116 protein-coding genes and 1 pseudogene (2 of these 117 only partly in view) are annotated in these 111,435 nt (G+C 72.2%); 40 read left to right on the top strand and 77 right to left on the bottom strand.

Annotation, left to right across the window (positions count from 1 at the left end; translation table 11 throughout):
• Positions 1–560: the 3' portion of an SURF1 family cytochrome oxidase biogenesis protein gene (locus tag AMETH_RS05260; protein WP_017987009.1), read on the top strand. Its footprint begins 304 nt before the window's first position; only the last 560 of its 864 coding nucleotides appear in the window; its start codon lies beyond the left edge, outside the window; the stop codon is at positions 558–560.
• Here the strand turns inward: AMETH_RS05260 and AMETH_RS05255 are convergent.
• Positions 508–1,440 carry a cobalamin biosynthesis protein CobD/CbiB gene (locus tag AMETH_RS05255; RefSeq protein ID WP_017987008.1) on the bottom strand — a complete coding sequence of 311 codons (933 nt, stop codon included), beginning with the start codon at positions 1,438–1,440 and terminating at the stop codon, positions 508–510. The two genes, AMETH_RS05260 and AMETH_RS05255, sit on opposite strands and share 53 nt — an antisense overlap.
• 36 nt (positions 1,441–1,476) lie before the next feature.
• Positions 1,477–2,145 carry a FadR/GntR family transcriptional regulator gene (locus tag AMETH_RS05250; protein ID WP_017987007.1) on the bottom strand — a complete coding sequence of 223 codons (669 nt, stop codon included), beginning with the start codon at positions 2,143–2,145 and terminating at the stop codon, positions 1,477–1,479.
• 133 nt (positions 2,146–2,278) lie between these two features.
• On the opposite strand from AMETH_RS05250, the gene AMETH_RS05245 reads away from it, so the two are divergent.
• The 3 genes from AMETH_RS05245 (at position 2,279) to AMETH_RS05235 (ending at position 4,837) form a co-directional block, all read left to right on the top strand.
• On the top strand, positions 2,279–2,776 hold the full coding sequence (locus tag AMETH_RS05245; RefSeq protein ID WP_017987006.1) for a gluconokinase: 498 nt from the start codon (positions 2,279–2,281) through the stop codon (positions 2,774–2,776).
• A complete protein-coding gene (locus AMETH_RS05240) occupies positions 2,773–4,146 on the top strand; it encodes a GntT/GntP/DsdX family permease (RefSeq protein ID WP_017987005.1) in 1,374 nt (457 codons plus the stop codon). Before AMETH_RS05245 ends, AMETH_RS05240 begins: the two co-directional genes overlap by 4 nt.
• Before the next feature lie 70 nt (positions 4,147–4,216).
• Positions 4,217–4,837 (top strand): hypothetical protein, encoded by a 621-nt coding sequence (locus tag AMETH_RS05235; protein WP_038532735.1) that lies wholly within the window; start codon positions 4,217–4,219, stop codon positions 4,835–4,837.
• Here AMETH_RS05235 and AMETH_RS05230 read toward each other — a convergent pair.
• From AMETH_RS05230 to AMETH_RS05205, 7 genes are all read right to left on the bottom strand, one after another.
• Complete coding sequence (locus AMETH_RS05230; RefSeq protein ID WP_017987003.1) at positions 4,796–5,548, bottom strand: maleylpyruvate isomerase family mycothiol-dependent enzyme; 753 nt, start codon at positions 5,546–5,548, stop codon at positions 4,796–4,798. The genes AMETH_RS05235 and AMETH_RS05230 overlap by 42 nt on opposite strands.
• Before the next feature lie 202 nt (positions 5,549–5,750).
• Positions 5,751–5,909 (bottom strand): hypothetical protein, encoded by a 159-nt coding sequence (locus AMETH_RS37720; RefSeq protein ID WP_156131605.1) that lies wholly within the window; start codon positions 5,907–5,909, stop codon positions 5,751–5,753.
• Positions 5,910–5,980: 71 nt separating this feature from the next.
• Positions 5,981–6,988 (bottom strand): NAD(+) diphosphatase, encoded by a 1,008-nt coding sequence (nudC, locus tag AMETH_RS05225; RefSeq protein ID WP_017987001.1) that lies wholly within the window; start codon positions 6,986–6,988, stop codon positions 5,981–5,983.
• Positions 6,985–8,367, bottom strand: coding sequence for a M16 family metallopeptidase (locus AMETH_RS05220; protein WP_017987000.1), 1,383 nt, complete (start codon positions 8,365–8,367; stop codon positions 6,985–6,987). Before AMETH_RS05220 ends, nudC begins: the two co-directional genes overlap by 4 nt.
• A complete protein-coding gene (locus tag AMETH_RS05215) occupies positions 8,364–9,641 on the bottom strand; it encodes a M16 family metallopeptidase (RefSeq protein ID WP_020486767.1) in 1,278 nt (425 codons plus the stop codon). Before AMETH_RS05215 ends, AMETH_RS05220 begins: the two co-directional genes overlap by 4 nt.
• A 19-nt stretch (positions 9,642–9,660) precedes the next feature.
• Complete coding sequence (locus tag AMETH_RS05210) at positions 9,661–10,932, bottom strand: DUF2207 domain-containing protein (RefSeq protein WP_017986998.1); 1,272 nt, start codon at positions 10,930–10,932, stop codon at positions 9,661–9,663.
• Between the two features lie 9 nt (positions 10,933–10,941).
• Positions 10,942–11,511 carry a TetR/AcrR family transcriptional regulator gene (locus AMETH_RS05205; RefSeq protein WP_017986997.1) on the bottom strand — a complete coding sequence of 190 codons (570 nt, stop codon included), beginning with the start codon at positions 11,509–11,511 and terminating at the stop codon, positions 10,942–10,944.
• A gap of 232 nt (positions 11,512–11,743) precedes the next feature.
• On the opposite strand from AMETH_RS05205, the gene AMETH_RS05200 reads away from it, so the two are divergent.
• On the top strand, positions 11,744–12,295 hold the full coding sequence (locus AMETH_RS05200) for an SDR family oxidoreductase (RefSeq protein ID WP_017986996.1): 552 nt from the start codon (positions 11,744–11,746) through the stop codon (positions 12,293–12,295).
• Between the two features lie 230 nt (positions 12,296–12,525).
• Here AMETH_RS05200 and AMETH_RS05195 read toward each other — a convergent pair whose 3' ends face one another.
• Positions 12,526–13,488: an RDD family protein gene (locus AMETH_RS05195; protein WP_223843061.1), complete on the bottom strand. Its 963-nt coding sequence runs from the start codon at positions 13,486–13,488 to the stop codon at positions 12,526–12,528.
• A gap of 22 nt (positions 13,489–13,510) precedes the next feature.
• Between AMETH_RS05195 and AMETH_RS05190 the strand changes: the two genes are divergently transcribed.
• From AMETH_RS05190 to AMETH_RS05180, 3 genes are read left to right on the top strand one after another with little or no spacing between them, the layout of a single operon-like run.
• Complete coding sequence (locus AMETH_RS05190; RefSeq protein ID WP_017986994.1) at positions 13,511–14,515, top strand: stage II sporulation protein M; 1,005 nt, start codon at positions 13,511–13,513, stop codon at positions 14,513–14,515.
• Between the two features lie 47 nt (positions 14,516–14,562).
• Positions 14,563–14,775: a ribbon-helix-helix protein, CopG family gene (locus AMETH_RS05185; RefSeq protein ID WP_157360654.1), complete on the top strand. Its 213-nt coding sequence runs from the start codon at positions 14,563–14,565 to the stop codon at positions 14,773–14,775.
• Between the two features lie 16 nt (positions 14,776–14,791).
• Positions 14,792–15,049 carry a hypothetical protein gene (locus AMETH_RS05180; RefSeq protein WP_017986992.1) on the top strand — a complete coding sequence of 86 codons (258 nt, stop codon included), beginning with the start codon at positions 14,792–14,794 and terminating at the stop codon, positions 15,047–15,049.
• Between the two features lie 102 nt (positions 15,050–15,151).
• Here the strand turns inward: AMETH_RS05180 and AMETH_RS05175 are convergent, their stop codons facing one another.
• Genes AMETH_RS05175 through AMETH_RS05155 form a run of 5 tightly spaced genes read right to left on the bottom strand, consistent with a single transcriptional unit; the run spans position 15,152 to position 20,168 of the window.
• Positions 15,152–16,447, bottom strand: coding sequence for a DUF58 domain-containing protein (locus AMETH_RS05175; RefSeq protein ID WP_017986991.1), 1,296 nt, complete (start codon positions 16,445–16,447; stop codon positions 15,152–15,154).
• A gap of 1 nt (position 16,448) precedes the next feature.
• Positions 16,449–17,417: an AAA family ATPase gene (locus AMETH_RS05170; protein ID WP_017986990.1), complete on the bottom strand. Its 969-nt coding sequence runs from the start codon at positions 17,415–17,417 to the stop codon at positions 16,449–16,451.
• Positions 17,414–18,532 (bottom strand): DUF4350 domain-containing protein, encoded by a 1,119-nt coding sequence (locus AMETH_RS05165; protein ID WP_026153826.1) that lies wholly within the window; start codon positions 18,530–18,532, stop codon positions 17,414–17,416. Before AMETH_RS05165 ends, AMETH_RS05170 begins: the two co-directional genes overlap by 4 nt.
• Positions 18,529–19,164, bottom strand: coding sequence for a DUF4129 domain-containing protein (locus AMETH_RS05160; protein ID WP_017986988.1), 636 nt, complete (start codon positions 19,162–19,164; stop codon positions 18,529–18,531). The genes AMETH_RS05165 and AMETH_RS05160 overlap by 4 nt, the downstream gene beginning before the upstream one ends.
• Entirely contained in the window at positions 19,161–20,168 is a 1,008-nt protein-coding gene (locus AMETH_RS05155) for a glycerophosphoryl diester phosphodiesterase membrane domain-containing protein (protein WP_017986987.1), read from the bottom strand. The genes AMETH_RS05160 and AMETH_RS05155 overlap by 4 nt, the downstream gene beginning before the upstream one ends.
• A 242-nt stretch (positions 20,169–20,410) precedes the next feature.
• On the opposite strand from AMETH_RS05155, the gene AMETH_RS05150 reads away from it, so the two are divergent.
• Positions 20,411–21,286 carry a neutral zinc metallopeptidase gene (locus tag AMETH_RS05150; protein ID WP_017986986.1) on the top strand — a complete coding sequence of 292 codons (876 nt, stop codon included), beginning with the start codon at positions 20,411–20,413 and terminating at the stop codon, positions 21,284–21,286.
• A 50-nt stretch (positions 21,287–21,336) separates the two neighbouring features.
• Here the strand turns inward: AMETH_RS05150 and AMETH_RS05145 are convergent, their stop codons facing one another.
• The 4 genes from AMETH_RS05145 to AMETH_RS05130 all read right to left on the bottom strand — a co-directional run bounded on the left by AMETH_RS05145 (position 21,337) and on the right by AMETH_RS05130 (position 29,443).
• Positions 21,337–21,786, bottom strand: a complete 450-nt coding sequence (locus tag AMETH_RS05145; RefSeq protein WP_017986985.1) for a hypothetical protein — start codon at positions 21,784–21,786, stop codon at positions 21,337–21,339.
• A gap of 52 nt (positions 21,787–21,838) precedes the next feature.
• Positions 21,839–22,909, bottom strand: a complete 1,071-nt coding sequence (locus AMETH_RS05140) for a potassium channel family protein (RefSeq protein ID WP_017986984.1) — start codon at positions 22,907–22,909, stop codon at positions 21,839–21,841.
• Positions 22,910–22,920: 11 nt separating this feature from the next.
• On the bottom strand, positions 22,921–26,139 hold the full coding sequence (locus AMETH_RS05135; protein ID WP_017986983.1) for an ATP-dependent helicase: 3,219 nt from the start codon (positions 26,137–26,139) through the stop codon (positions 22,921–22,923).
• 94 nt (positions 26,140–26,233) lie between these two features.
• Positions 26,234–29,443: an ATP-dependent helicase gene (locus AMETH_RS05130; RefSeq protein WP_051079493.1), complete on the bottom strand. Its 3,210-nt coding sequence runs from the start codon at positions 29,441–29,443 to the stop codon at positions 26,234–26,236.
• Positions 29,444–29,502: 59 nt separating this feature from the next.
• Here AMETH_RS05130 and AMETH_RS05125 point away from each other — a divergent pair, with 59 nt between their 5' ends.
• Positions 29,503–29,790: an MGMT family protein gene (locus AMETH_RS05125; protein WP_017986981.1), complete on the top strand. Its 288-nt coding sequence runs from the start codon at positions 29,503–29,505 to the stop codon at positions 29,788–29,790.
• On the opposite strand, the gene AMETH_RS05120 is transcribed toward AMETH_RS05125, so the two are convergent.
• The 3 genes from AMETH_RS05120 to AMETH_RS05110 form a co-directional block, all read right to left on the bottom strand.
• Positions 29,772–30,749 carry an alpha/beta hydrolase family protein gene (locus tag AMETH_RS05120; RefSeq protein ID WP_017986980.1) on the bottom strand — a complete coding sequence of 326 codons (978 nt, stop codon included), beginning with the start codon at positions 30,747–30,749 and terminating at the stop codon, positions 29,772–29,774. The two genes, AMETH_RS05125 and AMETH_RS05120, sit on opposite strands and share 19 nt — an antisense overlap.
• 212 nt (positions 30,750–30,961) lie before the next feature.
• Positions 30,962–31,768: a uroporphyrinogen-III synthase gene (locus AMETH_RS05115; protein WP_017986979.1), complete on the bottom strand. Its 807-nt coding sequence runs from the start codon at positions 31,766–31,768 to the stop codon at positions 30,962–30,964.
• The gene (locus AMETH_RS05110) at positions 31,761–32,726 is read right to left on the bottom strand and encodes a helix-turn-helix transcriptional regulator (RefSeq protein WP_017986978.1); all 966 of its coding nucleotides are present in this window, start codon (positions 32,724–32,726) and stop codon (positions 31,761–31,763) included. Before AMETH_RS05110 ends, AMETH_RS05115 begins: the two co-directional genes overlap by 8 nt.
• Before the next feature lie 62 nt (positions 32,727–32,788).
• On the opposite strand from AMETH_RS05110, the gene AMETH_RS05105 reads away from it, so the two are divergent.
• Both AMETH_RS05105 and AMETH_RS05100 read left to right on the top strand, forming a co-directional pair.
• On the top strand, positions 32,789–33,181 hold the full coding sequence (locus AMETH_RS05105; protein ID WP_017986977.1) for a DUF3224 domain-containing protein: 393 nt from the start codon (positions 32,789–32,791) through the stop codon (positions 33,179–33,181).
• Entirely contained in the window at positions 33,181–34,302 is a 1,122-nt protein-coding gene (locus tag AMETH_RS05100; RefSeq protein WP_017986976.1) for a DNA glycosylase AlkZ-like family protein, read from the top strand. The genes AMETH_RS05105 and AMETH_RS05100 overlap by 1 nt, the downstream gene beginning before the upstream one ends.
• A gap of 20 nt (positions 34,303–34,322) precedes the next feature.
• Here the strand turns inward: AMETH_RS05100 and AMETH_RS05095 are convergent, their stop codons facing one another.
• The 14 genes from AMETH_RS05095 to AMETH_RS05030 form a co-directional block, all read right to left on the bottom strand.
• Positions 34,323–34,961 carry a hypothetical protein gene (locus tag AMETH_RS05095; protein ID WP_017986975.1) on the bottom strand — a complete coding sequence of 213 codons (639 nt, stop codon included), beginning with the start codon at positions 34,959–34,961 and terminating at the stop codon, positions 34,323–34,325.
• Positions 34,962–34,991: 30 nt separating this feature from the next.
• Positions 34,992–35,297, bottom strand: coding sequence for a hypothetical protein (locus tag AMETH_RS05090; protein WP_017986974.1), 306 nt, complete (start codon positions 35,295–35,297; stop codon positions 34,992–34,994).
• A gap of 469 nt (positions 35,298–35,766) precedes the next feature.
• Positions 35,767–36,372, bottom strand: a complete 606-nt coding sequence (locus AMETH_RS05085; RefSeq protein ID WP_017986973.1) for an SDR family oxidoreductase — start codon at positions 36,370–36,372, stop codon at positions 35,767–35,769.
• Between the two features lie 43 nt (positions 36,373–36,415).
• Positions 36,416–37,099: a sirohydrochlorin chelatase gene (locus AMETH_RS05080; RefSeq protein WP_017986972.1), complete on the bottom strand. Its 684-nt coding sequence runs from the start codon at positions 37,097–37,099 to the stop codon at positions 36,416–36,418.
• Positions 37,096–38,208 carry a uroporphyrinogen-III synthase gene (locus AMETH_RS05075; protein WP_017986971.1) on the bottom strand — a complete coding sequence of 371 codons (1,113 nt, stop codon included), beginning with the start codon at positions 38,206–38,208 and terminating at the stop codon, positions 37,096–37,098. Before AMETH_RS05075 ends, AMETH_RS05080 begins: the two co-directional genes overlap by 4 nt.
• Positions 38,205–38,555 (bottom strand): nitrite reductase small subunit NirD, encoded by a 351-nt coding sequence (gene nirD / locus AMETH_RS05070; RefSeq protein ID WP_017986970.1) that lies wholly within the window; start codon positions 38,553–38,555, stop codon positions 38,205–38,207. The genes AMETH_RS05075 and nirD overlap by 4 nt, the downstream gene beginning before the upstream one ends.
• Positions 38,552–41,095 (bottom strand): nitrite reductase large subunit NirB, encoded by a 2,544-nt coding sequence (nirB, locus tag AMETH_RS05065; RefSeq protein WP_017986969.1) that lies wholly within the window; start codon positions 41,093–41,095, stop codon positions 38,552–38,554. The genes nirD and nirB overlap by 4 nt, the downstream gene beginning before the upstream one ends.
• Before the next feature lie 31 nt (positions 41,096–41,126).
• Complete coding sequence (locus AMETH_RS05060; protein WP_017986968.1) at positions 41,127–42,509, bottom strand: nitrate/nitrite transporter; 1,383 nt, start codon at positions 42,507–42,509, stop codon at positions 41,127–41,129.
• Between the two features lie 25 nt (positions 42,510–42,534).
• Positions 42,535–43,977, bottom strand: coding sequence for an FAD-dependent oxidoreductase (locus AMETH_RS05055; RefSeq protein ID WP_017986967.1), 1,443 nt, complete (start codon positions 43,975–43,977; stop codon positions 42,535–42,537).
• The gene (locus tag AMETH_RS05050; RefSeq protein ID WP_085929449.1) at positions 43,974–45,986 is read right to left on the bottom strand and encodes a molybdopterin oxidoreductase family protein; all 2,013 of its coding nucleotides are present in this window, start codon (positions 45,984–45,986) and stop codon (positions 43,974–43,976) included. The genes AMETH_RS05055 and AMETH_RS05050 overlap by 4 nt, the downstream gene beginning before the upstream one ends.
• 195 nt (positions 45,987–46,181) lie before the next feature.
• Positions 46,182–46,985 carry a TIGR02569 family protein gene (locus AMETH_RS05045; RefSeq protein WP_223843060.1) on the bottom strand — a complete coding sequence of 268 codons (804 nt, stop codon included), beginning with the start codon at positions 46,983–46,985 and terminating at the stop codon, positions 46,182–46,184.
• A gap of 226 nt (positions 46,986–47,211) precedes the next feature.
• Positions 47,212–48,390 carry an adenylyltransferase/sulfurtransferase MoeZ gene (gene moeZ / locus AMETH_RS05040; protein WP_017986964.1) on the bottom strand — a complete coding sequence of 393 codons (1,179 nt, stop codon included), beginning with the start codon at positions 48,388–48,390 and terminating at the stop codon, positions 47,212–47,214.
• A 100-nt stretch (positions 48,391–48,490) separates the two neighbouring features.
• Complete coding sequence (locus AMETH_RS05035; protein ID WP_017986963.1) at positions 48,491–49,561, bottom strand: DUF3152 domain-containing protein; 1,071 nt, start codon at positions 49,559–49,561, stop codon at positions 48,491–48,493.
• 124 nt (positions 49,562–49,685) lie between these two features.
• Positions 49,686–50,696, bottom strand: a complete 1,011-nt coding sequence (locus AMETH_RS05030; RefSeq protein WP_081617659.1) for an alpha/beta fold hydrolase — start codon at positions 50,694–50,696, stop codon at positions 49,686–49,688.
• Between the two features lie 84 nt (positions 50,697–50,780).
• Between AMETH_RS05030 and AMETH_RS05025 the strand changes: the two genes are divergently transcribed.
• Entirely contained in the window at positions 50,781–51,422 is a 642-nt protein-coding gene (locus AMETH_RS05025; RefSeq protein ID WP_026153824.1) for a TetR/AcrR family transcriptional regulator, read from the top strand.
• On the opposite strand, the gene AMETH_RS05020 is transcribed toward AMETH_RS05025, so the two are convergent.
• Both AMETH_RS05020 and AMETH_RS05015 read right to left on the bottom strand, forming a co-directional pair.
• Complete coding sequence (locus AMETH_RS05020; RefSeq protein WP_017986960.1) at positions 51,419–52,312, bottom strand: alpha/beta fold hydrolase; 894 nt, start codon at positions 52,310–52,312, stop codon at positions 51,419–51,421. The two genes, AMETH_RS05025 and AMETH_RS05020, sit on opposite strands and share 4 nt — an antisense overlap.
• A complete protein-coding gene (locus tag AMETH_RS05015; protein ID WP_017986959.1) occupies positions 52,309–53,214 on the bottom strand; it encodes an AurF N-oxygenase family protein in 906 nt (301 codons plus the stop codon). The genes AMETH_RS05020 and AMETH_RS05015 overlap by 4 nt, the downstream gene beginning before the upstream one ends.
• Before the next feature lie 50 nt (positions 53,215–53,264).
• Between AMETH_RS05015 and AMETH_RS05010 the strand changes: the two genes are divergently transcribed.
• Positions 53,265–54,032: a TetR/AcrR family transcriptional regulator gene (locus tag AMETH_RS05010; protein WP_038531887.1), complete on the top strand. Its 768-nt coding sequence runs from the start codon at positions 53,265–53,267 to the stop codon at positions 54,030–54,032.
• Complete coding sequence (locus AMETH_RS05005) at positions 54,022–54,339, top strand: DUF4873 domain-containing protein (protein ID WP_017986957.1); 318 nt, start codon at positions 54,022–54,024, stop codon at positions 54,337–54,339. Before AMETH_RS05010 ends, AMETH_RS05005 begins: the two co-directional genes overlap by 11 nt.
• Positions 54,340–54,389: 50 nt before the next feature.
• Here the strand turns inward: AMETH_RS05005 and AMETH_RS05000 are convergent, their stop codons facing one another.
• A complete protein-coding gene (locus tag AMETH_RS05000) occupies positions 54,390–54,620 on the bottom strand; it encodes a DUF3107 domain-containing protein (RefSeq protein ID WP_017986956.1) in 231 nt (76 codons plus the stop codon).
• A gap of 43 nt (positions 54,621–54,663) precedes the next feature.
• Positions 54,664–55,311 (bottom strand): ferritin-like fold-containing protein, encoded by a 648-nt coding sequence (locus AMETH_RS04995; RefSeq protein ID WP_017986955.1) that lies wholly within the window; start codon positions 55,309–55,311, stop codon positions 54,664–54,666.
• A gap of 338 nt (positions 55,312–55,649) precedes the next feature.
• Between AMETH_RS04995 and AMETH_RS04990 the strand changes: the two genes are divergently transcribed.
• The 4 genes from AMETH_RS04990 (at position 55,650) to AMETH_RS41325 (ending at position 60,170) form a co-directional block, all read left to right on the top strand.
• Positions 55,650–57,269 (top strand): DEAD/DEAH box helicase, encoded by a 1,620-nt coding sequence (locus AMETH_RS04990; protein ID WP_017986954.1) that lies wholly within the window; start codon positions 55,650–55,652, stop codon positions 57,267–57,269.
• Positions 57,270–57,316: 47 nt separating this feature from the next.
• Positions 57,317–58,678 carry an Rv3212 family protein gene (locus AMETH_RS04985; protein ID WP_017986953.1) on the top strand — a complete coding sequence of 454 codons (1,362 nt, stop codon included), beginning with the start codon at positions 57,317–57,319 and terminating at the stop codon, positions 58,676–58,678.
• Positions 58,675–59,505 (top strand): alpha/beta fold hydrolase, encoded by an 831-nt coding sequence (locus AMETH_RS04980; RefSeq protein ID WP_017986952.1) that lies wholly within the window; start codon positions 58,675–58,677, stop codon positions 59,503–59,505. The genes AMETH_RS04985 and AMETH_RS04980 overlap by 4 nt, the downstream gene beginning before the upstream one ends.
• A gap of 530 nt (positions 59,506–60,035) precedes the next feature.
• Positions 60,036–60,170, top strand: a complete 135-nt coding sequence (locus AMETH_RS41325; RefSeq protein ID WP_267283472.1) for a hypothetical protein — start codon at positions 60,036–60,038, stop codon at positions 60,168–60,170.
• Between the two features lie 218 nt (positions 60,171–60,388).
• Here the strand turns inward: AMETH_RS41325 and AMETH_RS39000 are convergent, their stop codons facing one another.
• The 5 genes from AMETH_RS39000 to AMETH_RS04960 all read right to left on the bottom strand — a co-directional run bounded on the left by AMETH_RS39000 (position 60,389) and on the right by AMETH_RS04960 (position 63,676).
• Positions 60,389–60,817: a M48 family metalloprotease gene (locus tag AMETH_RS39000; protein ID WP_026153823.1), complete on the bottom strand. Its 429-nt coding sequence runs from the start codon at positions 60,815–60,817 to the stop codon at positions 60,389–60,391.
• 41 nt (positions 60,818–60,858) lie between these two features.
• Complete coding sequence (locus tag AMETH_RS38995; protein ID WP_026153822.1) at positions 60,859–61,155, bottom strand: hypothetical protein; 297 nt, start codon at positions 61,153–61,155, stop codon at positions 60,859–60,861.
• A 91-nt stretch (positions 61,156–61,246) separates the two neighbouring features.
• Positions 61,247–61,735: a LemA family protein gene (locus tag AMETH_RS04970; protein ID WP_223843058.1), complete on the bottom strand. Its 489-nt coding sequence runs from the start codon at positions 61,733–61,735 to the stop codon at positions 61,247–61,249.
• A gap of 125 nt (positions 61,736–61,860) precedes the next feature.
• The gene (locus AMETH_RS04965; protein ID WP_038532729.1) at positions 61,861–62,181 is read right to left on the bottom strand and encodes a hypothetical protein; all 321 of its coding nucleotides are present in this window, start codon (positions 62,179–62,181) and stop codon (positions 61,861–61,863) included.
• A gap of 637 nt (positions 62,182–62,818) precedes the next feature.
• Positions 62,819–63,676: a RecB family exonuclease gene (locus tag AMETH_RS04960; RefSeq protein WP_026153821.1), complete on the bottom strand. Its 858-nt coding sequence runs from the start codon at positions 63,674–63,676 to the stop codon at positions 62,819–62,821.
• A 100-nt stretch (positions 63,677–63,776) separates the two neighbouring features.
• On the opposite strand from AMETH_RS04960, the gene AMETH_RS04955 reads away from it, so the two are divergent.
• Positions 63,777–64,508 (top strand): ESX secretion-associated protein EspG, encoded by a 732-nt coding sequence (locus tag AMETH_RS04955; RefSeq protein WP_017986947.1) that lies wholly within the window; start codon positions 63,777–63,779, stop codon positions 64,506–64,508.
• A 17-nt stretch (positions 64,509–64,525) separates the two neighbouring features.
• A complete protein-coding gene (locus AMETH_RS04950) occupies positions 64,526–65,953 on the top strand; it encodes a hypothetical protein (RefSeq protein ID WP_017986946.1) in 1,428 nt (475 codons plus the stop codon).
• A gap of 422 nt (positions 65,954–66,375) precedes the next feature.
• On the opposite strand, the gene AMETH_RS04945 is transcribed toward AMETH_RS04950, so the two are convergent.
• Genes AMETH_RS04945 through AMETH_RS37715 form a run of 4 tightly spaced genes read right to left on the bottom strand, consistent with a single transcriptional unit; the run spans position 66,376 to position 68,631 of the window.
• Entirely contained in the window at positions 66,376–67,005 is a 630-nt protein-coding gene (locus AMETH_RS04945; protein WP_017986945.1) for a MarC family protein, read from the bottom strand.
• Between the two features lie 2 nt (positions 67,006–67,007).
• Positions 67,008–67,865, bottom strand: a complete 858-nt coding sequence (locus tag AMETH_RS04940) for a PHP domain-containing protein (protein ID WP_017986944.1) — start codon at positions 67,863–67,865, stop codon at positions 67,008–67,010.
• 46 nt (positions 67,866–67,911) lie between these two features.
• On the bottom strand, positions 67,912–68,472 hold the full coding sequence (locus AMETH_RS04935; protein WP_017986943.1) for a PH domain-containing protein: 561 nt from the start codon (positions 68,470–68,472) through the stop codon (positions 67,912–67,914).
• A gap of 21 nt (positions 68,473–68,493) precedes the next feature.
• Positions 68,494–68,631 (bottom strand): hypothetical protein, encoded by a 138-nt coding sequence (locus AMETH_RS37715; protein WP_162830497.1) that lies wholly within the window; start codon positions 68,629–68,631, stop codon positions 68,494–68,496.
• A gap of 199 nt (positions 68,632–68,830) precedes the next feature.
• Here AMETH_RS37715 and AMETH_RS04930 point away from each other — a divergent pair, with 199 nt between their 5' ends.
• Positions 68,831–69,232 carry an NUDIX hydrolase gene (locus tag AMETH_RS04930; protein WP_017986941.1) on the top strand — a complete coding sequence of 134 codons (402 nt, stop codon included), beginning with the start codon at positions 68,831–68,833 and terminating at the stop codon, positions 69,230–69,232.
• Between the two features lie 408 nt (positions 69,233–69,640).
• Here AMETH_RS04930 and AMETH_RS04925 read toward each other — a convergent pair whose 3' ends face one another.
• Genes AMETH_RS04925 through AMETH_RS04915 form a run of 3 tightly spaced genes read right to left on the bottom strand, consistent with a single transcriptional unit; the run spans position 69,641 to position 72,887 of the window.
• Positions 69,641–71,230: an acyl--CoA ligase family protein gene (locus AMETH_RS04925; protein WP_017986940.1), complete on the bottom strand. Its 1,590-nt coding sequence runs from the start codon at positions 71,228–71,230 to the stop codon at positions 69,641–69,643.
• A gap of 39 nt (positions 71,231–71,269) precedes the next feature.
• Positions 71,270–72,373: a DUF2332 domain-containing protein gene (locus AMETH_RS04920; protein WP_026153820.1), complete on the bottom strand. Its 1,104-nt coding sequence runs from the start codon at positions 72,371–72,373 to the stop codon at positions 71,270–71,272.
• 10 nt (positions 72,374–72,383) lie between these two features.
• Positions 72,384–72,887, bottom strand: coding sequence for a MaoC family dehydratase (locus AMETH_RS04915; RefSeq protein WP_017986938.1), 504 nt, complete (start codon positions 72,885–72,887; stop codon positions 72,384–72,386).
• Between the two features lie 315 nt (positions 72,888–73,202).
• Between AMETH_RS04915 and AMETH_RS04910 the strand changes: the two genes are divergently transcribed.
• From AMETH_RS04910 to AMETH_RS04900, 3 genes are all read left to right on the top strand, one after another.
• Positions 73,203–74,288, top strand: a complete 1,086-nt coding sequence (locus tag AMETH_RS04910; protein ID WP_017986937.1) for a magnesium and cobalt transport protein CorA — start codon at positions 73,203–73,205, stop codon at positions 74,286–74,288.
• Between the two features lie 170 nt (positions 74,289–74,458).
• Complete coding sequence (locus AMETH_RS04905) at positions 74,459–75,127, top strand: metallophosphoesterase family protein (RefSeq protein ID WP_017986935.1); 669 nt, start codon at positions 74,459–74,461, stop codon at positions 75,125–75,127.
• Complete coding sequence (locus AMETH_RS04900; protein ID WP_038531881.1) at positions 75,124–75,972, top strand: ParB N-terminal domain-containing protein; 849 nt, start codon at positions 75,124–75,126, stop codon at positions 75,970–75,972. Before AMETH_RS04905 ends, AMETH_RS04900 begins: the two co-directional genes overlap by 4 nt.
• Positions 75,973–75,990: 18 nt before the next feature.
• Here the strand turns inward: AMETH_RS04900 and AMETH_RS04895 are convergent, their stop codons facing one another.
• A complete protein-coding gene (locus AMETH_RS04895; RefSeq protein WP_017986933.1) occupies positions 75,991–77,493 on the bottom strand; it encodes an MFS transporter in 1,503 nt (500 codons plus the stop codon).
• Between the two features lie 91 nt (positions 77,494–77,584).
• Here AMETH_RS04895 and AMETH_RS04890 point away from each other — a divergent pair, with 91 nt between their 5' ends.
• On the top strand, positions 77,585–78,265 hold the full coding sequence (locus AMETH_RS04890) for a TetR/AcrR family transcriptional regulator (RefSeq protein ID WP_017986932.1): 681 nt from the start codon (positions 77,585–77,587) through the stop codon (positions 78,263–78,265).
• 905 nt (positions 78,266–79,170) lie between these two features.
• On the opposite strand, the gene AMETH_RS04880 is transcribed toward AMETH_RS04890, so the two are convergent.
• The 9 genes from AMETH_RS04880 to AMETH_RS04840 all read right to left on the bottom strand — a co-directional run bounded on the left by AMETH_RS04880 (position 79,171) and on the right by AMETH_RS04840 (position 87,964).
• Positions 79,171–79,608 (bottom strand): type II toxin-antitoxin system VapC family toxin, encoded by a 438-nt coding sequence (locus tag AMETH_RS04880; protein WP_017986930.1) that lies wholly within the window; start codon positions 79,606–79,608, stop codon positions 79,171–79,173.
• Between the two features lie 351 nt (positions 79,609–79,959).
• The gene (locus tag AMETH_RS04875; RefSeq protein WP_017986929.1) at positions 79,960–80,265 is read right to left on the bottom strand and encodes a hypothetical protein; all 306 of its coding nucleotides are present in this window, start codon (positions 80,263–80,265) and stop codon (positions 79,960–79,962) included.
• 95 nt (positions 80,266–80,360) lie between these two features.
• The gene (locus tag AMETH_RS04870; RefSeq protein WP_017986928.1) at positions 80,361–81,542 is read right to left on the bottom strand and encodes an ABC transporter ATP-binding protein; all 1,182 of its coding nucleotides are present in this window, start codon (positions 81,540–81,542) and stop codon (positions 80,361–80,363) included.
• Between the two features lie 5 nt (positions 81,543–81,547).
• Positions 81,548–82,390: a carbohydrate ABC transporter permease gene (locus tag AMETH_RS04865; protein ID WP_017986927.1), complete on the bottom strand. Its 843-nt coding sequence runs from the start codon at positions 82,388–82,390 to the stop codon at positions 81,548–81,550.
• Positions 82,390–83,337 carry a carbohydrate ABC transporter permease gene (locus tag AMETH_RS04860; protein ID WP_017986926.1) on the bottom strand — a complete coding sequence of 316 codons (948 nt, stop codon included), beginning with the start codon at positions 83,335–83,337 and terminating at the stop codon, positions 82,390–82,392. The genes AMETH_RS04865 and AMETH_RS04860 overlap by 1 nt, the downstream gene beginning before the upstream one ends.
• Entirely contained in the window at positions 83,334–84,650 is a 1,317-nt protein-coding gene (locus tag AMETH_RS04855) for an ABC transporter substrate-binding protein (protein WP_020486765.1), read from the bottom strand. Before AMETH_RS04855 ends, AMETH_RS04860 begins: the two co-directional genes overlap by 4 nt.
• 157 nt (positions 84,651–84,807) lie before the next feature.
• Positions 84,808–85,341: a YflT domain-containing protein gene (locus AMETH_RS04850; protein WP_017986924.1), complete on the bottom strand. Its 534-nt coding sequence runs from the start codon at positions 85,339–85,341 to the stop codon at positions 84,808–84,810.
• A 519-nt stretch (positions 85,342–85,860) separates the two neighbouring features.
• Complete coding sequence (locus tag AMETH_RS04845; RefSeq protein ID WP_017986923.1) at positions 85,861–87,057, bottom strand: acyl-CoA dehydrogenase family protein; 1,197 nt, start codon at positions 87,055–87,057, stop codon at positions 85,861–85,863.
• Between the two features lie 76 nt (positions 87,058–87,133).
• Positions 87,134–87,964: a slipin family protein gene (locus tag AMETH_RS04840; protein ID WP_017986922.1), complete on the bottom strand. Its 831-nt coding sequence runs from the start codon at positions 87,962–87,964 to the stop codon at positions 87,134–87,136.
• A gap of 90 nt (positions 87,965–88,054) precedes the next feature.
• Here AMETH_RS04840 and AMETH_RS38990 point away from each other — a divergent pair, with 90 nt between their 5' ends.
• The 5 genes from AMETH_RS38990 to AMETH_RS04820 are packed head-to-tail and all read left to right on the top strand — an operon-like array spanning position 88,055 to position 91,821.
• Positions 88,055–88,591 (top strand): aminoglycoside phosphotransferase family protein, encoded by a 537-nt coding sequence (locus tag AMETH_RS38990; protein WP_017986921.1) that lies wholly within the window; start codon positions 88,055–88,057, stop codon positions 88,589–88,591.
• A 39-nt stretch (positions 88,592–88,630) separates the two neighbouring features.
• Positions 88,631–88,849: a hypothetical protein gene (locus AMETH_RS38985; protein WP_017986920.1), complete on the top strand. Its 219-nt coding sequence runs from the start codon at positions 88,631–88,633 to the stop codon at positions 88,847–88,849.
• A 10-nt stretch (positions 88,850–88,859) separates the two neighbouring features.
• Positions 88,860–90,152 (top strand): magnesium transporter MgtE N-terminal domain-containing protein, encoded by a 1,293-nt coding sequence (locus AMETH_RS04830; protein ID WP_026153818.1) that lies wholly within the window; start codon positions 88,860–88,862, stop codon positions 90,150–90,152.
• A complete protein-coding gene (locus AMETH_RS04825; RefSeq protein ID WP_017986918.1) occupies positions 90,145–90,666 on the top strand; it encodes a DUF1003 domain-containing protein in 522 nt (173 codons plus the stop codon). The genes AMETH_RS04830 and AMETH_RS04825 overlap by 8 nt, the downstream gene beginning before the upstream one ends.
• Positions 90,667–90,675: 9 nt before the next feature.
• Positions 90,676–91,821, top strand: coding sequence for an Mrp/NBP35 family ATP-binding protein (locus AMETH_RS04820; protein WP_017986917.1), 1,146 nt, complete (start codon positions 90,676–90,678; stop codon positions 91,819–91,821).
• Between the two features lie 335 nt (positions 91,822–92,156).
• Here the strand turns inward: AMETH_RS04820 and tatB are convergent, their stop codons facing one another.
• The 4 genes from tatB to sigE all read right to left on the bottom strand — a co-directional run bounded on the left by tatB (position 92,157) and on the right by sigE (position 95,545).
• On the bottom strand, positions 92,157–92,570 hold the full coding sequence (tatB, locus tag AMETH_RS04815; RefSeq protein WP_017986916.1) for a Sec-independent protein translocase protein TatB: 414 nt from the start codon (positions 92,568–92,570) through the stop codon (positions 92,157–92,159).
• Between the two features lie 102 nt (positions 92,571–92,672).
• Complete coding sequence (locus tag AMETH_RS04810; RefSeq protein WP_017986915.1) at positions 92,673–94,196, bottom strand: S1C family serine protease; 1,524 nt, start codon at positions 94,194–94,196, stop codon at positions 92,673–92,675.
• Positions 94,197–94,277: 81 nt separating this feature from the next.
• The gene (locus AMETH_RS04805) at positions 94,278–94,931 is read right to left on the bottom strand and encodes an anti-sigma factor family protein (protein ID WP_017986914.1); all 654 of its coding nucleotides are present in this window, start codon (positions 94,929–94,931) and stop codon (positions 94,278–94,280) included.
• Positions 94,928–95,545: an RNA polymerase sigma factor SigE gene (gene sigE / locus AMETH_RS04800; protein WP_017986913.1), complete on the bottom strand. Its 618-nt coding sequence runs from the start codon at positions 95,543–95,545 to the stop codon at positions 94,928–94,930. The genes AMETH_RS04805 and sigE overlap by 4 nt, the downstream gene beginning before the upstream one ends.
• Positions 95,546–95,735: 190 nt before the next feature.
• Between sigE and AMETH_RS04795 the strand changes: the two genes are divergently transcribed.
• The 3 genes from AMETH_RS04795 (at position 95,736) to AMETH_RS04785 (ending at position 97,665) form a co-directional block, all read left to right on the top strand.
• Positions 95,736–96,374: an O-methyltransferase gene (locus AMETH_RS04795; RefSeq protein WP_017986912.1), complete on the top strand. Its 639-nt coding sequence runs from the start codon at positions 95,736–95,738 to the stop codon at positions 96,372–96,374.
• Positions 96,375–96,495: 121 nt separating this feature from the next.
• Positions 96,496–97,269, top strand: coding sequence for a helix-turn-helix transcriptional regulator (locus tag AMETH_RS04790; RefSeq protein ID WP_017986911.1), 774 nt, complete (start codon positions 96,496–96,498; stop codon positions 97,267–97,269).
• 24 nt (positions 97,270–97,293) lie between these two features.
• The gene (locus tag AMETH_RS04785) at positions 97,294–97,665 is read left to right on the top strand and encodes a VOC family protein (protein WP_017986910.1); all 372 of its coding nucleotides are present in this window, start codon (positions 97,294–97,296) and stop codon (positions 97,663–97,665) included.
• Between the two features lie 117 nt (positions 97,666–97,782).
• Here AMETH_RS04785 and AMETH_RS04780 read toward each other — a convergent pair whose 3' ends face one another.
• Positions 97,783–98,943: an MFS transporter gene (locus tag AMETH_RS04780; RefSeq protein WP_017986909.1), complete on the bottom strand. Its 1,161-nt coding sequence runs from the start codon at positions 98,941–98,943 to the stop codon at positions 97,783–97,785.
• A 107-nt stretch (positions 98,944–99,050) separates the two neighbouring features.
• On the opposite strand from AMETH_RS04780, the gene AMETH_RS04775 reads away from it, so the two are divergent.
• Positions 99,051–99,980, top strand: a complete 930-nt coding sequence (locus AMETH_RS04775; protein WP_017986908.1) for a LysR family transcriptional regulator — start codon at positions 99,051–99,053, stop codon at positions 99,978–99,980.
• 36 nt (positions 99,981–100,016) lie between these two features.
• On the opposite strand, the gene AMETH_RS04770 is transcribed toward AMETH_RS04775, so the two are convergent.
• Both AMETH_RS04770 and AMETH_RS04765 read right to left on the bottom strand, forming a co-directional pair.
• Positions 100,017–101,438 (bottom strand): leucyl aminopeptidase family protein, encoded by a 1,422-nt coding sequence (locus tag AMETH_RS04770; protein ID WP_017986907.1) that lies wholly within the window; start codon positions 101,436–101,438, stop codon positions 100,017–100,019.
• A 73-nt stretch (positions 101,439–101,511) separates the two neighbouring features.
• The gene (locus tag AMETH_RS04765) at positions 101,512–101,679 is read right to left on the bottom strand and encodes a DUF3117 domain-containing protein (protein WP_081617745.1); all 168 of its coding nucleotides are present in this window, start codon (positions 101,677–101,679) and stop codon (positions 101,512–101,514) included.
• A gap of 167 nt (positions 101,680–101,846) precedes the next feature.
• Here AMETH_RS04765 and AMETH_RS04760 point away from each other — a divergent pair, with 167 nt between their 5' ends.
• Positions 101,847–102,641 carry an enoyl-CoA hydratase-related protein gene (locus tag AMETH_RS04760; protein ID WP_017986905.1) on the top strand — a complete coding sequence of 265 codons (795 nt, stop codon included), beginning with the start codon at positions 101,847–101,849 and terminating at the stop codon, positions 102,639–102,641.
• Between the two features lie 72 nt (positions 102,642–102,713).
• Here the strand turns inward: AMETH_RS04760 and AMETH_RS04755 are convergent, their stop codons facing one another.
• The 4 genes from AMETH_RS04755 to AMETH_RS04740 are packed head-to-tail and all read right to left on the bottom strand — an operon-like array spanning position 102,714 to position 104,980.
• A complete protein-coding gene (locus AMETH_RS04755) occupies positions 102,714–103,283 on the bottom strand; it encodes a DNA-3-methyladenine glycosylase I (RefSeq protein WP_017986904.1) in 570 nt (189 codons plus the stop codon).
• Complete coding sequence (locus AMETH_RS04750) at positions 103,280–103,735, bottom strand: SRPBCC family protein (protein WP_017986903.1); 456 nt, start codon at positions 103,733–103,735, stop codon at positions 103,280–103,282. Before AMETH_RS04750 ends, AMETH_RS04755 begins: the two co-directional genes overlap by 4 nt.
• Positions 103,732–104,034 carry a DivIVA domain-containing protein gene (locus tag AMETH_RS04745; RefSeq protein WP_017986902.1) on the bottom strand — a complete coding sequence of 101 codons (303 nt, stop codon included), beginning with the start codon at positions 104,032–104,034 and terminating at the stop codon, positions 103,732–103,734. Before AMETH_RS04745 ends, AMETH_RS04750 begins: the two co-directional genes overlap by 4 nt.
• Before the next feature lies 1 nt (position 104,035).
• Positions 104,036–104,980, bottom strand: coding sequence for a glucosyl-3-phosphoglycerate synthase (locus AMETH_RS04740; RefSeq protein WP_017986901.1), 945 nt, complete (start codon positions 104,978–104,980; stop codon positions 104,036–104,038).
• 47 nt (positions 104,981–105,027) lie between these two features.
• Between AMETH_RS04740 and AMETH_RS04735 the strand changes: the two genes are divergently transcribed.
• Positions 105,028–105,699: a lysophospholipid acyltransferase family protein gene (locus AMETH_RS04735; RefSeq protein WP_017986900.1), complete on the top strand. Its 672-nt coding sequence runs from the start codon at positions 105,028–105,030 to the stop codon at positions 105,697–105,699.
• A gap of 177 nt (positions 105,700–105,876) precedes the next feature.
• Here AMETH_RS04735 and AMETH_RS04730 read toward each other — a convergent pair whose 3' ends face one another.
• From AMETH_RS04730 to dapE, 3 genes are read right to left on the bottom strand one after another with little or no spacing between them, the layout of a single operon-like run.
• Positions 105,877–106,443 carry an LOG family protein gene (locus tag AMETH_RS04730; RefSeq protein ID WP_017986899.1) on the bottom strand — a complete coding sequence of 189 codons (567 nt, stop codon included), beginning with the start codon at positions 106,441–106,443 and terminating at the stop codon, positions 105,877–105,879.
• Positions 106,444–107,214 carry an LOG family protein gene (locus tag AMETH_RS04725; RefSeq protein WP_017986898.1) on the bottom strand — a complete coding sequence of 257 codons (771 nt, stop codon included), beginning with the start codon at positions 107,212–107,214 and terminating at the stop codon, positions 106,444–106,446.
• A 25-nt stretch (positions 107,215–107,239) separates the two neighbouring features.
• The gene (dapE, locus tag AMETH_RS04720) at positions 107,240–108,316 is read right to left on the bottom strand and encodes a succinyl-diaminopimelate desuccinylase (RefSeq protein ID WP_017986897.1); all 1,077 of its coding nucleotides are present in this window, start codon (positions 108,314–108,316) and stop codon (positions 107,240–107,242) included.
• A 34-nt stretch (positions 108,317–108,350) separates the two neighbouring features.
• Here dapE and AMETH_RS04715 point away from each other — a divergent pair, with 34 nt between their 5' ends.
• The 3 genes from AMETH_RS04715 (at position 108,351) to AMETH_RS04705 (ending at position 110,759) form a co-directional block, all read left to right on the top strand.
• Positions 108,351–108,785 carry a hypothetical protein gene (locus AMETH_RS04715; RefSeq protein WP_020486764.1) on the top strand — a complete coding sequence of 145 codons (435 nt, stop codon included), beginning with the start codon at positions 108,351–108,353 and terminating at the stop codon, positions 108,783–108,785.
• Between the two features lie 15 nt (positions 108,786–108,800).
• The gene (gene dapD / locus AMETH_RS04710; protein WP_017986895.1) at positions 108,801–109,781 is read left to right on the top strand and encodes a 2,3,4,5-tetrahydropyridine-2,6-dicarboxylate N-succinyltransferase; all 981 of its coding nucleotides are present in this window, start codon (positions 108,801–108,803) and stop codon (positions 109,779–109,781) included.
• 66 nt (positions 109,782–109,847) lie between these two features.
• Positions 109,848–110,759 carry a CHAD domain-containing protein gene (locus AMETH_RS04705; protein WP_017986894.1) on the top strand — a complete coding sequence of 304 codons (912 nt, stop codon included), beginning with the start codon at positions 109,848–109,850 and terminating at the stop codon, positions 110,757–110,759.
• A 42-nt stretch (positions 110,760–110,801) separates the two neighbouring features.
• Here the strand turns inward: AMETH_RS04705 and AMETH_RS04700 are convergent.
• Positions 110,802–111,435: pseudogene (locus AMETH_RS04700) on the bottom strand (FAD-dependent monooxygenase) (it continues 777 nt past the right edge of the window).

Below are 111,435 nucleotides of genomic sequence, written 5' to 3'. Positions count from 1 at the left end.
TCGAGGTGCTCACCCCGTTCCGCGCCACCGACGGACAGGTCGTCCTCGTCGACCGCGGCTACGTCCAGCCGGACTCCCGCACCGAGGTCCCGCCCTACGCCGCACCCCCGGCGGGCACCGTGACGATCGTCGCGCGGATCCGGGAGGACGAGAACGACCCGAAGAACCGGGACGCGTTCGCCGACGCCTCCACCCACGGCAAGCTGCAGAGCTACAGCGTCGACTCCCGTGTGGTGGCGCGGTCGAGCGGCCTGGACATCCGCAGCGGCTACTTCCAGCTCGACTCCGACCAGCCGGGCGTGCTCAACGCGCTGCCGCTGCCCCAGACCGACGCCGGCCCGTTCTTCTCCTACGCGCTGCAGTGGATCGCGTTCGGGATCATGGCGATCGTGGGCCTGGTGTACTTCACGGTCCGCGAACTGAAGCCCGGCGGCGTGCTCAACGAGATGGCCGAGAAGAACAAGCGCAAGCGCCGGTCCGTCGCCGAAATCCTCGCCGAGGACGAGGTCAACGAGACCGGCGGCGAAGACCGAACAGAGCAGCCAGCACAGCGGAACTGACCCCGGCCAGCCACCCGACCACCCGGGACAGCTCGACCGCGCGCGTCACGTGACCGGCGTCCGGGTTCCGGCCGTCGCCCAGCACCGGCAGCTCCTCGACGCCGTGCGGGTAGACCGTGCGGCCGCCGAGGCGGATCTCCAGCGCGCCCGCGAACGCCGCCTCCATCCGGCCGGCGTTGGGGCTCGGGTGGGCCGCGGTGTCCCGACGCCACGCGCGCCACGCGCCGGCCGCCGAGCCGCCGACCACCGGCGCGCTCGACACCGTCAGCGCGGCCGCGAACCGGGTGGGCAGCAGGTTGACCAGGTCGTCCAGGCGCCGCGCGAACCACCCCGCCGGACGGGTCGGGTCACCGGTCCGCAGCACCGACACGGTCCGCGCGGCGAGCAGGCCGGGCATCCCGGCGACCGCGCCCCAGAACAGCGGGCCGACGACGGCGTCCGCGGTGTGCTGCGCGACCGACTCCACCGACGCCCGGGACAGGCCGACCACGTTCAGCCCGCCGGTCTGCCTGCTGTCCAGTTCGGACAACGTCTCGCGCGCCGCGTCGAGTTCGCCCTCTTCGAGGTCGCGGGCCAGTTCGGTGCCGTCGGCGGCGAGACCGGCGCCGCCGAGAACGGCCCACGTCGCGACGGCCGTGCCGAGCGCCTGCAGGACCGGACTGCGCCGCAGCGACCGCTCCGCCAGCACCCCGGCCACGACGGCCGAGCCGGCCAGCCCGCCGGCGAAGGCGACCCCGGCGAGGCGGTGCTGGGGCAGGCTCGCGTCGACGGTCCGGACGGCGCGGGTGAACACGGTGACCGGCCGTCCGCGCTTCGGCTCGCCGATCACTCCGTCCGCCGCCGCCCCCAGCAGCAGTCCGATCGCCCGTGCGGCACTCACTCGCGGCTCCCCCCGAGGTCGGTATCCGCCGTGAGGCTACTCGAACTGCTGGGCGACCTCGTCGCGCGCCTGGACCATGATGTCGCGCATCGCGCGCTCGGCCCGGTCGGCGTCCGCCCCGTCGATGGCGCGGGCGACCTCCAGGTGCAGCGCGACCGCCTCCGGCTGTGGTTCCGGCGGCATCAGGCCGTGCTCGGTCCGCCCGGTCAGCACCTCCGCGACGACCGCGGAGAGCTGCGTGAACATCGGATTGCCCGACGCCGCGAGCACCAGGTGGTGAAAAGCGATGTCGTGCCCGAGGAAGGTGTGCAGATCCCGCGCATGTGCGGTGACCTCCAGCCGGGCACCCAGTGCCCGTAGCCGTCCGCGCTCCTCGGGTGTCGCGCGGATCGCGGCGAAGCGCGCGGCGCTCGGCTCGACCGCCCACCGCAGTTCCATCAGGTTGCGCAGGGCGACGGGGCGCTGCTCGCCGTCCAGTTGCCAGCGGATCAACCGGGGGTCGTAGTGGTTCCAGTCGGCGCAGTCCCGCACCGTGATGCCGACCCGGCGCTTGCTTGTGGTCAGCCGCATCGCTTCCAGCGCGCGGACGACCTCACGCGCCACAGTGCGCGAGGCGCCGTGGTTCTGCTGCAGCTCCTCCAGCCGCAGCACCGTGCCCGGCGGCAGCTTCCCGCAGGCGATCGCGGTGCCCACCGCGTCGAGCACGCGCTCGTGAATTCCCTCGGCCACGAAGGTGACGCTAGACCACTGATTCGATTAAGTAGTACTTGTGGGTTGAATAAGTAGTACTTTTGCGGTGCACTGATCGAGTGACAGCGAGGTCTGAGGAGCGAAGCCAATGACGGTCATCGTCGTGATGGGGGTCGCCGGTTCGGGCAAGACGACGGTGGGTTCGGCGCTGGCCGAGCGCCTCGGCGTCGAATACGCCGAAGCGGACGCCTTCCACCCGCCGGCCAACATCGCGAAGATGTCGTCCGGCCACCCGCTCGACGACGAAGACCGGTGGCCGTGGCTGCACGCCATCGCGGCGTGGATCTCCGACCACCAGGCCACGGGCGGCGTGGTGTCGTCGTCCGCCCTGAAGCGGCGCTACCGCGACGTGTTGCGGACCGGCGGGGACGTGTGGTTCCTGCACCTCGACGGCCCGCGCGACGTCCTCGCGGAGCGGCTGCAGGGGCGCACCGGGCACTTCATGCCGGTGTCGCTGCTGGACTCCCAGCTCGCCGACCTCGAACCCCTCGAAACCGATGAGCGCGGCCTGATCGCCGACATCCTCGAAGCCCCCTCGGCGATCGTGGACCGCGCGCTCACCGAGCTGGCAAAGGAGCAGCCGTGAGTACTCTCGCCGCCGCCTGGACGGGTCACGACACCCGCCTGGTCGTCGCGACCCTGATCGGCATCGCCGTGATCGTGGTGCTGATCAGCAAGGCCCGCATGCACGCCTTCCTGTCGCTGATCATCGGATCGGTGGTCGTCGGCCTGCTGGGCGGACTGCCGGTCGACAAAGTGATCAAGAGCTTTTCCAGCGGGGTGGGCTCGACCGTCGCGTCGGTCGGTCTGCTGATCGCGCTGGGCGCGATGCTCGGCAAGCTGCTGGCCGATTCCGGCGGGGCGGAACAGATCGTCGACACGATCCTGTCCCGCACCTCGTCGAAGGCGCTGCCGTGGGCGATGGCGCTGGTCGCCGCCCTCATCGGGCTGCCGATGTTCTTCGAGATCGGCCTGGTCATGCTCATCCCGGTCGTGCTGCTGGTCGCCAAGCGCAGCGGCAAACCGCTGATGCTGGTCGGGATTCCCGCGCTGGCCGGGCTTTCCGTGCTGCACGGCCTGGTCCCGCCGCACCCGGGCCCGCTCGCCGCGGCCGGCGCGCTCAACGCGAGCGTCGGCATCGTGCTCGGCCTCGGCCTGCTGGTCGCCATCCCGACCGTGATCATCGCGGGCCCGCTGTTCGGCAAGGTCGCCGCGCGCTGGGTGCCCGAGGCGAAGGCCCCGGACCACCTGATCCCGGCCGCGGGCGGGAGCGAGGACGACCGACCGCGGCCGAGCTTCACCGCGACGCTGGTGACCGTGCTGCTGCCGGTGGTCCTGATGCTGGGCAAGGCGATCGCGGACATCGTCGCCGACAGCGGCAACCCGGTCCGCCGGGTGCTGGACTTCGTCGGTGACCCGCTGATCGCGCTGCTCGCCGCGGTGCTGCTGGGCATGTTCACGCTGGGCCGCGCCGCCGGGTTCACCCGCGACCGGCTGGCTTCGACGATCGGCGATTCGCTCGGCCCTATCGCCGGGATCATCCTGATCGTCGCCGCCGGCGGCGGGTTCAAGCAGATTCTCGTCGACGCGGGCGTCGGCAACGTCGTCACGCAGCTCGCCGAGGGCGCCAACATCCCGGCGCTGCTGCTCGGCTGGCTGGTCGCGGTGCTGATCCGGCTCGCGACGGGCTCGGCCACCGTGGCGACGGTGTCCGCGGCCGGCCTGGTGTCCGGCCTGGCGGCGACGATGTCGCCCACCGGGGCCGCGCTGCTGGTGCTCGCGATCGGCGCCGGCTCGCTGTTCTTCTCGCACGTCAACGACGCCGGTTTCTGGCTCGTCAAGGAGTACTTCGGGTTGTCCGTCGGCCAGACCATCCGGAGCTGGTCGATCATGGAGACGGTGATCTCGGTGGTCGCGATCGCGATCATCCTGCCGCTGGGCGCGCTGCTCGCCTGAGTCCGAGGGGGCCTTCGGTTGGTGCCGAAGGCCCCTTATGCCGTGCGCGCCGCCGCAGAACGCTGGCGGCATGACCGAAAAACTCCTGATCGACGAGTACCTGCCCGTCCACGAAGCGCACCAGCTCGACGCCGTTGTCGTCGACGCGCCACCGGACGCGACCTACCGCGCGGTCCGCGACCTGGACCCGGACAAGGTCGCCCAGGCCGTGCCCCTGCTGCGCGTGCTCGGCCGCGCCCGCGCGATCCCGGCCGCCATCGCGGACCGGATCCGCGGCGACACCGAGACGCCACCGGAATCCCTGCCGGCCGACGAGTACCAGGCCGCGTTCGTGCTGCTCGACGAGCGGCCGGGCACCGAGTTCGTGGTCGGCATGATCGGCAAGTTCATGACGGCGACGCAGCTGGAGTTCCGGCGGTTCGAGCCGGGCGAGTTCGCCGGGTTCGACGAGCCCGGCTACGGCAAGGTGGCGCTGAACTTCATCGTCCAGCCGTACGGGCCGGGCCGGACGCTGCTGACCACCGAAACCCGCACGGCGACGACGGATCCGTTGTCCCGCAACCGGTTCGCGCGTTACTGGACGGTGGTCGGGCCGTTCGCCGGGTTCATCATGCGGCGGTGGCTGCGCCTGGCGAAGCGCAACGCCGAATCAGCCGAACGCGACGTGGTCCAGCCAGAAACCCAGCAGTGACGCGTCCCCGGTGACGGTGAGCCCCTCCGGCGGCCTGCGGCGGTAGACGAGCAGCAGCAGGTCGGTCAGCGAGCCGCACACGGTGACCGCCGCACCGGCGGGCCCGCGGCGCCAGCGGATGACGTCGCCGGTGAGGTCGACGAACCAGGACGCCTCCGGCGCCCGCCACGCGATCGTCCGGGCAGGCCCGAGCAGTTCCCGCTTGCGCGGGTCGGTCTCGAAGTGCTGGGGCAGGACGTCCAGCTCCATCCACTCGTCGATGGCGGCACCGGCGACATCGTCGGCGACCGTGAACTCCGCGCCGGCGGCGAGGCAGGCGTCGGCGCGGTGGACGACCGTCTCGAACGCGAAGCGCCGCGCCAGGAACGCCGCCCGGCCGAAGTCGAACGGTGCCCAGGCGGGCGCGTCGGGCCCGGCGGCCCGCAGGGTTTCCGCGAGCCGGCGCGCACCCTCCAGCAACCAGTGCGCGGGCACGTCGCCGGTGTCGTCACCGTCGAGTTTGCGCAACTGGTCGTCAGGCAGGTACTCCAGGCTGCGCGTCCGGACGATCTCCTCGGCCCAGCGGTGCCCGCCGCCGATGTGGCGCAGCAGCATGCCCAGCGTCCAGCCCGGGCAGGACGGCACCGGCGCACGCAGGTCCGCGCCCGCGGTGTCGGCCGTGAGCAGCTCGGTCTGGGTGACGATCTCGATGCAGTGCCGGTCGAAGTCCACGGTCTCCCCTTTCGTCGTCTGACACGAGGAGGTCGGAGCCGCGACCGGCTGCTCGACATCGGGCGCGCTGGCTTCCCGTCCGGGGCGCGCAGGCCTGCCCGGCGCATCGGACGAGCGCCGGCCGGTCAGTGGCAGGTCCGCGCGAGCGAGGCAAGCGACGTGCCTCCGCCCATCACGAGCGCGATCGACGTTGCCGGCAGGATCAGCTCGCGATCGAGCACAAGCCCTTCCGCCCGCACCATGTGCGGCCGCCGGACGCGGCGACGAGCTGCACGAGATGCGGTTCGCCGCCGAACCCGAGGCGCAAACCGAGCCCCGGCGACACATCGAGCGAGCACAAGCCCGTCAATGGCAGGTCCACGCGAGCGAGGCAAGCGACGTGCCTCCGGCCGACGCCCGCGCACGCCGCACACCTGCTCGAAAGCCTGACCCTCAGCCCCGTTCCGCGTACGCCCACGCTTCCAGCATCACGCGCGCGATCGACGAGTTGCCCGGCAGGATCAGCTCGCTCGCGCCGCCGAGGATGGGGACCGGGCGGCCCTTCGCCTCGAATGCCGCGCGCACCTCGGCGCGGGGCACCCACAGCGCGGCCTCGATCTCGCCGTCGGCGGGGACCAGCGGGCGCGAGGCGTCGGCCTTCGCGGCGAAGCCCAGCATGATCGAGCGCGGGAACGGCCACGGCTGGCTGCCCAGGTACCGCACGTCGTGGACGTCCGCGCCGACCTCCTCCCGGATCTCCCGCACACAACAGCCCTCGAGCGACTCGCCTGCCTCGACGAACCCCGCCAGCACCGAGTACCGCCCGGGCGGCCACACCGGCTGGCGCGCGAGCAGGACGTGCTCCCCGTTCACGCCCTCCTCGTTGTGCACCAGGCAGATGATCGCCGGGTCGGTGCGCGGGTACTCCTCGCGGCCGCATGCCTCGCACTTCGACGCCCACCCGAACTGCACCAGGTGCGTCGGGCTGCCGTCGCGCACGCAGAACCGCGCCTGCCGGTGCCACACCCGCAGCGCCTGCGCCGTGGTGAACAGCCCGGCGGCCGTGTCGTCCAACTGGTCGCCGTGCGCCCGCAGCGTCACCCACAGCTCGCCGTCGACCCGCGGCGCCTCCTCGGGCACGCCCCAGCTGCCCGGGACCTCGACGATCTCCGGTTCGCCATCCGGCTCGCCCGGCAGCGACCAGTAGTCGACGCCCTGCCACTCGCCGAGGAACACCGCGTCCGCGGGCGGCTCCTCGCCGAACATCAGCGCCTTGCGGGTGGCCAGGACCGCCTCGCCCTCGCGGACCGGAGTCCGCAACTGCTTGTCCAGCAGCATGACCTGCGCGTCCGGCCACCGGGCGCGCAGGCGCTCCGGGTTGGTGCGCAGCGTCTCCTGCCGGTCCACAGTGGAGCGCGAGAGCGTCGGGAGGCGGCCCAGCGTGAACGGTGCGACGGTCACTTGCCGGGCTCCCCCACGATAACCCCGCCGAGCGCGGTCAGCCGCGGCGCGAGCGTCTCGGCGTCACCCACCACGACACCGGTGAACCGTGCCGGGGCGAAGAAGTCGAGCGCGGCCTGCGCGACCTCCTCCACGGTGACCGCGGCGACCCGCTCCGGGTGCTCGGCCAGCCACTCCACGCCGAGGCCGGCCGCGGTCAGCGCGGCGAGCTGGCTCGCCAGCCCGGCCTGCGACGACGTCGCGGTGAGCAACGAGCCGACCGCGTACTGGCGCACCGACTCGACCTCCTCGGCCGTCGGCGGCACGACTACGAGCCTGCCCAGCTCGTAGCGTGTCTCCAGCAGCGCGGCCGCGGTGACCTCGTTCGCGGTGTCCGCGTCGACGCCGACCGTCGCCGTGGTGCCGGTGAACTCGAACCCGGAGTGCGCGCTGTAGGTGTAGCCCTTGTCCTCGCGGATATTCTCCACCAGCCGCGAGGAGAAGTAGCCACCGTAGGTCATGTTCGCCAGCTGCAGCGCGGCGTAGCGCGGGTCCGTGCGCGGCAGCGACTGCGCGATCAGCCGGATCTGGGACTGCACCGCGCCGGCCCGCGGCACCAGCAGCAGGTCGCCGCCGGTGACCTCGGGCAGGCCGGGCATCACCACCGCCGACGCGTCGGACGACCAGCCGCCCAGCACGCGCTCGACATCGGCCGCGATCCGCTCCGGGTCGATGTCGCCGACGATCACCAGCACCGAACCACGCGGCAGCACCGAAGCGGTGTGCAGCGCGCGGACGGCCTCCGGCGTCACCTGTTCCACATCGGCGGCCTGCGGCACCTCGCGGGTGGCCGGGTGGTCGCCGTAGACGTGCCTGAGCAGCGCCTCGCGGGCGATCACCCGCGGCTGCGTGCGCGACACCGCCAGCCGCTCGACCAGCCGCGCCGACTCGCGCGCCACCTCGTCGTCCACGTAGGACGCTGCGGTGAGCGCGTCGGCGAGCACGTCCAGCAGCGTCGGCAGGCCGGCGGCCAGTCCGTTCCCGGAGATGGTCAGCCGCTCCGGGTCGACCACGGTGTCCAGCTCGCCGCCGATCAGCGCCAGCTCGGTGTCGATCTCGATCCGGTCGCGCCGGGCGGTGCCGGTGAGCATGGTCTCGGCGAGCACCTCGGCGGTGGCCGCGTGCAGCGGCGCCGTGCCGCCGAACGGGATCCGCAGCCGCAGCTCCACCAGCGGCACCGTCGGCTTGCGGACCGCGAGCAGGCGCAGGCCGTTGGACAGCACGGTGTCCACGTGGGACAGATCCGCCGCGGCCTTCTGCGCGCCGAGCTCCGGGACCGGGCGCGGTCCGGTGGCGGTTCGGCCGATCTCCTCGGCGCTGCGGTGGTCGACGGACGTCACTTCGCTCCCCCTTCGGGCTCGACGAGCAGGACCGCACGCGAGTCGGGCCGCAGCGCCTTGGCAGCGGCGGCCACGTCCTCGCCGGTGACGGCCGCCATCCGGTCCGGCAGCCGGGACACCAGGGACGGGTCCCCGTAGAGCAGTTCGAACGCGCCGAGCGACAGCGTCCGGGACATCAGCCGGTCGTGCTCGGCGTGCAGGCTCGCGCTCCAGCGCGCGGTGACCTTGGCCAGTTCCTGTGCGTCCGGCGGCGTGGCGGCCAGCTTCTCCAGCTCCTCGTCGACCGCGGTCAGCACCCGCTCCGCGGAGACGTCCGGCGAGTGGATGGCGGTGATCGAGAAGGTGTCCGGGTCGCGCGCCTCGAACGGGCCGAACAGGCCCGCGCCCGCGCCGATGTCGGTGACCAGCGGCTCGCGGTGCACCAGCCGCTGCTGCAGCCGGGAGCCGTCGCCGTCGGTCAGCACGCCAGCCAGCACCAGGTTCGCGAGGTAGGCGTCCAGCTCGCCGACCGGGTCCGGCATCCGGTAGCCGACGGCCAGCGCGGGCAGCGGCGCGTGCGGATCGGTGTGGTGGCCGCGGACCTCGCCGGCGGGCGGCGGCTCGGCGAACGAACGCTTCGGCGGCGCCGGACGGTGCGGCACGTCGCCGAAGTGCTTCTCGATCAGATCGCGAGCCCGGTCCGGCTCGAAGTCGCCCGCGACGGTGAGCACCGCGTTGGCCGGCGAGTAGTAGGTGTCGAAGAAGGCCGCGCAGTCGTCCAGGCTGGCCTGCTCCAGGTCGGTGAAGTCGCCGTAGCCGTTGTGCGCGTTGGGGAACGTCGAGTAGAGCACCGGCGGCAGGAGGATCCACGGGAACCCGCCGTAGGGCCGGTTCAGCACGTTGAGGCGGATCTCCTCCTTCACCACGTCGATCTGGTTGGCGAGGTTCTCCCGCGTCAGCTTCGGCGCGCGCATGCGGTCGGCCTCCAGGAACAGCGCGCGCTCCAGTGCCGCGGATGGCAGCACCTCGTAGTAGTCGGTGTAGTCCGGGTGGGTCGACCCGTTGAAGGTGCCGCCGCTGGACTGCACGATCTTGAAGTGCGCGAGCTTCTCCAGGCTCTCGCTGCCCTGGAACATCAGGTGCTCGAACAGGTGCGCGAACCCGGTGCGCCCCTCCGGCTCGGAGCGGAAGCCCACGTCGTAGTGCACGGCGACGCCGACAACCGGAGCGGTCGGGTCCGGCGCGAGCACTACGCGCAGGCCGTTGTGCAGGGTGAAGCGGGAGGTCTCGGCCATGAGCCCCACCATACGGCCATCACGGGGCCGGGGTCCGGCGACGGTCCCGCAGGGCAACGAGGAATTCACCGAGAGCGAACGCGGTGTCCGGCGCAGGCCGCCCGAGGGCCAGCGCGTAGGGCACGAAGCGGTCACCGGCGGGCAGTTCGGCCGGGTCGCGCAGGCGCCGGGCGAGGGTGCGGCCGCGGCTCGTTCGATCCGGGAAGTGCCGGGCGGCGAGCGCCAGAGCGAGCCCGGCGAGCGTGAGGATCACGCCGAGCTGCGCGTAGCCGGCGGTGAGCGCGAGGACGATCGTCAGGAACAGGCCGTAGCAGGTGATCCGGATGCCGGCCCGGCGCGCGCGGCCGGGCCGGCGGAGCCAGCCGCGGCGGATCGCGTCGGCGTCGAGGTCCTGGCGGGGGTCGTCGCCGGCGAGGACCCGGCGCTCGAACCCGGTGAGCCGGTCGTCGGGCGGGTGGGCCGGTCCGGCGTCCGGCCCTAGGTAGCCGCGGATCGCCAGGTCGACGGCGGTGACGACCACCGGGTCCGTGCCGCGGAGCAGGGCGATGTGGCCGGGCAGGACGCCGTCCGGAGTGGCGAACGGTTCGGCGGCGAACCCGGACGGCAGGGGCCCGCGTTCGCGGCGGGCTAGCAGGAGCGACACGGCCCCGGCGAGGAGCAGGAGCCCGAAGGCGGCCCATGCGGTCGCGACCGGCACGGTGAGCGCGAACGCGCCGGCCAGGGTTTTCGCCGGCTGGATGCGGGCGTTGGCGGGGACGGTGCCGGGTGGCAGGTCGACCGCGATGTCCAGCGTCTGCCCAGGTTCCAGGCGCTGGACGGCGAAACGGGTGAGGCCGGTCTGGTCGTTCTGCGCGGCGGTACAGCCGGTGCAGCGGACGCCGATCGCGATGCGCGGCGCGGCGAAGCTCGCGCGGACGAGCGTGCGGGCGGTGTCCCAGCCCTCCAGGGCCCAGGTCACCTCGAGGCGACCGCCCGCGTCCCGGACCGCACCGTCCACTGTGTACCGGAGGAGGGCGGTACCGGGGTTGAGGGTGACCGTGACGGCGTCCGCGCGCCGCTCGGCCGATCCGGAGCCCTCGATGGCGAGGTCGCGGAGGGTGTGTACGCGGTCGCGGTGGTCGCCGGCGGGCACGCGGAGCTGGATGGTCCGGGTGGTGCGCTGTTGCACGTCGACCGCCTCCACAACTGAGAGCGAGCCGTCGGGCTGGAGCCGCATCTCGATCTCGGCGCTGTCCGGCAGGGCCGGCAACGGGGGCGTGATCAGCAACAGGGCGGCGCACAGCCATCGCACCCGCGCAGGTTAGCGGGCGAGCAGGCGCGCGATGACGGCGGTGATGTCGGCGGCGAGCCGGTCATCGACCGGGGCGTGCCTGCTCAGCATGCGGTACCACATCGTGCCGAACGCGAAGTCGACGACGAGCGGGAGCGGGACGTTCTCGGCGAGCTGTCCCGCCTCGACGCCCTGCCGCAGGAACCGGTGCAGGACGTCGCGCCGCGGGCCGATGACCGTGCCCTGCAACCGATCCGACAACGCGGGGTCGTTCTGGGCCTCGGCCATCAGGCCGACCAGCGCGCGCCCGGTCGACTCGTGGGTGAGCGCGAACGTGCGGGCGAGGATCCGCTCGATGTCACGCAGGGCGTCGCCGGTGTCCTCGTCGAGCCGCGGTTCGCGTTCGCGGAGGTCGATGAGGGCGTCCAGCAGCACCTGCGCCTTGTCCGGCCACCAGCGGTAGACGGTCTGCCGCCCGACGCCGGCCTCGTCGGCGATCGCCTTGATCGTCACCTGCTGGTAGCCGTCGCGGTGACAGATGCGCAGCGCGGTGTCCAGGATCGCGCGCCGGGCCTCTTCGCTGCGGGGGCGTCCTCTCATACCGAGGACTTTACAAGACACTGTGCCTCGAATATGTTTCCGGTGCACAGCGTCTCGAAATTGGAGGAGAGCTCGTGACCGAACGAGTCGTGATCCTGGGTGGCACCTCGGGTATCGGGCTGGCGACAGCGCACCGCATGGTCGACAGCGGCCGGGAGGTGATCGTGACGGACGCGGCTCCGGGAAGCTCGACGCCGCACTGGCGAAGCTGGGCGACGCGCGGGGCGAGGTCGTGGACGCGCGGGACTACGAAGCGCTGCAAGCGTTCTTCGCGTCGACCGGGCCGGTGGACCACCTGGTCGTGACGGTGACCGGGGCGCCGGGTACGACGGCCTTCGCCGACCTGACCATGGACGGCGTGCGGGAGGGCGTCGAGGGGAAGCTGGTGCCGCACACGGCCGCGGCGCGGGCGGCGCTGCCGGTGCTGCGGGGTTCGCTGACGTTCGTGACTGCGGCGTCGGCTGGGGCGGCGACGCCCGGGACGGCCGCGCTGGCCGCGGTGAACGCCGGGATCGAGGCGATGGTGCCGGTGCTGGCGGTGGAACTGGCGCCGGTGCGGGTCAACGCGGTGTCGCCGGGCGTGATCGACACGCCGTGGTGGAACTTCCTGGACGCGGACGCCAAGGCGGCGGCGTTCGAAGCCATGGCGGCCGGGCTGCCGGCGCGCAGGGTGGGCACGCCGGACGACATCGCCTCGGCGATCGCGTTCCTGACGGAGAACACCCACACGACCGGGGTGGTGCTCCGGGTGGACGACGGCGCGCGGCTGGCCTCGGCGGCCTGAATCAATCGCGCGAAATCGCCCCGGCGGTGGCGGGAACGCGCGGCGCCTGCGGCGGCGGCGCTGTCGTTGCCCTGCGGATTGACGGCCCTCGCGCACCCCGGCCTGATCCGGGATCAGCGCGCGAAATCGCCGCGGCGGTGGCGGGATCGCGTGGCGCCGGCGGTGGCGGGAACGCCCGACGTCTGGGGCAGCGGGGCTGCCGCTGATCTAGCCGGTGATCTAGCCGGTGATCAGCTCGGCGGCACGAACCCCCGCGGCGGAGTCGGCTCCCCCGGCTCCGCTGTCGGCGACGCCACCGGCACAGCGGCGACCGGCGCCTGCGGCGCCCCCGCCGAGGGCGCCACCACTCGCTGCGCCCCCACCTGCGGCGGGGGTGCCACCACCGGCGACGCCCCCACCTGCGGCACCGCCACGGGGACCACCGGCGCCCAGCCGGGCGTTCCCACGTACCCCCCGGCCCGGCGCCGCCGCTCGGCGAGGACCGCCTGCAGGTACGCCCACGGCGGCACACCCCACGGCGGGGGCGCGCCGATCCGGGCGGCGACGTCCTGCACCAGCTGGTGTCCCAACGGTTCCCGCGCCCGGTCGCTCAGCTCGGCGTACCGCGCCAGGTACTGCCGCGCCATGAGCGCCAGCTCGTCGCTCAGCCCGGTCAGGTCGAGCTGCGCCGCCCAGCCCGCCAGCGCCGGCGGCATCGTGATGTGCGGCGCGACCGTCCGCGGCGCACGCTCCCTGATCACCACCGTGCCGGCCAGGTAGTCGCCGACCCGCTTGGACCGCGGCGAGAACAGCGACACGAACAACGCGACCGCGCTCCACGCCAGCACCGGTCCGAAGTCGACGATCGCGCCGGCCAGCGCCCGCGTCAGGGTCTGCCGGAACCGGACCGGGCCGCCGTCGTCGCGCACAACGCGCAGCCCCATCGCCATCTTGCCGAGCGTGATCCCCCGGCCGAGCGTCTCGAACAGCACCGAGTACCCGACCCGCACCAGCACGAAGAAACCGAGAGCCAGCGCGGCCAGCAACGCCTCGTCGGTCACCCCGGAGACGGTGAGCGCCAGCATGAAGAGCAGAAGCGCCCCCGCCTGGAGCGCGACGTCGATCGCGAACGCCGCCGCCCGGCTGGCGACCTGCGCTATCGGCAGCTCCAGCACCACGGCCTCGCCGGTCACCAGATCGGGTTCGCCTGTCACCGCCCCACTGTAATCTGCCGACATGGACGTGGACCTGTTCGTCGCGGCCCACCGCGCCGAATGGGCCCGGCTGGACCAGCTGCTGGCCACCCGCAAACTGACCGGTCCCGAGGCCGACGAACTGGTCACCCTGTACCAGCGGGCCGCGACGCACCTGTCGGTGGTGCGGTCGTCGGCGCCGGACCCGGCGCTGCTGTCCTGGCTGTCGTCGCTGGTCACGCGCGCCCGCTCGGCGGTCACCGGGTCGCACAACCCGGCCTGGCGCGAGGTCGGGCTGTTCTTCGCGCAGCGCTTCCCGGCCGCGGTCTACACGACGGTCCGGTGGTGGCTGCCCGCCGCGTTGGTGTCGGTTCTGGTGGGCGGGCTGATCGGGGCGTGGATCGCGGGCGACCCGCAGGTGCAGGCGAGCATCGCCGCGCCGGAGGACGTCCGGGCGCTCACCGAGCCGGGCGGGCAGTTCGAGACCTACTACTCCAGCAACCCGGCCGCCTCGTTCGCCGCGCAGGTGTGGACGAACAACGCGTGGGTCGCGGCGACCTGCCTGTTCTTCGGGGTGTTGCTGGGGATCCCGGTGCTGGTCGCGTTGTGGCAGAACGTGCTCAACGTCGGTCTGTCGGCCGGGTTCATGGCGGCGGCCGGGCGGCTGGACGTCTTCTTCGGCCTGATCACCCCGCACGGGTTGCTGGAGCTGACCGCGGTGTTCGTCGCTGCGGGCACCGGTCTCCGTCTGGGGTGGACGGTCGTCAACCCGGGGCGGCGATCCCGCGCGGCGGCGCTCGCGCAGGAGGGCCGGGCCGCGGCGGGGATGGCGCTGGGGCTGGCGTGCGTGCTGCTGGTGTCGGGCGTGATCGAGGCGTTCGTGACGCCGTCCGGGCTGCCGACGGGGGCGCGGATCGCGATCGGCGTGGCGGCCGAGGTGCTGTTCCTGGTGTACGTGTTCGTGCTGGGGCGGCGGGCCGTGCGGGCCGGGGTCACCGGGGACGTGGACGCCCGGCACCGCGGTGACCTGCTGCCCGAGGCGGGCTGACACGCCGCTGCCCGGGATCGTCGGTGGCCGGCTCTATGGTGATGGGTATGCGGCTGGAGCTTTCCGATGACACGTACGCGCAGGTGACGGCCCTCGCCGAGGCGGCGGGGCAGTCCGTGGGCGAGTGGGTCCGGGCTGCCGTGGAGCGCGAGGCGTACCGGCAGCTGTGCGAGCAGCAGGCGCGGTGGAACGCCGAGCACCCCGAGCAGGTGCGCGCCGCCGCGGACGACTGGCGTGCCCGTGGCTCTTCGGCCGCGTAGGGGACAGATCTGGGCGGTGTCCGGCGGCTCGCGGCGGGTGCTGGTCTTCTCGGGCAACATGCTGAACGACATCGACGACGAGCACGTGGTGACGATGGAGGTCATCGAGCACGCCGTGCCGCTCAGCGTGGCCACCGGCGCGGGCGGCTGGGTGCGGTACACGTGGCTGGACCACGTGCCGAAGGAGTCCCTGACACGGCAACTCGGCGAGGTGCCGGAGGAACTCATGCAGCGCCTCAGCACGCGCCTGTTCATGGTGATCGCCACCGACTGACGTCGCACATCATCGGCGGGCGCGAGCCCGGCGGTCGCGGGCGCGAGGTCAGCGACCGCGAGCGCCAGGTCAGTGGGTGCGGCACCCGCGGCAGGTGTGCGGTCACAACCGGCCGGCGGCCTTCAACGCCAGGTACCGGTCCGCCAGCGCCGGCGCCAGCTCGTCCGGCACCGCGTCGACTACCTCGACCCCGCGCTGCGCCAGCAAACCGGTCACGTGGCGGCGCTCCGCGAGAGTCCGTTCGGCGGCCGCCGCCTCGTAGACCGCTTCCGCGTCACCGCGGGCGCGGGCCATCGCCGCGACCCCGGGGTCCGCCACGCCGGCCACCAGCAACTGGTGCCGCCCCACCACGGACGGCAGCACCGGCAACAGGCCCTCCTCCAGCGGCGCGGCGTCCAGCCCGGTCAGCAGCACCACCAGCGACCGCCGCCGGACGCGGCGCAGCACCTCGGCCACCATGCCGCGCGAGTCGGTCTCCACGAGGCTCGCCTCGAGCGGCGCCATCGCGTTCACCAGGCCCGGCAGCAACTCCCCGGCCGCGAGCCCGCGCACGTCAGCCCGCACCTGCCGGTCGTAGGCGAGAAAGTCCACCCGGTCCCCTGCCCGCGAAGCCAGCACCGCCAGCAGCAACGCGGCGTCCATCGCCGCATCCAGTCGTGGTGCGTCCCCGACCCGGCCCGCCGACGTCCGCCCGGTGTCCAGCACCAGCAGCAGCCGCCGGTCCCGTTCGGGACGCCACGTCCGCACCATGACGTCCGCCGCCCGGGCCGACGCGCGCCAGTCGATCGACCGCACGTCGTCGCCGGTCACGTACTCCCGCAGCGAGTCGAACTCCGTCCCCTCGCCGCGCACCAGCGCCGCCTGCCGCCCGTCGAGCTGCTGCAGCCGCGCCAGCCGCGCCGGCAGGTGCCTGCGGCTGCGGAACGGCGGCAGCACCCGGACACTGCCCGGCACCCGGTGCGAACCCTGCCGCCCGGCCAGCCCGAGCGGCCCCAGCGCACGCACGGTCACCCGCGCCGAGGACCGGTCGCCGCGCCGCACGGGCGTCATCCGCACCACGACCGACCGCCGCTCCCCCGGCGGCACCGCGACCCGGAACCGGTCCTGCTCCACACCCGCGCTCGGCGGCCACGCGTCCCGCAGCAAGCCGCGCAGCGGACGGGAACCGGGGTTGGTCACCGACAACGTCACCTCGACCGGCTCCCCGAGCCGCGCCGACGTCGCACCGGACCGCGCGAACACCAGCCCGCGCACGGACGCCGCGAGCAGCAGGTCCACGGCCACCAGCACCGCGAGCCCGCCGAGCACCGCGAGCACACCGGTCCACGACGGCACCCCGAGCGCCACCACGACGATGCCCACGAGCGCCAGCAGGCCGGCCCGGCCGGTGATCGCCATGTCAGCGCGGGACGGGGACGGTGGCCAGCACGCGCTCGATCACGCCGTCCGCGGTCGCGCCCTCCAGCTCGGCCTCCGGCCGCAGGTCCAGCCGGTGCCGCAACGCGGGCCGCGCCAGCGCCTTCACGTCGTCCGGTGTCGCGAACCCGCGGCCGGACAGCCAGGCCCACGCCCGCGTCGCGGCGAGCAGCGCCGTGGCGCCACGCGGGGACACCCCGATCCGTACCGAGGGCATCGCGCGCGTCGCCCGGCACAGGTCGACGATGTAGCCGAGCACCTCCTGCCCGACCGTCACCCCGGCCACCGCGGCGCGCGCGACGGCGAGCTGCGCCGCCCCGGCGACCGGCCGCACCCCGGCGGCGGACAGGTCACGCGGGTCGAACCCCTGCGCGTGCCGGGCCAGCACGCCGATCTCGTCCTCGCGCGTCGGCAGCGGCACGGTGAGCTTGAGCAGGAACCGGTCCAGCTGCGCTTCCGGCAGCGGGTAGGTGCCCTCGTACTCGACCGGGTTCTGCGTCGCGACGACGGTGAACGGGTCCGGCAGCGGGCGCGGCCGCCCGTCGACCGACACCTGCCGCTCCTCCATCGCCTCCAGCAGCGCGGACTGGGTCTTCGGCGGGGTGCGGTTGATCTCGTCGGCGAGCAGCAAGTTCGTGAACACCGGCCCCTCGCGGAAGGAGAACTCGGCCGAGCGCGAGTCGTAGACGATCGAGCCGGTGACGTCGCCGGGCATCAGGTCGGGCGTGAACTGGATGCGCGTGGTGTCCAGGTCCAGCGCCGTGGCCAGGGCCCGGACCAGCAGCGTCTTCGCGACCCCCGGCACGCCCTCGACGAGCACGTGCCCACGGCACAGCAGCGCGATCATGAGCCCGGTGACCGCGGCGTCGTTGCCGACCACCGCCTTCCCGACCTCGGCGCGCAACGCGACCAACGCGTTCCGGGCGTCCGAAGTGGTGTCCGTGCTGGTCAACTGATCTCCCTCTCGATGCGGTCCAGCTCGTCGGCGAGGCGGACCAGACCGGCGTCGTCCGCCGGCGCCGGACCGTACAGAAGCTCCCCGACGGCCGCGGCGGGCCGTCCCGTGCGGGCCGCGACCGCGGCGACGACGGCCGCCGGTTCCGCGCCCGCACCGAGGCCGAGCAGCGGCCGCACGCGGTCGATCGCCGCCTGCCGCAGCGTAGCCGCGGCGTGTCCGGCCGCCCCGGCGCGGCGGTAGAGCCGGGCGCGGCCCTCGGTGGTTTCGGCGGCGCGGACGACGACCGGCAGCCGTTCCGATACGACCGGCCCGAGCCGCCGGGCCCGCGACAGCGCGAACAGCACCGCGGCCACGCCGAGCTGGACCGCGCCGAACAGCCACGGGCGCGGGATGAGGTCGGTGAACGACCGCGCCGCGTTCCCGGCGCCGGTGTCCCCCGGCGTCGGCACGTACCAGACCAGCGTCGCGTGGCGGCCGAGCAGGCGCATGGTCAGCGCCGCGTCGCCGGCCTCGTCGAGCCGGTCGTTGGTCATCGGCGCGCCGCCGCCCAGGATGGTCGTGGTGCCGTGGTCGCCGGGCAGCTGCAGCAGCGTGCCGTCGTAGCAGCCACGCGCGCGGCCGTGCGCCTCGTAGGTGAAGCCGCCCAGCACCGCGTTGCCCGCGGCGACCGCGCCGGCCACCGTGCACCCCGGCTCCCGCGCGGCGGGATCGACCTCACCGCTGACGACCACGCCGGGCGCGAGGATGTCGAGCACCGGATCGTCGGGGCCGACCAGCACCGCGTCCGTGGCGCGCGATCGCAGCGCGGTGAGCCGGCTCGGTTCGACGAGTCCGGGACCGGTCACGAGCAGGGTGGCGTCGCCCTGCAGCGCCGCTTCGGCTTCGGCGTAGGTCCGCGCCGGGACGATCCGCACCCCCTCCCGTTCGAGCAGCCGCGCCAGCGCGCGCGAGCCGCCGGGGGCGGCCGACTCCGGGTCGAGCGACCCGCGCTGCTCGCCTGCCGAGGTCAGCAGCACGACCACCGCGCCGATGAGCACGATCACCGCGATCACCAGGGGCGCACGAGCCGCCCGCCAGATCCGGCGGGAGTCGGGAGACACACTGGTCACGCAGGCACCTCGGGACGGGTCCGCCGGACCAGCTCGTCGAGCTCGGCCAAGTGCTGGTAGCCCTCGGCGGTGGCCGGGCGGCCGCCGTAGTGCACGGCGTCGAACAGCTCCGCGCCCTGCCGCAACGCGTCGCGGGCGGACGGCAGCGGGCCACCGGCCTCGCGAGCCGCCTCGTCGGCCGTGCGACCGGCGCGTTCGTCCAGCACGCCGCGCTCCTCCAGCGTCCGGACCACGGCGCGGAAGCGGTCGCGGACCGCCACGTCCAGCTCGCCGGCCGCGAACGCCCGCTCGGCCGCGTCGCGGTAGTCCTGCGCGGTCCGCGAACGGTCCGCGAAGACCGCGGCGGGCCTGCGCGCGGACCGCGCGAGCGGCCCGACCCGCAGCCGCACCACCACGATCACCAGCACCAGCACCGCGATCAGCACGAGCACGCCGAAGCCGCCGCCGGGCACCAGGCCCGCCGCGCCGTTGAACAGGTCGGCGATGCGTTCGGCGAGCCAGCCGATCGCGCGGTCGAACCAGCTCGGCTGCGCCAGGGCGTAGGCGGGGTCGGACAGCTCGGCCTCGGCGGCGCGGCGCGCGTCGTCGGCGTCGACGACGACCGGGACGCCGGCGAGCAGGCCCGGGATCAAGCGGTGCCCGCCGCCCGCGCCAGCTGGAGGTCCATGCCCTCCTTGCGCATGCGCTGGTCGATGTAGAGCAGGGCGGTGGTGTTCGCGACGAACGGCTGCACGATCGTCTGCGCGATCACCTGTCCCACCGCGACGAGCAGCAGGGCGCCCCACCCGGCCGGGACGGCCTCACCGGTCAGCACGTCGGTGCCGCCGGCGCTCAGGCTGAACGGGATGTCCACGAGGTACTGCAGCACGGTCGCGATCACGCCGGCCAGCAGCAAGATGCCGAAGCACCGCCACCACGAGCCGGACACCAGCTGCCGGGACCGGGACAGCGCCTGCCCGACCTTCGCGCGCTCCAGCACCAGTGCGGGCGTGGTGAGGCCGAACAGCGTGTAGAGCCAGATGCCCGGGATCAGGCACAGCACTGAACCGGCCGCGACCAGCAGGACGTAGACGATCGTGGCGCCGAGCAGCGGCAGGAACCGGGGCTTCGCCTCGGCCATCGCCTCCGCGAAGGTCACCGGCTTGCCCAGCACCGCCTTGCCGATCACCACGGTCAGGAACCCGGACAGGAAGGTCTGGGTGAGCACGGTGATGATCACTGCGACACCGGTGATCAGCGCCGTGTCGCCGAGCACGTCCAGCGCCGCGTCCTGGATCTGCTGGTCGGTGGCGGCCGGGCCGAGGTTCTGCAGCGTCTGGACGTCCGGCAGCAGGTAGCGGCTGGCCAGCAGCTGCAGCACCGCGCCGATCACCGCGACGACCGCAGACGACCCGAACACCAGCGCCGGGTGGCGGCGCATGGTCGTGATGGCGCCGTCGAGGATCTCGCCGACCGTCAGCGGGCGCAGCGGGATCACGCCGGGCTTGCCGTAACCGGGCCGCGGACCCCAGCCCTGCTGCTGGTAGGGCGCGTCGGGCGGGGGCGGCGCGGGCGGCATCTGGTTGCCGGCGGGAGGCGTCGAGTCGTCCGGCCGGTCCTTCGGATCGGGGCCGGTCCAGCCTCCGGTGTCGCTCATCGGGTGTACTCCAACTCGCTGCGGGTCGCTTCGCCGCCCACTCTCGCAGAGCGGTCCGGCACCGGCCACGGGTGGCACGCGGCCGCCGCCGAGTCGTGATCTCACTCGCACAGCGCGGGCGCTGACTATGCTGGCGCCCGATGACGCCTCCGCCGCAGCGCCCACGGGAACCGTTGCCGCCGCCCTCCTCCGCGCCGCGGCACCGGGCACAGCGTCGTTCCTCACGGCCGGTCACCGCGTTCGTGCTGAGCGCGGTCGTGGTGCTGCTGGCCGGGCTGGTGGTGTTCATCGCGGTCGGCAACAGGACGGACCCGTCATCGCCGACCGTGGCCACGCCGACGACCACCGCGGTGAGCGGCGGCAACGCGGCGGGCGCGGCGACCAGCTCGGTGGACGGCGAGAAGATCCTGGAGCTGGCGAACCACCCGATCCTGCGCAACCCGGACGACGGCCTGCAGAACTTCGCCTGCGAGCTGCCCGAGTGGCACAGCGACCAGGCCTCCGCCGAGGCCTTCTTCACCGCCGCCGACCAGTGCCTCAACGAGGCGTGGGGCCAGTTCCTGGAGCGCTACAACCTGCCGTTCACCCCGCCGAACCTGCACTTCCCGACCGGCACCCACTTCACCACGGCGTGCGGCACGATCGCGGTGAGCGTGGCGACGGCGGCCTACTACTGCGACGACAACCTGTACGTGCCGTTCCGCGGGCTGCAGACCGACCAGTACGGCGACAACCCGGGCGTTTACCTGGCGCTGTTCGCGCACGAGTACGGCCACCACGTGCAGGAGGTCGCCGGGATCATGGACGCGGTGTGGCAGCAGATCTACGCGGTCGGGCAGAACACCCCGGCCGGGCTGGAGCTGTCGCGGCGCAAGGAACTGCAGGCGCAGTGCTTCTCCGGGATGTTCCTGGGCGCTGTGGTCGACCGGGGCGGCTCGGTGACGCGCGACATGTACGCCAAGGCCTGGCGGGACCAGGACACCCGCGGCGACAACACCTCCGGCAGCGCCGACCACGGCACCAACGCGCACTACGCGCAGTGGTGGCGGACGGGCGCGCAGTTCAACCGGATCGCGAAGTGCAACACGTTCGCGGCACCGGCGTCCGAGGTGAGCTGACGCGCTGGTGGGCGGCGCCTTAACGCGCACGAACCCCTCGAACCGCGCCCTCAGGCGACCTTCGCCGCCTCCGCCTGGCGTGGGCCTCGGTGGACCAGGAACGCGTACGTGCCCCCGCTGAGGCAGCTGAGCGCCAGCAGCGCCAGCCCGATCGGGCGGCGCAGGTCGTCGTGGCCGGTGACGACGTCGGCCAGGTGCACCTCGATGTCCCCGTCCCCCACCGAGGCCGGCACGGTGACGTCGACGCGGTCGTTCTGGTCGTGCCCGCACGCGTCCAGCACCCCGGCGCGGGTCTGGCCGCCGACCGTGATCTCCACCGTCTCCTGCGCGTTCGGCTCCGAGCACTCGGCGCCCTTGGTGACCGTGGCCTGCGCGACCGTGCCCTGCGCGGCGGCCGCGGTGCCCAGCATCCCCGGCCCCGCCCACCACACGGCGGTCACGATGGCGATGCCGACCAGCACGGCGACGGCGAGGGTGTTCCAGCGCAGCACGATCCCCATGCTTCCAGAAGCTCCGGGTGAAGCACAGCCGCCGACGGGCTGCCGAGATCTATCACTCAACCCGGTCGGCCGGGGTCACTTTCTTCACGTAGAGCAACCGGTCGCCGGGTTCGATGGCGTCCACGGCGGCCGCGTCCACGCGGTACAGCTGCCCGTCGCGCACCACGCCGAGCACGATGTCCGGCAGGTGCCGCGGCGAGCCGCCCTCCTCGGACTTCTCCGCGGGGCGCTCGGCGATCGCCAGCCCCGACTCGGGCGTCAGCAGGTCCTCGAACATGTCCACCACGACCGGCGTGGACGTCGCCATGCCGAGCAGCCGTCCCGCGGTCTCGCTGGACACCACAACCTGGTTGGCGCCGGACTGCTTGAGCAGGTGGACGTTCTCCGCCTCGCGCACCGAGACCACGATGTGCGCCTTGGGGGCCAGCTCCCGCGCGGTGAGGGTGGCCAGCACCGCCGAGTCGTCCCGGTCCGCGGCGACGACGACGGCGCGCGCCCGCTGCACGGCCGCCACCCGCAGCACGTCCGACCGGGTGGCCGACCCGTGCACGGTGACCAGGCCGAGCGCGGCAGCCGCGTCCAGCGCCTGCTGGTCGGTGTCCACCACGACGATCTTGTTGGGCTCGATCGCCTCATCCCCGAGCAGGGTCTTGACCGCGGCCCGGCCCTTGGTCCCGAACCCGACGACCACCACGTGGTCCCGCACCTTGGTCCTCCACTTCTGGATCCGGAACGCCTGCCGCGACCGCTCGGTCAGCACCTCGAGCGTCGTGCCGACCAGGACGATGAGGAACAGCACCCGCAGCGGCGTGATCACCAGCACGTTGATCAGCCGCGCCGAGTTGGTGACCGGGGTGATGTCACCGTAGCCAGTGGTCGACAGCGACACCGTGGCGTAGTAGAACGCGTCGAGCAGCGACAGGCCGTCCTCGTTGACGTCCCGGTAGCCGTCCCGCCCCAGGTAGACGATGAACACCGCGGCGACAAGCGCCAGCAGTGCACCGAGGATCCGTCTGCCGATGGACCGGATCGGGCTGAGGGCCGGCTCCGGCATCCGGACGACGCCGACGAGCGAGTGGTCCGGTTCGTCCGCGACACGCACCCGCGGATCGTAAGCGATCATGTCAGGCCTCGCTAGGGCTGCGGCACACTGCGCAGGAGGTCGCGCAGACCGTCGGCGTCGAGCAGGTCCACCGGGCGCAGCGTGTGGTCTTCGCGCACGTAGTGGAAGGCGGCGCGCACCTTCTCCAACGGCGTTCCGGACAGCGACGCCCAAGCCAGACGGTACGCCGCCAGCTGCACGGCGAGCGAAGCCATCCGGCCCTCCTCGGGCACCGCGCCGGTCTTCCAGTCCACGACGGTCCAGCCGCCGTCCGGGTCGGCGAACACGGCGTCCATGCGCCCGCGCACGGTCACGCCGTCGACCTCGGTGGAGAACGGCACCTCCACCTCGTGCGGGGTGCGCGCGGCCCATGCGCTGCGGTCGAAGGCCTCCTGCAGCGCTTCGAGTTCGTCGTCGCCGGCCTCGTCGGGGTCGGCGGCTCCGGGCAGTTCGTCGAGGTCGAACAGGCGGTCGCCGGCGAAGCGGCGCTCCAGCCAGCCGTGGAACGCGGTGCCGCGGCGGGCGAACGTGTTGGGCGGCACCGGCAACGGGCGGCGCAGGCGGCGGGCCAGCCCGGCCGGGTCCGCGGCGAGCTCGACGAGCTGGCTCACCGACAGGTGGTCCGGCAGGGCGACCTGCTCGGCCGTGCCGCTGCGCTTGGCGAACTCGGCGAGCAGCACGTCGGTGTCGGCGATCCAGCCGTCCGGGTCGTCCTCGTCTGTTTCCTCGACCTCGCCCTCGGCCAGCGCGGTGCGCACCAGGTCGGCGCCCTCGTGCACGGCGTCGCGGCGGCCGGTCAGCGGGTCGGACGGCCACTGCGCCGACCGGGCCTGGCTGACCAGCGGGTTCTCCTCGTCGGCAGGCGGCTCATCGGCCCAGACGGCGACCTTGCCGACGCCCTCCTTCGCCAGTTCGCCGACCTCGACCAGGAAGTCCGACGGCCCCTTGGGACGGGCGCTGGTTTCGTTCCACCAGTGCCCGGAGACGATGAGCGCGCGCTCGGAGCGGGTCAGCGCGACGTAGCAGAGGCGGCGTTCCTCCTCCGCCTCGCGCTCGGCGAAGTCCTGCTCGTGGATCTCGAAGGCCTCGATGACCTCCTTGCGATCCATCCCGTCGGACACGCGCAGCTTCGGCAGGTCCTCGGAGTCACCGCGCAGCGCGGCGGGCAGCGACGTGACCGTGCGCAGCCACGACGAGGACCGGCGCTTGTTCGGGAAGACCTCGCGCGCCAGGTGCGGCACGGCGACGACCTCCCACTCCAGGCCCTTCGCGGAGTGGACGGTCAGCACCTGCACCCGGTCCGGCACCACCTCGACCTCGCCCGGAGTGAGGCCGTCCTCGGCGTGCGCGGCGGTGGCGAGGTAGTCCACGAAGGACATCAGGGTGGCGGTGGGCGAGGTCTCCGCGAAGTCGGTGACCACGTCGGCGAACGCGTCCAGGTGCGCGCGGCGGGCGCTGCCGGGGCGGGCCTGCGCTTCGACGTCCAGCAGCATGGTCCGTTCCACGTCGGCGACCAGCTCGGGCAGCGACTGGTCCAGCCGACGGCGCAGCGCGGCGAGTTCGTGTCCCAGTTCCCGGATCCGGCGGTAGCCCTCCGGGGAGTAGCGCTTGGGGTCGCCCGGATCGTCCAGCGCGTCGATCAGGCCGGTCTGCTCGGCGCGTTCGGCGAACAGGTCGTCCACCTTGGACTCTTCGGTGGGCGGGGGTGCGGAGATCTCATTGGCGCGGCGCCACAACGCGGCCAGGTCGGCGGCCGCGAGCCGCCAGCGGGCGCCGGTGAGCAGGCGGGCGGCGGCGGTGCCAGCCAGCGGGTCGGCGAGGACGCGCAGGGTGGCGACGAGGTCGGCCACCTCGGGTTCGTCGAGGAGCCCGCCGAGACCGACGACCTCAACCGGGAGGCCACGGGCCCGCAGCTCGGCCGCGATCGGGGCCATGTCGGCGCGGCGGCGGACGAGGACGGCGGCGGTGGGCGGGGCGCCGTGCTCGGCCTGGTGGGCGAACCACCTCTGCGCCAGGGCGTCGGCGACCCACTCGCGTTCGGTCCGGATGTCCGGCAGCAGAGCGACTTCGATGTCGGCGGGCGGCGCGCCGTCGCGGGCGCGGAGCCGTTCCACGCCGAGGCCGCGCTGCCGCAGCGGTTCGGCGATGCCGTTGGCGAGGACGAGGACTTCGGCCGGGTTGCGGAAGCTGGTGAGCAGGCCGTACTCACGGGCGGGTTGCCGGCCGGGGCGCGGGAAGTCGGTGGTGAAGCGGGGCAGGTTGGCCGCGCTGGCACCGCGCCAGCCGTAGATGGCCTGCGCGGGGTCGCCGACCGCGGTGACCGGCAGTGGTTCGTTCTCGACGCCGCCGAACAGGGCGCGCAGCAGGATTCGCTGCGCGTGACCGGTGTCCTGGTACTCGTCGAGGAGGACGGCGCCGTAGCGGGCGCGTTCGCCCTCGGCGACCGCCGGGTGGTTGTCGGCGAGCGTCGCGGCCAGTGACATCTGGTCGGCGAAGTCGAGCGCGCCCTCGGCCCGTTTGCGGCGCTGGTACTCCTCGATCAGCGGGATGAGCGAGAGGCGGAACTTCTGCGCGGCGACGATGTCGGTGAGCGACTTCGGCATGGCGGCGCGCTGCCCCTTGGCGCGCGGGGCTCGTTCGATGAGGTCGCAGAGCCAGCGGGTGTACTCGGCGAGTTGTTCTTCGGTGACCAGGTGTTCGCCGAGTTCGCCGGTGAGGGCGAGTAGTTGCGCGGTGACCGAGGCCGGGACGCGGTCGGTGTCCAGGTCCTCGTCCCAGGTGGAGACCACGCGGTGGGCGAGCTGCCAGGAGCTGGTTTCGGACAGCAGCCGGACGCCGGGCTGGACGGGCAGGCGGAGGCCATGCTCGGCGAGGAGGCGGCCGGCGTAGGCGTGGTAGGTGAGGACGGTCGGTTCCCCGGCGACGACCGCGGCCCGGCGCGCGCCGCCCGGGTCGAGGCGGTCGAGGAGGCCCGAGCCGGCGAGGCGGCGCAGGCGGGCGCGGACACGGTCGGCGAGCTGGCGGGCGGCCTTGCGGGTGAACGTGAGGCCCAGGACGCGCTCCGGGGTGACGAACCCATTGGCGACGAGCCAGACGACTCGCGCGGCCATGGTCTCGGTCTTGCCGGCTCCGGCCCCCGCGACGACGAGCGCGGGCTCGATGGGCGCCGCGATGACCGCCGCCTGCTCGGGGGTGGGCGGGTGGAGGCCGAGCGCGTGGGCGACCTCGGCCGGGGAGGCGATTTCGGTCATTGGAGTGCGGGTTCGGCTCGGTTGACGGGGTCGGCCCGGGCGGCGGGTTCGGTCATGAGGCGGCTCCCAGGCTGGCGGGAGTTGGAAAAGATCCTCATGGGCCTGTCACCTGCCTGCCCTCCGGGCGCAGCGGGCACGATCCCTTCGCCGGGCAGCGGTCGCAGTCCGGGTTTTCCGTCGCGTCGTACGAGGGGCCCGTCGCGGAGGCCGCCACCTTTCGCACCAGCTCCAGCCACTCGCGGCCGCTCTCGTCGTCGAGTGGGGGCTGCTCCCGCACCGTCGCGCCGGTCTTGTTGTGCGCCTTCGCCAGGTACACCAGCTTCGCGCCGCCCGGTCGCTTCCCGCCGCCGAACGCGCCCAGCAGCACCGACAGCTGGTACGCCGCCAGCTGCGGGTTCAGCTCCGCGTCCGCGGCGCTCACCGCGTTCTTCCCGGTCTTCAGGTCGACGATCACCGGCCGGCCCTCGGCGTCGTGCTCCAGGCGGTCCACCCGGCCGCGCAGCTTGACCAGCAGGCCGTCACCCCCGACCGGCAGCTCCACCTCGATGTCCTGCTCGATCCCCATCTGCCGCAGCTCGTGCCGCGAATTGTGCAGCCAGGTCAGGAAGTTGCGCACCATCTGCTCGACCCGGTTGCGCTCCCGCCGCGAGAACCACGGCGCGCCGGCGTCGACCTTCGCCCACGCGTCGTCCAGCGCGCGGCGCAGTCCCTCGTCGTCCATGCCGTCCGCGGCGGCCTGCGCCAGCTCGTGCACCAGCGTCCCGGTGATCGCCGCCAGCTGGGCCGGGTCGGCCCCACCGTGCCGTTCGATCAGCCAGCGCAACGGGCACTTCTTCAACGTGTCCACAGTGGACGGAGAAATCCGGATCACGTCGCCCTCGCCGTACAGCGGCGCGTCCGTCGACGTCTCGACCAGGCCGTACCAGGAATCCGGGTGCGCGCCGGGCACCCCGGCCCGGGCCAGCCGCGCCAGCTGCCGCGCCGCCCGCGCCCGCCGGTCCGGCGGCACCTCCGGGTCGCACACCGCGCGCCGCAGGTCGCCGACCAGCTCGGCCAGCACCAGCGACCGGCCGGGCGGCTTGACCCGCGAGTCCAGCCCGGACTCGTCCGCGCTGTTGGCCTCCAGGTCGTCGACGAACCGCGACGGCTGCTCGTCCTCCCCGATCACCGCGCTCACCAGCAGCGTCCGCTTCGCCCGGCCGAGCGCCAGGTAGAACAGCCGCCGCTCCTCGGCGAGGATCGGCGCCGTCGCGGACACCGTCTCCTCCTCCAGCCCGGACAGCAGGTCCACCAGCCGCTCGACGCCGAGCAGCGACCCGCGCAGCCGCAGGTCCGGCCAGCTGCCCTCCTGCACGTTCGCCACCGCGACGACCGTCCACTCGCGACCGGCCGCGCCGTGCGCGGTCAGCATCGACACGCCCTCGCCGCGCATCGCCACCGGAGCGAGGCTGTCGCCCGCGATGTTCTGCGACGACAGGTAGTCCGCGAACGCCGCCACGCTCGCCTTCGGCAACCGGTCGACGTAGTTGCCCGCGGCGTGGAACAGCGCCACCACCGCGTCCAGGTCGCGGTCAGCCTGCGCGCCCAGCGTCCCGCCGCGCCCGGACAGCCGCACCCACCGCTTCTGCAGGCCGCTCTCCCGCCACACGTCCCACAGGACCTGCTCGACCCCGGCGCCACGGGCGATCGCCTCGCGGGCGACCGCGATCAGCCCGCCGACCCGGCGGATCGGCGCCGCCTCGGCCTCGGCCAGTCCGCCGAGCTTGTCGTTGTCCCGCAACACTTCCACGAGCAGCTCGTCGCTCGACCGCTCACCGCCGCCTGCCAGCTCCAGCCGCCGCAGACCGCGCCGCATCCGGCGCAGCGCCAGCGGATCGGCGCCGCCGAGCGGGGACGCCAGCAGCATCTCGGCGGTGTCGACGTCCAGCAGCCCGGGATCGCTCGCCACCCGCAGCACCGCGAGCAGCGGACGAACCGCGGGCTGGCGGGCCAGCGGCAGCTCGTCGGCGGCCGACGCGATCGGCACGCCCGCGGCGCGCAACGCCCGCTGCAGCACGGGGAACGACCGGCCCGGCGAGCGCACCAGCACGGCCATCTCCGACCACGGGACGCCGTCGATGAGGTGCGCGCGGCGCAACTGGTCGGCGACCCAGCTCGCCTCGGCGGACGGGGTCGGCAGCAGCCGGACCTTGACCTCGCCCTCTTCGGACTCCGGGTCGACCTCGATCGCGCGGTGCCGCTGCGCGCCCGGCAGGGTCGCGCCGAGCTTCGTCACCGCCTCGTGCACGGCCAGGCTCAGCCGATGGGTCCTGGTCAGGGTCACGGTGCGGCCGCCGTCGGCGTCGGCCCGCGTGAGCAGGCCCGGGTCGGCGCCGCGGAAGGAGAAGATCGCCTGGTCCGGGTCGCCGGTCACGACGAAGTCCTCGGCCGCCGTGCCGAGCAGCCGCAGCAGGCGGAACTGCAGGTGGTCCAGGTGCTGAGCGTCGTCGACGAACACGTGCCGGATCCGCGCCTGCTCGCGCGCCAGCAGGTCGGGGTCGCCCTCCAGCTCGACGAGCGCGCTCGCGACCAGCTCGGCGGCGTCCAGCGCGGGCGAACCGGGCGCGCCGAGGGCGTTGCCACCCGCGCCCTGCAGGACGGTGACCTCCTCGTACTGCCGCCAGAACACCCCGGCCGCGACCCACTCCGGACGGTCCTTGCGCCGCCCCAGCTTGACCAGGTCCTCCGGGCCGAGGCCGCGCTCGGCGGCGCGCAGCAGCAGGTCGCGCAGCTCCTCGGCGAACCCGGGCACGGCCAGGGCCGGCCGCAGCTGCTCGGGCCAGTCCGGCGCGCCCGCAGCGAGGTCGCCGGCCAGCAGTTCGCGGACCACCACGTCCTGCTCCGGGCTGGACAGCAGCCGCGGCGCCGGCACGTCCTGCAGCCCGGCCTGCAGGCGCAGCAGGGAGAACGCGTACGAGTGGACGGTGCGCACAATCGGCTCGCGGATCGTGCGGGGCACGTCGTCACCCGCGGTGACGCGGCGGGTGATCTCGGCGCGCAGGGCGTTGGCGGCCCGGCGGGACGCGGTGAGCACCAGCAGGCTCTCCGGATCGGCGCCGCCGGAGATGCGGGCCGCCGCCGCGCTCGTGATCAGGGTGGTCTTGCCGGTGCCCGGTCCACCGAGGACCCGGACGAACCCGCGGGGCGCCGCCAGCACCGCCCGCGCGTCCTCGTCCCAGCGTTCCGGGCGCGGCTCGGGGACGGGCAGCCGAACCAGCCGCGCGCCCGCCCGGGACCGGGTGCCCTCTCCGCTCACGTCTCGCATGGAATCACGACCGTCCGACAGAACCTGTGACCGGCACACCTTGACGGTAGTTTGGTCACGTGGACGAGGAGCTGCACGAGCGGGTGCGCGAGGTGGTCGCGACCGTGCCGCCGGGCAAGGTCGCCACCTACGGCGACATCGCGGCGATCGCCGGCGCCCCGTCACCACGCATGATCGGCCGGATCCTGTCCGAGGACGGGGCGGACCTGCCGTGGCACCGGATCCTGCGCGCCAACGGCACGCCCGCGCCGCACCTGGTGCACCGGCAGCTGGAGTTGCTCCGGGCCGAAGGTGTGCTGGCGGACGGTCAGAAGGTCAACCTGAAGACCTACCGCTGGCAGCGGTAGAGCCGCCGGCCGAAGAACTCGACGAGGCTCGTCCGCTGGAAGTCCAGGCTGTGGGCGGCGTCGACGTCGCCGATCCAGGGCGCGGTGATCGCCGGATCGACGCCCAGCCGGGGCAGCAGGAACTGGTAGTCGGTGTAGCTGAAGTGCTCGCCGCCGTCCAGGTGCCGCTGCTCGATCGGGCCGCGCTGGTTGTCCAGGAACTCCTGCCAGGACCCGTCCGTGGCGGCGCTGTGGTCACCGGCGCTCATCAGCAGGAACGGCCGGTCCAGACCCTGCTCGACGGCCTGCCCGAAGATCTGGTCGCGCTGCGAGTAGGCCATGCTGCCGTCCAGGTTGGCGCCCGCGTCGATCCGCGGGTCGGCCAGCATCGTCTCGGCCGTGCTGAACCCGCCTGCCGAATGCCCGAACATGCCGACGCGGGTCAGGTCGAGCGAGCGGCTCGGCCGGGCGGGCAGCGCACGCCGCCCGACGTCCGGGTTGCCGCCCCGCTCTAGGACTTCGAGCTGGTCGAGGACGAACCGGGCGTCCGCGACGCGGCTGGCGATCATCCGGCGGCCGACCTCGACGCTCTGCGGCGGCAGCGAGCCGTGCACCAGGCGGCCGTCCGGCAACTCCACCACGGACGTCTCGCCGGGATGGTCGAACGCGACGGTGACGTAGCCCCGGCTCGCGAGCTCCTCCAGCTGCGTGGTCGCCAGCGCGCGCGGCTGCTCGGCGCCCGGTGTGAAGAGCACGACGGGCAGGTGCCCCGCGGCGACGGGCGCGCCGGAACGCGCGTTGGTGGCGAAGCGGTAGTCCAGCCGGGCCGGGTCCATGCGGATCCGGGCGGCGTCGGCTTCGGCGATCACGGCGGCGGCGCCGGGCGTCAGGAACGGCGCCCGCGGGCCGCGGTCGTGGACGGCGGGGTAACGCACCGTCGCCATCAGCTCGCGGTCGCGGGCCTGGTCGACCAGGTGCAACTCGGTGACGCCGACGGCGACGGGCCGGACGGTTCCGGCAGGGCGAGTGCCGTCCCGGCCGACGCCGGGACCACGGTGAGCGCGAAGGCGGCGGCGGTGAGCAGCGCGAGACGGCGGATTGTCGATCTTGGTTTGACCATGCACCGAACCTAGGAAGCGGCCGGGTGGGGCACATCCGGTTGATCACCGGGAGCGGCCACGAAATCCGCCCCCTAGGTGCCCAGCTCCGCCACCAGCAGCTTGACCAGCGCGCCGAGCCGCTGCCGCTCCGGCTGCAAGGTCGGCACCCCGGCGTCGGTGAACGGCGCGGCGGTCACCGGCCCGACGCAGGCGCACACGACGTCGCCCCGCAAGGCGCGCACCAGGTCGTCGTAGGCGCCGCGTTCCCGGGCCAGGTTCAGCATGTTCGCGCTCGCCGGGGCGCTGGTGAACGCCAGCGCGTCGATCCGGCCGTCGAGCACGCCGTCCAGCAGCTCGTGCGCCGGGTGCAGGTCGGCGGGCCACTCCCACCGGTACGGCTGCACCTCGATCAGCCGCGCGCCGGCCTCGCGCAGTGGAGCGGTGTGCTCGGGCAGCGGCGTGCCGTGCAGCTGGACCGCCAGCCGCGCGCCGGCGACACCGGCCTCCAGGAGGTGCCCGAACAGCTGCCGGTTGCTCTCCTCGGGCGCGGCCCACTCCTCGGTGAGTCCGACGCCCCGCACCGCGCCCTTGCCCTTCGGTCCGCGGACGAACACCCGCGCCCTGGTCAGCGATGCGAGCAGGTCGTCGCGCAGTCCCCACCCCTCGGCGGCCTCGATCCAGCCGCCGAATCCGGCGCCGGTGGTGACCGCGAGGACGTCCAGCGGCTCGGCGAGGACCTCCTCGGTCGCGGCGCGCAACCGGGCGTCGTCGGGCAGCGGCACGATGTGGATCAACGGCGCGTGCCGCACCGTGGCGCCGTTGCGTTCCAGCGCACCGATGAACTCCTCGGCCCGCCGCTCCGCGGTCACCCCGATCGTGACTCCGCTCAAGTCACCCATAGAACGCACCCATCCGGCCCACCGCCGCCGCCACCCGGTCACGCAGGTCGGCGGGCTCGAGCACCTGCAGCTCGGGCCCGAACCGCAACAGCTCCCCGAGCGCCGGGGCGCCGGGTTCCACCGGTAACTCCACGCGCAACCACCCGTCTTCGTCCGGCACCGCACGGCACTCCCGCAGCGCGCGAGCGCCCACCGCTCCCAGGTAGAACGGTACGAGTTCGCGGCCCAGCGGGGAAAGCCGGACGACGGCGACCCGCGGGTACATCCGCCGCTCGAACTGCTCCGACCACTCCCGCCAGTAGGCGGCGAGGTCGAACCCGGCAGGGCGCTCGAACGCGGCGCCGGGTTCGAGCGAGAGGATCCGCGACACCCGGTAGGTCCGGGTCGCACCGTCGCAGTGCGCTGCAAGGTACCAGTTCCCGGCCTTGAGGATCAGCCCCAGCGGCTCCAGCAGCCGGTTCGTCTCGCTGTTGTCCCATCGCCGGTACCGGACGGAAACACGCCGCGAATCCCACACCGCCTGGGCCACCTCGGCCAGGTGCGGCAGGCTCTCGATGCCGCGGAACCAGCCGGGCACGTCGAGCACGAACCGCTCGGCGACCTTGCCCGCGCGACCGCGCAGCTCGTCCGGCAGCGCGGCGTACAGCTTGAGCTGCGCCGCGGTCAGCACGGTGCCAAGGCCCAGCTCGGCGGCCGCGTCCGGCAGCCCGGCCAGCGGGAGCGACTGCGCCTCCTCCCCGGTCAGCCCGGTCAGGCGAGTGCGGTAGCCGTCGAGCAACCGGTAGCCGCCCGCCCGGCCGCGTTCGGCGTAGACCGGCACCCCGGCGGCGGACAGCGACTCGATGTCCCGGTACACGGTCCGCACCGACACCTCGAGCTCCTCCGCCAGCTCCTCGGCGGTCATCCGGCCGCGGTTCTGCAGGAGCAGCAGCACCGACAGCAACCTGCTCGCGCGCATGGCTCCAGTATCGCCGGAAAACCTGACAGAAGGTGTCAGGCAAGGGGGTCAGACTTGGAGCCATGACCAACACTTTCACCATGCGGACCTGGGACGAGAAGGTCGTGAGCGGCCCCGAGGACGGGCCCCGGTACGCCCACGCGCACGCCACGTTCACCTACTCCGGGCTGATCGAGGGCGAATCCGCTTGCGACTACCTGCTGTACTACCCGGGCGAGGGCTACACCGGCAGCCCGCAGACGGCGCCGGGGTTCGAGCGGATCGAGGGCAGCGTGGACGGCCGCAAGGGCAGTTTCGTCATCCGGCACGACGTGGCCTACGGCGCGGACGGCATCCGGGGCACGTTCACCGTCGTCGAGGGCTCGGGCACCGGTGAGCTGGCCGGGCTGTCAGGCACCGGGACGATCGGAGGGGTGAGCGAGACCGTGAACTACACCTTCGACCACCGGCTGTGATGCTCGACGTCGACCGCGAGCAGGTGCTCGCCCACCGGATCGCGGCGCAGGGTCTGCACCGCGACATCGCAGACCCCGGCGGGCTTGCCGTGTTCGACCTCGGCGTGCAGAGCACTCAGCGGGACACGGCGGCGATCGCCCTCGCGGCGAGACTGCCCGGCCCGGTCACCGAAGAGTCCTTTGTGGAGGATCCACGGTTCGTGCTGGCGTGGACGCACCGCGGCGCGCCGCACTTCCACCGCGCGGACGAGATCGGCCGGGTCACCGCCGCGCTGGTCCCGCTCGACGAGGACGACGCGATGGCGCGGATGGGCTGGCAGCGCAAGCAGGTCGAGGCGGCCGGGATGAGCGCGGTGGACGGCCTGTTCACCGCGGCGCGGGCGATCCGCAAAGTCGTGACGCGGGTGATGACCAAGGGCGCGGTGAGCGAGGCCGTCACGAAGATCATCCCGGACGGGTTGTCGTACTGGTGCCGCGGCTGCCAGGCCACCCACATCCTGGAGCAGCTCATGCGGCTGGCGGCGATCCACGGAGGGGTGCGTCTGGAGGCCGGCGCGCAGCCCACGGCGCTCGCGCCGCTGGCGGGGCGCCCGCGGATGCGGACCACACCGGATATTGAGGCAGCGACGGCCGTCGTCCGGGACTACCTGCACCTGCACGGCCCGGCGACGCCCAAGGAAGCGGCCGATTTCGTCGGCACGAAGACGGCGATCGCGAAGCGGATGTGGCCGGAGGACCTGACGCCGGTGCGCTTCGCGGGGCGCGAGGTGTGGTTGTCCTCCGGCGATGTGGCCGCGCTGGAGAACCCGCCGGCGCCCGACCTGGCGCGGCTGCTGCCGCCGTGGGACCCGTTCCTGCAGTCGCGGGACCGGGCGGTGCTGGTGCCGGACCGGGCGCGGCAGAAGGAGGTCTGGAAGATCCTGGGCAACCCCGGAGCGCTCCTCGCGGGCGGCGAGGTGGCCGGCGTGTGGCGGACGAAGGGCAGCGGCCGCAAGCGCCTGGACTTCGCGATCACCGCCTTCGACCCCCTGCCGCCCGCCACGCGGACGGCGGCGGAAGAGGAGGCCGAACGCGTGGCGCGGGCGCGGGGGTTCGCGGATCTGCGGGTGAGCTGGGGCTGACGCACCCGCGGCGCGGCCTTCTAGAACCAGTCGCCGAGGCCGTCGAAGCCGCCGCCGAAGAAGTCGCCGTGGTGGTGGCAGCCGTCGAGGAGTTCCTCGGCCAGGATGGCTCCGCCGACGCCCGCCGCGCCCGCCACCAGCGCCGTCTTCCACCACGGCGTGCTGTACCACCCGGCGGGCACCGCGCGCCCGCCCACCGTGCCGCCCGGGTAGTGGTACAGCGTGGCGTCCCCGGGGCGGGGCGAGGCGTGGTGCTCCTGCCCGCCGACCGTCATCCGCTGCGGCGCGGTCACCGCCTCCCCGCCGGGCGCGGGCACCTCGGGCCCCGGGTCGAGGCCGAGCGCCGTCCGCGCGGCGCGGATGTAGTGCAGGCCCTCGATCGCGGTCTGCCCGGCGAGCGCGACTTGCGTCGGCGTGGTGGCCTGCGACAGCTGCGACCAGGCGGCGGTGTGCCGTTCGGACGCGTCGGCCAGCGCCTGCTTCGCCGCGGTGTTCGCGCCGGCGTCGAGCGCGGTGATCTGACCGTCGAGCCGCTCGACCCAGCGCCTGGCCCGCGCCTCGGCGTCGGTGAGCTCACCCGGGCGGCGGGACCGCTTGGTGAACGCCGCGATCAGGCAGCCCGCGATCACGGCCAGGATGACGAACGTGCGGAGCCCCATGAGTACCTCCAGTGCTCGGGCCGCCACGGATCAGGACGACTGGGTCTGCCCCTGCCCGGAGCCGGTGCCCAGGCCGGGCGGGGCGCCGCCGTCCAGCTGCCCCATGCCCGGCGGCGTCTGGCTGGAACTGCTCGAATGGCCGATCACGAATCCCGCGCTGCCACCGACGACGAGCGCCGCGGCGGCCACGATGCTCGCGATGCCCAGGGACAGCTGACGCCCGCCCGTGCGCTTGCCCGGCGGGGTGCCGCCCCACGTCGCGGGAGCGCGGGGACCGGCGCCGGTGGGCGGAACGCCACCAGGCGCCTGTGCCGCCCCCGGAACGGCGGGGTGCACCGCGGTCGCATCATCAACGGGCCGACCGGGCGCGCCGCCCGGGACCGCCGGATGCGCGGCCGGAACGGCCTGGTGCACGGCAGTCTGCCCGCCATCGCGGGGATCGGCCGCATCAGCGGGGATCCGCCGGTGCACCGCAGTGTCCTCATCGGCGGGCCAGCCCGCCGCGGATTCGGTGGGCGGAGCGCCACCAGGCGCGTGGGCAGCACCCGTAACGGCCCGGTGCACCGCAGTCTCATCATCAACAGGCCGGCCCGTCGCCGGATCGGCGGGCGGGGCGGGCGTCACCGTGGGGGCGGCGGTGGCGCCCGCTCCGCCCTGCCCGGCCGGACCGGTGGCCGGCCTGCCTGGGGTGGGGAAACCGTCGGAAGTCATCGCGTCTTCTCTCGCCGGGAAGTTCCTTACGCGAACGACTGTCGTCCCGGCGGCTGGGTGCGTGATGAGCGGACGCTGCGAACCACCTGTGAGATCAGCGCAACGCGCCGCCAATGCCGATCCCGCCGTCGACGTCGAGCACGACCCCGGTCACGTACCCGGCCGCCTCGGAGCACCGGAACGCCGCGGCCTCCGCGATGTCCTCCGGGCCGCCGATGTGCCCGGCAGGCACCCGCGCGGCGCGCTTCGCCCGCGCCCGCTCGCCCATCGACGCCAGCATCGGGGTCGCGATGAGCCCGGGCGCGATCGCGCGTGCCATCCCCACCACGCCTGCCTTCGCCGCGGAGTAGTTGACCTGCCCGAAGTCGCCGCGCCAGCACATCGACGAGAACGACAGCAGCCGCCCGTACTCCTGCCGCTTCATCACCGGGAACACCGCGCGGCTGCAGTTGAACATGCCGCGCAGGCTGACGTTCAGCACGGCGTCCCGCTCGTCGTCGGTCATCCGCTCCAGCCGGTTGTCGCGGATCGCGCCGGCGTTGTTGACCAGCACGTCGATCCGCCCGAACTCGAACAGCGCCTCCGCGACCCAGGAGTCGACCTGCTCCGGATCGGACACATCGGCGAACCGGTGTGCCATGGCCCGGCCGAGCCCCTGCCCGGCACCGGTGATCAGAACGACCCGGTTCGTGTAACGCATCACGGAAACAGAAACTACTGTTTCAACCAGAGAACCACAAGGGTCAGGCGGCGACCGCGAGCTGCCGCTGCGCCTGCTGGTACCTGGCCAGCACCAGGTCGACGACGTCCGGGTGCACGCCGAGCGGGTCCGCCACCACGTCCGCGCCCGCCTCCAGCACCTTCCGCTGGAACCGCCCCGGCGCGAGCAGCCACGACGCCACCGCCACCCGCCGCCCGCAGCCCCGCGCCCTGGCGACCGCGTCCGCGATCGAGGGCCGCGCCGTCGCGACGTAACCCACCTGCACCGACACGCCCAGCAACGCGCCCAGCGCATCCGCGGCGACCCGCACCTCGGCCAGCGCACGCGGATCGCTGGAGCCCGCCGCGGCCAGCACGACCGCGTCACCCGCGCGGTAACCCGCCCACTCCAGCCGGTCGCGCATCACGCCGACCAGCTCGGGCGCCGGCCCGAACGGGCCGGCCAGCAGGACGTTGCGGTGCCCGCTCGCGGCGATCTGCGCCGGGATGTCGGTGCGCACGTGGTAGCCGGCCGCCAGGAACGCGGGCACGACGATCGCCTGGTAGCCACGCACCGCGTCGAGCATCGTGGTGACGTCGGGCTGCCGCACGTCGGCGTAGGCCACCCGCACCGGCACGGGCGTCTCGGCCCGCACCCGGTCGGCCAGTTCCTCGATCACCCGCGCGCCCTGCGGATCCCGCGTTCCATGCGCTGCCAGCACGATCACCGTTCCACCGCCAACCGGTATCCGCGCTTCACCACGGTCTGCACGAGCTTCCCCTCGCCGAGCGACGTGCGCAGCCGCCCGATCGCGGTCTCCACCGCGTGTTCCTCACCGCCGCTGGGCAGGGCGGACGTCAGCTCCCGGCGGGACACCACCCGTCCGGGCTCGCGGGCCAGCGCCCGCAGCACCGCCATCGGCGCGGGCGCCACCTCGCACAGCTGACCGTCCACAATGGCCGCCTGTCCGCGCAGCTCGATGAGCCGCCCGGCCGCGCACAGCTTGGGCGACCGCTCGACGAGCGCCTGCGCCACGGTCCGCGCCAGCGCGCCGATCCGCGCCCGCTCCGGCTGCACCGTGGGGATCCCGACGGCCGCCAGCGGGGCGGCGGTGATCGGCCCGACGCACGCGACCAGCACCCGGTGCGTCAACGCCTCCACTAGCGCCGCGAGGCGCCCGGTGCGCTTGGCCATCGCCAGCGCGCTCGCCGCGGCCGGGGCGCTGGTGAACGGCAGCGCGTCCACCGAACCGTCCAGCACCGCGTCGATCAGCCGGTCCAGCGGCCCCGGGTCGGAGGGCCCGACCCAGCGGTACACCGGCACCTCGATGACCTCGGCCCCGGCCTCCCGCAACGACTCCACGAAGTACGGCAACGGCTCGCCGTGCAGCTGCACCGCGATCCGCCGACCCTCCACACCGGACTCCAGCAGGTGCTGGAGCAGCTCGGCGCTGCTCTCCGAGGCGGGCGAGTAGATCTCCGACAACCCGGCCGCGCGGATCGCACCGCGCGCCTTCGGGCCGCGGGCCAGCAGCGATGCCTTGCCGAGCTGGCCGACCAGCGCCTCGCCGAGGCCCCAGCCCTCGGCCGCCTCGACCCACCCGCGGAACCCGATGCCGGTGGTCGCCACGACCACGTCCACCGGCTCCTCCAGCATCCGCACGGTCGCGGCGTGCAGCTCGGTGTCGTCGGCGAGCGGCACGATCCGGATCGCCGGCCCGTACCGCACGGTCGCGCCCTTGCGCACCAGCAGCGCGCCGAGCTCGTCCGCGCGGCGCGCGGCCGTGATGCCCACCGCGAAACCGGCGAGCGGGAGGATTCCGGAGGAATCGATCATGGTTGGATGTACACCATGCCCTCGGTCACCCGCACGGGATACGTCCGCACAGCCACCGTTTCGTCCTCCAGAGAGTAGCCCGTGGCCAGCTCGAAACGGTGTTTCAGCATGGGCGATGCGACGTGCGGCACACCCTTGACGTCGCCGATGATCCCGCGGGACAGCACGGCGGCCTTGGTAAACGGATCCACATTGGACAGCGCGAAGACGTCGTCGGTGACGGTGCGGAAGATCGCCACCTGCCGTCCGCCGGGCAGCAGCGCGGCCACCCCGCGGCCGGGGATCAACCGGTCGAACCGGCAGATCTCGACCACCTCCGTGGCGCGCTTCTCCTCCACCGCGGTCATCGGGAAACCACCTCCGGGACACCCAGCAGGACGGGCACTTTCTGCTCTCGCTCCGCGCGGAACGAGATGGTCGGGTCGGGCGTGCCCGGCGCGTTGACGAACGACGTGAACCGGGCGAGCTTCTCCGGGTCCTCCAGCACGCCGCGCCACTCGTCGGCATAGTTCTCCACGTGCTTGGCCATCGCGGCGTCCAGCTCCTCGCAGATGCCGAGCTTGTCGTCGACGATCACCGCGCGCAGGTGGTCCAGCCCGCCGTCCATCTCCTCGATCCACGGCGCGGTGCGCTGCAGGCGGTCGGCGGCGCGGACGTAGAACATCAGGAACCGGTCGATGTAGGTGATCAGCGTGTCCTTGTCCAGGTCGGAGGCCAGCAGCTCGGCGTGGCGCGGCAGGGCGCCGCCGTTGCCGCCGACGTAGAGGTTCCAGCCCTTCTCGGTGGCGATCACGCCGAAGTCCTTGCCGCGGGCCTCCGCGCACTCGCGGGCGCAGCCGGAAACCCCGGCCTTGAGCTTGTGCGGCGAGCGCAGGCCGCGGTAGCGCAGCTCCAGCTCCACAGCCAGTCCGACGCTGTCCTGCACGCCGTAGCGGCACCAGGTCGAGCCGACGCAGGACTTGACCGTGCGCAGCGACTTGCCGTACGCGTGGCCGGACTCCATCCCCGCGTCCACCAGCCGCCGCCAGATGTGCGGCAGCTGGTCCACGGTCGCGCCGAACAGGTCGATCCGCTGCCCGCCGGTGATCTTGGTGTAGAGGCCGAACTCCTCGGCGACCTCGGCGATGACCTTGAGCTTCGCCGGGGTGATCTCGCCGCCGGGGATCCGCGGCACCACCGAGTAGGTGCCGTTGCGTTGCATGTTCGCCAGGAAGTGGTCGTTAGTGTCCTGCAGCGTGGCCTGCTCGCCGGCCAGCACGTGCCCGCCGTCGCGGTCGGTCGTGTCCAGCGTGGCGAGGATCGAGGCCACCGCGGGCTTGCAGATCTCGCAGCCCGCGCCGGTGCCGTGCTTGGCGATCAGCTCACCGAACGTGGTGATGCGCGTGGCGCTGAGGATCTGGAACAGCTCCTGGCGCGAGTAGGCGAAGTGCTCGCACAGCGCCTTGGACTGCTCGACCCCGCAGGCGTCCAGCAGCTTGGCGAGCATCGGCACGCACGAACCGCAGGTGGTGCCCGCCTTGGTACAGCCCTTGATCTTCGCGACGCTGTCGCAGCCCTCGTCGTGGATGGCGCTGGTGATGGCGCCCTTGCTGACCGCGTTGCACGAGCAGATCTGCGCCTCGTCCGGCAGCGCGTCCACACCCACGACGCTGGACCCGCCCTCGGGGCCCAGCATCGCGGCCGGGTCGGCTGGCAGCGGGCTGCCGACCAGCGGCCGGAGCAGGTTGTACGCGCTCGCGTCGCCGACCAGGACACCGCCCAGCAGCAGGCGCTTGCCGTCCGCGTCCTCTTCGGACACCACGAGCTTCTTGTAGTACCCGCCGACGGCGTCGGAGAGCACGACCTCGACCGAGTTCTCCGTGGTGGCGTGCGCGTCGCCGAAGCTGGCCACGTCCACGCCCATCAGCTTGAGCTTGGTGGACAGGTCCGTGCCCGGGAACTCGCCGGCCCGGCCGAGCAGCTGCGCGGCGACGATCTCGGCCATCGTGTAGCCCGGCGCGACCAGGCCGTAGCAGCGGCCCTCGACCGCGGCGCACTCGCCGACCGCCCAGATGTCCGGGTCGCTCGTGCGGCAGGCCAGGTCGGTGATGATGCCGCCGCGCTCGCCGACCGCCAGACCGGACGAGCGGGCCAGGTCGTCCCGCGGGCGGACACCGGCGGAGAACACCACCAGGTCCAGGTCCAGCTCGGTGCCGTTGGTGAGCTTGGTGAACAGGCGGTCGCCGTCCTGCTCGATCTTCTCCGCCGATGTTCCGGTGTGGACGGTCAGGTCGAGGTCGGTGACCAGCTTGCGCAGGAGCCGGCCACCGCCGTCGTCGACCTGGATCGGCATGAGCCGCGGCGCCATCTCGACCACGTGCGGCGACAGGCCCATGTCCCGCAGGGCCTTCGCCGCCTCCAGCCCGAGCAGGCCACCACCGACGACCATCGCCGCGGCGCGGCCGCGCTTGGTCGCCTTCGCGTGCTCGACCGCGGCCCGGATCGCGTCCAGGTCCTCGATCGTGCGGTAGACGAAGCAGCCCGGCAGGTCGTGGCCGGGCACCGGCGGCACGAACGGCCGCGAGCCGGTGGCCAGCACCAGCGCGTCGTAGGCCTGGACGTGGCCGGACGCGGTGGTCGCCTTCTTGGCCGCCCGGTCCACGGACGTGACCGGATCGCCCAGCCGCAGCTCGACGAGGTCGTCACCCGCGTAGTCCGAACCGGACAGGGTGAGCGCCTGGACGTCCCAGCCATCCACGTAGGAGGTCAGGGCCACCCGGTCGTAGGCCGGGCGCGGCTCCTCGGCGAGCACGACTACCCGCCAGGCGCCCTCGGTGTCCTCGGCCCGCAGTGCCTCCACCAGTCGATGGCTCACCATGCCGTTCCCGACGACGACGAGTGTGCGCATTACCGAAACCTCCTGCTTGCTTTCTCTTGCTTCAGACGCGGACGCCGGCCAGAGCCAGGCCGCGCTCGCTCACCAGGGCGTCCGAATTGCGGAGGTACACGGCCCAGGTGAGGACGAAGCAGATCCCGTAGAAGACGAGGAACCCGACGAACGCCGGGACACCGCTCTTGGTGTCCAAGAAGGACTGGCGGAACGCCAGGTTGATGAACAGGCCGCCGAGCGCGCCGATCGCGCCGGCGAGGCCGATCAGGGCGCCGGAGCGCTTGCGGGCCTTGAGCAGTTCGGCCGCCTCGTCCGCGCCGGCCGCGATCGCCGCCTTGGCCTTGGTGCGGAAGATGGCCGGGATGCTCTTGTAGGTGGAGCCGTTGCCGACCCCGGTGAGCACGAACAACACGATGAACGCGGTGGTGAACAACGCCAGCGACTGCGTGTTCGACGCGATGATCAGGATGACGGTCATCGCCGCCATGCCGACGAACGTGGTGAACGTGACGCGCGAGCCGCCGAGCTTGTCCGCCAGCCAGCCACCGGCCGGGCGGGAGAACGAGCCGAGCAGCGGGCCGAGGAAGGTGACCGCGGCGGCCTGCAGCGGCGTGCGGCCGAACTGGTTCTGCAGCACCAGGCCGAAGGCGAAGCTGTAGCCGATGAACGAGCCGAACGTGCCGATGTAGAGGAACGACATCACCCACGTGTGGGCATCACCGATGATCTCCCGCATCGCCTTCTTGTCGTTCGTTACGGACGCGATGTTGTCCATGAACAGCGCCGAGCACAGCGCCGCGACGACGATCAGCGGGATGTAGATGTACAGGATGATCCGCGGCGCGCCGGTGCCGGCGGTGGCGACGATCAGCAGGCCGAGGAGCTGGATCACGGCGACGCCCAGGTTGCCGCCGCCCGCGTTCAGGCCGAGCGCCATGCCCTTGGCCTTCTCCGGGAAGAACGCGTTGATGTTGGTCATCGAGGACGCGAAGTTGCCGCCACCGACACCGCCCAGCGCCGCCACGATCAGGAAGCTCCACAGCGGGGTGCCGGGCTCCATCACGATCGCGGCGCCGATGCTCGGGATCAGCAGCAGCAGCGCGCTGACGATCGTCCAGTTGCGACCGCCGAACTTCGCCACCGCCCAGCTGTAGGGCAGCCGCGCGAGCGCACCGACCAGCGTCGGCGTGGAGGTCAGCAGGAACTTGTCGGCGGCCGAGAACCCGTACTGCGGCCCCATGAACAGCACCATGACCGACCACAGTGTCCAGATGGAGAAGCCGATGTGCTCGGAGAAGATCGAGAACCACAGGTTGCGGTTGGCGATCTTCTTGCCGGTGCTCTCCCAGAACGACTCGTTCTCGGGCTCCCAGTGCGCGATCCAGTGCTTGCGCCCGCTGGGCGCGGTGGTGTCGCTGGCGGTCGTCCTCATCCCTGCTCCTTCAATGCGGAAAGGTCTAGGCGGTGGTCGCGAGCCAGTCGGCGATGCCGCACACGGCGTCGCGGCAGCTGCCGCATCCGGTCGTCGCTCTGGTCACGGACGCGAGTTCGGTGACGTCGGTGGCCCCGGCGCGGAATGCCTCGACCAGCCGGCCCTTGGTCACGGAGTTGCACCGGCAGACGACGGCGGCCGCCGGGATGTCGGCGGGGCTCGACGCGACGGTCGCCCCGCCCGGCAGCGCGCGCCCGAGCAGGACGGCGAGCCGGTCTTCCGGAACCGGGACACCCCGGTCGAACAGGTGCGTGATGTTCGCGGCGGCGTCCGGCGCACCCAGCAGGATCGCCCCCGCCACCCGCTCCTCGCGGACAACGAGCTTCGCGTAGCGGCCCCGCGTGGGGTCGGTCAGGCAGACGACCTCGGCGTCCGGGCCGGCGGCGTCGGTGTGCACGTCGCCGAGCGCGGTGAGGTCGATGCCGCGCGCCTTCAGCTTGGTGATCACCTGCGTGCCGCGGTAACGCGCGGACACGTCGGCACCGGTCAGCAGGTCGGCCAGCACCTTGGCCTGCTGCCAGGCAGGCTCGACGAGGCCGGACACGGTGCCGGGGTGCTGGGCGCAGTCGCCGATCGCGTGGATTCGGCCGTCGCTGGTGCGCAGCGCGTCGTCGACCACGACGCCGCGGTCGACCTCCAGACCGGCCTCGACGGCCAGCGTGGTCTCGGCCCGCACACCGGTGCTGACGACGAGCAGGTCGGCGTGGACCTTGCTGCCGTCGTCGAGCTTGAGGCCGTCGCCCGGCAGGTACCGGGCCGCGCCGGCGCCGAGCTTGAAGTCGATGCCCAGCTCGCCCAGCGCCTTGGCCAGCACGGCACCGGCGCCGGCGTCGAGCTGCCGTTCCATCACGTGCCCGACCGGGTGCACGACGGTCACCAGGTTGCCGCGACCGGCCAGGCCGCGGGCGGCCTCCAGGCCGAGCAGCCCGCCGCCGAGCACCGCGACCAGCGCACCGGCCTTGGCCGCGTCCAGGATGCGGTCGCAGTCGTCCAGCGTGCGGAAGGTGACCACGCCCGGCGCGGGTGTCCCGTCGTCCAGGGTCAGGCCCTCCACCGCCGGCAGCCACGGGCGGCTGCCGGTGGCCAGCACCAGCGCGTCGTAGTCCACAGTGGACCCGTCGCTGAGCCGGACCCGCCGGGCGGCGCGGTCGATGTGCTCGGCCTTGACATCCGTGCGCAGGTCGACGTGGTGCGCGGCCGCCCAGCCGGCGTCGTGCAAGCGGACCATCTCCGGGCGCATCGTGCCGGCGACGACGGCGGAGAGCAGGACGCGGTTGTACGCGGCGTGCGGCTCCTCGCCGATCACGGTCAGCGTGACGCGGGTGCCTTCCGGATCGCGGGCCCGGATCTCGTCGGCGAGCCGGGCCCCGGCCATGCCGTAGCCCAGCACCACCACCTTGCGGGTCATTCCGCACCGTCCTTCGTGGTCAGGCGAACCGCGCACACCTTGAACTCGGGCATGCGGCTCGTCGGGTCCAGGGCGGGGTTGGTCAGCAGGTTCGCCCGCTGCGCGCCGGGGAAGTGGAACGGCAGGAACACCGTGTCCGGCCGCATCGAGGCGACGCACCGCACCCGCGCGCTGGTCTCCCCGCGCCGGGAGACCACCCGCGCCCAGTCGCCGTCGGCCAGTCCGGCGCGGGCGGCGGTGTCCGGGTGCACCTCGACGTAGGCCTCGGGCACCACGTCGTTCAGCTCGCCGACCAGCCGGGTCTGCGCCCCGGACTGGTAGTGCTGCAGCACCCGGCCGGTGGTCGCGATCAGCGGGAACTCGTCGTCGGTCGGCTCGGCCGGGCCGCGGTGCTCGACCGGGACGAACCGCGCGCGGCCGTCCGGGTGGGCGAAGGTGTCCAGGAACATCCGCGGCGTCCCGGCGTGCTCGGCGCCGGTCACCGGCCAGTACAGGGCCTCGCCGTCGTGCAGGCGCTCGTAGGTGACGCCGGAGTAGTCCGCGAGCCCGCCCCTCGAAGCCTCGCGGAGTTCGGCGAACACCGTCTTCGCCTCGACCGGGAAGCGTCCAGCGGGCTGGCCGAGGCGCTGCGCGAGTCCACTGAGGACCTCCAGGTCGCTGCGTACCCCGGCGGGCGGGTCGATCGCCTTCCGCCGCAGCAGGATGCGGCCCTCCAGGTTCGTCATCGTGCCGCTCTCCTCGGCCCACTGCGTGACCGGGAGTACGACGTCGGCCATCGCGGCGGTCTCGGACAGCACGAAGTCCGCGACGACGAGGAGGTCCAGGCTGCGCAACCGGTCCGCGACGTGCGCCGAACGCGGCGCCGACACCACGACGTTGCTGCCGAACACGAGCATCGCCTTCGGGCCGGTCTCGGTGCCCAGCGCGTCGAGCAGTTCGTAGGCCGAGCGGCCGGGTCCGGGCAGCTCGGCGGGGTCGACCCCCCACACGCGCGCGACGTGCTCGCGGGCGGCCGGGTCGTCGATCTTGCGGTAACCGGGCAGCTGGTCGGCCTTCTGGCCGTGCTCCCGCCCGCCCTGACCGTTGCCCTGGCCGGTGAGGCAGCCGTAGCCGGAGCCTTCGCGGCCGGGCAGGCCGAGCGCCAGCGCCAGGTTGATCCAGGCGCTCACGGTGTCCGAACCGCTGGCGTGCTGCTCGGTGCCGCGCGCGGTGAGGATGTAGGCGTTACGGGCGTTCGCCAGCAGGGTGGCGACGCGGCGCTGGTCGGCGGCGGCGACACCGGTGATCCGCTCGACGCGCTCGGGCCACCAGCCGGCCGCGATCTGCCACACCGCGTCGAAGCCGCGGGTCCGCCGCTCGACGTAGTCGCGGTCGAACCGGCCCTCGGCGACCAGCGCGTGCAGGATGCCCAGCGCCAGCGCGAGGTCGGTGCCCGGCGCGGGCGCGAGGTGCAGGCTCGCCTGGTCCGCGGTCGGCGTGCGGCGCGGGTCGACCACGACCAGCCCACCGGTGTCGATGGCCTTGCGCAGGTGCTGCATGAACGGCGGCATGGTCTCGGCCGGGTTGGCGCCGATCAGCAGGACCGCGTCCGCCCCGCCCACGTCGGTCAGCGGGAACGGCAGCCCGCGGTCCAGGCCGAACGCCTTGTTGCCCGCCGCCGCCGCGGACGACATGCAGAACCGCCCGTTGTAGTCGACCTGCGAGGTGCCCAGCGCGACGCGGGCGAACTTGCCGAGCAGATAGCTCTTTTCGTTGGTGAGGCCGCCGCCGCCGAACAGGGCGACCCCGTCCCGGCCGTGCTCGGCCTGGACCTCGGCGATGCGGCGCGCGACGAGGTCGAGCGCGTCGTCCCAGGTCGCGGGCACCAGCTCGCCGTCGACCCGGACCAGCGGCGTGGTCAGCCGCGCCGGGGTGGTGAGCAGGCTGCCCGAGGTCCAGCCCTTCTGGCACAGGCCGCCGCCGTTGGTGGGGAACTCGCGGGGTGCGACGGCGGTGCCGGACAGGCTCATCCCGCACTGCAGGGCGCAGTAGGGACAGTGGGTGGCCACCTTGACCTGGGGTTCCGCGGTGAGCGTCACGCGCACCTCCTTCCGCCTCTGCCCAGAGACGGTAGGAACGGCGTGTTACCTGAAAACTCCCGAATGTTTCAGGCGTCTGACATTGCTACGGCATTTCGGGGGATACCCGGTGAGAAGTGACGGGCGCTACAGGATCTCACTCACCGCGGCCGCGGCCGCACGCAAACCGTCCAGGGAAGCGGCCGTGGCGCGGGGGCTGAGGGCGTTGCCCGCCAACCGGAACAGCACGGCGCGCAGCAGGAGCTGGGGCCATTCCGGCAGGTGGGACCAGCGCTGCAGGAAGTCGGGGGCGGCGTCGCCCCAGGCCACCGCGTCGACGGCGGCGACCGCGGCGCCCCATTCGGCGGGCCGGTAGAACGGGTCGAAGTCGACGATGCCGGGCGGGGCGTCACCGTCGAAGAGGACGGCGCCGAAGAGGTCGCCCGGCACGACCTGGTCCGGCAGCCCCACGGGTCTTCGCGCCACCGCGAGGACCTCGAACCAGCGGCCGCCCTTGGCCTCGTCGACCGGCACCTCGGCCTCACCCCACGCGACGCGGTCGGCGATCCCGTCCGGATCGGTGCGCGCGGCGAGGTGCCTCGGGCGCGGCAGGCCGTCGAGGGCGCGGGCCAGCTTGAGGGCGGCGAGCATGATCTCGTCGTGCCGGTGCTCAGGCGCGCCGTCGAGGTAGCGGCGGGCCGCCCACCCGGCGACGATCCACCGCCCGTCCCTGGCCCGCTGCGGCCGGGCGATGCGCAGGTCGGGGACGTCGAGGGCGTGCATGGTGCCGGCGAGCCAGAGCGCCTTCGGCCGGTCCCGCACGGGGGTCAGGACGGTGTCGCCGCAGCGGTGCGCACGGCCGCCCGGCAGCGGCTCGGGGGTGGTGTGCTGGAGGCCGAACGCCATCAGGACAGTCGCCGGTGGCTGACCTGCTCTCGGACCGTCGGGCACCGCCCGAGATTACCCCGGGACGACGACGTTTTTCGCGCGTTCAAGCGGTGGGTTCCGCGGCCGGGAAGACGACCGGGCGGAGCAGGTAGCGCGGGTTCGTTCGCCAGTCGCGGCACGATCGCCGCACGCGTGACCGTCAACGACGGTGGTCGACGACATCGCCTGACGTGACGAAAAAGGCCCACCACGGCGAACCCGCGATGGGCCTTCTTCAGTCAGAAACCACTCAGTACGTCGGCAGGCTCTGGTCGATCTGCCGCGCCCAGGCGAGCACGCCGCCACCGAGGTGCGTGGCGTCCTTGAACCCGGCCCGGTGCAGCGCCGCCAGCGCCTCCGCCGAGCGGGCGCCCGACTTGCAGTGCAGGACGATCGGCTTGTCCTGCGGCAGCTCCGCCAGCGCCTCACCCGACAGGATGCGGTCCTTCGGGATCAGCTTGGCGCCCTTGATGTTCACGATCTCGTACTCGTGCGGCTCGCGGACGTCGATGAGCTCGAAGTTCTCACCCGCGTCGAACTTGGCCTTCAGCTCCGCCGGGGTGATGGTGCTGCCCGACGCCGCCTGCTGCGCCTCGTCCGACACGACACCGCAGAACGCCTCGTAGTCGATCAGCTCGGTGATCTTCGGCGTCTCCGGGTCCTTGCGGATCTTGACCTCGCGGTACTTCATCTCCAGCGCGTCGTAGCTGATCAGGCGGCCGAGCAGCGGCTCGCCGATGCCGGTGATCAGCTTGATCGCCTCGGTCACCATGATCGAGCCGATCGAGGCGCACAGCACGCCCAGCACGCCACCCTCGGCGCACGAGGGGACCATGCCCGGAGGCGGCGGCTCGGGGTAGAGGTCGCGGTAGTTCAGGCCCTGACCGTTCGGCGCGTCCTCCCAGAACACGCTGACCTGGCCCTCGAACCGGAAGATCGAACCCCACACGTACGGCTTGCCCAGCAGCACGGCGGCGTCGTTGACCAGGTAACGGGTCGCGAAGTTGTCCGTGCCGTCCAGGATCAGGTCGTAGCCGCGGAAGACGTCGAGCGCGTTCGCGGTGGTCAGCTGCTCGGTGTGCAGGATGACGTTGACGAACGGGTTGATCTCGGCGATCGACTCCTTGGCCGAGACGGCCTTGGGCTTGCCGATGTCGGACTGGCCGTGGATGACCTGGCGCTGCAGGTTCGACTCGTCGACGACGTCGAAGTCGATGACACCGAGCGTGCCGACGCCCGCGGCGGCGAGGTACAGCAGCGCGGGGCTGCCGAGGCCGCCCGCGCCGATGACCAGCACCTTCGCGTTCTTCAGCCGCTTCTGCCCGTCCATCCCGACATCCGGGATGATCAGGTGCCGACTGTAGCGGGCCACCTCTTCCTTGGTGAGTTCGGCCGCCGGCTCCACGAGCGGCGGCAGCGTGCCTGCCATCGGTCCTCCAAAATCGCGCGGCTGTCGTTGTCGCTTCCCCAAGTATCCACAACACGGAGCGCGACCGGACTCTTCCCGCCGTCCCAGGATGTGGACCGGGTCAGCCGGCGGGGGCCGAATCGCCGAACTGCAGCACCGGCCAGGCGTTCGGGACGCAGGTCTTGCCGTCGGCAGGCACGGCCTTCGAGTTGTACTGGTCGACCGCGTTCAGCTGGGCCACGTAGTTGTTCGACACGCCGAAGGTCTGCTGCATCATCACGGGCGCCAGCGCGCCGTTCTCCTGGCAGCCCACGTGCGATTTCCCCAGCGCGTGCCCGACCTCGTGGTTGATCGCGTACTGCCGGTACATCCCGAGGTCGGTGAACGCGAGCCCGCCGCGGACCCACCTGGCGAGGTTGATCACCACGCGGTGGTCGAAGCTCCGCGAGTAGCAGGAGGTCGGGAACGGGATGCTGAACCCGCACACGTCCGGTCGCTTGGCGGTGTCCGGGGTGGTGAGGCTCACGCGGAAATCAATGTCCGGGTAGTCCGCGCCGACCCGCTGCAGCTTGACCTTGCCGGTGCCGATCCAGCTGCGCACGTCCGACAGCGTCCGCTCCACGGCACTGGCGAAGGCGTCGTCGCCGGCGTAACTGGCCGCGTCGATGCCGTTCTCGACCTCGATCGTGTAGTGGTACAGCTTCCCGCCGCTGCCGGCCTCCTTGCCGCTCACGCCGTCGTTCGGCACCGGGACGACGTGGTAGGCCATGGAGCCGCTCTGCGTGAAATCACCGCCGGTCGGCAGCTCGGCAGTGGGGATGTTGAGGTCGCGCGGCGTGGCCGGTTGTTCGGAGAGCGCGCTGTCCCCGCCCTGCGCGGCGCCGCCGTCGACGGTCTCCGCCGCGGAGTTCGTCTGCGGCGGCTCCGTCGCGGTGTTGAACACCACCAGGACGGTGATCACGACGAGGACCGGCAGCGCGTACACGCGCCAGCCGTAGGCGCCGACGAGACGGCCCACCTTGCCCTTGCGGCGCCGCTCCCGGCGGGCTTGCTCCGGGTCCTGCTCGAGCTGCGCCTGCGGCGGCTTCCACGACGCGGCGAGCGGCTCGGCCTGCACGCGCCGCGCACGCGGCCGGTAGCGGTCCTCGCTCAGACGAACCGACGACCGGCCCGACGGGGGCGCGTACTGCACTCGCCGTCCTTCGCCACGCTCGCCGCTGCTCGCCCGCTTCACGGCTCCCAGATTGCCACATGCGCAGAGCTACGCGACGCGCGACCAAGCCGTCACGGAGCAGGCTCGCATTAACTCGAACGGGCTACCACGAACCGGCGGCGACCGCCTCCCACATACCCAGAACAGCCTTCGCTACGACAACCGGGCGTTCCATCTGCGCCACGTGGCCGGTCCGCGGCAACACGAGGAGCCGCCCGCGCGGCAGCAGCTTCGCGGTCCGCGCCGCCCGGCGGACCGAGATCACCTTGTCCTCGGTGCCCCACACGACCAGCGTGGGAGCCGTCACGTTGGGCGTCACCCGCCACAGCGACGCCGCGCCCCGCGCGAACCAGGTCCGGAAGATCCCGAACGTGCTCCGCGACATCGCCGCGTTCGCCCAGGCCAGCTCGGCGCGGGCGCTGTGCTCCTCGACCAGCTCGGCCATCCGGTGCTCGGGGAAGGAGTCCGGGTCGGCGAAGCACAGCTTGATGACCAGCTTGGCCCGCTGGTGCGCGGTGTAGGCGGCGAGCTTGCGCCGGGCGCGGCGGCCGACGATCGGCAGGTAGGCCAGCGCCATCAGCGGGTCGGACAGCCGCCGCGGGTCCGGCCGCCGGTCCGGCATCGCGGGCGAGATCAACGTCAGCGTCTTGACCAGCTCGGGGTGCCGCGCCGCGACGAGCAGCGACACCGCGCCGCCCATCGAGTTGCCGATGAGGTGCACCGGTCCCGCGCCGAGCCCCTCCGCGAACCTGGCGACCACCTCGGCGTGCGCGTCGAGGCTGAAATCGAAGGCGCGTTCCGGCTCGGAGAACCCGAAGCCGGGCAGGTCGATCGCCGCTCCCCCGGCCGTCGGCGCCAGCAGGGCGGCGAGATCCGTCCAGTTCGTCGACGACCCACCCAGGCCGTGCACGTAGAGGACGGTCTCGTCCGCCGCGCCGGGCGTGCGCCGGACGTGCAGCGACACGCCGCCGACCTGCTCGGTTTTCCCCGGCCACGGCGGGAGTTTCGGGTCGAGTTCGGGTAACTCACGAGTGGACAGCGGTACGCGCGTGACGGGCACCCTGGGCGCCCCGGGATCCGGGGACGGCCGGGAAGCCGGGACGGTGTCGGTCATCAATCCAGGATGCCTACCCACCCGGCCCTTGGCGACTCGGCGATACCGGCGAGTAATCTCGAACGGGTTCTTTGGGAGGAAAGCATGACGGAGACTGCGGCGGCGCAACAGCGGGGAGTCCGGCTACCCCGGACCGAGCGGCGCGCTCAGCTTCTGGCCGCGGCGCAGCGAGTCTTCTCGGCAAACGGGTACCACGCGGCGGCCATGGACGAGATCGCCGAGCAGGCGGGGGTCAGCAAGCCGGTGCTGTACCAGCACTTCCCGGGCAAGCTGGACCTCTACACCGCGCTGCTGGAGAACCACGTCGACGAGCTGGTCGCGCGCGTCAGCGAGGCGCTCGCCTCGACCACCGACAACAAGCTCCGCGTGCGGGCCGCCGTCGGCGCCTTCTTCGACTTCGTCGCCAGCGAGACCGGCGCCTTCCGGATGATCTTCGAATCCGACCTGCGGGGCGAGCCCGTCGTGCAGGAGGCCGTCGACCGCGCCACCACCGAGTGCGTCAACGCGATCACGGACACCATCACCGCCGACGCGGGCCTGGACGAGGGCCGGGCGCGCCTGCTGGCGGTCGGCCTGGTCGGGTTGAGCCAGGTCAGCGCCCGGTTCTGGCTGGCCCACCACAGCACGATGAGCCGCGAGGAGGCGGTGTCACTCACCGCGACGCTCGCCTGGCGCGGCATCGGCGGCGGCTTCCCGCTCCAGCACACGCCAGGCGAGCCCGCCTAGTTCTCCAGCAGGCGGCTCAGCCGCTTCGCGACCTCGCGCGTCCGCTCGTAGGTCAGCTCGTGACCCGCCCCGGGGAAGAGCACGAACTCCGCCTCCGGCAGTTCCTCGGCGATCACGCGCGCGTGGTGCACCGGCGTGATCCTGTCCCGGTCGCCGACCATGACCACGGTCGGCTTCTCCCGCAGCGTCGCGAGCGCCTTGCGCCGGTCGTGGTCGGACATCGAGTCCCGGAAGCCGCCGACGCTGCGCGGGTGGGCACGCAGGAACTGCTCCGTCATCGCCCGCACGTCGGCCCGCCGCACCTTCTTCCCGAACGCCAGCCACTTCACCGACGGCCGGGCCAGCGGCGCGGGGATCGGCACGCGCTCGGCGCCCCAACGGTTCAGCAGTCGCCCGAACGTCTTGTCGACGCGCGCGGCCACCCGGCCGGCCCGCCCGTTCAGCCCGAGCGTGAGCCGGTCCATGTCGCAGCACGAGGTGGCGATGAACACGACCCCGTCCACCCGTGATTCGACCAGCTCCGGGTGCCGCTCGGCGAGCGCCATCACGGTCATCCCGCCCATCGAATGCCCGGCCAGGACGAGCCTGCCCTCCGGCGCCAGCTCCGCGATCAGCTCGGCGAGGTCGTCGGCCAGCTGCGCGACCGTCGCCGTCCCCGGCTTCGCCGGCTCCGACCAGCCGTGCCCGCGGTGGTCGTAGCGCAGCACCTGGACGCCAGTCGGCAGCAGCGGCAGGACCGGGTCCCACTCCAGGTGGTCCTGCGTCCACGCGTGCACCAGCACCAGGGTGACCGCGGCGTCGCGCGGTCCGGACAGCTCGACGTGGAGGGCGGTGCCGTCGCTCGTGGTGAAGCGACGGTCCGTCCCCCTCCGACGGACCGTCGCCGTCATCGGGCCCCCAGCAGGAAGGACTTGCGCCACCAGTACGTGCCCGGCTGGCCGACGAGACCGGCGTCGTCGAGGAACGCCATGATGCGCTCGCCGGACCAGCGGAGGGTCTCGTGCCAGTGCGGGTTGTTCATGGCCGCCTCCCACGCCTCGCGCGGGTTGAGGCCGACCGCCTTGTAGACGCGCGGGTTGATCAGGCTGCGGGTGATGGCGAAGCTGACGACGGCGATGAGCCAGCGCTGGTAGAACAGCTCGGCCTTGTTCAGCTTCGCCATGCCGCGGGTGACCTCCTCGCGGGCGAAGGTCACATGCCGCGCCTCTTCGAGCACGTGGATGCGGTTGACCATGCGCACCAGCGGCTGGATGTCCTCGTCGGCCATGCTCTCCCGCTGGATCCGGTCGAGGATCTCCTCGGCGACCAGGATCGAGCCGTACAGCGCGGGCCCGTAGCCAATGAACGGCAGCAGCTTGCCCAGCCGGTGCACGATCTTCACCGGGCCGTATGCCGGCGCGCCGACGGCTTCGACCGAGCGCGCGAACATCGTCGAGTGGCGGCACTCGTCGGCGATCTCGGCGAGCGCGTACTGCACGTGCCGCGTGGTCGGGTCGGAGTTGTAGACCTCCTTGAGCAGCAGCTGCATCAGCAGCACCTCGAAGAAGATGCCGTTGCTGGCGATGCTGGCCAGCTCGTGCTTGCCCAGTTCGAGCCGCTGCTCCTCGGTGAGCCGGTCCCACAGGTGCGTGCCGTAGAGCGAGCTGCGGCGCTCCAGCTGGAAGGGCTTGCCCTCGGCCAGCGGGGCGGACCAGTCGATGTCGACGTCGGGGTCGTAGAACTTGTTGGCCGAGGACTTCAGCAACCGGTCGGCGGTCTTCTCGCGGCCGTGGTCGTCCAGCGTTCGCGTCATCGCGTGCTCCCCACATTATGTAACCTGTGGTAACAGTTACCTCTGGTAGCATGAGGCGCGTGACGGATCGTGTCAAGCGCAGCGGCAAGCACCCTTCGGCAGGCGAGCCTGCGACCGGCGACGCGCGCCGGGACCGGTGGCGCAAGCACCGGGTCGAGCGCCGGGCCGAGTTCGTCGAGGCGGCGCTGAAAGCGCTGGACGAGCGCGGTCCGGACCTGGCGATGGACGACGTGGCGGTCGCCGCCGGGGTCACCAAACCGGTGCTGTACCGGCACTTCGCGGACAAGGCCGACCTGTACGACGCGCTCGGCCAGCGGGGCACCGAGCTGCTGTTCTCGCGCCTGGTCCCGGCGATCAACGCGGAACTGGCGCCGGTGCCGCGGATCCGCATGGCGCTGGACGCGTTCTTCACCGTGATCGAGGAGCACCCGAACCTGTACCGGCTGCTGGTGCGCGGCTCGTTCGCGGGCAAGCCGGCCGACGCCGACGTGGTGGCCGAGGACAAGGAACTGATCGCAACCGCGCTGACCGCCCTGCTCGGCGACTACATGCGGATGTTCAACATGGACTCCGGCGCGGCCGAGCCGTGGGCGTACGGGATCGTCGGGATGGTCCAGAACACCGGTGAGTGGTGGCTGGAGCGCCGGTCGATGAGCCGGGACAGCGTCGTGGAGTACCTGACGCAGATCATCTGGGCCGCCATCGACGGGCTGGCCCGCCAGCACGGGGTCACGATCGACCCGAACAAGCCGCTGGAGGAGAACAAGATCGTCCAGCTCGGACGGGTGCGCCCGAAGGAGGAGACGGATGTCAGCTGACGACGAAGACGGCTACACCGGTCCCGCGACCGTGGTGGTGGAGGGCGCCGAGGTGCCGGTCGAGGTGGAGCTGCGAGGCCACTTCCAGCCCATCGACGGCTACTACCGCTGGTACGGCCGCATCGCGCCGAACGCCGAACTGGACACCCTGTGCGGCGGCCGGAAGAAGAAGGGCGAGATCCGCACCCCGGACGGCTCCGCCACGGGCGAGCTGTCCGACCCCGACCCGTGGGGCCGCTACCGCATCCTGGGCACGAGCACACCGCCGTTCACGGTGCCGAAGACACTCGCCGAACTGGCGGAATGAAAGAAGGGCGCCCACCAGCCGGTGGGCGCCCTTCTTTCACGCGCGAAGACTCACGAACCGACCGCGAACCCGACCCGGCGCACGTCCGAGGGCGCGATCTCGACGTAGGCGATCCGGTCCGACGGGACCAGGAACTTGCGGCCCTTCTCGTCGGTGAGGCTGAACAGGCCGTCCTCGGTCTTCAGCGCGTCGGCGACCAGCTTCTCGACCTCCTCGGCGGACTGGCCACTAGACACCACCAGCTCACGCGGGGTGTCCTTGATGCCGATCTTGACCTCCACCTGCTACCTCCGACTGGTTCTGCCACGTACTCCACCGCCCAGGCTAGCCCAGCCCGAGCACCTGCATCCGTTTGGTGTGCCCCTGCTGCAACCGGCGGAAGAGCCCGGCGATTCCCGAAAGGTCGCCCGAGCCGGACACGATCAGCTCGGCCAGCGGGTCCCGCTCGGCGACCACGTATTGCGCCTGGGTGAGCGCCTCGCCGAGCAGCCGCCGCCCCCACAGCGCCAGCTTGTCGCGTGTCTTGGGGTCGGCCTCGATGCCCGCGGCGACCTCCCGCTCGGCGAACGCCGAGTGCCCGGTGTCTGCGAGCACCGTGACCACCAGGTCCTTGGTCTCCGGGTCCAGCCAGCTGCCCACCTCGCGGTAGAGGTCCGCCGCCAGCCCGTCCCCGACGTAGGCCTTGACCAGCGATTCCAGCCACGACTTGGGCGCGGTGGACGCGTGCCAGGCGTCGAACCGGGCCACGAACGGCGCCATCGCGTCCTCGACACGCCTGCCGTGCTCGGCGAGGAACTTCGCCAGCATTTCGTAATGCCCGATCTCGGCGGCCGCCATCGCCGACAGCGCGGCGCGCCCGGACAGGGTGGGCGCCTTCCGCGCGTCCTCCGCCATCCGGTCGAACGCGGACAATTCGCCATAGGCGATGACCCCGAGCAGGTCGACGACGCCTTCGCTGATCTCTCGTGTCACGGCCGTGAGCGTACCGCCGTTGCGAGGAGACGAATCTAACGTGGACACACCGGGCCGAAATGCCGAGGCCGGGACCGTACCGGTTACAATTGGACGGGAAAGCTACCGCATCCGCAGTAGCGCGCCCCACCCGAGGCACCCCCGCCTCGACTCGCCGGAGGACGAGCAGACCCCGGGCGCCACTGTGAGCGGCAGGTAATGCGCGTGCACGCCGTCCAGGCATTCCCGGTGGACCTTCCCGCCGGTTGAGTGCCGAATCTCGACCAGGCCGTGCGCGCTGGTAGAGAGAGGCGATCACACTGACCGCGAACATTTCCGACAACAACGACATCGACCCGGTGGCCCTCGATCACAGCGAGACGGGCGTCCCGGACACCGACACCTCCCACCCCCTGCAGGCCGACCACGTCGAACCGGCCACCCCGACCTTCGCCGAGCTGGGCGTCCGCCCCGAGATCGTGCGCGCGCTCGCCGAGGCGGGCATCGAGCACACCTTCGCCATCCAGGCCCTCACGCTGCCGCTCGCGCTGGCCGGCGACGACCTGATCGGCCAGGCCCGCACCGGCATGGGCAAGACGCTGGGCTTCGGCGTCCCGCTGCTGCAGCGCCTGGTCTCCCCCGGCGACGGCACCCCGCAGGCCCTCGTGGTCGTCCCGACCCGCGAGCTGTGCCTGCAGGTCACCCGCGACCTCACCGACGCGGCCAAGCACCTGGACGTGCGCACGCTGGCGATCTACGGCGGCCGCCCCTACGAGCAGCAGATCAGCGCCCTGCGCAAGGGCGTCGACGTGGTCGTCGGCACCCCGGGCCGCCTGCTGGACCTGGCCGAGCAGAAGGCGCTGGTCCTCGGCAAGGTCCGCGCGCTGGTGCTCGACGAGGCCGACGAGATGCTCGACCTGGGCTTCCTGCCCGACATCGAGCGCATCCTCGGCATGGTGCCCGAACAGCGGCAGACCATGCTGTTCTCGGCCACGATGCCGGACCCGATCATCAAACTGGCCCGCACCTTCCTCAACCGCCCGACGCACGTGCGGGCCGAGGAGAACGACTCCAGCGCGGTGCACGAGCGCACCACCCAGTTCGCCTACCGGGCGCACTCGCTCGACAAGCCCGAGCTGATCGCCCGCGTGCTGCAGGCCAAGGACCGCGGCCTGACGATGATCTTCACCCGCACCAAGCGCACCGCGCAGAAGGTGGCCGACGACCTCGCCGAGCGGGGGTTCGCCGCCGCCGCGGTGCACGGTGACCTCGGCCAGGGGGCCCGCGAGCAGGCGCTGCGCGCGTTCCGGTCCGGCAAGGTCGACGTGCTGGTCGCCACCGACGTGGCCGCCCGCGGTATCGACGTCACCGACGTGACGCACGTGATCAACTACCAGACGCCCGAGGACGAGAGCACGTACGTGCACCGCATCGGCCGCACCGGCCGCGCGGGCAAGACCGGTGTCGCGATCACCCTGGTCGACTGGGATGACCTGCACCGCTGGCAGGCCATCAACGACGCGCTCAAGCTCGGCATGGCCGAGCCGGTGGAGACGTACTCGACGTCGAAGCACCTGTTCAGCGACCTGGACATCCCGGAGGACGCCACCGGGCGGCTGCCGCTGTCCAAGCGCACCCGCGCCGGCCTTGCCGCCGAGCCGGAGGAGCAGATGGGCGGCCGCCGCCGGAGCGGCGGCGCGCCCACCCGCAACCGTCGCCGCACCCGCGGCGCCGCGAAGACCGGCGAGGGCGCGCAGGCCGAGGCGACCGGCGAGCCGTCGGGTGAGGAGCGCCGTCCGCGCCGCCGCACCCGCGGTGGCAAGGCGGTCAGCGACACCTCGGGTCCGGCCGAGAAGGGCCCGACCGAGCGTGAAGGCGGCGAGGCCGCGGAGCGTCCCGCCCGTCGCCGCCGCCGTCGCCGTTCGGGCTCGGCCAGCGCGACGGCGAACACGTCTGATACACCGGGTTCGGCAGACTGAGGCCGACCGGCGCCGCGGGGGCGCCGGCGAACACCGGGAGCAGGAACGTGAGCGAGCCCGAGGCGGGTGGACGGCACCGCCGTCCCGAGGGCGGCGAGGTCGCCGGGCCGATCGGCGCGGAGGACGTGCTGGCCGGCGCTCCCGCCCCGGCCCCGGCCCCGGCTCCGGAACGCCCGCGACGCGAGCGGCCGTCCCCGTGGAACCGGCCTCGTGACCGGGTCGTCGCGGTCCTGATCGTCGCCCTCGTGGTCGTGACCGGTGTCGCGATCTGGGCGGGCAGCGCGAGCCGGGCGACGATCCAGGAGACGTCCGCGCCGGGCACTCCCCTGCCGCCCGCGCCGGCGACCGTGCCCGCGACGCTGCGCGAGCTGTGGCAGGCGCCCAGCGACTCGGCCCCGGTCCCGATCGCCGAGGGCACGGCCGTGGCCACCGCGAACGGCGGCGAGATCGCCGGGCGCGACCCGCTCACCGGCGAAGTGCGCTGGCGCTACGCCCGCGACCTGACGCTGTGCACCGCCGCCGAGGCCTGGGGCCGGGTGCTGGCGGTGTACCGCAAGGACGGCGTGAACGGCGAGTCCGGCTGCTCCGAGGTGATCGGGCTCGGCATCGACACAGGGCTGCGCAAGGCGCAGCGCACCGGCAGCCCCCCGCTGGGCACGCGGCTGGTGACCGATGGCAGCCAGGTCACCGCGACCGGGCCAGAGCTGCTGGTGACCTGGCGGGACGACCTCGTCGAGACCAACGAGTACGGCAAGGTTCCGGCCCTGGTGAACCCGGAGAAGCAGCCGCGCACGGGCTGCACGTACGGGTCGGTCGCGATGGCGTCGGGCCGGCTCGGCGTGATCGAACGCTGCCCCGGCGATCCCGGTGACCGGCTTACGGTGATGAAGTCCGTGCCCAAGGAGTCGGACGAGCCGCAGGTGTCGTTCAGCGCCATCGTGGCCGGGCACAACGCGAAACTGGTCGCGATGTCCGGCGACCACACGGCGGTCGCGTTGCCGGACCAGAGGCTGCTGGTGCTGTACGACGCCGACGGCGAGCAGACCGCGGCCTACCCGCTGGACCTGCCCGCGTCGGACCTGGCGCAGGACCCGGTCGGGCTGGCGCCGGTCACGTCGACGACGTCGGCGAACGTGTACTGGTTCACCGGGTCGAAGATGATGGCGCTGTCCCGGGACAACCTCACTCCACTGTGGACGTTGAACAGCGCGCTGGGTCCCGGGATCACCTTCGCGCACCAGCTGGTCGTGCCGATCCAGGGTGGACTGGCGGTGCTGAACGAGTCGGACGGGTCGACGATCCGCACGATCGCGGTGGACCGGCACGGCTACACCGGGCCGGTGCGGCTGGCCGCGCTGGGGCCGGTGCTGCTCGAACAGCGTGGGAACACGCTGGTCGCGTTGTCGTGACGGCCCAGCTGACCCCGCACGGGGCGGAGAAGGTGCGCCTGCGGGGCCTGGCCGCGCTGCGCACGCCCGCTCCGGCGAAGGCCACCGCCGTGCTGGTGCCCGGGTACACCGGGTCCAAAGAGGACTTCGCGCCGCTGCTGGACGGCTTGGCGGACGGCGGTTTCCGCGCGGTCGCGATCGACCTGCCGGGCCAGTTCGAGTCGCCGGGCCCGCCCGACGAGGAGGCTTACCTGCCGTCCGCGCTGGGTTCCGTGGTGGCCGGGCTGGTCGAGGAGGTCGAGGGGCCGGTGGTGCTGCTCGGCCACTCCTTCGGTGGGCTGGTGGCGCGGGCGGCGGTGCTGGCGGGCGCGCCGGTCGCGGGGTTGACGTTGCTGGACAGCGGGCCGGGCGAGCTCCCGGCGGGCGCCCGGCGGGATGCGCTCGGGGCTGGCGAGCCGGTGTTGCGGCAGTCCGGGCTGGACGAGGTGTACCGGGTGCGGGAGCAGGTGAGCGCGCGGTCGCCGCTGTGGGCCACGATGCCCGCGGACCTGAAGGACTTCCTGCGACTGCGTTTCCTGGCCTCGAGCCCGGCGGGGTTGCTCGGAATGGCACGGGGCCTGCGCACCGAACCGGACCGGGTGGACGAACTGGCCGCGACGGGCGTGCCGACCCTGGTGGTGGCGGGCGAACTCGACGACGCGTGGAGCGTGCCGTCCCAGCGTGAGATGGCGGCCCGGCTGGGCGCTCCGTTCGAGGTCATCCCGGGCGCGGCGCACTCACCGAACACCGAAAACCCCGCTGCTTTGCTGCGGGTGCTGCTGGCCGCGTGGCGGGAGTGGCTGGCCTAGCCCCACCGTCGCGAGTGGCGGCAGCGGGCAGTGCACCATGGCGCACACCGTCCGGAGGAGCTCGCTTTCGGCGACATCCAGCACCCCGTCGTTCGTGATCACGGTGGTGAGCCCGTCCACCAGCAGCGCCTTGTCCGGACCGGGGCAGGCCGTCGAGCACGGGCCATGCTGCGTCCAACGCCTGCCAGGCCTGACCCGGCGGTTGGAAGGGGATCGGCGCGCCGGGCAACACCCGTGCCAGACCTGCTCGGAACGCGGCCGCGGCCGCCACCGGGTCGCCGTGTCCCACCGCGGTCACCACGGCGAACAGAACGGCCACCGAGGGCGCGGCCTGCCGCAGCGACGTTCGCCTGACCGGCCGCGTCGGCCGGTGGTGCGCCGCCTCGGCCAGGTCTCGGACGAGCAGAGCGGACAGGCAGTACTCGCAGACGTCCACCTTCCCGTCGATGCGGACGAGTTCGTGCAGCACGGCGGCAACGGCCTGGAGCTCCTGCTGCGGCCGCTGGCGCAGCGCGGGGAAGGCCAGTTCCGTGAGCGGCAGGCGCGCAGCGGGGTCGAGCCCCCCGGAGGGCGTCGCCCTCGCGCCAGGCGGCGTCGGCGAGCGGCCTGCCCAGCCGGGCCGTGAGCAGCTGGTGCTGCCCGGTCCGGATCTGCGGGTGCGCTGAAAGCAGCAACCCGAGGATCACGGGCGCCCACCGCGAGCTCAGCTGGTCCAGCTCCCGCGGATCGAAGGCAGGATCGAGCAGCTGGATGCGCCGCACCAGCGGCGGGTGGGTGGCGAACAGGGACGAGAACTTGCGGCTGTCCCCGAAAAGCATGTGGCTCACGTCCTCGGCCTTCGCGGTGTGCAGCCGCGAGCCTGTGGGCAGGCCGGCGATCTTCTTCAGGCGCCCGCGAGCCCCTCGGTCTGCCGGGTGAACTGCACGGCCGATGCGTCGGCGAGGAATTCCCGTTGCCGGGACACGCCCGCTTTGATGAGCCTGCCGAGGACGACGCCGACGTATCCGGCGATGACCGCGACCAGTGCCGGGAGGACCAGCGGGCCCAGGCTGCCGGCTTGGCGCCTGCCGCCTCCCCTGGGCAGCAGGATCCTGCCGAGGAGCGCAAGCCCGAGGATTCCGGTGAGCACACCCATCAGCCAGATGTTCAGGCGCATGTCGCCGTTGACGACGAGGCTGAACTCGTGGGCGATGACGCCCGGCAGTTCGTCGCGGCTGAGCCGGTCGAGAGCACCCTGGGTGACCGCGATGGCCGCGTCCCCCCGTGTCCAGCCTGCGGCGAAGGCGTTGATGCCCGGCTCGTTCGGCAGCACGTACAGCTGCGGAACCGGGATGCCCGAGGCGATCGCTCGGGTCAGGCGTGTCCGGCGAGACCGGCACCCCCGCCGAGGCTCGTGGCCACCTTCCCGCCGCCGCCCCGGCGCAGCAGCAGGGTCCGGATCCACGAGGTGAGACCGATGACGAGCACGGCCAGTACCCCGGCGACGACCAGGATCCGCGCGGCGGAGCCGGCCTGCCGCTCCCACAGCCGGAAACCGGCCCAGACCGCGAAGTCGACGAGCGCGACGATCACCACGACGGCGAGTGTGAACAGCCACACCAGCCGCGCCGAGGCCCGGCGCACTTCCAGTTGTCGTTCGAAGAAGTTCATCGGTGTCAGAAGGAGATCCGCGGAGCCTCGCGCTGTTCGGGCGAGTCGATCTCCAGGAGCGCGGCCGGGGTGAACCCGAACGCCCCCGCGATCACGTTGCCGGGAACACTTCGCGCTTGGTGTTGTAGGCCATGACCGAGTCGTTGTAGCCCTGGCGCGCGAAGGCCACGCGGTTCTCGGTGGAGGTCAGTTCCTCGGAGAGCTGCATCATGTTCTGGTTGGCCTTGAGGCCCGGGTAGGACTCGGACAGCGCGAGGAGCCGGCCCAGCGTCTGCGTCAGCACCTGCTCGGCGCCCGCGAGCTGGTTCATGGCAGCGGGGTCGCCCGGGTTGCCGCGCGCGACCTGCTGCGCGTTGACCGCGCCGCCGCGGGCCGCGATCACGGCCTCGAGCGTCTGCCGCTCGTGCCGGAGGTAACCCTTCGCTGTTTCGACCAGGTTCGGGATCAGGCCGTGCCGGCGGGTCAGCTGTACGTCGATCTGCGCGAAGGCGTTCTGGTACGCGTTACGCCGCTTGACCAGCCCGTTGTAGACCCCGATCGTCCCGATGGCGAGCGTCAGCAGCATGACGACCAAGATCACGATCGCCACGATCACCCCAGTACCCCTTTACGTTGAACGCTGTTTCGCCGAACGATAAGGGTCCTGGGCCGGCGGTGGAGCGAGTTCGCGAAGATCGGGGTGAATGCACCCTTGGGGGTAAACGGCTAGGCCCACCAGAAGGTCCACAGCGCGGTGGCGACGATCGCGAGCACCACCAGCCCGGCGACTCCGGCCACCGGGCCGTTCTTCCGGTCCGCGAGGCGCTGCGTGAGGAGGGCGAGTACGGCGGCGACGGGGTGGGCGATCATCGGCGCGGCGCCCGGGCCGGGAACGTCGAGGAAGGCGCACAGCAGCCCAGCTCCCAGCACGAGCACAACGAGCGCGACGAGCCCTGCCGCGAGTGAGCCGGTGCACCCGCGCCACCAGCGAGCCGGCCGGCTCCGGGCGCGCACCGGGGCGAGCGCCAGCTCCTCGGTGTCCGTCATGTCGTCGCTCACCTTGTTCCCACTCCTCGGCCAGGGTCCAGCACCGAGAATTCCACCACGACGGCGACGGGCAGAAGGATGCCCACCCGCGGCGGGGATTCCGGCTGCCACATCGCGCCCGGCGTGCCGTTCGACCAGCGCTGACGCGCGCGGCACCACACCAGCGGAGTTCTGCCGGCGAAGCCGGTCCCTGGTGACGCAGGGTTACTCCCAGCCGCCGGGCCACGCACCGTCACAAATTCACCGACCGCGAACCTCGGGCGCCGGCCAGCCACCACGCCCGCAGCAGCAATGCGAACTGCCCCAGCGCTACGCCCCCGATGCAGCCCTACCGCGCCGACAACCCCAAGACCTCGCCAACACCGCAGCCCAGCGGCGCGAGCCCCCGCAGCACTCCACCACCAGCCGCCGGCAGCCGGGCCCTCCAGGACCTCGACACCACCAACAGCCCCCATGACGCCAGCCCCAGCACTCCACTCCCGATGCAGCCCTGCCGTGCTGGCAACCCCGAGACCTCATCACCAGCACGGCCCAACCACCCCCGCACTCGGCCACCACCGCAGCCCCACCGCGCCAGCAGCCCCGGCACCCCACCCACCAGCCAGCCCCACACCGGCAGCAGCACTGCGAACCGCCCCTACGGCGCCAGCAGCTCCCAGGACTTCGCCGCCGGTGCGGCCTGCTGCCCCGCCTCGCAGCTGGGCCGGAAGTCGCACCAGGCGCAGCGTCGGTCGGGGCGCGCGGGGAACAGCACGTCGGCGTCGCCGCCGGCGTCGAGGGTGTCCGTGGCCAGCCGGACGTCCTCGGCGGTCTCCTCGGCGCGGTGCAGGTGCCGCTGCAGGCTCTCCGGCGTGTGCGTCGCCTCCGCGACCGTGCCGCTGGGCAGGTGGTGCAGCTCGACCTTGCGGCACGGCCGCCGCAGGGTGCGCTCGGCCGCGACCGCGTACATCGCCAGCGCCTGGGAACCGCGGGCCTCGTGCTCGTCCGGCGCGCGGCGGCCGGTCTTGTAGTCGACGATCACCAGCTCACCGCCGCGCTGGTCGATGCGGTCCGCGCGGCCCTCGATGATCATCGACGCGGGACGGCCGGGCTCCGGGTTCACCGGTGCGGACACCCACCGCTCGATGCCGACCGGATCGCTGGTCACGTCGTGGTGCTCGACGTACTCGGCGACCCACTCCTTGGCGCGGGCGCGGTACGTCGCGGCCTGGTCGGCGTCGGCGAACCCGGCGTCCTGCCAGTGCTCCGACAGCAGCGCCGCGGCGCGCTCCGGGGTGCGGCGCGCGGGCGGCACGTCGAACAACGCACGCAGCGCGTTGTGCACCACCGCGCCGAGCGTGCTGTGCGCCCACGGGCCGGTGCGCTGCGGGGTCGGCCGGTCGAGGTAGGCCAGCCGGTACCGGCGCGGGCAGTCCGCGAAGGTGGCCAGGCGCGCCGGACTCACCTTCGTCAATCGCCGCGGCTGGACCGCGAACTCGAACCCCAGTTGCTCCACGCCCACTACCGTACGCACCACCCCCGACACTTTCGGCTCCGCCCACGGCCCGCGGCGCATATGATTTGGGCGGTTGGCATTCGGAGCAGGGGGGCAATGCGTGTTGACGTTCGAAACGGCGCCGGCCGAACTGGACATCCTGGACGAGGAGCTGGGCCTCGGGAGGTTCGTCTACCCGCACCGGATCCCGTTCGTCAGCGGGACCCGGTCCGAGCGCGCCGAGCAGCGGCAGCGCGTGTTCGACCACTGGCACCGCCTCGGGCGCATGTCGCGCGACCGGCTGCGGGGTGAGTTCGTGGACCTGCTGCGGCTGTGGGCGCGGCCGGACGTCCTCGTCACCCAGGTCGTGGCCGAGCTGACGCGCGACGAGAAGGTCCTGTCGCGCGGCGGCTGGACCGGCGAGCGCGGTGTGCTGAGCCGCCAGAGCGGTGACAACGTCAGGTTCGCCGAGCTGCGCGCGGGCCAGGTGCTCCCGCAACTGCTCGAACCGCTGCCGGAGGTGCCGCCGGTGCGCATCGCGCCGGTGACCTACGTGTCGCAGGCGCGCGGCGGAGGTGGTCTGTTCGGCGGCGAGCCGCCGCGGGAGAAGCGCGTGGCGGATCGGTACTTCGCGGCGCCCCCACTGCGCGCCGGGGTGGTCTCGTGCTCGGTCCGCGGGGTGGACGCGGGCCGCCTGACCTGGTTCGACACCCCGGACGGCCGGTTCTTCACCACGGTGGAGCAGCTGCCCGACGGCGCGCAGCGGCACACGTTCACGCCCGCCGACCGGGCCCGCATCGGCCAGTGGGTGCGTGACCACGTCAACCAGCACCTGACCGCGGCGAATCGTTGACACCAGGGGAGGAAGTCATGACGCAGCCCGACAACGGGTACTCGCGGCGCCGGTACGAGTCGGAGGTCTACGCCGAAACCGCGGGCAAGTCCGCGGGCAAGTTCTTCGGCCCGGACGCCGAGCAGGTCGCGGGCGACTACTCGGTCAAGTCCGGTCAGGTCTACACGCGGAAGCTGCAGGCCGAGGGCGGCGGGTACCGCGACGGGCTGGCGCCGTCGGATCGTCTGTACGAGAGAGTGCCGCACGAAACGCTGAAGACCATGGTCACCGAGGGCGTCTCCCCCGAGGAGGTGGACGAGCAGGGCATCATCGTCAACGACCTCGGCAACGCCTTCGGCGAGATGGCCTCCGCGCTGCGGCAGGGGGTCGCCAAGGAGCAGGCCGGCTGGCAGGGTGACGGCGCGAACACCGCCTTCGGCTACTTCAACACGCTCGCGACGTGGGCGGACAGCTCGAAGGACGCGGCGTTCCTGTCGGCGAACCGCTATTCGCAGACGTCCGCGGCGCTGTCCCAGGCCCGCAACAGCATGCCGGAGCCCGCGGGCAAGTCGGTCGATCAGTCGATCGCCGCCGCCCGGCAGCAGCTCGCGAGCGGTGACTGGGAAGGCGCCAGCGCCACCATGAACGACATGCAGAACCAGGCCGCGCTGCAACACCAGGCCCAGCAGGAGGCCGCGGCGGTGCTGGCGCAGCGAGACGTGATGCTGCACGCCGGCGGTTCGACCCAGCCCGTGTACGCCACGCCGACCACGCAGCCCGACACCGGTGCCGCCACCAGCCCGACGTTCGCCGCCAACGACAACACGACGGCATCCAGCTCGGGCGGCGTCGGCCCGATGGGCGGCGCGCCGGGCGGGGTGCGGACCACCGGGAGCATCGCGCCGCCGACGACGCCGCTGCCCGGGATCGGCACGACCACGGGCGCCTCGCCGACCCCCGGGTTCACCGACAACGCCGGTGGCTGGGGCCGCTCCCCCGCCTCGACGGTGCCCGGCAGCACGGGTCTGTCGGCCGGTGCGGGCATGATGCCGGTCGCGCCGGGCCAGGGCGACCAGACGCGCACGTCGCCGCGCCCGGGGTCGGGTTCGGGTGGCCGGGCCGGTGCCGTGCCGCGGGCCGGGGTCGGCGGCCGGGCAGCCGGGGGTGGCGCCGCGGGCCGTCTCGGCGCGGGCCAGGAAGCGGCCGGCCGCAAGGCCGGGATCGGGGAGCCGGGCGCCAGGGCGGCGGCCGAGAGCGCGAACAGCGGACGCGCCGGAGCGGCGGGCAAGGCGGGCGCGTCCGGATCGCACCTGGCCGGCCCGGCGGGCAACTCGAAGAAGGACGAGGACAAGGACCACGAGCGGCCCGCGTACCTCCTCGAGGACGACCCGGACAGCATCTTCGGCCACGAGGGCGGCACGGACGAGAACGGGAACCGCATCAGCCCGCCGGTGATCGGCGGCTGACGGGGCCGGCACGACGGCAGCTGACGGCCAGCCGGCATGCCCTCGCGGGCGGCGGCTGTGGCGGCATCGCCAGGTGACCGCCCCAGGGAAACGGCAACCGGTAAGAGCGGCGCCACGACAGCCCCGACCCACTCGCCCGACGCCACGAGCCGGCGGCCGTTGACCAGCCGGCCCGGCCCCGCGCGGCCAGCACCCACAGGCACCGATGGCCCGCGATGGGTAAAGACCCACCCCGACGGAGCGGACTGCGGCTAGCACGGGCAGCTCCCCCAGCAACCCGCGACTCGCTTCGCGCGGCAACCGGCGCCCACACGGGGGTTCACAGCGGAGGCTGGCCCGGTGCAGCGAGGCACGAGGCCTGGCATCGCAGGCATCCGCATCCTGGGAAGCAGCACCTGCCGAAGCGACACCCGCCGGGGACGTCAGCCGCCCTCGATGAAGCCTCGTACGGAGTTCGCGACCAGCTCCACGGCGATCGCCGCCAGCAGCAGGCCCGCGATCTTCGCGAGCAGCGTGATACCGCTTTCCTTGATCAACCGGATGACCACGCCCGAGAACCGCATGCACGCGTAGATGACGATGTGCACGGCGACGATCGCGCAGGCCAGCGCTACGTACGCGCCCACGTGCCCGGACGCCTGCCGGACGAAGACGATCGTCGCGGCGATGGCGCCCGGTCCGGCCAGCAGCGGGGTGCCCAGCGGCACCAGGGCGACGTTCACGTCCTCCACCACGTTCGGCTCGCTCGTCGCGCCGCGGCCGGTGAGCAGGTCCAGCGCGATGAGCAGCAGGAGCAGCCCGCCGGCGCCCTGCAGCGCGGGCACCCCGATCCCCAGGTACGCGAGGATCGCCTGCCCCGCGATGGCGAACAGTGAGATCACCAGCAGCGACACCAGCACCGCCTGCCGCGCGGCCCGCGCCCGCACCGCCGGCGGCTTCCGGCCCACCAGGCTGAGGAACACCGGCACGGTCCCCGGCGGGTCCATGATCACGACCAGCGTGATCGACGCCTCCAGGAACAGTTTCGCGTCGAAGAGGTCGGCGACCGCCAAGGTCAGCCCACCACGATCTGCGCGCCGGACGCCTTGTCGATCAACGCCTCGAACTGCTCGGGATCAGTGTTCTCCGCGCCGATCGGGATCGTCTTGTTCGTGCCGTGGTAGTCGCTCGACCCGGTCTGCACCAGCCCCAGCTCACCGGCCAGCCCGCGCAGCTCGGCGCGCGTCGCCTCGTCGTGGTTGGGGTGGTCGACCTCGAGCCCGGTCAGCCCGATCTCCGCCAGCTCGGCGATGTAGTCGGCGGACACGATCCGCCCGCGGCTGCGCGCGAACGGGTGCGCGAACACGGTGACGCCGCCTGCTTCGGCGATCATCTCGATCGCCGTCTCCACCGGCGTGTCCTGCCGCGGCAGGTAGTAGCCGCGGCCGGCGCCGAGGTACTCAGCGAACGCCTGGTCCACGCTCGTCACCAGCCCCGCGCGCACCAGGGCCTGCGCGAGGTGCGGCCGGCCTGCCGGGGAGTCCGGGCCGAGGGATTCGAGGAGCTCGTCGGCGTCGATCGGCAGGCCGTCGGCGGCCATCCGCACCGCCATCGCGCGCAACCGGGTGCGGCGCTCCTGCCGCAGCCGCGTCTGCTCTTCGACGATCGCCGAGGACGCCGGGTCGAACAGGTAGGCCAGCAGGTGGATGCTGATGCCGAGGTTGCTCACGCACGACAGCTCGGCGCCGGGCACGAGCGTGAGGCCAGCCGGGAGCGCCGCGGCCGCGGCGGCCCAGCCTGCCGTGGTGTCGTGGTCGGTCAGCGCGACCACGTCGAGCCCCGCGGCGGCGGCCGCCGCCACGAGTTCGGCGGGCGTGTCCGTGCCGTCCGACACGGTGGAATGGGTGTGCAGGTCGATGCGCATCGGAATCATTGTCGCCTACCCGGTCGGCACACGGCCGACCAGGCACAACGACGTGTCAACCGACGATCTTCTTGCCGCGCGCGAGGCGCTGGGCCTTGATCATGGAGAAGCGCTCGCTCTGCTTGTGCTTGTCGCCGAAGACGAGTTCGGAGATGGTGTCGTAGAACTCCTCCGGGCTCGGCAGGAACTCAATCCGGTTCAGCGCCTGGATCTGACCGGCCGACTCGACGACGACCGTGCCGTAGCCGAACATCCGGCCCCACGCGGAGCGTTCGTAGGTCAGGTCGGTGACCTTCGAGATCGGCATCATCGCGACCTTGGTGGTGATGACGCCGCTGGTGAGCACGAAGCGTTTGTCCGTGACCACCAGGCGCTCGACCCACCACTCGATGACCTTGAACGCGTACACGACGACCACGAGCAGCGCCGCGTACCAGAGGATGTTCTGGACGACCCACAGGGACGGTGGCAGCAGGTAGGACACCATCACGCAGATCGCGAGCAGAGCGATCGTCTCGAAGGTGTCCCAGGCCAGGAATGCCCAGTGCCTGCGGACCCGCACCACGCGCCGCTCGGTGTCGAGCAGGTACTCGTCGGGATCCCGTGGGGCGAACATCAAGCCAGCCTATCCGGCCGCCTACGAAGTGAACACGTTGCTGACGAAGGTGATGACGGCCTCGGCCGATTCACGCAGGAAGTCGACGATGTTGCTGACCAGGTTGGCCGCGTTGCCCGGCTGGGCGATCACGAAGAACAGCACCAACGCGATACCCACGAGCCCGGCAATCTTCTTCGCGTTCACAACGATCAATCCCGTCTCTTACTCCGGCATCGGACTGGCAAGCTCACCAGTAACGTTGTACCGCACTCCGCAGGGTTACGGGAGGTAAGTCCCGCGCTTGGGTCAGTGTCCGGCTGTGATCTAATCGGTTGGTTACTCTCCGCGTCCGCCAGGCCCGGGTTAGGCTGCCCTCATGAGCGCGATCGGCCCGGTCCCCGTGCGCTGCGTAGGCGGGATCCTGCACGATCAAGCGGGCCGCCTGCTGCTCGTCCGGCGCGCCAACGACCCCGGACGCGGACTGTGGTCGATCCCGGGTGGACGCGTGGAACCAGGCGAAACGGACAATGCGGCCCTGATCCGGGAGATGCGCGAGGAAACCGGGCTCGTCGTCCGCCCCGGCGCGCTGGTGGGCCACGTGGTCCGCGGCCGCTACGAGATCCACGACTACATCTGCGAGGTGGAGGGCGGTTTCCTGCGGGCGGGCGACGACGCGGCCGAGGTGCGCTGGGTCGATGAGGCGACGTTCGTGGCGCTTGCGCTGACGGACGGATTGGCCGACACGCTGCGTGGCTGGGAGATGCTGCCGCGCTGCTGAGGGCGCTTTCCGCCGCTCGGTGGCGGTGTGCGCCGCTGCTCGGAACGGCCAACTCGCTGTGGGGAACCGCCAACACGCTTTCTGGAGTGGCCACGGCCCAGCGCCGTGGCGCGGCAGCGGGTTGGGCCGGTCGCGGCGGTGGCGCGGCCCGTTACGGCAGTGGGTTTGGCCGGTCGCGCAGTAGCGCGGCCCGTTGCGGCCGTGGCGTCGCCGTTGCGACGGTGGGGCGGCTCGCGGGCAGTGCCGCGGCCCGATACGGCGGGGCGGCCGGTCGCGGCAATGGGGCGGCCGCATGCCGCAATGGCGCAGCCCGTCGCAGCGGTGGCGCGGCCGCATGCCGCAATGCCGCAGCCGTTGCGGCAGGTGGGCTGGGCGGGGGCCGCCGTGGAGGGCGATCAGCAGCCGCGGTCAGCCCTGGATTCGGGACTCCGAACCACCCCACTCGCGTTCGCGCAGCTGGAACTTCTGGATCTTCCCCGTCGACGTCTTGGGCAGCGCCTCCACGAACTCGACCTGGTCCGGCACCTTGAATCGCGCGATCTGCTCCCGCACGTGCGCCCGCAGCTCGTCCGCCGTCGCCGACGCGCCTGGCCGCAGCACGACGTACGCCTTCGGCCGCTCGCCCCACTTCTCGTCCGGCACGCCGACCACCGCGACCTCCGCGACGGCCTCGTGCGAGTCCAGCGCCGCCTCCACCTCGATCGTGGAGATGTTCTCGCCGCCGGAGACGATGATGTCCTTCGCCCGGTCGCGCAGCTGGATGTAGCCGTCCGGATGCCACACGCCCAGGTCACCGGAGTGGAACCAGCCGCCGCGAAACGCTTTCTCCGTCGCCTCGGGGTCGGCGAAGTAGCCGGACATCACGTTGTTCCCGCGCATCACGACCTCGCCCATGGTCACGCCGTCGCGAGGCACGTCGCGCATCTGCTCGTCCACCACCCGGATCCCGTCGGTCACCAGCATCCCGACGCCCTGCCGCGCCATCAGACGGCTCCGCTCGGCGATGTCGAGCTTGACCCACCCCTCCTGCGCCTCGCACACCGTGTACGGCCCGTACGTCTCGGTCAGCCCGTACACGTGCACCAGGCGCGCGCCCAGGTCCGTCATCCGCCGGATCACGGTCGGCGACGGCGGCGCACCCGCGGTGGTCACCACGACCTCACGCGGCAGCGGGTGCGCCCCCGGGTACCCGGCGATCGTGTTCAGCACCGTCGGCGCGCCGTTGAGGTGCGTGATCCCCTCGCCGTCCAGCAGCCGCCAGATCTCGGTCGCCTCGACCGCCCGCAGGCACACGTGCGTGCCGCCGATCGCGGTGACCGCCCACGTCGTGCACCAGCCGTTGCAGTGGAACATCGGCAACGTCCACAAGTACTTCGACTCCGGCGTGTGCCCCGAGTGGATGATCTCGGCCAGCGAGTTCAGGTACGCGCCGCGATGGTGGTACTGGACGCCCTTCGACCTGCCAGTGGTCCCGGACGTGTAGTTGATCGAGATCGTCGACCGCTCGTCCGCGACGCTCCACGGCAGCGGCTCGTCGCTGCCCCGCGCCAGCAGCGCGTCGTAGGTGATGCCGCCGACGGCCGGGTCGGGCTCCGCGCCGTCCACCACCGTCACGACGTCCACGCCGGTGTCCAGCGGCACCGATGCGTGCAGCGCGGCGTCGACGACCAGCACCTTCGCCCCGGAGTGCGCCAGGATGTAGCGGATCTCGGCGGGCGCGAGCCGGGTGTTGATCGCCACCAGCACCGCGCCCGCGAGCGGCACCGCGAAGTGCGCGACCAGCATCTCGGGGATGTTCGGCAGCAGGTAGGCCACGCGGTCCCCCGGCTCGACGCCGCTCGCCCGCAGCGCCTGCGCCACGCGGGTGGCCTCCGCGGCGAACTCGCGGTAGGTCACGCGGCGATCGCCGTAGACGATCGCGTCCTTGTCCGGGAAGACCTCGGCGGAGCGCTCCAGGAAGGCCAGCGGGGTCAGCGGGGTGAACCACGTGTCAGCCATGACCACATCCTCACCGCAGTGGCGGCCGGCACACAACAGCTAGACGGCCAGCCAGGTCATCCGGGCGCCATAGCGCGTGGTGCGGGCCAGCGCGACCGCGTCCCAGCCGCCGGCCGTGCGCCGCGCCAGGCCGAGCGCCGTCTGGCCGTCGACAGCGAACGCCAGCTCGTCCCGCCCCGGCAGCACCGCGGACAACCCGTGCTCGTACGTCTCGTCCATGACCCACCACAGTGGACGCGACTCCCCCAGCGCGGCCAGCCGCGACAGGAACTCGCCGCGGTCGGCGTCGTGCATGTGCCCCATCGTCCGGCAGGTGAGCACCACCAGCGGCACGTCCGCGGGCAGCAGGGCGAGAGCCTCGTCGAACGCGCCGACCGCGTCCCCGGCGACGATCCGCGGCGGCGACTTGCGCTGCGCCAGCGCCGCCGCCCGCAGCAGCCGCACGCGGTCCGGCTGGTCGCCCCACACGCAGGCCTCCAGCCACGCCAGCTCGTCCTCATCGGACAGATCCAGCGGCTGCGGGTCGAGCCCGGCGCGCGCCACGACGGTCAGCTTCTTCGGCAGTTTCGGCAGCACCGCGCCGGGCGCCAGGTCGAGCGCGCAGTGCAGCCCGACCGCCGCCTTGGCAGGCCCGGCGACCAGCTGCTCACCGCCGTCGCACTGGTACCGGTAGGCGAACTTGTCCATCCCGAGCAGCAGCCCGCCCGCGGTGCCGACCTCGAGCAGCGCGATCTTGCCGCCCGCCTGCTTGGCCGCCATCGCGACCGCCGGGAACACCGACGCGGCCCGCCGCACCTCGTTGTTCGCCAGCGACCGCGACGCGAGCATGCCCGCCGCCTCGCCGGCATGCGCGAGCAGGAACTCGCGGAACAGCGGCCACGTCTCGTCGTCCACGCCGTTGGCCCCGCCCAGCGCGGGGTAGTACCGGTACAGCGGGTGGATCGGGTCGGCCTGGACCAGCCGGTGGGCGACCGCGAACAACAGCGCGGGGCTCGCCTCCTCGGGCGCGGCGGCCAGCAGACCGGCCACCTCGTCGTCCTCGGCGGCCTTGGACGCGAGGTGCTCGTACAGCGGCGACTCGCCCGCCGCGCTCCCCGCGAACTCGTCCAGCCGCCGCTTGGCTTCGGCCAACCCGATCGTCACGCGCTCTCCCTCACCCGTGCGGCACGGGACGGCCCGGCTGCTCGCCCCCACGCGCCTCACCGTAGTTCTGCTTCGGCACCAGGACCTTGCGGCGGAAGATGCACACGATCGTGCCGTCCTGCTTGTAGCCCCGGGTCTCCACGTACACCACGCCCCGGTCGTCCTTCGACTTCGACGGGGTCTTGTCCAGCACCTCGGTCTCACCGTAGATGGTGTCACCGTGGAAGGTCGGCTTGACGTGCCGCAGCGACTCGATCTCCAGGTTGGCGATCGCCTTGCCCGACACGTCCGGCACCGACATGCCCAGCAGCAGCGAGTAGATGTAGTTGCCCACCACGACGTTCTTGCCGAAGTCGGTGGTCTCCGCCGCGTAGTGCGCGTCCATGTGCAGCGGGTGGTGGTTCATGGTGAGCAGGCAGAACAGGTGGTCGTCGTACTCGGTCACCGTCTTGCCTGGCCAGTGCTTGTACACCGCACCCACCTCGAACTCCTCGAAGTACCGCCCGAACTGCACTGGTCGACCTCCCTGCGGGTAACGCCACACCGACCTGGAGCGACGTCAACTGATGTTGAGGAGTACCCTCGACCAATGGCGGCGGTGCGTCAACGCGACAGCCGCCACGTTGCCGGTCCGGCTGGAGGAGGTGAGGAACGCAAGATGAGTAGTGGCGATAGTCCGCTCCCTAGTAAACCCAGCGTTTCCCTCCACGTGGCCGGAACCATTTCCGCGCCTTAGGCCATTTCGCCCGGGAAACGCTGGTAGAGCCGAGCGGACGCATTCCTGCCCGCCCGGCGGTCGTGGTACGCACTGCGAAAGCCAGGAGATCCCATGCCTGCGATTCCCTCCCTCGGCGGCCTGCGCGGCCGGGGCAACGGCCGAGCCGGCCGGGTCGAGCCGCCCGTGCCGGTGCCCGTGTCTGCCTACATCGTCGACTGCGCCGTGTACGTCGACGGCGAGCGGCTGCCCGGGCGCTGGACGCACGCCGAGGCCATCAAGGAGGTCCGGCGCCGGCGCGACGGGTTCGTCTGGATCGGACTGCACGAGCCGGACCAGCAGCAGATCCAGGGCATCGCGGAGGTCTACGGCCTGCACGAGCTGGCCGTGGAGGACGCCGTGCAGGCGCACCAGCGGCCCAAGCTGGAGCGCTACGACGACACGCTGTTCATGGTGCTCAAGACGGTCCGCTACGTCGAGCACGAGTCGCCGACCACGGCCAACGAGATCGTGGAGACCGGCGAGCTGATGGCGTTCCTCGGGCTGGACTTCATCATCACCGTCCGGCACGGGGCGCACTCCGGCCTGGCCCGGCTGCGCCGCGACCTCGACGAGGACCCGGAGCGGCTGACGAACGGCCCGGCCGCGGTGCTGCACGCCATCACCGACCTCATCGTCGACCAGTACCTCGACGTCACCTCCTCGATCGAGGACGACATCGACGAGATGGAGGCGCGGGTGTTCGCGCCCCGCTCGTCGGTCAGCGCCGAGCAGATCTACCTCATGAAACGCGAGGTGCTGGAGCTGCGCCGCGCGGTGATGCCGCTGGTCACGCCGGTGCGGAGGCTGGCGGAGGGCTTCACCCGGCTGGTCCCCGACGAGGTCCGGTCGTACTTCCGCGACGTCGACGACCACCTGACCACCGTGTCGGAGCGGGTGGGCAACTTCGACGAGCTGCTGACGACCCTGGTGAACGCCACGGTCGCCAAGATCACGCTCCAGCAGAACACCGACATGCGCAAGATCACCTCGTGGGCGGCCATGATCACCGTTCCCACGATGATCGCGGGTATTTACGGCATGAATTTCGACTACATGCCGGAGTTGCGCTGGAAGTTCGGGTATCCGGCGGTTCTCGTGCTGATTCTCGGGATCTGCCTGCTTCTCTATCGAATATTCAGGAAGAACAAGTGGCTCTGACCCTTTCCTGACCTGTTCGCTGGAAGGAGTTCTCCGATGACCAGACTGCTCACGAGCCTCAAGTTCTGGGCCCTCGCCCTGACCCTGGTGTGGATCGCGGTGGTGGCGGTGCTGATCGCCGATCACCCGGAACTCGCGCAGGCCCACTGACGAGTACCTATCGTGGAGGCATGCGCGCGCTGGTGGTCTCCGACGAGGTCGACGAGCAGCTGTGGGCCGGTGTCGGCCCCGGCTGCGAGGTCGGCCTCGTCCTGGCCGCGGGCGACCTGCCGTTCGACTACCTGGAGTTCCTGACCGACTCGCTGGGCGGCGTGCCGTGCGTGTTCGTGCCCGGCAACCACGACCCGGACCTGTCCGGGTTCACCCGCCACGGCGGCCTGTTCATGCGGGCCGGTTTCCCGCGGGCCTGGCCGGGACCGGCCGGCGCGATCAACGCCGACGGCCGGGTCGTCGACGTCTGCGGCCTGCGGATCGCCGGCCTTGGCGGCTCGGTCCGCTACAACGAGGGGCCCAACCAGTGGACGCAGGCGCAGCAGGCCCGGCGCGCCCGGCGGCTGGTGCGGCAGGCCGCGCGCAGGCAACGCCGCGACGGGCACGGAGTCGACGTCCTGCTCACGCACGCCCCGCCGCGCGGGGTCGGCGACCGCGAAGACCCGGCGCACCAGGGCTTCGACTGCCTGCACCGGACGGTCGAGAAGATGCGGCCGGACTGGTTGCTGCACGGGCACATCCACCCCTACGGCGAACACCCCAGGGAGCACCGGATGGGCGACACGCGCGTCCGCAACGTCGTCGGCAGGCACCTCATCGCGTTCACCCCGCACGAGGTGCGCGTGTGAACGCGGCACGGGACACCGGTTACCCCCGCGCCGACGCCGAGCACGACTTCCTGCGCGCCCGGCGGCGGCAGGTGCTGTCCCGGCTGGCGAACTGGCTGCGCCGGGAGCCCGACGACGTCAATATCATGCTGCCGTTCGACGAGGTCGTGGACGCGCTCGGTTACGTGAGCGAGCGGCGGATCGGGTTGCGGGTGATCCCGCTGAGCTCGATCATCGGCAGCGTCGACCGGGGCCGCGACTTCGACCGCCGGTTCCGGCCGACGTCCGGCCGGGTGCGGGAACGGTGGGAACGGCTCGCGCTGGCCGCCCGCCGCGGTGAGCACATCCCGCCGATCGAGGTGTACCGGGTCGGCGACCTGCACTTCGTGATCGACGGGCACCACCGGGTGTCGGTGGCCTACGCGCTGGGGCTGGAGACCATCGAGGCCGCGGTGACCGAGGTGCACACCAAGCTCAACCCGAAGGGCATCCGCTACCGGGGCGACCTGATCGTGAAGGACTACCGGCGGCTGTTCCTGTCGCGGGTGCCGCTGTCCGGCGAGGCGCGGGCGGCGATCGTGGTGAGCGACCCGTGGGACTACGCGCACCTCGGGGAGCACGTCGAGGCTTGGGGTTTCCGGCTGATGCAGTCCGAGGGGAAGTTCCTCGACCGCGCCACGATCGCGCGGCGCTGGTACGAGGAGGAGTACCTGCCGGTGGTGGAGATGATGCGGCAGGCGGAGCTGGTCGGCGACCGCACCGAGGCCGAGGCCTACATGTGGGTCGCCGGGGAGCGCTATCGCCTGATCCGCCAGCACCGCTGGGACGACGAGGTCATCGAAGCGCTGCGGGCCCGCCGGCGCTGACGCACCGGCGGGCTTCCGTCACGCGTGGACGACCGGCATGTCGGTGTCGACCACTTCCGGCACGCCCGGCTTGATCAGCAGTCCGCAGACCACCGCGCCGAGCAGGAAGATGCCCGCCGCCCAGGTGAATGCCGTGGTGTAGCTGTGGATCGCGGCGTCCGCCAGCAGCTGCGGGGTCGGCGTCTTTCCCGCGGCGAACGAGCTCGCGGCGTCGGCGGCGACCGAGCTGAGCAGCGCGGTGCCGATCGAGCCGCCGATCTGCTGGCCGGTGTTGACCGTCGCCGAGGCGACCCCGGCGTCGTGCGGGTCGACGCCCGAGATGGCGACGTTCATCGAGGGCGCCATCGACAACCCGATGCCGACGCCGGCCACCATGAGCGGGAACAGCACGCCGCTGGCGTAGGTGCTGGCCGAGTCGATGCCGCTGAGCCAGAACAGCCCGGCCGCGGCGATCACCATGCCTGCCCCGACGAGGACCTTCGGCCCGATGCGCGGCAGCAGCACGCTCGTGGACAGCGTCGCGCTCACCATCAGCGTGCCGACCATCGGCAGGAACGCCAGGCCGGACGTGATCGGCGTGAACCCGAGGTTCTGCTGCAGGTAGTAGGTCAGGAACAGGAAGATGCCGAACATCCCGATGCCCAGCAGGAACACCGCGAGGTAGGCGCCGCCGCGGTTGCGGTCGAGCAGCACGCGCATCGGCAGCAGCGGGTGCGCCACGCGGGTCTCGATGCGGACGAACACGCCGAGCAGCACGACACCGGCCGCCAGGAAACCCCACACCAGGGGCGACGACCAGTCGTGGGTCTCGGCGTTGGCGAAGCCGTAGACGACAGCGAACAGGCCCAGGGTCGACACGACCGTGCCGGGGATGTCCAGCTTCGGCCGGTCCTCCGACGGCCGGTGCCGCAGCAGGCTGGAGCCGCCGGCGAAGGCGATCACCGCGAAGACGATGTTGACGAACATGCACCAGCGCCAGTCGAGGTACTCGGTGAGCACCCCGCCGAGCAGCAGTCCGACCGCGGCACCCCCGCCTGCGATCGCGCCAAAGATGCCGAACGCGCGGCCGCGTTCCTTCGGGTCGGTGAACGTGGTGGTCAGCAGCGACAACGCGGCGGGCGCGAGCAGCGCACCGAACACACCCTGCGCGGCGCGGGCGACGATCAGCATCTCGATGCCGTTCGCGGCGCCGCCGACCGCCGAGGCGAGCGCGAATCCGGCAAGGCCGATGAGGAAGGCGCGCTTGCGGCCGAACAGGTCGTTGACGCGGCCGCCGAGCAGCAGCAGGCTGCCGAAGGCGAGCGCGTAGGCGGTGACGACCCACTGGCGGGCGTCGCTGGAGAAGCCCAGTTCGTGCTGGGCGGTGGGCAGCGCGATGTTCACGATGGTCGCGTCGAGCACGACCATCAGCTGGGCGAGCCCGATCATCACCAGGATCAGCCAGCGCCGCGCGTGGTGCGGGTCGGCCGTCGAGCCGGCTGGTCTCCCCCCGGCGGGCTCGACGTAGGTGGTTTGCGTCATTCCGGTCCTCGCAGACGTATGTGGAGTGGGTACCTCCCCTTCGCTTCCCACCGTACCCAAAAACCGGAGGAGCTATCTCAGATTTGGTAGAATGGGTTTCATGACGCGGGACACACTGCCGGCCGCATCGCCGCGGCCGCTGCGGCGCGACGCCGAACGGAACCGGCTGCGGATCCTGTCGGCGGCCCGGGACGTGTTCCGGGAGCGGGGCTTCGACGCGACGCTGGACGACGTGGCGCACGCGGCGGGGCTGGGCGTCGGCACGGTCTACCGGCGGTTCCCGAACAAGGAACACCTGATCGACGCGATGTTCGCGCGCCGGCTGGAGGAGATCGAAGAGAACGCCCGCGCGGCGCTGGCCGATCCGGATCCGTGGGAGGGTTTCCGCAAGTTCGTGTGGGAGGCCGTCGGCATGATGGCGGCCGACCGCGGAATGCGGGACACCTTGCTCAGCAACGCGTTCGGCCAGGTCGAGGTGGCGCGGGTCAAGGACCGGATGATCCCGGTGGTGACCGAACTGGTGCAGCGGGCGAAGGACAGCGGCGCGTTGCGGGCGGACTTCGTCGAGACGGACTGCCCGGTGCTGTTCAAGATGGTCGTGTCGGTCGTGGAGTACTCGCACGACGTGGCCCCGGACCTGTGGCAGCGGTACCTGACCATGCTGCTTGACGGACTGCGCGCGGACGGCGGCGAGCGGCAGGAGCTGCCGGTGCCGCCGCTGGACCACGAGATGCTGGACTGTGCGATGAAGGCGTGGCACTCGCGGCGTTGAGGTGGTGGCGCCGGACCGCGAGCACCGCGACGCCGGCGATCGCGGTGGCCCCGCACGCGGCGAGGACCGGCAGGTCGAGTTCGGGCGCCTCGCCGAGGACGGTCATGCCGAGCGCGGTGGCGGCCACCGGGTTGCCGGCGGTCTGGCACCCGACGACGACGTCCGGCGGGCCGCTGGCGTAGGCGTGCTGGACGAGCCAGGCGGCGGTGGCGAACGCGAGGACCGCCGCGAGCAGCGAGAGCACGGGCAGGCCGTCGGAGTGCAGGACGTCCCTGGTGAGCACGGCGGCCAGGCCGTAACCTGCCCCGGCGGCGACGGCGAGGGCCGCGCTGCGGGCGATGCCCTGGGCGAGCGCGGCGACGGCGACCAGGGCGATGACGAGGACGCCGACGAGCTGCCCTGCGTCGACGACGGTGTCCGGCGGGATCGTGGTGGGCCGCGCGTCGCGCGCGCTCAGGGTGACGAACACCGCGACGGCGAGGGTGACGGCGGCGACGGCGGCGCGCGTGACGTGGTCGCGGGGTCCGTTGAGGACGGTCAGGATCGGCAGCGCCAGCACGACGACCGGGGTCACGACGGTGACGGGGGCGAACGCGAGGGCGAGCGCCTGCAGGACGGTGCAGGTGGTGAGCACGAGAACGCCCTGCCGCCAGGCCGGGTTGCGCAGGAGGGCGGCCGGGTTCGTGCGGCCGGTGGTGGTGACACCGCGGTGCTGCAACCAGGCCCCGAACGCGGCGGCGACCGCCCCGAGGACCGCGCAGACCACCCCGAGGAAGATCATCGCGGCACCGCCGAGCCGGTCATCCGCCACCTCCCGTTGTTGAGGTGAGAATGCCCGCTCCAGGCTGAGAGATCCTTCAGGGCACCCGGCGGGTGGCAGCTCCTACCTGGTCGCGGCCGAGGGGTCAGCCACCGACCGGGTGGAAGCCCTCCCCCGCGGCGGCTTCGGACAGCGCCTTGTCGAACGCCGCGAAGGTCCGGCACTCGCGGTCGGCCGACGCGACCAGCTGGGCGGTGGCGAGCTGGATGGCGTCGTAGGCCCGCAGGCCGTGCACCCCGGTGAGCCGGGCGGCGACGTCGAGGACGATCGGGGTCACCGGAACGACGGCGAACCGGGGCGGCTCGTCCGGTGTGCCGTGGTAGTCGGCCTCGAAGGCGGACACCAGCAGGCGAGCGTCACCCGCGGAGATAGCGCCCGTGCGGTGCTTGCGCCAGAGCGCGGCCGGGATCTCGACGCGCGCGATCTGGGAGACGACCATCCCGGACAGCGCCTGGACCTGCTCGCTGCCCGGCTCGGCCACGTAGAGCTTGACGAGCGCGGATGAGTCGACGAAGACGCTCATCGTGCGCCGCGCTTCCAGAAGAGCACGCTCACGCGGGTGACCGGCGGCCGTCCGGCCAGTGCTCCGTCCGCCCGGGCGGCACGCCCCGCCGGCCAACCGCGCTCGGGCACGCCGATCACCACAGCCCCACTCCCTGCGGCTCCAAGCCCAACCGCAGCACAGCCACCCCAGCCAACATCCCCGAACGGCGGTCCAGCGCCGGATGCCGCCTCCGCGCGCGGGCGCGCCCAGCCGCCCGGCCTGCCCACGCAGCCGGACGGACACCGCTGGACACAGACACCAGCCGCACGGGCCTTCGCGCCGGTCGCGGACCCCCAACTCGCCCAACGTCCCCGGCCACCGCGAAACCCCTCACCGCCGGCCGCGTTCTTCCCTGATCAAGTCGGCAGCCAAAGGGCCGCTCGCGGCCGCGCGGCGGGCCGCGGCGGTCACCGCGGCCGGGTCGGGGCGCGTGGTCGGCGTTTCGGGTTCCCACAGCAGCCCGGCCCGGCGGAGGCGTTCGCGCAGCCGGGCGTTCTCGTCGCCCGCCAGATCCGGATCCGTCGCCGCGTCGAGGACGCGCGTGATGAACTCGTTCATGCTTTCCCCCCGTTGAGCCGCGGCCTGCCGGACCCGATGCACCAGTTCGTCGGCGGCGCGCCAGCTGACCTGACTCATGACAGCATGCTAGCAACCATGCTGTCGGATCAAGCCGAGAACGGGCCGGAGCACCACTCGCGGGTGACAGTGGCGCTCCGGCCCGAACGGAGTGCTCAGCCCTCGTAGGTCAGGTTCTTCCCCGACGCCGGGTCGAACAGCTGGACCTTCTGCACGTCGAACCACACGTCGAGCGTGCCGCCCTCCCGGGCGCCCGACGCGGGGGACAACCGGGCCGTGATGGAGGCTCCGCCGCCCGGCACGTCGTCCGCTCCGGCGTCCGCCGCCAGCTCGGCCAGCTCCGACGTCGTGGCCAGCTCGCCCTCGACCGTGAAATACGCGTACTTCTCCGAGCCCATCGACTCCAGCACGTCGACGTGGGCGCTGAACACGCAACCGCCGGCGCGGGCGGACTCCTCCAGCAGCCCGGCGTCCTCGAAGTGCTCCGGCCGGATGCCCGCGATCACCTCACGCGGCGCACCGGCCTCCTCCGCCAGCCGCCGCAACCGGTCCGGCAGCTGGACCGTGCCCAGTGCGCTCTTCAGGCTCCCCTCCTCCAGCGTGGCCGGCACGAAGTTCATCGACGGCGACCCGATGAACCCGGCGACGAACAGGTTGGTCGGGTGGTCGTAGAGGAACTGCGGCGAACCGATCTGCTGCACATACCCCGCCCGCAGCACCACGACCCGGTCGCCCAGCGTCATGGCCTCCGTCTGGTCGTGCGTGACGTACAACGTGGTGGTGCCGAGCTGGCGCTGCAACTTCGACACCGACGTCCGCATCTGCCCGCGCAGCTTCGCATCCAAGTTGGACAGCGGCTCGTCCATCAGGAACGCCTTGGGGCTGCGCACGATCGCGCGTCCCATCGCCACCCGCTGCCGCTGACCACCGGACAGGTTGGACGGTTTGCGGTCCAGGTGCTGCGTCAGGTCCAGGATCTCGGCGGCCTCCTCGACCTTCGCCTTGACCGTCGCATCGTCCACCTTGGCCAGCCGCAGCGGGAAGGCCATGTTCTCCCGCACGCTCATGTGCGGGTACAGCGCGTAGGACTGGAATACCATCGCGATGTCCCGGTCCTTCGGCGCCTTCTCGTTCATCCGCTCGCCGTCGATGCGCAGCTCGCCCGAGGAGATGTCCTCCAGCCCCGCCACCATGTTCAGCGTGGTCGACTTCCCGCACCCGGACGGACCGACCAGGATGATGAACTCGCCGTCGGCGACCTGCAGGTCCACTTCGGACACGGCGAGCGCACCGTCCGGATAGCGCTTGCTCACCTTGTCCAGCACGATCTCAGCCATTGGCGCTACCCCTTCACCGCACCGGAGGTCAGCCCCGCGACGATGCGGCGCTGGAAGAACAACACGAACAGGATGATCGGGATGGTGATCACGACCGCGGCGGCGCAGATCGTCCCGGTCGGGTCCTCGAACTGCGAGGCCCCGGTGAAGAACGACAACGCCGCCGGCACCGTCCGCGACGCGTTGGTCGAGGTCAGCGAGATGGCGAACAGGAAGTCGTTCCAGCAGAAGATGAACACCAGGATCGCGGTGGTGAACACGCCGGGCGCCGCCAGTGGCGCGATGACCCGGCGGAACGCCTGGCCCGGCGTGGCGCCGTCCATCTTGGCCGCCTTCTCCAGCTCCCACGGGATCTCGCGGAAGAACGCGGACAGCGTGTAGATCGCCAGCGGCAGCGCGAACGTGATGTACGGCAGGATCAGGCCGGCCCACGTGTCGAACAGCCCCAGCGTCCGTTCGATGTTGAACAGCGGGCTCACCAGCGACACCTGGGGGAACATCGCGATCAGCAACGAGATCCCGACCAGCAGCCGCTTGCCGGGGAAGTCCAGCCGCGCGATCGCGTACGCCGCCATCATCCCCAGGACCACCGCGATCAGCGTCGCGATGAGCGAGATGCCGATCGAGTTGATCAGCGCCCGCACGAAGTCCAGGGTCTGGAAGATGTCCGCGTAGTTCTGCAGGGTCCACGACCGCGGGATGAACTTCCCGTCGTCGATGGTGTCCTTGGTCTTCAACGACAGCGACAGGATCCACAGCACCGGCACCAGCGCGTAGACCACCACCAGGATGTCGATGAGGGTCCATCTCGTCCTGCGGCCGGTGGTAACCGCTCCGCCCATCACCATCAGCGCTTCCCCCCTTGGTCACTGCCCGGCGCCGCGGTGCCGAACAGCTTGATGAAGATGAACGCGATGATCGCGACCGTGATGAAGATGAGCACGGACATCGTCGAGCCGATGCCGAGGTTCAGCCCCTTGATCAGGTTGTTGTAGGTCTGCATGGACACCGACGACGTGTCGTTCTGACCGCCGGTGAGCACGTAGATGTTGTCGAAGATGCGGAACGCGTCGAGCGTGCGGAACAGCAGCGCCACCAGGATCGCCGGCTTCATCACCGGCACCATCACCTTGATGAACCGCTGCCACCCGTTGGCGCCGTCCATGGCGGCGGCCTTGAGCAGGTCGTCCGGCACCAGCGCGAGCCCGGCCATCAGCAGCAGCGCCATGAACGGTGTCGTCTTCCACACCTCGGCCAGGATGATGATCGCCATCGACGGCAGGTACTGCGTCAGCGGCGCCGAATCCCCGGCCAGGATGTTCGCCAGGTACCCGGTGTCCGGGGTCCACGCGTAGTACCAGGAGAACGCGGCGACCACGGTCACGATCCCGTACGGGATCAGCGCCACCGTGCGCACCAGACCCCGCCCGACGAGCGTGCGGTGCATGATCAGCGCCAGCAGCATGCCGAGCACCAGCTCGATGGCCACCGAGACCACGGTGAGCACCACGGTCGTGGCGAACGCCGTCCACCAGTAGGAGTCCGACAGCACGGCCGCGTAGTTCGCGAGGCCGACGAACTCGGTGTCGTTCGGGAACCGCAGGTCGTACCGCTGCAGGGACAGCCAGATCGAGTACGCGATCGGGTAACCCGTGACCGCGACCATCACGAAGGCCGCGGGAGCGCACAGCAGCCAGCCCAGCCGCCGCTCCGCCCGCTTCCCTTCGCTCAGGGCCGGTTTCCCCGGTTTCGCCGTGGTCTGTGGCGTCGTGGAAACGTCCTCGACCGTGCTCACGGGATCACCCCTTTCGAGTTCAGCGCGTCGGTCAGCTTGGTGCGCAGCTCTTCGGCGGTCTTCTGCGGGTCGATCTCCGACGGCGGCGACAGCACCTTGGAGATCACGGTCGACAGGCTCTGGTATGCCGGGGTCAGTGGGCGCACCGCGGGATCCTTGAGCGCGGCGAAGATCGCGTCCCGCATCGGGTACGCGGTCGCCATGCTCGGGTTGTCGTCCGCGTTGACCGGCTTGGTCGGGTCGAGCGGGGTCTCGTCGGTGTAGAGCGCCTCGATGCTCGGCGGCACACCGTCGTTGAGCGCGGAGAACTTCTGGTTCTCCTGGCTGCGCAGGCACAGCGCCGCCTCGAACGCCTCGGGCTTGTGCTTCGAGGTCGAGCTGACGGCGAGGTCGTAGCCACCGATCGTGGTGCGGGCCGGGACGCCGGGATCGACGGCCGGGTAGGTCGACCACTTGAAGTGCGGCAGGTCCTGCGGCTGCTCCTCCGCGTAGGACGCGTACACGAACGGCCAGTTCAGTTCGAAGGCGCCGTTGCCGCGCTGGAAGGCCTGACGGGTCTCGTCCTCCTTCATGTTCGTCAGCGACGGGTCGGTGATGCCGCTGGAGGTAACCCGCTTCAGGATCTCCAGGGCCTGCACCGCGCCCTCGTCCATGACCACGGACTTGCCGTCGTCGGAGAGGATGTGCCCGCCCGCGGAGGCGACGAGAGTGTTGTAGATGACCACGAGGCCCTCGTACTGGGCGCCGGTGAACAGGATGTTGTGCGGCTTGCCCGCCGCCTTGAGCTGCTCGGCCTCGGCGATCATCTCGTCCCAGGTCTCGGGCGGCTGCGGCGTGATGCGGTCGTCGTACCAGAGCAGCTGGACGTTGGTGTTCTTCGTCGCGGCGTACAGCTTGCCGTTCCAGGTCGCGGTGGCCAGCGGCCCGGGCAGCACACCCGCCTCGGCCTGGTCGCGGTTGGCGCCGGTCCACTCCTCGGCCCAGCCTGCCTCGGCGAACTCCGGCACCCAGGTGACGTCGAGGCCCAGGATGTCCAGGCCGTCGTCACCGGCGGCGAGCCGGCGCGCCATCTGCACCCGCTGGTCGTCGGCGCCGCGCTGCAGTTTGTTGTAGACGATGTTGTAGCGCCCCGCCGCCTTGGCGTTGCAGTTGTCCACGACCGTCTGGAACGTGTCCTCCGGCGCGTAGTACAGGTTGAGCGTGATCCCCTCTTCGGATCCGCACGCGGTCACCAGACCGGCGGTCAGGACGCTCACGCCGACCGCTGCTGCGATCCGGCCGGGCGGCCTGCCCCGGCTCGTACCGTTCCCCATCAGGCCTCCTCCTCGGCACGCGGCCGGCGGGAGACCCACCCCGCACGCCGTCGTGCATGCAATCAAGCAACCCGAGGCTGTCAACCCGGGTCGCACGATCGGTGGGAAGTCAAACTATGCCCGGGGATCACCGCCCGCAAGCGGTGGAGGTCACGATTCAGCTCGATGACCCGGATGGCCGCATCGCGAGCTTCGCCAGCAGGTCACGGCCCTGCTCCGCGTTGCGCGGCTGGCACAGGACGTCGTAGCGGCCGGCGACGAGCTGGCTGGCCGAGGCGAAGTCGCGACGGCCGCGCGAGGAGGCGTAGCTGATGGCCGCGAACACCAGGCCGAACAGCACACCGGACACCAGGCCGACCAGGATCGGCTGGTAAGTGACCTCCGCGCCGGAGGCGAACATGGCGAGCAGGAAACCCACGAACAGGCCGAACCAGGCGCCGGAGATCGCGCCCGTCATGAGGACCCGACCCCACGACAGGCGGCCCAGCACCCGTTCGACGAGCATCAGGTCCACGCCGACGATGGTCACGTCCTCGACCGCGAACTGGTTGTCAGCGAGGTAGTCGACCGCCCGCTGCGCCTCCTGGTAGGTGGCGTAGGAGCCGATCGGCCATCCCGTGGGCGGCGTCGGCAAGCGCGGCAGGCCCTGTGCTTGACGGCCGCCGGAGGAGAACGGGCTGGTCACGGTCATCACCTGTGCTGTCGTAGTGATCGAGTGACTTCATCCTGCCAACCCCTATGAAACCACGCGAACCCGACACTCCGACTGCCTTCGGCGGGGATGATGCACCGGTGCCCTTGATCGACTCGGCCGACGCCGACTTCCGCGTGTGCGAATCAGCTTCGGAACACTGCTCGAAATCCAGGCGGAGGCGGAGTCCCGGGGTTTCGCGACCCGGTGGAGCTCCGTCGAGGCGCTCCGCGGCCAGATCCGGCCGGGAGCCGTGCTCCTGCAGTCGCTGATGCGCGAGGAGCGCGGCGGGAGCGTGCGGGCCACCGGTGCCTGGCGCTGTTCGCGGCCGCGGATCGCGCTGGGACCGGTGGGATCGTCACGGTCGACCTCGCTCCCGAACGGTTCGCCTCGCTCGAGCGGCTCGACCGCGACTCCGCGGTCCGCGGGCGCTCGTCCGGGTGTTCGCCCTCGCGACGGACGGGCTGTCGATGGTCGCGAAGGCGTAGCGGCCCGCCCACGGATGGGCGGGCCGTGCCCTCAGGAGCGGGACTGGTACTCGCGCAGCAAGCCGCGGCTGATGATCGTCTTCTGGATCTCGCTGGTGCCCTCGCCGATGAGCAGGAACGGCGCCTCCCGCATCAGGCGCTCGATCTCGTACTCCTTGCTGTAGCCGTAACCGCCGTGGATGCGGAAGGCCTCCTGGGTGACCTCGGCGCAGTACTCGGACGCGATGAGCTTGGCCATGCCCGCCGCCACGTCGTTGCGCTCGCCGGTGTCCTTCAGCCGCGCCGCGTTGACCATCATCAGGTGCGCCGCCTCGACCTTGGTGGCCATCTCCGCGAGCTTGAACGCGATGGCCTGGTGCTGGGCGATCGGCTTGCCGAACGTCTTGCGCTGCTGCGCGTACTCCACCGCCAGCTCGAACGCCCGGATCGCGATGCCGCACGCCCGCGCCGCCACGTTCACCCGGCCGACCTCGATGCCGTCCATCATGAACGAGAAGCCCCTGCCCGGCGCCTCGCCGAGAACCTGCGCGGCCGGGATGCGGAAGCCGTCGAACACCGCCTCGGTGGTGTCGACGCCCTTGTAACCCATCTTGTCGATCTTGCCGGGGATGGTCAGCCCCGGCGCGACCTCGCCGAAGCCCTCCGGCTTCTCCACCAGGAACGTCGTCAGGTTCTGGTGCGCCTTCTCCGCACCCTCGTCGGTGCGCACCAGCAGCGCGATCAGGTTCGACGAGCCGCCGTTGGTCAGCCACATCTTCGACCCGTCGATGACGTAGTCGTCCCCGTCCCGCCGCGCGCGGGTCTTGATGGCCGCCACGTCCGAGCCGAGGTCGGGCTCGGACATCGAGAACGAACCGCGGACCTCGCCCGCCGCCATCTTCGGCAGGTACTTCTGCTTCTGCTCCGGCGTGCCGTGCCGGGAGATCATGTGCGCCACGATGAAGTGCGTGTTGATGACACCCGACACGCTCATCCAGCCGCGCGCGATCTCCTCGACCACGAGCGCGTAGGTCAGCAGCGACTCCCCCAGCCCGCCGTACTCCTCCGGGATCGTGATCCCGAACAGGCCCATCTCCTTCATGCCCTCGACGATGTCCGCCGGGTAGGCGTCCGCGTGCTCCAGCTCCTGGGCGTGCGGGATGATCTCCTTGTCCACGAACGAGCGAACCGTGGACAGGATCTCCGACTGCACGTCGGTGAGACCGGCGGTCTGGGCCAGACGGGCCATGGGGCGACTCCTGTGTCAGCGGGCGGAATTACCGGCGAGTATGGTCCCCGTTCCGCCTTCCCGCATATGGCGCGCCTCACCCGGGGGCGGACTCCTCCGACTGCCTCGGGATCGGCGCCTGCCCGTTCGCGGGCTGCTCGCTCACGTTCCCCGGCTGGGCGGTGCTCCGTTCGAGAAAGCGGAGCAGCTCCACGGGGAACGGCAGCACCAGGGTGGAGTTCTTCTCCGCCGCCACCTGCACCACCGTCTCCAGCAGGCGCAACTGCAGCGCCGCGGGGGTGTCGGCCATGACGCCCGCCGCCTCGGACAGCTTGTGGGACGCCTGCAGCTCGCCGTCGGCGGAAATGACCCGCGCCCTGCGCTCGCGTTCGGCCTCGGCCTGGCGCGACATCGACCGCTTCATCGACTCGGGCAGCGCGACGTCCTTGATCTCCACGCGGTCGATGTGCACGCCCCAGTCCAGCGCCGGGCTGTCGATCATCAGCTCGAGCCCCTGGTTGAGCCGCTCACGGTTGGACAGCAGGTCGTCCAGGTCGCTCTTGCCGATGATGGAGCGCAGCGAGGTCTGGGCCACCTGCCCGACGGCGAACCGGTAGTCCTGCACGTTGACCGCGGCGACCACAGGGTCGATGACCTTGAAGTACACGACCGCGTCGACGCGGACCGTCACGTTGTCCCGCGTGATGCCCTCCTGCGCGGGCACCGGCAGGGTGACGATCTGCATGTTCACCTTCTGCAGCCGGTCCGCGATCGGCATCAGCATGGTCAGGCCGGGCTCCCGGATGGCCGAGGAGACCCGGCCGAAGCGGTAGATCAGCCCGCGCTCGTACTGCTTCACGACGCGAACGCTCATGGCGAGCCCGGTGACTCCCACGGCCGCGACTATGGAGACGATTTCAGCCAGCATGGCGGCTCCCGGGGGGTGCGTGTCCCTTGACGTGATGTTACCCCCGTCACACCGGTTGGGAAGTGCCCGATCACTGGCAGGCTCGGTGAGGTGCGGGTACCGGGGGAGTTTTCACAACGGCTGATCGACAACGAGGGCGACGTGGTGCGGCCGTGGCTGGCCGCGCTGCCGGACCTGGTGGCCTGGTGCTGCCGCCGGTGGGGGCTGGTGATCGAGGGCCCGCCGTGGCACGGGTACACCGCGCTGGTGTTCCCGGTGCGCCGCGACGGCGAACCGCTCGTGCTGAATCTCGCCTGGCAGGACGACGGCACCCGCGACGAGCCGATGGCGTTGTCCGCCTGGGACGGCCGGGGAGCCGTGCGGCTGCTGGAAAGCGCCCGCGGCGCGCTGCTGCTGGAGCGGCTGGACGCGTCCCGCCCACTGCTCACCGAGCCGCTGGACAAGGCGCTGGAGACCACGCGCGGCCTGCTGCACCGGCTGACCGTCCCCGCTCCCCCGCTCGGCCGCACGCTGCGCGACGAGGCGGTCCGGTTCGCCGAGGAGATGCCCGCCGATTGGACACGGCTGGGCGGGCCCGTGCCGAAGCGGTTGCTCGACGCCGCCTCCGGGTCCCCGGCGATCGGCTGAGGGTCGATCACCAGCCACGGTTCCCATGTCCCGGCAAGGATGTTCTCGTTCGGCCTGATCCCCCTGCTGTGGAACCGGTTCGGAGAGTCCACAGTGGAAGAACGGATGCGTGTGCCGACCGCCGGGCTGGACCCGGACCGCGCCCGCGCGTGGACGCTCGTGCGGGCCGTGGACAACTGGTTGTGGGCCGCTGAGCACGGCGGTTTCCCCAGCGTGGCGATCCTCAGTGCGATCGCCGAGTGGGCCGCGCTCGAATAGTGTTGGCGGCATGGCTGGAGTGAACAGGGTCTTCGCCGCCCAGCTGGCCGGCCTTCCGGTCTTCGGACCGGACGGCGAGTCCATCGGCAAGGTGCGCGACCTGGTCGCCGGCCTGCGGCTCGACCAGCAGCCGCCGCGGGTGCTGGGGCTCGTGGTCGAGCTGGCCACCCGCCGCCGGGTGTTCGTGCCGATGCTCCGGGTCACCGCGATCGAGCCGAACGCCGTCACGCTCGCGACCGGCACGGTCAACATGCGCCGCTTCCACCGCCGCCCCAACGAGGTCCTCGTGCTCGGGCAGCTGATCGACGCACAGGCCCGGCTGGCCTCCACCGACGCCCGCGTCACGGTCTCCGACGCGGCGATGGAACCGGTCCGCACCCGCGACTGGGTGCTGGCCAAGCTCGCCGTCCGCGAGCGCTCCGGACGGCTCGGCATCGGAAGGCGGCGGTCCTCGCTGCAGGTCCTGCCCTGGTCGGAGGTGCGCGGGCTGGGCCTGACCGACCTCACCGGGCAGCCGCAGGGCGCCGGGCAGCTGCTCATGCTGTTCGACACCATGCGGGCCGTCGACATCGCCGCGACCATGCGCGACCTGCCGACCAAGCGGCGGCACGAGGTGGTCGACTCGATGGACGACGAGCGGCTCGCCGACGTGCTGGAGGAGCTGCCCGAGGAGGACCAGAAGGAACTGCTCGCCCACCTGGCCGAGGAGCGCGCCGCCGACATCCTGGAGGCGATGAATCCGGACGACGCGGCCGACCTGCTCGCCGAGCTGGCCCCGGCCGAGCAGAGCCGCCTGCTCGACCTGATGCACCCGGACGAGTCCGAGCCGCTGAAGCGCCTGCTCACCTACTCCTCCGACACGGCGGGCGGCCTGATGACGCCGGAGCCGGTCATCCTCACCCCGGACGCCACGATCGCCGAGGCGCTGGCGCACATCCGCAACCCCGACCTGCCCGCCGCGCTGGCCAGCCTGGTGTTCGTGTGCCGCCCGCCGACCGAGACCCCGACCGGCCGCTACGTGGGGTGCGCGCACTTCCAGCGCCTGCTCCGGGAACCGCCTGCCGAGCTGGTCGCCAGCGCCGTGGACACCGACCTGCCCGCTCTCGGACCGGACGCCGACCTGCCCGAGATCACCCGCTACTTCGCGGCATACAACCTGGCGTGCGGTCCGGTCGTGGACGACCAGGACCACCTGCTGGGCGCCGTCACGGTCGACGACCTGCTCGACCACCTGCTGCCCGACCGCTGGCGCGAGACCGGGCTGCACGACATCACCGAGGGACAGGAGATCGACAGTGCCTGAGTTGACCGCGCGGCGCCGCCTCGACCAGCCCCGCTCCGGACGGGGTCCACTGGTCAGCATCGACCCGGACAGCTTCGGACGGCTGTCGGAGCGGCTGGCCCGGTTCCTCGGCACCGGGAAGTACCTGTTCTGGCAGACCCTCATCGTCGTCGTGTGGATCATCGTCAACCTGAGCGCGGCCGCGCTCCGCTGGGACCCGTACCCGTTCATCCTGCTCAACCTGGCGTTTTCCACGCAGGCGGCGTACGCGGCGCCGCTGATCCTGCTCGCGCAGAACCGGCAGGACGACCGGGACCGGGTGTCCCTGGAGGAGGACCGGCACCGGGCGGCGCAGACCAAGGCCGACACCGAGTACCTGGCGCGCGAGCTGGCCGCGCTGCGCCTTGCGGTCGGCGAGGTCGCCACCCGCGACTACCTGCGCGGGGAGCTGGACAAGCTGCGTGAGGACCTCAACACGAAGCCGCGACGTGGGAAAAGCAATAGGGCGCAGGCAGAGGCCATTACCGGTCCGTAGCATGGTGGGGTGACCAGTACGCAGCAGATCCCCAGTGTCGAGGACGTCCGCGCGGCGCTGAAGGACGTTCACGACCCCGAGATCCGCAAGCCCATCACGGAACTCGGCATGGTCAAGGACGTCGCGGTCGGTTCGGACGGTGTCGTCTCGGTCGCGGTGTACCTGACGGTGGCCGGCTGTCCGCTCAAGGACACCATCACCAAGGACACCAAGGCCGCGGTCGGCAAGCTCCCCGGGGTGCGTGAGGTCCGGGTCGAGCTCGACGTGATGAGCGACGAGCAGCGCACCGAGCTGCGGAAACAGCTGCGCGGCGACGCCGCGGAGCCGGTCATCCCGTTCGCCCAGCCGGGCTCGATGACGCGGGTGTACTGCGTCGCGTCCGGCAAGGGCGGGGTCGGCAAGTCGAGCGTGACGGTCAACCTCGCGGTGGCGATGGCCCAGCGCGGGCTGTCGGTCGGCGTGGTCGACGCGGACATCTACGGCCACTCGGTGCCGCGCATGCTGGGCGCGCGTGAGAAGCCGACGAAGGTCGAGCAGATGATCATGCCGCCGCAGGCGCACGGCGTGAAGGTCATTTCCATCGGCATGTTCACCCCCGGCAACACGCCGGTGGTGTGGCGCGGCCCGATGCTGCACCGCGCGCTGCAGCAGTTCCTGGCCGACGTGTTCTGGGGCGACCTGGACATCCTGCTGCTGGACCTGCCGCCGGGCACCGGTGACATCGCGATCTCGGTCGCCCAGCTGATCCCGAACGCGGAGATCCTGGTGGTGACCACGCCGCAGCAGGCCGCCGCGGAGGTCGCCGAACGGGCGGGCGCGATCGCGATGCAGACGCGGCAGCGGGTCGCCGGGGTCATCGAGAACATGTCGTGGCTGGAGACCCCGTCCGGCGAGCGGATGGAGATCTTCGGCTCCGGCGGCGGCAGGACCGTGGCCGATTCGCTGTCGAAGTCGGTGGGCTCCGAGGTGCCGCTGCTGGGCCAGGTGCCGCTCGACCCGCGCCTGCGGGAGCAGGGTGACGCCGGGACGCCGCTGGTGCTCGCCGAACCCGAAGCTCCGGCGTCCGAGGTGCTGCGGGATGTGGCGAAGAAGCTCTCGGTGCGGGCCCGTGGGCTGGCCGGGAAGATGCTGAACCTCAGCCCCAGCGGACGGTAGCCCGCATGCACAGGTGAGCTGGGTGGTCATTCCGGAGCCTGCCCGTCCGGCGAGGACTGTCTTTTGATCTTTAAACCCGCGCCATCGCGCGGAAAGCGCCTCACGGCGCTCGAAAGGTCACCTTTCGACCACCCCCGCCCCCGATGCCTGATTGTGTTTCAGTCGCCGAGCAGACGTGTCAAGGCACTCTTTCCCGCCTTGACACGCCTGCTCGGCGACTAAAGATCGGCTGTGGATCGGGGGCGGGGGAGGTCTGGTTGGGGTGGTCGCTTGCTTTTCGTTGCCGGCTTGCGGTTTCGAAATAGTGGGGCCTCCCCTGCTGGGGTGGCCCTCTTTTACGTGGCGTCTGGGTCTGTGGGGGGCTTTTCGCCTGGTTTGAGTGGTTCCGGTTCCGGCTTCGCGGCCGGGGTGGTCGTCGCGGCGGGGTAGCCGTTCGGCTTCACGCTGCCGCCGGACAGGCCGTTGATCCCGAGCGGGTCCGGGTCACCGTCGAAGAGGTGCTGGGTGACCGCCCGGCGTGGGTCGAAGTTGCGCAGCTGCCGCAGGTCCTCCAGCGGCTTCTGGAACTGCTCGAAGTCCGAGCCCATCTCTTCCTTGAGCTGCTGCCGGGCGCCGGTCGCGAAATCGCGCACCTTCCGCACGCTCCGGCCCAGCCAGGCCGCCGCCTCGGGAAGGCGCTCCGGGCCGAGGATGAACAGGCCCGCGACGATCAGGACGAGGATCTCGCCCCAGCCAACGCTTTCGAACATTCGCGAACCTCCGCCTCACACGGCTCCAGCTACCTCAGATTACCCCGCCAACCGGCTGGTTCGGATCCCGCGCGTGGAGTTCACGTCTCGTCCATCCGGCGGTCAGTCCGAGCCCAGCGTCACGTCGACCATCAGCGTCCGCCCCTGCCGGACCAGCTGCACCGGCACCGTCTCCCCGATCTCGTGCTGCCGCACCGCCACCGTCAGCTCCGCCGCATTGCGGACCAGGCGGTCGCCGAGCTTCGTGATGACGTCGCCCTCCGCGATGCCTGCCCGCGCGGCCGGACCGCCGTCGGCGACGTTCAGCACCTGCGCGCCCTCCGACGTCTCCGCCGCGACCGACGCCGCGTTCACCCCGATGTCGGCGTGCTTGACCTGGCCACTGCTGATGAGCGTGCGGGCGATCTTGATCGCGTCGTCGGCCGGGATGGCGAACCCGATGCCGATGCTGCCACCCCCACCGTCCGCGCCGCCGTCCGTGCGGATCGACGAGTTGATGCCGACCAGGGCGCCCGTCGAGTCGACCAGCGCGCCACCCGAGTTGCCGCGGTTGATGGGCGCGTCGGTCTGGATCGCGTCGTACGTGACCGGCGGCTCGCCGTTCTCCCCGGCCGCGGTGACCGGCCGGTGCAGCGCGCTCACGATGCCAGAGGTCACGGTGTTCTCCAGGCCCAGCGGCGAACCCACGGCGATCACCGAATCGCCCGGTTCGAGGCCGGCCGGGTCGCCGATCTGCAGCACCGTCGGGTTCGACACCGCCACCTTGATCACGGCCAGGTCGGTCTTCGGATCCGTCCCGACGACCCGCGCCTCGGTGCGGGTGCCGTCCGTGAACACCGCGGTGATCTTCGCCTGCGGATCGCTGGTGGCCAGCGAGATGACGTGGTTGTTGGTGATCGCGTAGCCCTGCGGGTCGATCATCACCCCGGAGCCGACGCTGCCGGACTGACCGGACTTGACCTCGATCGAAATGACCGCCGGCGCCACGCGCTTCGCGATTTCGGCGATCGAACCGGGCGCGCGTTCCTTGCCCGCCTCGGCCTCGGAGATGGTCGCCGACCCGGTCAGCGAGTCGCCCGCGCCGCCGAGCCACCAGCCGATCAGACCGCCGACGGCGCCGATGAGCAGGCACACAACCCCGAGCAGCCCCAGCGCGACCGGCTTCACGCGGCGGCCGAACAGCAGCTCGGGCAACGACAGCTGGGCGCTGCGCGGACGGTTGGCGTCCTCGTCGTCCTCATCGTCGGGATCGAGCGCCGGGCGGGACAGCACCGCGGCCGAACCCGGGTCACGCCACGGGTCGGTCATGCGGGACCACAGCGGCGGCTCCGGATCACCGCCCGGCTGCCTGCCGTTGTCCCCGGCGGGGCGCTGGAGCCGCACGTCCTCCGCGCCGGGCGGGCGGCCGAACGCCTCGGCCAGCGACTCCGGCGCGGGCGGCGCGGCCGCGATCCTGTCGCCGTTGCGCGTGCCGGGGGTGTAGAGCTTGTCGAAGGCACCGTCCACGCCGTGCGGGCGGCCGAACACGCCGGCTTCCGCGGGATCCACCGGCGGCCGGTCCAGCGGGCGGGGCGCCAGCCGCGGTTCCGCGCCGGCGCTGTCCTGTGGTGGGTTCGGCTGACTCATCGTTCCCCGGGTGGATGGCTCGTCGTGCTGTCGGCGCGACCCTACGCCACCGATTCTCCCCCGCGGACGGTGAAGGGCGCGTCAGCGACCGGCCACGGGAGCGGGAGTCGTGGTCGTCGTCGTGGTGGTGGCGGCCGCGCTCGGCTCGCCACCGAGCTGGGCGCGCAGCACGCCGGGCGCGGGCGCCTGGCCCGGCTCCGGGTTGGCCTGCGTCGGGTCGCCGGTCGCCGAGGTCGCGACGAGCGCGAGCGCGCTCAGGACCAGGCCGGACACGGCCACCCCGGCGCCCTGCGCGACACGGCGCCGCACCGAGGGTTGACGCTGCCCGCCCAGTACGGCGGAACCACTACCGAGGGGCGCGCTCGACCCGAGCGGCGCCGACGAACCAAAAGGGGACGACCGGAGACCGGCGACGCGGTCGGGCCGCTGGATGGCGACCAGCTGGCCGTCCTCGGTGACGGCGAGGTTGTCGGGACTGGTCGGCAGGTCGGTGTCCTGCGGGATGTTGCGCAGGCTCGCCAGCAGGCTGGCGGGCATCGACGGGGCTTCCGCGCGCCGGACCGCCGCGCGCACCTGGCGCTGCGACGTCACCTCGGCCGCGCAGATCGGGCACCGGGCGACGTGCGACGCGGCACGCTCGTGGGCGCCCAGGCTCATCTCGCCGTCCACGAAGGCGACGACGGCGTCGGGAAGCAGGTGAGACTCGGGCAGGCCCCAGCCTCGCAGTTCGCTCATGCGGAAACCCCCACGGATTCCTCCTTGGCCGCCCGGCGCCGTTCGAGCGAGGCACGCAACGCCTGCCGGCCGCGGTGGATCCGGCTGCGCACGGTGCCCAGCTTCACGCCGAGCGTCGCACCGATCTCCTCGTAGGAAAGTCCTTCGACGTCGCACAGCACCACGGCGGCGCGGAACTCCGGCGGCAGCTCGTCGAGCGCGGCCTGCAGGTCCGGGTCCAGGTGCGTGTCGCTGTAGACCTGCTCCGGGCTCGGGTCGTCACCGACGATTCTGTCGGTGTCCTCGGGCAGCCCCTCCATGCGCACCCGCGAGCGGCGGCGCGCCATGTCCAGGAACAGGTTCGTGGTGATGCGGTGCAGCCAGCCCTCGAAGGTGCCCGGCTTGTAGGAGGCCAGCGAGCGGAACACCCGGATGAACGTCTCCTGGGTGAGGTCCTCGGCGTCGTGGGTGTTGCCGGTCAACCGGTACGCCAGCCGGTAGACGCGGTCGCCGTGCTCGCGGACGACCTCGTCCCACGACGGCGGAGTCCACGCGGACTCGTCGACGGTGACCGGGCGGCCCTCGACCTGCTCGTTCTCCAGGCTGTTCTGCATCGTGGGGGACGGCACCTCCATCAGGCTGTTCTCCCAACTGATCTGTCCAACGCGGGCCATCCGCACTGTGTTCCCGGGAACCCCTGGCACCCGTTGAGACCCAGCTTGGCCCCTCTCCTTATGTGGGTAGTGAGACGAGACTGAGAGCCGCCTGAGAGAAGTGTGCACGTCTTCCACGGGTTTGGCGACGACCAGCGCTAACCTTTGCCGCGTGACCTCCGAGACGCTCGCGGCGAGTGGCGGCGACCACGCCGAGGGCTACCTGCCCGACCACCCGGCGGACGCCGCGCTGCTCACCGCAAGGGCGCGCTCGGCGGAGTTGGGCTGCGCGGCGCTCGGACCCGCGACCGGCGCGGCGCTGTGCTTCCTGGCGACGAGCCTGCGGGCCCGCGCGGTGGTCGAGATCGGCACCGGCATCGGGGTCAGCGGGCTCTACCTGCTGCGCGGCATGGCCCCGGACGGGGTCCTCACCTCGATCGACATCGAGCCGGAGCACCACCAGGCCGCGCGCCGCACCTTCCGCGAGGCCGGGTACCCGCCCGGCCGCACCCGGCTGATCATGGGCCGGGCGCTGGACGTGCTGCCACGTCTCACCAGCGGCGGCTACGACCTGGTGTTCGTGGACGCGGCGCGCGCCGAGTACCCGCGCTACTACGAGCACGGCGTCCAGCTGCTGCGGCCCGGCGGGGTGATCGCGTTCCACGGCGTGACCGACGCGGCCCGCGGCGAGCGGCGGGAGCCCGGGGTGCTCGCGGCGCGCGAACTGGCGCGGGCGATCCGCGAGGACGAGCGGCTGGTGCCGGCGCTGCTTCCGGTCGGCGGAGGGTTGCTGGTCGCCGCGGTGCAGTGATCATCGCTGGTCAGCGCTGTGTCGCCGGGCACTGGCGCGGTGTGACGCCCCTCGAAATCGTCGTACCCCTGGTGCAGGATCTCCTCACGCGGGAAACGTCCGGATCGACGAGGGGGTCGTCATGCGCGAGGCAGTCCTGAGCGCCGCGCGGTTCATCACCACGCACGCGGAGGAGCCGTTGGGGCTGGGGGACGTCGCCGACCACGTCGGCTACAGCCCGTTCCACCTGGCCCGCACATTCACGCGGGAGCTGGGCATGCCGCCCTGCCAGTATCTGACCGCGCGCCGGTTCGAGCGGGCCAAACAGCTGCTGCTGCTGACCGACGAGCGGATCATCGACATCTGCAACGCGGTGGGCTTCTCCGCGGTCGGCACGTTCACCTCGCGGTTCGCCGCCGCGGTCGGCACCACGCCGGTCGAGTTCCGGCGGCTACCGGACGTGCTCACCGCCTCGCCGCCGCGACCGACGTCGTCCCCGGGCGCGGGCGGCGGCACGGTGATGGGCACGGTGCGGCTGAGCGCGGCCGCGCAAGTTGCGCTGGGGCCGGACCCGGCCGTGTACGTCGGGCTGTTCCCCAAGCGCGCCGCCCGTGGGTTCCCGGTCAGCGGCACCCTGCTGGCCCAACCGGGCGATTTCCTGCTCACCGGTGTCCCGGCGGGCACGTACTGGGTGATGTCCTCGGCGCTGCCCAGTGGCGGCGGCGCGGCGGCGCAGCTCATCCCGTGCCGGACCGTGGCCGGCGCGTGCCCGCGGGCGGTGCGGGTGTCGGCGGAGGCGCCGGTGCACCAACGGGACGTGCACCTGGACCTGGGGCAGGACTGGTCGCCGCCGGTGCTGATCGCCCTGCCGGCGCTCGCCTCGGCCGATGCGCAAGAACGAAGAAGACACCGGTGAGAGCGCGGTCGTAGCGTCCGGAGGGTGATCACGCACCTGCACTCCGCCACGATCCTGGTCGGCGACCAGGAGGAGGCGCTGCGCTTCTACGTGGGCACGCTGGGATGGGAGAAGCGGGAGGACCTGCGGTTCGGGCCGGTGCACCGGTTCCTGAGCGTGGCGCCGCCGGGCGCGGTGACGTCGATCGTGCTGGGACAGCCGGAGGTGTACGCGCGGGAGGTGGTCCCGGGCGGCACCGGGATCACGATGATGACGCCGGACGTGGCCGCCGCGCACGCCGAGATGTCCGCCCGCGGGGTGCCCTTCGCGGGGCAACCGCAGGTCATGCCGTGGGGCACGAAGGCGACGTGGTTCGCCGACCCGTTCGGGAACGAGTATTTCCTGCTGGAGGGCTGAGCGCGGCGGTGATCGCCGGTCCGGGCTGGTCCGGCGGGTAGGCGGCTGCCCGCAGGCTGATCATGGCGGCGCCCGCCTCCTGGACCGAAGCCCGCGCCGTGCGCCGCGCTGGTCGGCCTATGCCGAAACCACCCACCGCGCGGTCCGTACCCGCAAACCGGCCACCGCGGCGCCGGCCAGTGCCAGCCACACCACCGCGGCCCCGACCAGCCAGCTCCAGCCGAACCGCCCGAAGACCACGCTCCCGACCGTGCCGCCGACGCTGCTGCCCAGGTAGTAGGCCAGCGTGTACATCCCGGACGCCTGGCCCCGCGCCCCCTCCGGGGCCTCCGCCGCGGCCCAGCCGTTGGCCACCGCGTGCGCGGCGAAGAAACCGCCGGTGAGCACCACGAAACCAAGCACCACCAGCGGCAGCGAATCGGGCAGGGTGAGCAGGATCCCGGCCGCCATCACGGCCAGCCCGCCGAGCACCGCGCGCGGACGGCCGAACCGGGCGACCATCCTGCCCGCGTTCGACGAGGACACCGAGCCCACCGCGTACGCCAGGAACACCAGCGAAGCGACCGCCGGCGACAGGCCGAGCTCCCCGGTCAGCCGGAACCCCGCCGCGTTGTACATCGCCACGAAGGCGCCCATCGCGAGCATCGCCACCCCGTACTGCGCCAGCAGCACCGGCCGCCGCAACGCGGTCCCGACGCCGGTCAGCACGTCCCGCAACCGCGACCCCGAACCGCTCGGCCGCACGCCCGCCGGCAACGACAACACCGTGACCGCGCTGCACACCAGCGCCACCCCGGCGACCACGGCCAACGCGCCGTGCCAGCCGAGCGCCTCCGCACTGAACCCGGTGGACAGCCTGCCCAACATGCCGCCGACCGTGTTGCCCGCGATCATCGCCCCGACCGCCGCGGCCACCCCGGTCTTGCCGAGCTGCTCCACCAGGTACGCCGACGCCACCCCGGCGAACCCGGCGATCGCGATCCCCTGCAGCGCCCGCAACGCGAGCAGCACCGGGTACGACGGCGCGAACGGCATCAGCAGGCCGAGCACGACCGACAAAGTCACCGACGCGACGATGATCGGCCGCCGCCCGACGATCTCCGACAGCGCCGCGATCGGCAGCACCGCGATCGCCAGCGCCCCGGTCGCCACCGACACCGCCAGCGACGCCGAACCGGGGTCGAGCCGGTACTGCGCGGCGAGCTGCGGCAGGACCGGCTGCGGCGCGTAGAGCAGGGCGAACGACGAAATCCCGGCGGCGGCGACCGCGAGCTTCACCCGCCGCGTGGCCGGGCGGGCTGGGGCGAGCACATCGACTGACACGCCTCGAAAGTAAGCCGCGCTAAAAAATACTTCCAATGCGCGGAACTGGCAGAATTCATACGGTGACGTATGAAAGTCCGGCGGAAGCTTCTGACCAGCGGCTGGCCGCGGAGCTGGCGCCCAGCCTGGCCCTGCTGGCGGCCCTGCGTGAAACACGCAACATCACCCGCGCGGCGGAGCGGCTCGGCATTCCGCAGCCGACGGTGAGCCGTCGTCTGGCCGGGTTGTCCGAGGTCGTCGGCGCGCCGCTGACCCGGCCGGACGGGCGCGGCGTCCGGCTCACACGCCCGGGCGAGATCCTCGCGGCGACGGCCACCCGCGCACTCGCCGCTATCGAGACGGGCGTGCGGCAGACGCGGGAGGAGATATCGCCGGACAGCGGCCACGTCGTGCTCGGGTTCCTGCACCTGCTGGGCCGTTGGCTGGTCCCCTCGCTGCTGCGCGACTTCCGCGCCGACCACCCCGGCGTACGGTTTTCGCTGGTCCAGGGCTCGCGGCAGCACGTGCTGGACCGACTGGCAGACGGCGAGCTGGACCTGGCGCTGGTGGCTCCGCTGCCGGACACCGCGGCGCTGGACAGCTACGCGTTGTCGGAGCAGGACCTGCTGCTGTCGGTGCCCGAGGCGCACCCATTGGCCCGGCGGCGCCGCATCCGGGTCGAAGAGCTGGCCGACGAACCGTTCGTGACGCTCGAACACGGCTACGGCCTGCGGCAGATCATCGACGACCTGTGCGCGGCGGCCGGGTTCGAGCCGAAGATCGCGTTCGAGAGCCAGGAGTCGGACACCGCGCGGGGGCTGGTCGCCGCGGGGCTGGGGGTGGCGCTGCTGCCGCGCTTCGGGCCCGCGCCGCCGGCCGGGGTGGTGGAGGTGCCGCTGTCGCCACGGGTCAGCCGCACGATCGGACTCACCTGGCGAGCGGGCGAGGAACCGACCCCGGCGGTGGCCGCCTTCCGCGACTACGTGCGCACGAACGGCACGCGCTACGCCTGACGGCGGCTCGCACCCCCACGGTGGGGGCGCCCGGACCTACGCCTGGTCCGAGCCGAACGACTCCGCGAACGCCACCAGCGTCCGCGCCGCGAAACCCGTCGCCCCCGGGACGACCTCCGCGTACGGCTTCTCGGCCCGAGCCGGGCCCGCGATGTCCAGGTGCGCCCACGGCAGGCCCTCGGTGAACTCGCGCAGGAACAGCGCCGCCGTGATGCCGCCCGGCCCGCCCGGCGCCTGCTTCACGTCGGCGAGCTCGCCGCGCACCGCGTCGGCGTGGGCGTCCAGCAGCGGCATCCGCCACCACGCCTCCCCGACGCTCGCGCCGGCCTCGCGGATCTCGTCGGCCAGCTTGTCGTCCGTGGCGAACAGCCCACCGGTCCGCAGGCCGAGCGCGACCTTCATCGCGCCGGTCAGCGTGGCCACGTCCACCACCGCGTCCGGGCTGAACCGCCGGATCCCGTAGGCCAGCGCGTCGGCGAGAACCATGCGGCCCTCGGCGTCGGTGTTGGACACCTCGGTGGTCCGCCCGCCGTAGTGCCGCACCACGTCGCCCGGCCGGTACGACGAGCCGGACACGTGGTTCTCCGCCGCCGGCACGAGAGCCGTGACCCGCACCGGCAGCCGCAGCGCGGCGATCGCCAGCGCGGCCGCGATGACCGCGCCACCGCCGGCCATGTCGGTGCGCATCAGGTGCATGCCATCGGCCGGTTTGATCGACAGGCCACCGGTGTCGAACGTGATGCCCTTGCCGACCAGCAGCAGGTGACGGGCCGCGCCACGCGGCCGGTAGGTCAGCTCGATCAGCCGCGGCGGGCTCGCCGAGCCACCGCCGACCGCGAGCACCCCGCCGAAGCCCTGCGCCGCCAGCCACTGCTCGTCCCGGACGGTGGCGCTCAGGCCGGGCACCTCGTCGGCGAGGCGCGCGGCGGTGTCGGCCAGCCACGACGGGTTCTTGATGTTGGACGGGGTGTTCGCCAGGTCCCTGGCCAGCGCCGACGCGCCTGCCAGCACTCGCGCGCGCTCGACGACCCGCTGGTGACCGGCCTCGGCCGTGACCAGGCGCAGGGTGCGAAGCGCGGGCTGGTCCGCGTCTCCGCTGACCTTGAACCGGTACCCGCCGAGCAGCGCCCCCACGGTCAGCTCCGCGACCTGCTCGCCGGTGACGTCGTCACCCAGTTCGACCTGCACCGCCTTGACGTCCGCGGCCTCCCGGGCGAGGGCCGCGCCCGCGGCGCGCCAGTGCGCGGGCCCGCCCTCGCCGATCCCCACCAGCCAGCGCACGTCCCCGCCGGAGAGCCGGCGGACCTCACCGGCCTTGCCGGCGTGCTCGACCCCGGCGACCGGCGCGTCCGCACCAGCGGGGACCAGGACGGCCAGGTCGGCGCCTCGACGGCGGCCGTCGGCGACCTCGACGTCGATCAGCCGGGTGGGAACGGACGGCAGGGAGAACCGCGCCATCTGGCGACCTCCTGGAACTCAAGGGACTGCGGCCGCGCGTGACGTCAGCCGGTGACGACGGAACGGGAGCGGGTCAGCTGGTGGCCTCCTGCAGGGCAACCCCCAGGTCCTTGGCCTCTTCGGCCGACAGCTCGACGACAAGTCGCCCACCGCCCTCGAGCGGAACGCGCATCACGAGGCCCCGCCCCTCCTTAGTCACCTCGAGGGGACCATCTCCGGTCCGGGGCTTCATGGCCGCCATAGCGTGCTCCCTCCGTATCAACCGGCGCGCCCGGGTCGCGCTCTTCAAGCCAACCGGGTCAGGCCCATTCTCCCTCATCAGGATGGGCGCGCGAACGCGGACCGATCTTTTCGTGTTTGCTTAGGTGCTGGTATCACCCCTCACCCGAGATTTCAGGAGGCCCTCCGGTGACCACCGAGGACGTGCTGCTCACCGCCGACGCCGACGGCGTGCGCACCGTGACGTTGAACCGCCCCAAGGCCTACAACTCGCTCACCGTCGAGCTGAAGGAGCGCCTGCTGGCCGCGTTGCGCGAGGCGTCGGCGGACCCGGCGGTGCGCGCGGTCGTGCTGACCGGCGCGGGCAAGGCGTTCTGCGCGGGCCAGGACCTCAAGGAGCACGTCGGGCTGCTGCAGGCGGGCGACCCGGCGCCGCTGCGGACCGTGCAGGACCACTACAACCCGATCGTCCGGGCCATCGTGGAGATGCCGAAACCGGTGATCGCCGCGGTGAACGGGCCCGCCGCCGGCGCCGGGGCGGCTTTCGCCTACGCCGCCGACCTGCGGGTAGCCGCGTCGTCGGCGAACTTCCTGATGGCGTTCGCCAACGTCGGGCTCGGCCCGGACTCGGGCGCGTCGTGGACGCTGCAGCGGCTGGTCGGCTACGGCCGGGCGGCCGAGCTGATGCTGCTCGCCCGCACGGTCGGCGCCGAGGAGGCGCTGTCGCTGGGCCTGGTCACCGAGGTCGTGCCGGACGAGGAGCTGGCAGGCCGGGCGCAGGCGCTCGCGGCGAAGCTCGCCGCCGGGCCGACGGTCAGCTACGCGAAGATCAAGCAGGTGCTGACCGTCGCCGCGGAGGGCTCGCTGGAGGACGCGCTGGCCGCCGAGGACGCGGCGCAGACGGTGCTCGGCTCGACGGCCGACCACCGCGAGGCGGTGGAGGCCTTCGTCGCCAAGCGGAGGCCGGACTTCCAGGGCAAGTAGGGCGGTTCCCGCGGCGGAGCCGCTGTCGCCACGCACGCAGCCGGCCCGTCGCGGGTGTTCACCGCCACGCGGTCATGAACTGGCGCGGAAGCAGGTGACCAGGTGGTCGTCGACCATGCCGGTCGCCTGCATCAGCGCGTAGCACGTCGTGGGCCCGACGAACGCGAACCCGCGCTTCTTCAGCGCCTTCGCCATCGCCGTCGACTCGGGCGTGATGGCCGGGACGTCGGCCATCGTGCGCGGGCGGGGCCGCTCCCCCGTCGGCGCGAACGACCACAGCAGGTCGTCCAGCGGCTGGTTCAGCGTGGTGATCGCGCGGGCGTTCGTGATCGTGGCCAGGATCTTCGCCCGGTTCCGCACGATGGACGCGTCCGCCATCAGGCGCTCGACGTCGTCGTCACCGAACTCGGCCACCTTCTCCGGCACGAAACCGGCGAACGCGTTCCGGAAGCCCTCCCGCTTGCGCAGGATCGTGATCCACGACAGCCCGGACTGGAACGCCTCCAGGCACAGCCGCTCGTACAGCGCGTCCTGCCCGCGCAGCGGCACGCCCCACTCCGTGTCGTGGTACTCGGCGTAGTCCGGGGCCGAGTTCCCCCACGGGCACCGCGACACCCCGTCGGCGCCGATCGACTCCGTCATACCTGCCCCACCGAATAGCTCTCCGCGAACTTCGCGAACCGTTTCAACGAGTACCGCAGCCCGAGCACGAACGCGGGCTTGACGACCGGCCAGCCCAGCTGACCCGCGGGCCCGAGCGGCGGCACCAGGCTCTCCGACCACACGAACGTCGACCGGTGCGCGCCCTTCGCGTGCACGTGGAAGGCGCCGGTGCCCTTGACGACGCCGCCCAGGTGCCGGACCGTGCACCGCACCGGCGGCTCCCAGCTGGTGATCACCATCGGGTCGGTGACGCCGACCCCGCGCACCCCGGTGAACGCGCTCAGCTTCGACCCGACGCTGCGGCCGTCACCCTCGACGACCTCGACGTGCGTGCCGAGCATCCACTCGTGCTGCCGCTCCCAGTCGGTCAACGCGAGCCACGTCGTGCCCGCGCTCGCGTGCACGTCCACGGACAGGACCAGGTCGATCATCCCGACGTCTGCCGTTCCGCCTCGAGCTCGGCCACCCTGGCGCGGAGCTCGTCGATCTCGGCGCCGAGCCGCCGCACCACCCAGTCCACTTCGGACATCTTGTACCCGCGCAGGACGAGCTGGAAGCGCACCTTCTGCACGTCCTCGCCGGTGATGTCCCGCACCGGCAGGCGCGTCGGCGAGCTGCCCGGCGGCAGCGGGGCGAGCTCCTCGCCGCGGCCGAACACGACGGCGGCCAGCAGGAACACCACAGCCGCCACGAGCAGCATGATCACGAGGTAGATCAGGGCGGTCGTCACGTCAGAATCGTGACACACCCGGGCGCGGTTCGTCCCCCGAGCGCACCTCGCGCATCGGCGGCCGGTCGGCGACCAGGACGTCCGATTCCAGCGGCACCCACGCCCCGGCCTCGGCCACGAACTGGATCAGCGTCCCGGAGCCGCCCGCGCCGACCCCGCAGCGGGCCAGCGCCGTGCCGAGGATCTGCCGCGCCATGACGCCCAGCTGCAGCAGCGACCGGTTCCGGTGCTTGCGCACACCCAGGTTGACCTGCGCGAGCCCGGCCATCCCGTAGCGTGCCTCGGCGTCGAGCAGCAACCCGATCTCCACCCCGTACCCGGCCGCGAACGGCACCGACTCGAGGAACTCGCGTGTGGCCGCGTACTCGCCACCGAGCGGCTGGACCACCGCCGACAACGCCGGCCGCAGCGCGGACAGCACCGGGCGCGCGAGCAGCTCGGTCACCCGCCCGCCGCCGTGCCCGGCCTCGGCGGACTCGACCCGCAGCGGCCGCCGGTAGAACCCCTTGACGAGGTGCACGCCCTCGGTCAGCAGCAGCGGGCCGAGCAGCGCGGGCACGAACCCCGGGTCGGGGTCGACGAGATCGGAGTCGAGGAACACGACGAGGTCACCGGCCGTCGCCGCCAGTGACCGCCACAGCACCTCGCCCTTGCCGGGCAGCGGTTCGAGGCCCGGCAGCACGTCCTCGCGGCGCACCACCCGCGCGCCCGCCGCCGCCGCGACCTCGATCGTCGCGTCGGTGGAGCCGGAGTCGACGACCACCAGCTCGTCGACGAGGGTGCCGACCAGCGGCCGCACCGACGCGACCACGTCACCGACCGTCTTCTCCTCGTCGAGGGCGGGCAGCACCACCGACACGGTGCGGCCCGCTTTCGCCCGTACCAGGTCAGCGGGGTCGAAATCGGGCTCCTGCCACGTGCGCAGCGCGAACCAGCCGGTGTCCATGACCGCCGATCGTGCCATGCTGGGATTGACGACGAACTGGAGGAACCGTGCTTTACCAGCTGATCCGTCTCCTGGCCGTACCGGTGGTCAAGCTGATCTACCGGCCGGAGGTGCGCGGCGCGGAGAGGGTTCCGGCCTACGGCCCGGTGATCCTCGCGCCGAACCACCGGGCGGCCGTGGACACGACGCTGCTGGCGCTGGTCAGCCCGCGACGGGTGCGGTTCCTCGGCAAGGCGGAGTACTTCACCGGCAAGGGCCTGAAGGGCCGGTTGATGGCCGCGTTCCTGGACGCGGTGGGGTTCGTGCCGGTGGAGCGCGGCAACGCGAAGGCCGGGCTGGCGGCGCTGGAGTCCGGCCGCAAGGTGCTCGACGAGGGTGGCGTGTTCGGCATCTACCCGGAGGGCACGCGCTCGCTCGATGGCCGCCTGCACCGCGGGCACACCGGGGTCGGCTCGCTGGCGCTGGCGACCGGGGCGAAGGTCGTGCCGGTGGCGCTGACCGGGACGGAGAAGCTGCTGCCCAACGGCAAGCTGTTCCCGCGGTTCGCGAAGGTCACCGTCGAGTTCGGGGAGCCTTTGGACTTCTCCCGCTACGACGGGCTGGACGCGTCGCCGGCGATTCGGCGGGCGGTCACCGATGAGGTGATGTATGCGATCGCTGAGTTGTCAGGGCAGGAGTACGTGGACAAGTACCACAAGCGGCCTGGGGAAGCGGCTTAGGCGGGCGCTACGCGCGTATCTCGAGCGCCGGCTTCGCTTCGCTACGCCCGGATGAGAGGTGCCCTCCCGAACCCGATCTTTCAGTGTTTTGGCGGGGGATCGGGTTGCGGGAGAGGGCTGGCTCGTGGGGTGGTTGGCTTTCAGTGCCGGGTGGCGGTTTGCTGTTGGTGACTGCTCTTACTGCCACTTGGCGGTGGTGGGGGCCTCGTACTTTGCGAAGGCGTCCAGGAGAGAGGCGGGGTCCTCGTCGACGAAGACCAGGTCCCGGTGTTCCGGGCGCAGGAACTTCTCGGTGACCATGTGGTCGATGAACTCCTGGAACGGGCGGTAGTACCCGCGCACGTCGAGCAGGCCGATCGGCTTCCCGTGCAGACCCAGCTGGGCCCAGGTCCAGACCTCGGCCAGCTCCTCCAGCGTCCCGGCGCCGCCGGGCAGGGCCAGGAACGCGTCGGCATACTCGGCCATCTTCGCCTTGCGTTCGTGCATGTCGGCGGTCACCACGAGCTCCGACAGGCCCGCGTGGGCGATCTCCACCCGCTTGAGGTGCTCCGGGATCACGCCGATCACCTCGCCGCCCGCCGCGAGCGCGCCGTCGGCGACCGCGCCCATCAGGCCGACGCTCGCGCCGCCGTAAACCAGTCCGATGCCGCGTTCGGCGAGCAGCTTGCCGAGCGCCGTGGCGGCGTCCACGTACACCGGGTCGCCGCCGCCGGAAGAACCGCAGAACACACAGATGCGCTTCACTTAGTGGGTGTCCTCCCAGGCCTTGTAGGCCTCCTCGACCATCGCCACCGCCTCGTCGACGTCGTCGGTGAGGTGCAGCAGCGCCAGGTCCTTGTCACTGATCTTGCCCTGGGCGTGCACCGAGTCCCGGACCCAGTCGTAGAGCCCGCCCCAGTAGGACCGTCCGAACAGGACCACCGGGAACTTCGTCACCTTCTTGGTCTGGACCAGGGTGAGCGCCTCGAACAGCTCGTCCAGTGTGCCGAACCCACCGGGCAGGCAGATGAACGCCTGCGCGTACTTGATGAACATCGTCTTGCGGGTGAAGAAATACCGGAAGTTCACCCCGAGATCGACCCACGGGTTCAGGCCCTGCTCGAACGGCAGCTCGATGCCGAGCCCGATGGACAGCCCGCCCGCCTCGGACGCGCCGCGGTTGACGGCCTCCATCGCGCCCGGCCCGCCACCGGTGATCACCGCGAACCCGGCGTTCGCCAGGCCCGCGCCGATCTTGCGGCCCAGCTCGTACTCGGGGTGGTCGCGGGGCGTGCGGGCCGATCCGAACACGGTGACCGCGCGCGGCACCTCGGCCAGCGCGCCGAAGCCCTCGACGAACTCGGCCTGGATGCGCATGACCCGCCACGGGTCGGTGTGCACCCAGTCGCTGGGCCCGCGCGAGTCGAGGAGGCGCTGGTCGGTGGTGGTCGGCTCGATGCGACGCTCGCGGCGCAGCACGACCGGCCCCCGCTGCTTCTCCCGCGGGTGCTCGGGATACTCGGACGTTCCGTCCACTTCTGGCCCTGTCACGCCGCCGAGCTTACTGGCCCAGGAAGTCCCGCAGCACGCGCGTGACCTGCCGGATCTCCCGCGCCGCGACGTGCTCCTCGCGGGTGTGCGCGAGGGTCGGGTTCCCGGGACCGAAGTTCACCGCGGCCATGCCGAGCGCGGCGAACCGGGCGACGTCCGTCCACCCCAGCTTCGCCGCCACCTCGCCCCCGGCGGCCTGGACCAGCTCGGCCGTCGCCGGGGCGGTCAGCCCGGGCAGCGCGCCCGGCGAGAGGTCCACAACGGACAGTTCGTAGCCGTCGAACACCTCGCGCAGGTGCTTTTCGGCCTGTTCCGGGCTGCGGTCCGGGGCGAACCGGAAGTTCACCGCGAGCACGGCCTCGTCCGGCACGACGTTGCCCGCCACTCCGCCGGCGATCCGCACGGCCTGCAGGCCCTCGCGATAGGTCAGGCCGTCGATGTCGACCACCCGCGCCTCGTAGGCCTCCAGCCGCCGCAGCGGCTCGCCGAGCGCGTGGATCGCGTTGACGCCCATCCACGCCCGCGCGGTGTGCGCGCGCTTGCCGGTCTGGCGCAGTTCGACCCGCATGGTGCCCTGGCAGCCGGCCTCGATGACCGCGTTCGACGGCTCCCCGACGATGGCCAGGTCACCCGCCAGCCACTCCGGCAACTCCCGCTCGATCCGGCCGAGACCGTTGCGCACGGCCTCGACCTCCTCGTTGTCGTAGAACACGAACGTGACGTCGTGACGCGGCTCGGTGACCGTGGCGGCCAGGTGCAGGAACACCGCGTCACCGCCCTTCATGTCGACCGTGCCGAGCCCGTGCAGCACCTCGTCGTCGCCGGAACCCTCGCGGCGCACCGGCAGGTTCTCGTTGACCGGCACCGTGTCCAGGTGCCCGGCCAGCACCACGCGGGAGGGCCTGCCGAGGTTCGTCCTGGCCAGCACGGCGTCCCCGTTGCGCACCACTTCGAGGTGCCCGGCCTGCGCGAGCAACGCGGCCTGCACCGCGTCGGCCAGCGCCACCTCCTGTCCGGACACGCTCTGGACGTCCACCAGCGCGGCGGTCAGGTCGACGGGGTCGGCGTGCAGGTCGAGAGTCGTCATGTCCCGACTCTAGGGGGTGTCGTACGGTGGGCGGATGCGCACGTGGAAGGCCCTGATCACGCTCGGTGCGCTGGCACTCGTGCTGGCCGGCTGTTCGAACGAGGCCGGCCCGACCCCGAAGGGCGGCGCGGGCCAGGCGGAGACGCCCTACGCCCTGTCGGTCAAGCTCAACGCCCTCACCGCGGACACCTGCTTCCGCGACCCGGCCGGGCAGACCCCGCGCGGCTGCGGCAAGTACGTCACCGAACTGGGCAGCACGCCGGGACTGGTCCGCGAGCAGGCCGGCACCAAGCACCCGGACCTGGTAGCGGCCGCGAACGGCCTGGAAAAGGCCATCGGCGACTACCGCGGCGGCCACTGCGACGCCGTCGCCGACCCGGGCGGGGCGTGCACCACGGCGCTGACCGCGATCTCCGACAGCCTGAGGTCGGTCAAGCAACTGGTGGACACCCAGCTCGTGACCGGCTGAGTTACGGTTGGGGCCGTGAGCGAGCAGAGCCCCAACCCCGAGACCACCGGTGCGCACGGCGTCGGCCTGGCCACCGTCACCACCGACGGGACCGTGCTGGACACCTGGTTCCCGCAGCCCAAGCTGGGCGAGCCCGGCACCAGCGGAACCGAGCGGCTGACCCGCGAGCAGGCCGCCGAGGTGCTCGGCGAGGCCGCCGCCGCGCTGCTCGGCCCGGACGAGGCCCGCGGCGTCGAGGTGGTCGCCGTCCGCACCACCATCGGCACGCTCGCGCAGGCCCCAGCCGACGCGCACGACATCTACCTGCGCCTGCACCTGCTGTCGCACCGCCTGGTGCAGCCGCACGGGCAGAACCTGGACGGCATCTTCGGCCTGCTGGCCAACGTCGTGTGGACCAACCACGGCCCGTGCCCGGTCGACGGCTTCGAGCAGACCCGGCTGCGGCTGCGGGCGCGCGGCCCGGTCACCGTCTACAGCGTCGACAAGTTCCCGCGCATGGTCGACTACGTGATGCCCGCCGGCGTCCGGATCGGCGACGCCGACCGCGTGCGCCTCGGCGCGCACCTGGCCAACGGCACCACCGTCATGCACGAGGGCTTCGTGAACTTCAACGCGGGCACGCTCGGCGCGTCGATGGTCGAGGGCCGCATCTCGGCGGGTGTGGTCGTGGGCGACGGCACCGACGTCGGCGGCGGCGCGTCGATCATGGGCACGCTGTCCGGCGGCGGCAAGGAGGTCATCTCGCTCGGCGAGCGCTGCCTGATCGGCGCGAACGGCGGGGTCGGCATCTCACTCGGCGACGACTCGGTGGTCGAGGCCGGGCTCTACGTCACGGCCGGGACGAAGGTCGTGGTCGAGGGCAAGACCGTCAAGGCGCGTGAGCTGTCCGGGATCTCCGGCGCGTTGTTCCGGCGCAACTCCGAGACCGGTGCGGTCGAAGCCGTTCCGCGGACCGGGGCCGGCATCGAGCTGAACGAGATGCTGCACGCCAACTGACCGGGGTGCGATTTTCGTTCACCTATCATTCATGTGGTGAGCACCGCCGCGTTGTCATCCCGTGTCGTGACCGCCGGTGATCTGGGTCTGCCCGAGGCGCCGCTGACAACCGGCCCCCGCGACACCCCGGAGTCCATGCTGCGGGCGCGGATCGACGAGCAGCTGCGCGCGATGCTCGCCCACGAGCCGGGCACGCGCTCCGGCGCCGATCCCGAGGACCTGCACCAGATGCGCGTCGCCGTCCGCCGGCTCCGCAGCGCGTTGAAGCTGCTGGGGCCGGCGGGCGACGACGTGCGGGCCGAGCTCAAGTGGCTCGGCGCCGGGCTCGGCGAGGTGCGCGACCACGACGTGCTGATCGACCACCTGCGGGCCACGGTCGCGTCGTTCGACGAGTCCGACCAGCAGGCGGGCGCGCGGCTGGTGCGGATCTTCGTCGCGGAACGCGCTAAGGCGAAGCGCCGCCTGAACCGGCGCCTCGGCAGCGCCCGGTACGCGGCGCTGTTGCGGTCGACGGCGCGGCTGGTGCTGACGGAGCTGCAGCTCACCCCCGGCGCCGCGCCCGGGCCGGTCGACGTCGCCGCCGTGGTGCGCAAGCCGTACCGGAAGCTGACGAAGGCGGTGGCCGCGCTGCCGGCCGACCCGCCGGACGCCGAGCTGCACGAGCTGCGGATCCACGGCAAGCGCCTGCGGTACGCGGCGGAGACGGCGAAGTCGGTGGCGCGGAAGAAGCAGGTCACGCAGGTGCGCGAGCTGATCAAGGCGACGAAGCGGCTGCAGGACGTGCTGGGCGACCACCAGGACGCGGTGGTGGCCGCCGAGCGGATGCGGGCGCTCCTCGCCGCGACGGACGAGACCGCCGTCGGTTTCGTCGCGGGCCGCATCGCGGAGCGCGAACTGAGGCGGCGAGCCACCGCACGGGCCACCTGGACGGCGGTGCTGGCAGACGTGGACGCGGCGGCCACCAAGGTCTGCGGCTAGCCCGCCGCCAACCGCCGCCCGCTCACCAGCGGCCGCCCCCGGCTAGCGGATCAGCGCACCCACATAACCGTCCGGCCGCACGACGACCTCCTTCGCGTCGTAGGCAGAGAACGCGAAGCCCTCGGCATCAACGACGTACCGCCCCGCCGCCTCCGCCCCCGGGCGCAGCACCGCATAGGTGTGCGGCTCGTCCGGTGCGTCGCCGTCGAAGAGCAGCCTCGTGGCGTGCGGGCCGCGGAACAGGTCGAACAGGCGGACCTTCGCGCCACTGTCGTCGAGGACCGGCGCGTCCGGTGCCCGGTCCCCCACAGCGAGGCCCGGCTCGTCCGACACCCGGTAGCTGATGTCGAGCTGCTGGGTGTCCGCACCGCGTTCGTGGGCCCGCTCGTCGCCGTCCAGGTGCCTGCGCAGCAGCTCCGAGGAGATCCCCAGCACCCGCTCGGCCACCGCGCGCCGCTCGGTTTCGTAGCTGTCCAGCAGCTCGGGTGAGCCGTCGGCCAGCTTCCAGCCCAGGTTGTAGGCGTCCTGCACGCTCGTGTTCAGCCCCTGCCCACCGGTCGGCGGGTGGACGTGCGCCGCGTCGCCGGTCAGGAACCACCCGACCCTCCCGGAACCGCTTCGCCAGGCGCACGTTCGGCCGCCACACCGTCGACCACGCCAGCTCCCCGAGCCGCAC

It is taken from the genome of Amycolatopsis methanolica 239 (genome assembly GCF_000739085.1).
In the GTDB taxonomy this organism is placed as follows: domain Bacteria; phylum Actinomycetota; class Actinomycetes; order Mycobacteriales; family Pseudonocardiaceae; genus Amycolatopsis_E; species Amycolatopsis_E methanolica.
The sequence above is the reverse complement of the archived record's forward strand: the minus strand, read 5'-3'. Positions and strand labels throughout refer to the sequence as shown.

What these genes read in the sequence shown, in the direction of transcription:
- AMETH_RS05245 (WP_017987006.1), top strand. Translation starts at nt 2,279, where the DNA reads ATGACGGTCATCGTCGTGATGGGGGTCGCCGGTTCGGGCAAGACGACG.
- AMETH_RS05235 (WP_038532735.1), top strand. Translation starts at nt 4,217, where the DNA reads ATGACCGAAAAACTCCTGATCGACGAGTACCTGCCCGTCCACGAAGCG.
- AMETH_RS05215 (WP_020486767.1), bottom strand. Translation starts at nt 9,641, where the DNA reads ATGGCCGAGACCTCCCGCTTCACCCTGCACAACGGCCTGCGCGTAGTG.
- AMETH_RS05205 (WP_017986997.1), bottom strand. Translation starts at nt 11,511, where the DNA reads ATGAGAGGACGCCCCCGCAGCGAAGAGGCCCGGCGCGCGATCCTGGAC.
- AMETH_RS05190 (WP_017986994.1), top strand. Translation starts at nt 13,511, where the DNA reads ATGGACGTGGACCTGTTCGTCGCGGCCCACCGCGCCGAATGGGCCCGG.
- AMETH_RS05185 (WP_157360654.1), top strand. Translation starts at nt 14,563, where the DNA reads ATGCGGCTGGAGCTTTCCGATGACACGTACGCGCAGGTGACGGCCCTC.
- AMETH_RS05175 (WP_017986991.1), bottom strand. Translation starts at nt 16,447, where the DNA reads ATGGCGATCACCGGCCGGGCCGGCCTGCTGGCGCTCGTGGGCATCGTC.
- AMETH_RS05155 (WP_017986987.1), bottom strand. Translation starts at nt 20,168, where the DNA reads ATGAGCGACACCGGAGGCTGGACCGGCCCCGATCCGAAGGACCGGCCG.
- AMETH_RS05145 (WP_017986985.1), bottom strand. Translation starts at nt 21,786, where the DNA reads ATGGGGATCGTGCTGCGCTGGAACACCCTCGCCGTCGCCGTGCTGGTC.
- AMETH_RS05140 (WP_017986984.1), bottom strand. Translation starts at nt 22,909, where the DNA reads ATGATCGCTTACGATCCGCGGGTGCGTGTCGCGGACGAACCGGACCAC.
- AMETH_RS05135 (WP_017986983.1), bottom strand. Translation starts at nt 26,139, where the DNA reads ATGACCGAAATCGCCTCCCCGGCCGAGGTCGCCCACGCGCTCGGCCTC.
- AMETH_RS05130 (WP_051079493.1), bottom strand. Translation starts at nt 29,443, where the DNA reads ATGCGAGACGTGAGCGGAGAGGGCACCCGGTCCCGGGCGGGCGCGCGG.
- AMETH_RS05115 (WP_017986979.1), bottom strand. Translation starts at nt 31,768, where the DNA reads ATGGGTGACTTGAGCGGAGTCACGATCGGGGTGACCGCGGAGCGGCGG.
- AMETH_RS05110 (WP_017986978.1), bottom strand. Translation starts at nt 32,726, where the DNA reads ATGCGCGCGAGCAGGTTGCTGTCGGTGCTGCTGCTCCTGCAGAACCGC.
- AMETH_RS05105 (WP_017986977.1), top strand. Translation starts at nt 32,789, where the DNA reads ATGACCAACACTTTCACCATGCGGACCTGGGACGAGAAGGTCGTGAGC.
- AMETH_RS05100 (WP_017986976.1), top strand. Translation starts at nt 33,181, where the DNA reads ATGCTCGACGTCGACCGCGAGCAGGTGCTCGCCCACCGGATCGCGGCG.
- AMETH_RS05095 (WP_017986975.1), bottom strand. Translation starts at nt 34,961, where the DNA reads ATGGGGCTCCGCACGTTCGTCATCCTGGCCGTGATCGCGGGCTGCCTG.
- AMETH_RS05085 (WP_017986973.1), bottom strand. Translation starts at nt 36,372, where the DNA reads ATGCGTTACACGAACCGGGTCGTTCTGATCACCGGTGCCGGGCAGGGG.
- AMETH_RS05075 (WP_017986971.1), bottom strand. Translation starts at nt 38,208, where the DNA reads ATGATCGATTCCTCCGGAATCCTCCCGCTCGCCGGTTTCGCGGTGGGC.
- nirD (WP_017986970.1), bottom strand. Translation starts at nt 38,555, where the DNA reads ATGACCGCGGTGGAGGAGAAGCGCGCCACGGAGGTGGTCGAGATCTGC.
- nirB (WP_017986969.1), bottom strand. Translation starts at nt 41,095, where the DNA reads ATGCGCACACTCGTCGTCGTCGGGAACGGCATGGTGAGCCATCGACTG.
- AMETH_RS05060 (WP_017986968.1), bottom strand. Translation starts at nt 42,509, where the DNA reads ATGAGGACGACCGCCAGCGACACCACCGCGCCCAGCGGGCGCAAGCAC.
- AMETH_RS05055 (WP_017986967.1), bottom strand. Translation starts at nt 43,977, where the DNA reads ATGACCCGCAAGGTGGTGGTGCTGGGCTACGGCATGGCCGGGGCCCGG.
- AMETH_RS05050 (WP_085929449.1), bottom strand. Translation starts at nt 45,986, where the DNA reads ATGAGCCTGTCCGGCACCGCCGTCGCACCCCGCGAGTTCCCCACCAAC.
- moeZ (WP_017986964.1), bottom strand. Translation starts at nt 48,390, where the DNA reads ATGGCAGGCACGCTGCCGCCGCTCGTGGAGCCGGCGGCCGAACTCACC.
- AMETH_RS05030 (WP_081617659.1), bottom strand. Translation starts at nt 50,696, where the DNA reads ATGACCGACACCGTCCCGGCTTCCCGGCCGTCCCCGGATCCCGGGGCG.
- AMETH_RS05025 (WP_026153824.1), top strand. Translation starts at nt 50,781, where the DNA reads ATGACGGAGACTGCGGCGGCGCAACAGCGGGGAGTCCGGCTACCCCGG.
- AMETH_RS05020 (WP_017986960.1), bottom strand. Translation starts at nt 52,312, where the DNA reads ATGACGGCGACGGTCCGTCGGAGGGGGACGGACCGTCGCTTCACCACG.
- AMETH_RS05015 (WP_017986959.1), bottom strand. Translation starts at nt 53,214, where the DNA reads ATGACGCGAACGCTGGACGACCACGGCCGCGAGAAGACCGCCGACCGG.
- AMETH_RS05010 (WP_038531887.1), top strand. Translation starts at nt 53,265, where the DNA reads ATGAGGCGCGTGACGGATCGTGTCAAGCGCAGCGGCAAGCACCCTTCG.
- AMETH_RS05005 (WP_017986957.1), top strand. Translation starts at nt 54,022, where the DNA reads ATGTCAGCTGACGACGAAGACGGCTACACCGGTCCCGCGACCGTGGTG.
- AMETH_RS38995 (WP_026153822.1), bottom strand. Translation starts at nt 61,155, where the DNA reads ATGAACTTCTTCGAACGACAACTGGAAGTGCGCCGGGCCTCGGCGCGG.
- AMETH_RS04965 (WP_038532729.1), bottom strand. Translation starts at nt 62,181, where the DNA reads ATGACGGACACCGAGGAGCTGGCGCTCGCCCCGGTGCGCGCCCGGAGC.
- AMETH_RS04950 (WP_017986946.1), top strand. Translation starts at nt 64,526, where the DNA reads ATGACGCAGCCCGACAACGGGTACTCGCGGCGCCGGTACGAGTCGGAG.
- AMETH_RS04940 (WP_017986944.1), bottom strand. Translation starts at nt 67,865, where the DNA reads ATGATTCCGATGCGCATCGACCTGCACACCCATTCCACCGTGTCGGAC.
- AMETH_RS04935 (WP_017986943.1), bottom strand. Translation starts at nt 68,472, where the DNA reads ATGTTCGCCCCACGGGATCCCGACGAGTACCTGCTCGACACCGAGCGG.
- AMETH_RS04930 (WP_017986941.1), top strand. Translation starts at nt 68,831, where the DNA reads ATGAGCGCGATCGGCCCGGTCCCCGTGCGCTGCGTAGGCGGGATCCTG.
- AMETH_RS04925 (WP_017986940.1), bottom strand. Translation starts at nt 71,230, where the DNA reads ATGGCTGACACGTGGTTCACCCCGCTGACCCCGCTGGCCTTCCTGGAG.
- AMETH_RS04910 (WP_017986937.1), top strand. Translation starts at nt 73,203, where the DNA reads ATGCCTGCGATTCCCTCCCTCGGCGGCCTGCGCGGCCGGGGCAACGGC.
- AMETH_RS04905 (WP_017986935.1), top strand. Translation starts at nt 74,459, where the DNA reads ATGCGCGCGCTGGTGGTCTCCGACGAGGTCGACGAGCAGCTGTGGGCC.
- AMETH_RS04895 (WP_017986933.1), bottom strand. Translation starts at nt 77,493, where the DNA reads ATGACGCAAACCACCTACGTCGAGCCCGCCGGGGGGAGACCAGCCGGC.
- AMETH_RS04890 (WP_017986932.1), top strand. Translation starts at nt 77,585, where the DNA reads ATGGGTTTCATGACGCGGGACACACTGCCGGCCGCATCGCCGCGGCCG.
- AMETH_RS04880 (WP_017986930.1), bottom strand. Translation starts at nt 79,608, where the DNA reads ATGAGCGTCTTCGTCGACTCATCCGCGCTCGTCAAGCTCTACGTGGCC.
- AMETH_RS04875 (WP_017986929.1), bottom strand. Translation starts at nt 80,265, where the DNA reads ATGAGTCAGGTCAGCTGGCGCGCCGCCGACGAACTGGTGCATCGGGTC.
- AMETH_RS04870 (WP_017986928.1), bottom strand. Translation starts at nt 81,542, where the DNA reads ATGGCTGAGATCGTGCTGGACAAGGTGAGCAAGCGCTATCCGGACGGT.
- AMETH_RS04865 (WP_017986927.1), bottom strand. Translation starts at nt 82,390, where the DNA reads ATGGTGATGGGCGGAGCGGTTACCACCGGCCGCAGGACGAGATGGACC.
- AMETH_RS04855 (WP_020486765.1), bottom strand. Translation starts at nt 84,650, where the DNA reads ATGGGGAACGGTACGAGCCGGGGCAGGCCGCCCGGCCGGATCGCAGCA.
- AMETH_RS04850 (WP_017986924.1), bottom strand. Translation starts at nt 85,341, where the DNA reads ATGACCGTGACCAGCCCGTTCTCCTCCGGCGGCCGTCAAGCACAGGGC.
- AMETH_RS04845 (WP_017986923.1), bottom strand. Translation starts at nt 87,057, where the DNA reads ATGGCCCGTCTGGCCCAGACCGCCGGTCTCACCGACGTGCAGTCGGAG.
- AMETH_RS04840 (WP_017986922.1), bottom strand. Translation starts at nt 87,964, where the DNA reads ATGCTGGCTGAAATCGTCTCCATAGTCGCGGCCGTGGGAGTCACCGGG.
- AMETH_RS38985 (WP_017986920.1), top strand. Translation starts at nt 88,631, where the DNA reads ATGTTCTCGTTCGGCCTGATCCCCCTGCTGTGGAACCGGTTCGGAGAG.
- AMETH_RS04830 (WP_026153818.1), top strand. Translation starts at nt 88,860, where the DNA reads ATGGCTGGAGTGAACAGGGTCTTCGCCGCCCAGCTGGCCGGCCTTCCG.
- tatB (WP_017986916.1), bottom strand. Translation starts at nt 92,570, where the DNA reads ATGTTCGAAAGCGTTGGCTGGGGCGAGATCCTCGTCCTGATCGTCGCG.
- AMETH_RS04810 (WP_017986915.1), bottom strand. Translation starts at nt 94,196, where the DNA reads ATGAGTCAGCCGAACCCACCACAGGACAGCGCCGGCGCGGAACCGCGG.
- AMETH_RS04805 (WP_017986914.1), bottom strand. Translation starts at nt 94,931, where the DNA reads ATGAGCGAACTGCGAGGCTGGGGCCTGCCCGAGTCTCACCTGCTTCCC.
- sigE (WP_017986913.1), bottom strand. Translation starts at nt 95,545, where the DNA reads ATGGAGGTGCCGTCCCCCACGATGCAGAACAGCCTGGAGAACGAGCAG.
- AMETH_RS04790 (WP_017986911.1), top strand. Translation starts at nt 96,496, where the DNA reads ATGCGCGAGGCAGTCCTGAGCGCCGCGCGGTTCATCACCACGCACGCG.
- AMETH_RS04770 (WP_017986907.1), bottom strand. Translation starts at nt 101,438, where the DNA reads ATGGCGCGGTTCTCCCTGCCGTCCGTTCCCACCCGGCTGATCGACGTC.
- AMETH_RS04765 (WP_081617745.1), bottom strand. Translation starts at nt 101,679, where the DNA reads ATGGCGGCCATGAAGCCCCGGACCGGAGATGGTCCCCTCGAGGTGACT.
- AMETH_RS04755 (WP_017986904.1), bottom strand. Translation starts at nt 103,283, where the DNA reads ATGACGGAGTCGATCGGCGCCGACGGGGTGTCGCGGTGCCCGTGGGGG.
- AMETH_RS04750 (WP_017986903.1), bottom strand. Translation starts at nt 103,735, where the DNA reads ATGATCGACCTGGTCCTGTCCGTGGACGTGCACGCGAGCGCGGGCACG.
- AMETH_RS04740 (WP_017986901.1), bottom strand. Translation starts at nt 104,980, where the DNA reads ATGGACACCGGCTGGTTCGCGCTGCGCACGTGGCAGGAGCCCGATTTC.
- dapE (WP_017986897.1), bottom strand. Translation starts at nt 108,316, where the DNA reads ATGACGACTCTCGACCTGCACGCCGACCCCGTCGACCTGACCGCCGCG.
- AMETH_RS04715 (WP_020486764.1), top strand. Translation starts at nt 108,351, where the DNA reads ATGCGCACGTGGAAGGCCCTGATCACGCTCGGTGCGCTGGCACTCGTG.